Source organism: Agromyces sp. NPDC058126 (assembly GCF_042884595.1).
In the GTDB taxonomy this organism is placed as follows: domain Bacteria; phylum Actinomycetota; class Actinomycetes; order Actinomycetales; family Microbacteriaceae; genus Agromyces.
Window position 1 is genome coordinate 446039 of sequence record NZ_JBHVTS010000001.1, and the last position, 112758, is coordinate 558796.

Consider the following 112758-nt stretch of genomic DNA (forward strand, 5'->3'; position numbering starts at 1 on the left):
CTGGGCGGGCTCGACCGGAGCTGAGCGGCACGGGTCAGCCCGACCCGGTGAGCCGTGCCTCGAGCGCGTCGAGCATCTGCCGTTGGCCCTTCGTCACGAGCGTGCGCGCCTCGTCGATCGCCACCCAGCGCGCGTCGTCGACCTCGGGGAAGGACTGGATGCGCCCCGAGCGCGGCGGCCATTCGAGTTCGAAGGAGTTGCTCTCGACCCGGCCGATCTCGAAGTCGGGTGCCTCGGCCGCGTAGACCCGGGTGAGCTTGCCGGTCGACGATCGGAACTCGCCGAGGTCGGCGTAGTCGAGCTCGGGCGCGGCGACGCCGATCTCCTCGCCGAACTCCCGCCGTGCCGCGAGCAGCGGATGCTCGGTCGCGACGAGGTACTCGCCCTTCGGCACGGTCCAGGCGCCCTCGTGCCGGCGCTCCCAGTACGGGCCGCCCATGTGCGCGATGAACACCTCGAGTGCGGCACCCGTCGGCGGGGCATCCACCGGCGTCGTCCGGTAGAGCAGGATGCCCGCGCTGGTCACCGGCACGGCGCCGAGCCGTCCTCCGGTGACGAGGCCGGGTAGCGTGGAGCAGGAGCAGCGAAGGAGTTCCGCATGGCACGCATCGTACTCATCGGAGGGCACGGGAAGGTCGCATTGCGGCTCGAACGTCTCCTCGCGGCGCGCGGCGACGAGGTCGACGCGGTGATCCGCAACCCCGAGCATGCGGCCGAGGTCGCCGCGAGCGGCGCGAACCCGGTCGTCGCCGACATCGAGACCCTCGACGCCGACGGCTTCGCCGAACTCGTCCGCGGGCACGACGCCGTCGTGTGGTCGGCGGGTGCGGGCGGTGGAGATCCGCGGCGCACGTACGCGGTCGACCGCGATGCGGCGCTGCGCTCGATGGCCGCCGCCGAGGCGGCCGGTGTGCGGCGCTACGTGATGGTCTCGTACTTCCGTTCACCCGACCACACGGTGCCCGAGGGCGACCCGTTCCACGCCTACGCGGAGGCGAAGGCGGCCGCCGACGAGCACCTCGTGACGACCCCGCTCGACTGGACGATCCTCGGCCCGAGCCGCCTCACCGACGGCGAGGGCACGGGGCGCATCGACGCCGAGGCATCCGAGAGCCTGACCGTCGACCGCGCCGACGTGGCGGCCGTCGCGGCCGCCGTGCTCGCGGCGCCCTCGACCATCGGGCGCACGATCCGGATCAACGCGGGCGCGACGCCGATCGCCGACGCGATCCGCTGAACCGGTCGGGGAACTGACGCAGGATCACTGCCGTGGGCGCCGTATCAACGACCAGAGCGCGGCGAGCAGCAGCACCCCGCCCACTGCGCCGATCAGCCCCAGGATCGACCACAACATCGTCTCCGTCGACATCGCCCACCTCCGTGTCCGTGGCTTCATCATGCCCGTGCGGCGACGCGAACTCCAGCATCCGGGCGCGGACGGTCGCCGCCCGGCCCGGGCGTGGCAGGATCTGAGGATGGCCGATCCAGGACTCCCGCTGTCGCGCCGAGTGGGCCCGGCTCCCGCGCCCGTCGTGCCCGAGCACCCCGACGTCGCCCGGTGGCGGCCGGCCGTGCGGAGTGATCTCGACGAACTCCTCGCCTTCCACGCCGACGTGGCGCGTGCCGACCACCCCAACTGGGTGGAGTCCCGCGACGAGATCCTCGACTTCTTCGAGGTCTCGCACGTCGACCCCGGCCGGGACACCCTGCTGGGCTTCGCGGAGGACGGGCGGATCCTCGCGAGCGGCTCGGCCGTCGTGCCGCCCGGCCAGGAGACGCTGGTGCGCGCGATCGTGCTCGGCGCGGTGCGGCCCGAGGCGCGCGGCCGCGGTATCGGGCGCCGTCTGCTGGAGTGGGAGCTCGCACGGGCCCGCGAACAGCTCGCGGCGAGCGAGCAGACGCTGCCGGGCTGGATCATGGCGTACGCGGAGGAGCGATCGCCTGACGCGCAGTCGCTGCTCGCACGGGCCGGCCTCGAGCTGCGCCGTCACTTCTTCACCCTGGAGCGCGAGATCGCCCAGCCCGCCGACCTCGACCCCGATGACGGGGCGTACGCGATCGTCCCGTGGTCGGCGGAATGGACCGAATCGGCACGGCTGGCGCGCAACTCGGCCTTCGTCGACCACTGGGGCAGCCAGTCCGCGGGCGAGGAGCGGTGGGCGCGCTTCGTCGGCGGCGAGCAGTTCGCCCCGTCGCTCTCGTTCCTCGCCGTCGCGCCGAACGACGGTCGCGACGAGGTCGTCGGCTTCGTGCTCGCACTCCGCAACGAGCAGGACTGGGCGGGCCAGGGGTTCAGCTCCTCGTACGTGCAGCTCGTCGGCGTCGTGCGACCGTGGCGCGGGCGCGGCATGGCCCGACGGCTGCTCGCCTGCCACCTCGAGGCGTGTCGTGCGGCGGGCCTGGAGAAGGCGACGCTCGACGTCGACGCCGAGAATCCGACCGGAGCACTGGGCCTGTACACGGGCCTCGGATTCGAGATCGCGCACTCGCACCGGAGCTACGTGCTCGAGTTCTGAGGCCGGCCTCGCCGCCGTATCGGCGCTGTCAAGCGGTTGACGGGATGCCTCGCACCAGCGCACGCTCGGACGACCGCGACGATCGAGACCTGGGAGGGCATCATGAGCGACGCGACGCGCGATCGAGGGGCACCCCGAGCATCCGAACACCCTGACGAGGCAGGCCGTCTCGACCGCGAGGGGGAGCCGGCCGACGGCGGCCCGGATCGAGGCGACGACGCGAACGACGTCGAGGCCGACAACGCGGTCGAGGAGGACACGATCGAGACGGTCGACCCCGACAACGCTCCGGCCTGATCTGCCTGCGACCACTCGCTGACGGCGCCGGCAAGGTAAGGCAATCCTCAGAAGAAAGTCGCACTGATCTGCGGAAAACCGTCCCGAGGCTACTGCGGGATCACCCGGCGCGGGGTTAGCATCCAGATACCGAGCGGCCGTCTCGACGGGTCGCAACCGCCAGAGGAGGTCACCCATGAGCATGACGCTCGACGAGTTGCCCGCAGTCGCCGAATGCTCGGTGGCCGGATGCTCGTACAACGATCATTCGCACTGCCACGCCGCCGCCGTGACGATCGCCGGTTCGGTCGGCGACGCCGAGTGCGCGACCTTCATCCCGCTGGGCAGCAAGGGCGGGCTCGACAAGGTGCTCACCCACGTCGGCGCATGCCAGCGCGCCGAGTGCGTGCACAACTCGAAACTCGAGTGCACTGCGGCCTCGGTGCGCATCGGCGCCGGCGCCGACGATGCCGACTGCCTGACGTACGAAGTCGCCTGACCAGAACCGAAACGGGCCTCGCCGAGTGATCGGTGAGGCCCGTTTTTCTGTGTGCCCAGCGGCAGAATTCGTCGAGTTCTGCATCTTCATGATCGATTGAGTCAGTTTTCGATCAACTCTTGACATTCATCGCTCACCTGCGCCAGTGTGCTCAGCAACCACACACGAGAGCTCTGGAGAGTGCAATGTCGCGTTTCTTCACCAGTCCGCGCGAGAAGGTCGGCGCCGCCGCCGACCTCGACACCGCGGCATCCGGTTTCAGTCGCAGGAACCTGCTCGGCGGAGCACTGGCGGGCGTCGCGCTCGCGACGGCCGCGAGCTCGGGCGCGGCGACCGCCGCCGTTCCGGCGCGCAAGCAGGGCTCGCGATCGATGGCGAACGAGCCCTTCAACCAGGTCGACACCGTCAAGATCGGCCTCATCGGCCTCGGCAACCGCGGCATGGGCATGCTCGGCAGCTGGGTCAGCGTGCCGGGCGCGCAGGTCGTCGCCGTCTGCGACATCCGAGGGGATCGCGCCACCCGGGCCGCCGATCGGGTCGCGAACGCGGGCAAGCCCCGCCCGCGCGAGTACGGCGGCTCCGACGCCTCGTTCCAGAAGATGCTCGACACCGAAGAGCTCGACCTCGTCTACATCGCCACGCCGTGGGAGTTCCACCACGCCCAGGGCAAGGCCGCGCTGAAGGCCGGTGCGCACGTCGGCGTCGAGCTGCCGATCGCGACCGAGCTCGACGAGCTCTGGGACCTCGTCGACACGAGCGAGCAGACCCGCAAGCACCTGTTCCTCATGGAGAACTGTTCGTACGGCCGCAACGAGCTCGCGATGCTCAAGATGGCGCACGACGGCGTCTTCGGCGAGATCACGAGCGGACACGGCGGCTACCTGCACGACCTGCGGTCGCTGCTCTTCAACGACGGCTACTACACCGACGACTGGCGCCGGATCTGGCACACGAAGAGCGTCGCGAGCTTCTACCCCATGCACGGGCTCGCGCCGATCGCGGCCGCGATGGACATCAACCGCGGCGATCGGCTGACGACCCTGACCGCGACCGCGAGCGCCCCCCGGGGCCTCGCCGACTACCGCGAGCGGTTTGTTCCGCGCGACCACCGCTCGTGGAAGGAGGAGTACATCAACGGCGACCTCGTCACCTGCATGATCTCCACCGCGAACGGTCGCATGATCAGGGCCGAGCACAACGTGAGCCAGCCGCGACCGTACAGCCGCATCAACACGATCGAGGGCAGCCGCGGCATCTTCGAGGACTACGTCGGCGCCGATGCGACGGGGGCACGCGTCTACGCCGAGCCGATCCACAGCGGCGACACCTGGCGGGGCGCGAGCGCGCTGCGCGCCGAGTACGACCACTGGCTGTGGAAGGACCTCGAGGGGCCCGCGGCCGGCGGCGGCCACGGCGGCATGGACTACATCCTCCAGTGGCGGATCGTGCAGCAGATGCGCACCGGCCAGGTGCCCGACATCGACGTCTACGACTCGGCCGCGTGGTGCGCACCCGTGCCGCTCAGCGTGGCGTCGATCGAGAAGGGCGGGCGCCCGGTCGAGGTGCCCGACTTCACCCGCGGCGAGTGGAAGAAGCTCCGCCTCGGCCTCGACTCCGTCCGCACCGCCATGCCGGCCGTCGTCTGACACCCGAACGAGAGGAAGCGAACAATGTCATCGAACTCCGTCCGTCGCGGCGCCCTCGCGGCGCTCGCACTCGCCTCGACGCTCGCGCTGGCCGCACCGCCGGCATTCGGCAGCACGCTGGAGGACCCGCCCGCACCCGGGGCGACGAGCACGCCGGCGCCGGCGCCGGAGGCGTCGCAGGAGCCCGAGGCGTCCGAAGCACCGGCATCGGATGCCCCCGAGACCGAGGCGACCGAAACGGGGGCCGGGGCACCGGAGGCCCCGGAGGCCGAGGCTCCGGCCGAGGTCTCGGCCGCGCCGGAGCGGAAGGCCGAGGCCGCCGCCGAGGCGCCGGCCGAGGAGGCCGAGATCTCCGTCTCGATCTCCGAGATCAGCCTCGAAGGGCCGGCGATCGTCGACGTCGAGGTGACGGTGGCGAACGACTCGGACAAGGCGATGAGCAAGGTCGCCGTGTCGTTCACCGGTCCCGTCGGCTGGCAGGTCGCCGTGGTCGACGACGAGATCGGCCGCATCGCCGTGGGCGACGAGGAGGTCGCCGTCTTCCAGATCCGCGTCCCCGAGAAGCGAGCGGGCTATGCGCTCCGCGTCTTCACCGCGACCGCGGACTACCGGGGTGGCGACGGCGCCGGGAGCGCGACTGAGACGCTCTCCGTTCCCACCATTCCGCCGCTGCCGAACCTCATCGACCAGACGCAGCTCACGATCGCCGGGGTCTCGAGCGAGGAGACGGTCTCCGAGAACACGCCGGCCGCCAAGGCGATCGACGGCGATCCGTACACCTTCTGGCACACGTCGTACCGCAACGGCGCAGTTCCGTACCCGCACTTCATCACCCTCGACCTCGGGGCGAGCTACGACGTGACGGGCCTCGAGTACCTGACGCGCCAGAACGCGGTCAACGGTCGGATGAAGGACTACCAGGTCTTCGTCTCGGCCGACGGGACGAGCTGGGGCGACCCCGTCGCCACGGGGTCGTTCACCGGCGACCTCGGGCCTCAGCGCGTCGAGTTCGCGGCCGCGGCCGGTCGGTACGTGAAGCTCGTCGGACTGAACTCGATGGCGGGCAATGCGTTCGGCGGCGCCGCCGAGATCAACGTCGGCGGGGTGCCTCGATGACGATGCTCGGGGCATCCTGACGCGATGAGGCGCAGGCGGCGCGGGAGCGATCCCGCGCCGCCTTCGTCGTCCGGCGACGCCGTTCTGCTGTGAGCGGATCGAGCTGTCGCACGCTCGGCTCGGCGATTAGCCTCGGGGCATGGGCAAGGTCGTCGAGTTCCCGCGAGCGCCGCGCACCGCCAAGCCGCTCTGGCGCAACGAGCTGGGTGAGGTGCTCCGCGGCGAGCGGCTCGCCCAGGAGCGCATCCTGACCGAGGTCGCCGGGGCGGCCGGCGTCTCGCCCCAGTACCTCTCCGAGATCGAGCGTGGTCGCAAGGAGGCGTCGAGCGAGGTGCTCGGCTCGGTCGCCGAAGCGCTCGGCCTCGAGCTCGTCGAGCTCGTGCACCGGGTGGCCGAGTCGCTCGAGGCCCGACGCGAGCTCGAACGGCGCGAGGCCGAGCGGCGCGAACGCCTCCAACGCGAGGTGTCGTTCGCGTTCCGCGCCGACGTGCCGGCGAGGCATCCGATGCTCGACGTCGACGTCGACGTCGACGTCGACGCCGTGCTCGTGCTCGACCTCGACGCCGCGACGGCCGCGGGCGGCGCGACCCTCGTCACGCCGCCCGGCGGCGTCTACCTGCTCGCCGCGTAGGAGGCGCCCGAACCGACGGCGACCTGCGCCGTCAGCACGTGATCGGCGAGCCCGTACTCGACGGCGGCGGCCGCCGACAGGATGCGGTCGCGATCGGTGTCGCGTCGCAGCGTCGCCGCGTCGTGCCCGGTGTCGGCGGCGAGCGCCGCCTCGAGCTCGGCCCGCACGCGCACGACCTCGTCGGCGTGGATGATCAGGTCGGGGATCGAGCCCCGGCCCTGCGTCGAAGGCTGGTGCAGCACGACCCGCCCGTGCGGCAGGATCGCCCGCTGCCCATTCGCCCCGCCGGCGAGGAGCACCGCGGCCGGCCCGGCCGCCTGGCCGACGCACGTGGTGGCGACATCCGGCCTGATGTGCTGCATCGTGTCGTAGACCGCGAGCGCCGCACCGGGCGAGCCGCCGGGGGAGTTGAGGTAGAGGCTGATCGGGGTCTCGCTCGACTCGGACGCGAGATGGAGGAACTGGGCGATGAGCACGTTCGCGACGCCGTCGTCGATCTCGGTGCCGAGATAGACGATGCGCTCCGAGAGCAGCCGGCTGTAGACGTCGAGCGAACGCTCGCTGTTGCCGCGCTTCTCGACGACGTAGGGGATGGTGTAGCTGCTCATGCGGTCGCTCGCAATCCGGTCTGGGGGCGCTCGGCCCGGGGGAACATCTCGTCGAAGCCGTCGGCGATGCGGTCGATGAAGCCGTAGTCGACCGCCTCCGCGGCGGTGTGCCAGCGGTCGCGCAGCGAATCCTCGGCGATGCGCTCGAGCGGCTGGCCGGTGTTCGCCGCGGTGATGCCGAGCACGGTGTCGCGCATGTGGCGCAGGTCGTCGGCCTGCAGCTCGACGTCGACGGCGGTGCCGCCGATGCCCGCCGACCCCTGGTGCATGAGGATGCGCGCGTGCGGCAGCGCGAAGCGCTTGCCCGGCGTGCCCGCGCTCAGCAGGAACTGGCCCGCGCTCGCCGCCATGCCGTACGCGATCGTCGACACGTCGTTCGGGATCGACCGCATCAGGTCGGCGATGGCGAGCATCGCCGACACCGAGCCGCCGGGCGAGTTGATCCAGAAGCGGATGTCTCGGCGCGGGTCGTCGGCCGCGAGGGTGACGAGCTGCGCGCAGAGGCGGTTGCCGCCCTGCTGGTCGAGCTCGTCGCCGAGCACGATGATGCGTTCGTGGAAGAGCCGGGCGGTGAGCTCGGCGTCGATCGGCTGGATTGCCGGGGTCTGTTCGCTCATGCCCTCAGCCTGCGCCGCGGGGCCGAGGCGCGGGCCCGATGCTGCCGACGGCAGTGCTGCTGTGAGCAGTGCTGCCCTGGGCGGCGAAGCCTTAGCTCGCGAGCGTGCGGACGACCGGCCCCTCGCTGAACTGGCACGAGGTGGCCGAGAGTCGCTCGTCGGGGTCGAGCTTCGCGAGCACGGCGCCCGCGATGACGTAGAGCTGTTCGAGCTGTTCGGCGCTCAGCGCGTCGAACACGTTCGCGCGCACCGTGCCGACGTGTCCGGGGGCGGCGTCGGCCATGAGCTCGAGCCCGGCCTCGGTGATCGTCGCGTTCGTCGCGCGCCGGTCTTCGGGGCAGGGGAATCGTCGGATCAGCCCGCGCTCCTCGAGCCGGCGGGCGACGTGCGAGAGCCGCGGCAGGGTCGCGTTGGTGCGCGAGGCGAGCTCGGTCATGCGCATGGTGCGAGCCGGGGCGTCTGCGAGGGCCATGAGTGCGACGTACTCGAAATGGGTGAGGCCCGCGTCGCGGAGGAGCTGCGCGTCGAGTGCGCCCGGCAGCAGTTCGGCGACGGCGATGAGGCGCACCCAGGCCGCCGATTCCTCGGGGGAGAGCCACTGCGTTTCGTCTGCCATACCTCGATTCTAGCGCATTGGTTGACGCAACAACTGAATTGGGCTATCGTAATGGTTGTCGTAACAAGTAATCGCGTCGAACGGCGCGGGGAGGAATCGCAATGACGACCGTCAGCATCATCGGAAACGGCAACATGGGCAGCGCGATCGGCGGCATCGTCGCCGCGGGCGGCAACAGCGTCGAGGTCATCGGCCGCGACGTCTCGCAGCCGATCACGGGCGATATCGTCGTGCTCGCCGTGCCCCACTTCGCACTCGCCGAGATCGTCGAGGCCCGTGGTACCGAGCTCGCCGGCAAGATCGTCGTCGACATCACCAACCCGCTGGACTTCGAGACCTTCGACTCGCTCGTCCCCGCGTCCGACAGCTCGAAGGCGGCCGAGCTCGCCGCGCTCCTGCCCGAGTCGCGCGTGCTCAAGGCCTTCAACACCAACTTCGCCGCGACCCTCGCCTCGAAGTCGGTCGGCGACGAGGAGACCACCGTGCTCGTCGCGGGCGACGACGCCGTGGCCAAGCAGGCCCTCATCGACGTCGTGCGCGCCGGCGGCGTGAAGGCGATCGACGCGGGAGCGCTCAAGCGTGCCCGCGAGCTCGAGTCGATCGGCTTCCTCCAGCTCACTCTCGCCGTGCAGGAGAAGATCGGCTGGACCGGCGGCTTCGCCGTCGCGGCCTGACGCACCGGCGCCTCACCTCGAATCGCCCGGCTTCGCATGAAGCCGGGCGATTCGTGCGTTCGCGAGCGGTCAGGCGGTGCCGCGCAGGTAGCGCAGCTGCGCACGCATGGATGCCTCGGCCGCACCCCGCACCGAGGCATCCGTGTCGGCGTAGACGAGGTCGGTGACCTCGCCGACCGTCGCGTCGTCGCCGAGCCGGGCGAGTGCGGCCCGCACCTGGTCGAGCCGCTCGGCCCGGTGCGCGAGGTAGGCGTCGCAGATCGCCGCGAGGCCGGGCAGTGCGGGGCCGTGACCCGGCAGCACGGCGACCGGGCCGGGCGTGCCGAGCGCGCGCAACCGCTCGAGCGAGTCGAGGTACGGGCCGAGCGCGCCGTCGGGGTCGGCGATGATCGTCGTTCCCCGGCCGAGGACCGTGTCGCCGGTGAGCACCGCGAGCGGCGAGCGGTCGCCGTCCTCGGCGGGGTCGCCCGTCTCGCCGAGCAGCGCGAAGCACGCCGAGTCGGCCGTGTGCCCGGGGGTCGCGAGCACCTCGAGCTCGATGCCCGCCCCGACGATGCGCTCGCCGTCGGCGAGCGGCGCCGCGCCGCGGCAGAACACGGGGTCGATCGCCCGCACGGGGGCTCCGGTCAGCCGCGCGAAGGCGTCGATCCCCTCGGTGTGGTCGGCGTGGTGGTGCGTGATGAGCACGAGCTCGACGTCGCCGGCGCCCGCGAGCAGTTCGAGGTGGCCGGCATCGGCGGGCCCCGGATCGACGACGATCGTCGAACGGGCGCCGGGCGCTTGCAGCACGTACGAGTTCGTGCCGTCGAGGGTCATCGGGCCGGCGTTCGGTGCGAGCACCGTGCGGGCCAGTCGCGACGGCCCGGCGGGGTCGACGCGCTCGTGCGCTGCGGCGTCATCCATCCCGGCAGTGTATCGGCCCGCCCCGGTGCGACGCGGGGCCGACCGGCCTAGTCTGAGGGGATGGACAGCGCGCCCGAGTCCCCGAGCTCATCCGTCGCCACCCGATCCGCCGCCACCGTCGTGCTGCTGCGCGACGGCGAGCTCGGCCTCGAGGTGTTGCTCGCCGAGCGGCCGAGCGATCGCGGCTCGTTCGCCGGCGCCTGGGTGTTCCCAGGCGGTGCCGTCGACGAGGCCGACGCACTCGGCGGCCCAGCCGACGGACTCGAGGCCGCCCGTCGCGCCGCCGTGCGCGAGGTCGAGGAGGAGGTGGGCCTCGTCATCGACGGGCGGGAGCTCGTGCCCTTCTCGCTGTGGACCCCGCCGCGCGGCGCGCCCAAGCAGCTGACCACGGCCTTCTTCGCCGTGCGCGTCCCCGACGGCGAACTGCGACTCGCCCCCGAGGAGGTCGTCGCCGCGGAGTGGATCCGGCCGGTCGACGCCCTCGACCGGCACGCCGCGGGTGCCATGACGCTGTGGCCGCCGACGTGGGTCACCCTGCACGGGCTGCGCGGGGCCACGTCGGTCGACGCGGCGCTCGCCGCGTTCGCCGCCGGTGAGGTGCGCTCCTACCGGGCCCGCCGCGACGACGCCCGCCGCATGGTGCTCTGGCAGGAGGACGAGGAGTACGACGCCGCCCCGGGCGGGGAGGGGCGCAGTCCCGCCGTGCCCGACGACGACCCCGACGCGCAGGGCAACCGCCACCGACTCATGATGGACCGCCTGCCCTGGGTCTATCTCCACAGCTTCTGAGCATGGTCGACGTCACCGTCGTCGGATCGGGGCCCAACGGGCTCACCGCCGCCGTCGTCGCCGCGCGCGCCGGGCTCACCGTGCGCGTCGTCGAGGCGGCGCCGACCATCGGCGGGGGCATCCGCACGGCCGAGTTGACGCTGCCCGGTTTCCGGCACGACGTCTGCTCGGCGGTGCATCCGGCGGGGCTCGCGTCACCGGTGTTCGGCGAGCTCGGCCTCATCGACGGGCCGCGCGCGCCCGAGTGGATCGTGCCCGAGGCCTCCTACGCGCACCCGCTGCCCGGCGGCCGGGCCGGCATCGCCTGGCGCGACCTCGACCGCACCGTCGACGGGCTCGGCGCCGACGGCCCGGCGTGGCGCCGTCTCGTCGGCCCGCTCCTCGCCCGCCAGGACGGCGTCGTCGACTTCACGGGGTCGCAGCTGCTCCGGGTGCCACGCGATCCGATCGCGGCGTTCCGATTCGGCCTGCGCGCGCTCGACCAGGGCACCCGCGCGTGGGACCGGCGCTTCACGGGGGACGTCGCGCCGGCGCTCTTCACCGGCGTCGTGGCGCACGCAGCCGGCGGGCTGCCCTCGCTCGCCTCGGCGGGCGCCGGACTGCTGATCGCGATGCACGCCCACGGCGTCGGCTGGGGGCTGCCGAAGGGCGGATCCCAGGCGATCGCCGACGCGCTCGTCGCCGAGCTCGCCGAGCACGGCGCCGAGATCGTGACGGATGCCCCGGTGCTATCGCTCGACGAGGTGGGCGGCTCGCGCGCGGTGCTGCTCGACACCTCGCCCGAGCTGCTGTTCAGCGCCGAGCTGCCGCTTCGCTACGAGCGCGCGCTGCGCCGCTATCGCTACGGATCCGGCATCGCGAAGGTCGACTTCGCGCTCGACGGCCCGGTGCCGTGGGCGAACCCCGCCGTCGGACTCGCTCCGACCGTGCACCTCGGTGGCAGCCGGCGCGAGATCGCCGCGGCCGAGAACGCGGTGGCGCGCGGCCTGCAGCCCGGGTTGAACGCGCAGATCGCCGGCGACGGCGGCGCCCCGAGGCATCCGTACGTGCTCGTCTGCCAGCCGAGCGTCGTCGACCCGAGCCGTGCGCCCGCGGGCAAGCACGTGCTCTGGGCCTACACCCATGTGCCGGCGGGGTCGACGCTCGACGCGACCGAGCTCGTGACGGCGGAGGTCGAGCGCTTCGCGCCGGGGTTCCGCGACGTGGTGCTCGCGAGCGCCGCGAGCTCGGCGCACGAGATCGGGGTCTACAACCGCAACTACGTCGGCGGCGACATCTACTCGGGGGCGCTCGACCTCGCCCAGCTCGTGAAGCGCCCGGTGGTCTCGACGGCGCCGTGGCGCACGCCCGTCGACGGCGTGTACCTCTGCTCGAGCGCGACCCCGCCCGGCCCCGCCGTGCACGGCATGAACGGGTGGTACGCCGCGAAGCTCGCCCTCCGCGAGCGGTTCGGCCTGCGCGTCTGACGGCGGTGGGCTCGAGACGGTCGCTGCGCTCCCTGCGCGACGGGCGCGCCGCGGCGTAGCGTTGAGGGGTGGACTGGACCGCCTGGTTCGACGCGCACGACTACGAGGTCGCCCGCCAGGTGCTGCAGCGCGGCGTCGGCGCGCTCGCCGTCGTCGCGTTCTGGTCGACGCTGAACCAGTTCCGCCCGCTGCTCGGCGAGCGGGGCCTCCTGCCGGTACCCGAGCTGCTGCGCCGCGCCTCGCGGCTGCGCGGCCCGAGCCTGTTCCGCTGGGGGTACACCGACCGGCGGCTCGTCGCGGTCGCCGTCGCCGGGATCGTGCTCGGGGCATCCGCCGTGCTCGGGCTGCCGCAGCTCGGCCCGCCGTGGCTGCCGATGCTCGTCTTCCTCGGCCTGTGGCTGCTCTACCTCTCGGTCGTGAACGTCGGGCAGACCTTCTACGGGTTCGGCTGGGAGATGCTGCTCTGCGAGGCGCTGTTCACCGTCGCGTTCCTCGGCTCGAACTCGCAGCCCCCGCCGATCACGATCATCGTCGCGGTGTGGTGGCTCGTGTTCCGGCTCGAGTTCGGCGCGGGCATGATCAAGATCCGCGGCGGTCGCGAGTGGCGCGACCTCACGGCGCTCATGTACCACCACGAGACTCAGCCGATGCCGGGGCCGCTCAGCCGCCAGGCGCATCTGCTGCCGCCGTGGTTCCACCGCGGCGAGGTGCTCGGCAACCACTTCGCGCAGCTCGTCGTGCCGTTCCTGCTGTTCGTGCCAGGGTGGGTCGGCGCGGCGGCGGCCGCGATCGTCATCGCCACGCAGCTCTGGCTCATCGTCACGGGCAACTTCGCCTGGCTCAATTGGATCACGGTCGTGCTCGCCGCCTCCGCCGTACCCGACTCGGTGTGGCATGCGCTCGTCCCGGCGATCCCGGCGAATCTCGGCACGGATGCCGCGGGGTCGCCCACCTGGTGGACGCTCGTCGTGCTCGCGGCCTCCGCGCTGCTGCTCGTGCTCAGCTGGTGGCCGCTGCGGAACCTCTTCTCGCGGCGGCAGCTCATGAACGCCGCCTTCAACCGGTGGATGCTCGTGAACGCCTACGGGGCCTTCGGCACCGTCACGAAGCGGCGCATCGAGATCGTCGTCGAGGGCACCCTCGACGAGGTGCCCGACGAGGATGCCGCGTGGTGGGAGTACGGCTTCAAGGGCAAGCCCGGTGACGTGCGTGCACTGCCGCGGCAGTGGGCGCCCTACCACCTGCGGCTCGACTGGCTGATGTGGTTCCTGCCGCTCGGGCGCATGTGGGAGCCGTGGTTCGGGGTGCTCCTCGAGCGTCTGCTCGCGGCCGACGCCCCGACGCTCGCGCTGCTCGCCCGCGACCCGTTCGACGGGGCGAGGCCGAGCTGGGTGCGGGTGCGGGCTTACCACTACCGTTTCGCGACGCGGCGGGAGTTCCGGGCGACGGAGGACCGCTGGGTGCGGACCCTCGAGGCCGAGATCCTGCCGCCCGCGACCTCGGGTCTCGTCTAGCGCCCGGGTGCGGGCGGGACTCCGCGACTCAGCTCGCGGCGGCAGCCTCCACCGGGCGGTGCTCGATCTCGTCGACCCGGGCGCGCGGCATCACGAGCGCCGCGGTGATCGTGAGGACCGCCGCCACCGCGACGGCGAAGAACACCGTGGCCGAGGCCGCCTGGATCGCAACGGGGGAGTGGTCGCCGAGTCCCGAGCGGGCGATCACGCCGTTCGCGACCGCACCGAAGATCGCGACGCCGACGGCGCTGCCGACGGAGCGGAGGAACATGTTCGCGCCCGTCACCACGCCGCGCTCCTCCCACGGCACCGACGACTGGGCCGCGATGAGGGTGGGCGAGGCGACGAGGCCGAGGCCGAGTCCGACGATGAAGCAGGCGATCGCCGTCGTCCACACGTTCGGCACGAACGAGGCCGCGAAGAGCGCGGCGCTGCCGAGCACGGCGACCGCGAGCCCGATGAGGGCGGTGGCGCGGAACCCGATGCGGAGGAACAGGCGCCCCGCGTTCGACGCGGCGATCGGCCAGCCCAGGGTGAGTGCGGCGACCGCGAGGCCGGAGACCAGCGGCGAGGCATCCGCGGTGATCTCGAGGAAGGTGGGCACGTACGAGGTGAGCCCGATGAGCACGGCGCCCACGCCGAGCGAGACGAGCGAGGTCGTCACGATGAGGCGCCGCGAGAACACCCACAGCGGCAGCACCGGCTCGGCCGCGCGGCGTTCGATGAGCACGAACAGGGTGAGCAGCAGCCCGCCGACGCCGAACGCGCCGAGGCTCTGCCACGAGAGCCAGGCCCACGCCTGCCCGCCCTCGAGCACGGCGAGGATGACGAGGGTGAGCCCGAGGGTCAGCACCGTCGCGCCGGCCACGTCGATGCGGTGCTTCTCGCGGCCGAGCGACTCGTGGTAGCCCCGCCAGAGCATGACGGCGGCGAGGATGCAGAGGGGGATGTTGACGAAGAAGATCCACCGCCACGACAGGAACTCGGCGAACACCCCGCCGAGCGTCGGACCGATGACCGAGGAGGCCGCCCACACGCTCGCGATGTAGCCCTGCACCTTGGCGCGCTCGCGCACCGTGTAGATGTCGCCCGTGATCGTGATCGACACGGGCAGCACGGCCCCCGCGCCGAGGCCCTGCACGGCGCGGAAGACGATCAGCGAGGTCATGTCCCACGCGACGCCGCAGAGGATCGAGCCGAGGAGGAACAGCCCGATCCCGACGAGCATGATGGGCTTGCGCCCCACCGTGTCGGCGAGCTTCGAGTAGACCGGCACCGAGACGGCCTGAGCGAGCAGGTAGATCGAGAACAGCCACGGGAACTGCGAGAAGCCGCCGAGATCCTCGACGATCGAGGGCACCGCCGTCGCGAGGATCGTCGAGTCGATCGCGATGAGCCCGGTCGCGAGCATCACCGCGATGAGCACCGGCCCCCGCTCGGATCGGAATCCCACACCCGTCGTGTCCGCCATGCCCGCTCCTCGCCGGGGCGCACGGTGCCGCCCCGCTGTGGTGCAACGCCCCGGGTCTCGAATCATTCCATCCGTTCGCGGCGGCTGCCGGATCGAACTCGCCGGGTCAAGGGGATGCCTTCGGCCGGGGCGCGCATTACCGTCGAGGCATGCGAATCCGAACGAAGCGAGCGGTCGCACCCGAGCCGCCCGCGGCCCAGGTCACGAGCGACGGCGACGCGCGCGGTCCCGAGGTGAAGATCCGGGCGTTCCGCATCGGATTCATCGGTGCGCTCGGCGTGCTGCTGGCGCTCATGCTCGGCGGGATCATCGCCGAGCTCGGCACCGTCATCCTCTACGTCGCGCTCGCCCTGTTCCTCGCGCTCGGCCTCGATCCGGTCGTCAGCTGGCTGCAGCGCAGGGGGATGCCCCGGTGGGCCGCCATCCTCGGCGTCGTCATCGTCGTGGTCGGGCTCTTCGTCGGCCTCATCGCGACCATCGTGCCGCTCGTCGTCGAGCAGACGACGTACGTCATCGAGAACTGGCCGACGATCGTCGAGAACTTCAAGCACAGCGACCTCGTCGGCTGGCTCAACAGCGTCTCCGGCTCGGGCGACGCGCTCAACGACGCGATCGAGTCGGTCGGCAAGTGGCTCGCCGACCCCGAGAACCTGGGCTCGCTCGGCGGCGGCATCCTCGCCGTCGGAGCGGGCATCGCCGGCGGGTTCACGGGGGCGACGATCGTGCTCATCCTCACCCTCTACTTCCTCGCCTCGCTCGACTCGATGAAGCGCTACGCCGCTCGATTCGTGCCGGCCTCCTCGCGCCCCGGATACCGTGACGTCTCGGAGGAGATCACGGGCTCGGTCGGCCGCTACGTCATGGGCCAGGTCAGCCTCGCCGCCGTCAACGGCGTGCTGAGCCTCATCTTCCTGACGATCATCGGGGCGCCCGCCCCGATCCTGCTCGCGTTCATCGCCTTCCTGTTCTCGCTCGTCCCGCTCGTCGGCACGCTCACGGGCGCGGTCATCATCACGCTCGTGTGCCTCGCCGCCGGCCCGCCCACCGCACTCGCCGCCGCGATCTACTACCTCATCTACATGCAGGTCGAGGCGTACGTGCTGAGCCCCCGCATCATGAACCGCGCGGTCTCGGTGCCCGGCGCGCTCGTCGTGATCGCCGCCGTCGCCGGCGGCACGCTCGGAGGGGTGCTCGGCGCGCTCGTCGCGATCCCGGTGGCCGCCTCGCTCATCATCATCGTGCAGAAGGTCGTGTTCCCGAGGCAGGACACCATCTAGCCCGCGCGCCGGCTCGCGCCGAGCGGTCCGACCCCGAGGAGGTGTCCGATGCGTCGTGTCGTGATCGCCCCCGACTCGTTCAAGGGCACCGCGACCGCGGCCGAGGCCGCCGCCGCGATCGCCAGGGGCTGGCGTGCAGTGCGAGCGGCCGACGAACTCGTGCTGCGGCCGATGGCCGACGGCGGCGAGGGCACGCTCGACGCCTTCGCGGCGGCGGTGCCCGGGGCGACGCGGATGCCCGTCACCGTGACGGGGCCGCTCGACGCGCCCGTCGCCGCGCACTGGCTGCTCCTGCCCGGCGAACCCGCGACGGGCGTCGTCGAGCTCGCCGCGACGAGCGGCATCACGCTCCTCGACCCGCTCGCGCCGCTCGACGCGCACACCCGCGGATTCGGCGAGGCGATCGCCGCGGCGCTCGACCACGGGGCCCGGCGGCTCCTGCTCGCGCTCGGCGGCAGCGCCTCGACCGACGGGGGTGCCGGGGCGCTCACCGCGCTCGGCGCGGAGTTGCTCGATGGCGCTGGGCGGCCGGTCCTGAGCGGCGGCCGCGCGCTCGCCCGGCTCGCCGAGGTGAGGCTCGACGGTCTCCGCCGCCCGCCCGTCGCCGGGGCCCGACTCCTCGTCGACGTCACGAACCCGCTGCTCGGACCGACCGGCGCCGCCGAGGTGTTCGGCCCGCAGAAGGGCGCGACGGCCGCCGACGTCGCCCTGCTCGACGCCGGCCTTGCACGGTTCGCCGAACTGCTGCCCGGCGCCGACCCGACGACCCCCGGTGCCGGCGCCGCGGGCGGCACCGGCTTCGGTCTCCTCGCCTGGGGTGCGGACATCGCCCCTGGCGCCCGCACCGTCGCCGAGACGATCGGGCTGCCCGACGCCCTCCGTGGCGCCTCGCTCGTGATCACCGGCGAGGGGCGCTACGACGGGCAGTCGGCCGCAGGCAAGGCGCCCTCGGCGGTCGTGCGCCTCGCCGCAGCCGCCGGCGTCCCGTCGGCGCTCGTCGCGGGTCTGATCGCCGCAGAGCCCGAGGGTGCCGGCTTCGCGGCGAGCGTTTCGCTCACCACACTGGCGGGCACCGGCGCCGCAGCCGTCGCCGAACCGCTGCGATGGCTCGAACGGGCCGGCGCAGAGCTCGCGGCGGGATGGACCGACCCGGCCCGCTCGTGACGATCCGGCGGGGCGGCGGCGCCGCTCAGAACCAGACGCTGAGGTGCGGTGCCCGCGGCGACGAGAAGAGGCGGTCGGCGAGGGCGAGCGATCCCGGCGTCGTCTCGACGACGCGGCCGGCGCGGGCGAGCAGCGACGGTGCGACGTCGCCGAGGTAGATCGCTGCGAGCTCGGCGACACCGAGTCGCAGGCCCTGTGCGGGGCGCGAGCGCCGCGCGGCGTAGGCCGTGGCATCCGGGGCGCCCTGCTCGAGCCGGCGCACCTCGGCGTGACCCTTCGCCGAGAACTCGAGCTCGAAGCGGCCCGCGGCGTAGCCCTGCGGGTCGTCGACCTCGAGCACGAGCGAACCGCTGCCCGTGTACCGACGTGCCTCGAGCGCTGCGACCGGGTCGAGGATGCGCAGCCAGAGGTGGTCGTGCGACTCGGTCACGCTGATCGCCCGGCGGTCGGTCAGGAGCCAGGGGAGCGGCTCGTCGATCGAGCGCAGGCGTCCGCGGATGCGGGTCACGAAGTCCTGCTCGACGAGGAACCGCCAGAGCGCCCGCTCGGCCTCGTCGCTCGCCGCGGCCATGAAGTCGAACTCGATCACGCCCGCCATGTCGCCCTCGTGGCGCACCCGGAAGGCGACGAATCCCTGCGGCTGGTCGTGCCGGTCGTCGTAACGGGCGACCCGGACCGCTCGGGAGCGCTCGCTGTCGGGGTGATGGGTGCCGAGCACCCGGTCGAGCAGACCCGGCCAGCGGTCGATCTCGCCGGGGGTCCGGGCCACGGCGCGGCGGGCGATCGCCGCGGCCTGCTCGCGGATCACGGCGGGGGCGACGAACTGCACCCGGCCGGGCTCGGCGGCGCCCGCCCACGAGACGCGCCGACGGTCGATCTCGATGGTCGTCGCGCGTGCGGCGGGCGCGTAGCCGTAGCGTCCGTAGATCGTCGCCTCGGTCGCGGTGAGCATCGCGACGGCGGCGCCCGCGGCGACGGCGTTGTGGAGCTCGCCCTCCATGAGCGCGCGGGCGACCCCGCGTCGCCGGTGCGTCGCGGCGACCGTCACCGAGCTGACGGCCCAGCCGTCGACGCTCCGCCCGCCGGGCACGCTGAGACCGGTCGGCCAGCTGGCGACGGTGGCGACGGGGATCTCGGGCTCGTCGAGGGTCGGGTCGTAGACGCCGTGCACCCGTCGATCGGAGATCACCCCGATCTCGCGTTCGAGCTCCTGCTCGGTCGGGACGGCGTTGTGGAAGCCGCGGCTGTCGGCCTGGGCCCAGGCCGCGAGCGCCGCACGATCATGCGGGTCGATCACTCGGTATGCGAGACCGCGTGCGGCGAGCGCAGCCTCGGCCTTCTGATCGAGCGGGATGTCTCGGAGATCGAACGGCATCGATCCAGACTAGCGACGCAGCCCGCGTGCATGCCGGGAGTCGGGGAATCGATGCTCGCGCCTCGGTCGACCGTGCGATAACCTAGTGCCTTCGAATCGATTCGAGTGCGATAGCAGGGCTCGGATCCGCACGACGGCACCCGCGCGGTGCCGTCGTCGTCGTTCCCGGCGTCCGACGGCGCGCGCCGAGGCAGCCGGTCGCGCCCGGCACCAGACCTCATCCGCCTTCGAGCACGCCAGGATCGCATGTCCGCCACGAGCCCCATCCCCATCATCCGCCCCGACGACACCCGCTCGACCCCGGTCGTCTCGGTGCACGCCGGCGACCGGCTGACCAGCCGCCAGCGTCTCGTCTACGTGCTCGTGCTCGGTGCGCTCACCGCGCTCGGCCCGTTCACGGTCGACCTCTACCTGCCCGCCTTCCCGGTGCTGCAGGACGAGCTCGGCGTCTCGGCCGCCGCGGTGCAGATCACCCTCACGGGCACGATGATCGGTTTCGGCTTCGGGCAGCTCATCGTGGGCCCGTGGAGCGACAAGGTCGGCCGCCGGCTGCCGCTGATGCTCGCGACGGCGCTGCACATCGCCGCGTCGATCGGTGCGGCGTTCGCCCCCGACATCGTCTGGCTCGCGGTGTTCCGCCTGCTCCAGGGCTTCGGCGCCGCCGCGGGCGGCGTCGTCGCGATGGCGATGGTGCGCGACCTCTTCGGCGGAAAGCCCCTCGTGAAGATGCTCTCGCGCCTCGCGCTCGTGAACGGCCTTGCTCCCGTGCTCGCGCCCGTCATCGGCTCGCAGCTGCTGCAGGTCATGGACTGGCGCGGCATCTTCTGGGTGCTCGCCGCGTACGGGGTGGTCGTCGTGCTCTGCGTCGCCTTCCTCATCGTCGAGACGCTGCCGCCGTCGCGCCGGCACATCTCGGGCCACTCGACGATGCGCGACCGCTACCGCTCCCTCTTCAGCGACCGGGTGTACCTCGGCGCCGCACTCGTCGGCGGCATGGTGTTCACCGGCTTGTTCGGGTACCTCTCGACCTCGTCGTTCCTCTTCCAGGAGGTGTACGAGTTCACCGCCCAGCAGTACGGACTGCTGTTCGGCGTGAACTCGGTCGGCATCATCATCGGCGTCCAGACGAGCTCGCGCCTCATGCGCGGGCGGGTGGCGCCGCAGTGGATCCTCGCGGTGACCACCGTCGTGCTGCTGGGCTCGGCCATCGCGATCGCGGTGCTCGACGTGACCGGCGCGGGCCTCTGGGGCACGATCGTGCCGCTGTTCCTGTTCATCACGGCGTGCGGCTTCTCGTTCCCCGCGGTGCAGATCCTCGCGCTCGCCTCGCACGGCAGCGAGGCCGGCACGGCCGCGTCGCTCCTCGGCGCGCTGAACTTCGGGCTCGCGGGACTCATCTCGCCGCTCATCGGCCTCATGGGCGTCGGCAGCGCGCTGCCGATGGCGATCGTCATGTCGGCCGCCGCGGCGATCGCGATCATCGGCCTCTGGACGCTCGTGCGCCCGAAGACCGTGCCGCCCCTCACCGACTGAACCCCGGCGCCCCGGCGAGCCGGGTGGATGCCGCCGCAGCGGCCGTTAGCGTTGGAGGATGCAGGCGATGCGGACCGTTGAGGCGAAGCAGGCGGCCGCCTCGGTGCGGGCAGTGCGGCGACGCGCACCGCTCATCGGGGGCATCGCCGCGGTCGTGACCGCGGCCCTGCTCGGTTTCGTGATCATGGGGCGGCAGGGCGGGCTGCCCTTCGCGGTCGACGAGGAGTGGGCCGAGGACGTGCTCGCCCTGCGGGGGCCCATCGGCGACGTGTTCTCGTACTTCATGAACGCGCTCGGCGGCGGCATCATCGCGGTCTTCGTGATCCCCGTCGGCGCGGCGATCGTGCTCCTGCTGCTGCGCAGGCCCTGGGCCGCGCTCTACTTCGTGCTCGCCTCGGCGCTCAGCGCCGGAGTCGTGCAGATCCTGAAGTCGTTCTTCGGCCGCGCCCGCCCCGAGGACATGATCGTGGTCTCCGACTACGGTTCATTCCCCTCGGGGCATGTCGCGAACGCCGCGACGATCGCGGTGGCGGTGGGCGTGATCGTGCCGCGCCTCTGGGTCTGGGTGCTCGGCGCCGTCTACACGGTGCTCATGGCCATCAGCCGCACCTACCTCGGCGCGCACTGGTTCTCCGACACCGTCGGCGGCGCGCTCGTCGGCGCGGGCGTCGCGCTCGTGCTCTGGGCCGTGTTCGCGGTGCCGCTCGAACGCGAGCGCCTCGCCCGGCTCGAGGTCGTCTCAGCCCGCAACGCCGCGTTGGCGCAGGAGCACGTCACCCCGCCGCGCGTGCCGCGGGCCTGACGGCCGTCGGCCGGACCCGACCCTCAGGCGGGACGTGCGTGATCGCCGCCCGCGAGCTGGTCGAGCACGTGGTCGAGCACGTCGCCGAGCACGCCGAGGCCGTCGCGCACGCCCCCCGTCGAGCCGGGCAGGTTGACCACGAACGTCGATCCGGCGACCCCGGCGACGCCGCGGGTCAGCAGCGCGGTCGGCGTCGTCGCTGCGCCGCGTCGGCGCAGCTCCTCGGCGAAGCCGGGGAGCTCGCGGTCGAGCAGCGCCGCGGTGGCCTCGGGCGTGAGGTCGCCCGGGGCGAGGCCGGTGCCGCCGGTCGTCACGATGACCGCGGGCGCCGCCGCCACGGCCGCCTGCAGCGCCGTCTCGAACGCCACGCCGTCGGCGGCGACGAGGGGCCCCTGCACCGCGAAGCCGCGCTCGGCGAGCCAGGCGGCGATCATCGGCCCCGTGCGGTCCTCGTAGACGCCGGCCGCGGCGCGCGTCGACGCGACGAGCACCGTGGCCGCGCGAGGCATCCGGTCGCTCATGCCCGCGCCCAGTCGCCGCTCTTGCCGCCCGCCTTCGCGAGCACCATGATCTCGCCGATCACGGCGTGGTGGTCGACCGCCTTGATCATGTCGTAGAGGGTGAGCGCGGCGACGCTCGCCGCGGTGAGCGCCTCCATCTCGACGCCCGTGACGCCCTTGGTGGTCACCGTCGCGACGACGCGCACGCGCTCGCCCTCGGCGGTGATGTCGACGTCGAGTTTCGTGAGCGGCAGCGGGTGGCAGAGCGGGATGAGCGTGGAGGTCTGCTTCGCCGCCATGATCCCGGCGATGCGCGCGGTGCCGATCGCCTCGCCCTTCGGCAGGGTGCCGTCGAGGATCGCCGAGACGACCTCGGGGCGGGTCGTGAGCACCGCCTGCGCGCTCGCGGTGCGCTTCGTGACCTGCTTGTCGGTGACGTCGACCATGTGCGCCGAACCGTCGTCGCGCAGGTGGGTGAGACGGGGCGGGGTGTCAGTCATCGATCCTCCAGACGTCGACGGCGGCGCCGGCGGGCAGCGCGTCGACCCCCACCGGCAGGTGCACGAGCACCGTCGCCTGAGCATACGCGTGCAGCAGGTGCGAGCTCGGAGCCCCGACCTCGACGGCGCCGTCGCCGTCGAGCACGCCCCGTCGCACCTGGTGCTTCGCCCGCGGCGAGACGACCTCGTGCGCGAGCGGCAGCCGCGCGCGGTGGCGATCGGGCGCGAGGCCCTCGAGTCGCCGCAGCACCGGCCGCAGGAAGAGCTCGAACGAGACGAGCGCCGACACCGGGTTGCCGGGGAACGCGACCACGGGCACCCCGACGGGGCCGTCGCCGTCATCGGGCTCGATGCGGGCCGTGCCGAGGCCCTGCGGCCCGCCGGGCTGGATCGCGACCTTCACGAACTCGACGCCGAGCGGGGCGAGCGCCTCGCGCACCACCTCGAAGGCGCCGGCGCTGACGCCGCCGGTGGTCACCACGAGGTCGACGCGGCGAGCGGATGCCTCGAGCGCGGCTCGCACGGAGTCCGCGTCGTCGGGCGCCAGAGCCTCCACCACCTCGACGCCGCACCCGCGGAGCGCGGCGCCGAGCATCGTGGTGTTGGCGTCGTGGATCTGCCCGGGGCGGAGCGGCAGCCCGGGCGCCTGCAGCTCGTGGCCGGTCGAGACGAGCAGCACCCGCAACGGGCGACGCACGAGCACCTCGGTGACGCCGGCCGCGGCGAGCGAGCCGAGCTGCGCGGGGCCGAGCCGGGTGCCGGCGGCGAGCAGCAGGGCGCCCTCGGCGATGTCGCTGCCGGCGCGGCGGATGTACGTGCCCGGCGCGACCGGGGCGGTGAACCCGACGACCGAGCCGTCGGGGGAGTCGTGGCGCCCGGCCCCGAGGCCGATGAAGGCGGACGGGTCGGCGACCTCGATCGGCACGACGGCGTCGGCGCCGTCGGGGATCGCGGCACCGGTCATCACGGGGGAGGCGGTGCCGGGGGCGAGCGCGAAGGGCGCGTCGCCCGCGGCGCTCGTCGGCCCGACCACCAGCCGCACCGGCGAACCGGGGCGCGCCCCGGCGAGGTCGGCCGAGCGCACGGCGTAGCCGTCCATCTGCGAGTTGTCGAAGCCGGGCAGCGCGACGGGCGCGTGGACGTCGCGGGCGAGGACCCGCCCATGCGCGTCGACTCGCCCGACCGAGGCCGAGACCGGCACCGGACGGCCGCCCGCGGCGTCGAGCCGCGCGGCGAGCGGGTCGAGCAGTTCGTGCACGGCCCGTTGGTGTTCGGCGTAGCTGCGCATTCCGGCCTCGTCTCTGCGGTGGGTGCTGCGGGGTCCCGAGTCCGGGGGAGTGCTCGGGGAGTGCTCGGTCCTATCCGCCGGCGAACGGCGGAAGGATGTCGACGGCCGCGCCGAGTGCGGTCGCGGGGTCGCGCTCGACGGTGCCGTCGACGAGGAACGACCCGTTCTGCAGCACGCGCTGCATCGCGACGCCGTACCGCTCGGCGAGCTCGTCGCGGAGGTGGCCGACGGTGGCGCCGTCGGGGAGCTCGAGCCGCTCCTCCTCGGCACCGGCCGCGTCGGCGGCCGCCGCGAAGTACCGCACGGTCACGATCGTCATGCCGTCGATGGTACCGGGAGGGCTCGGATCCGGTGCGGCGCGGCCCGTTCCCGATCCGCTTCGGGTGCGCTCGGGACTCAGTGGAAGCATGCAGGGATCGTGGAGCCGCTTCACAGGATGGATCCGTATCTTCATAAGTGGGACGTTTGACCCACACCCGAGTGGGTGTCCCGCGATCGGCGTTCCGGGGTGGAGCGAACTCGGCCCCCCACGAACGGCTCCCATGCGCCCCGGCGCCGATCACTCCCGATCAGTGCGGCGCGACGGATCCGGGACCCTATCCGGATCCGCCGCCCCGTCGACGGCCCTCGCGCCGGAACCCGACGGATACACTGGCCGCATGACCGAGCCGCTCGTCGAGCCCGGGCCGCCGCTGGCTCCCGCCGGGCTCGCACGCTTCAGCCGACAGCTCATGCTGCCGGGCTTCGGCGAACTCGCCCAGCGTCGCCTGCAGGCCGCGCGGGTGCTCGTCATCGGCGCCGGCGGGCTCGGCAGCGCGGTCGTGCCCGCGCTCGCCGGAACAGGCGTCGGCACCATCGGCATCGCCGACGCCGACACGGTCGAGCTCAGCAACCTGCCGCGTCAGCTCAGTCACGGCGTCGACGACCTCGGCCGGCCGAAGGTCGACTCGCTCGCCGACACGGTCGCCGCGACCGACCCCGGGTGCCGGGTGGTCCGCCATCGCGAGCGCGTGACCGCGGCGAACCTCCGCGGCATCCTCGACGACTACGACCTCGTCGTCGACGGCAGCGACAACTTCCCGACGCGCTACCTGACGAACGACGCGGCCCATCTCGCCGGCAAGCCGCTCGTCTGGGGCGCGATCCTGCGCTACCACGGGCAGCTCGGCGTCGCGTGGCGCGGTCGCGGCCCCGGGTACCGCGACCTCTTCCCCGTGCCGCCGGCGCCCGGCGAGGTGCCGAGCTGCGAGCTCGGCGGTGTGCTGCCGAGCCTCTGCCTCGTCGTCGGTGCACTCATGGCGACCGAGGTCGTGAAGCTCGTCACCGGACTCGGCGACCCCCTCCTCGGCCGGGTGCTCAGCTACGACGCGCTCACCGCGCGCACCCGCGAGATCGCCTACACGGCGATCGCCGACGCCGACGAGATCACGGACCTCATCGACTACGAACGGTTCTGCGGCCTCGACGATCCGAGCGAAGCGGATGCCTCGGCGACCGCGCCGCCGCCGATCTCGGCGGCCGAACTGCTCATGCGCCTGCGTGCGGCCGAGCCGCTGCGCCTCATCGACGTGCGCGAGCCGAGCGAGGCCGAACTCGCCCGCATCGACGGCAGCACCCTGCTCCCGCTCCGCGAGCTCCTCTCGGGCGCCGAGCTCCCGCCCGGCGACGGCCCGATCGTCGTCTACTGCGAGGTCGGCATCCGTTCGCAGCGCGCGGCCCGTGAGCTCGCACGCCGCGGGCACGCCGAGGTCGCCTCGCTCGACGGCGGCATCCAGCGCTTCGCCGGGGTCGCCGCCGACCTCGTCACCCGCTGAGCGACCTGGTGGCGCGCGCGGGGCCCGGCGCGCTCAGAGCTTCGTGAGCTTCTTCGGGTCGGGCGTCTGGATGCCCTCCCAGCCCGGGCGCGCGGGCCGTGAGCCCGGGCGGCGCGCATCGTCGCGCGAGCGGTACACGATGTACGGGCGGAACAGGTACCCGATCGGCGCCGACCACACGTGCACGAGCCGGGTGAACGGCCAGAGCGCGAAGAGCACGTTCGCCGCGATCACGTGGATCTGGAACATGAGCGGCACGTCGACCATGAGCTCGGGCTTCGGCTGGAAGATGATGAGGCTCCGCAGCCACGGGCCCACCGTGCCGCGGTACTCGTAGCCCGGCCCGAGCAACTGGTACATGACGGTCGCGATGGTGCCGAACAGCAGCACCGCGCCGAGCACGACGTACATGAGCTTGTCCATGCGGGTGGTCGCGAGGAACACCGGGCCGACCGTGCGCCGACGGTAGATGAGGATCGCGAGGCCCGCGAGGGTGAGCACCGCCGCCGCGGTGCCGAGCGCGGTCGCACCGAGGTGGTACAGGTGCTCGTCGATGCCGATGGCGTAGAGCCACTCGCGCGGGACGAGCAGCCCGACGACGTGCCCCGCGAGCACCATGAGGATGCCGAGGTGGAACATGGGCGAGCCCCAGCGCAGCAGGCGGTTCTCGTAGGTCTGGCTCGATCTCGTCGTCCACCCGAACTTGTCGTAGCGGTAGCGCCAGATGTGCCCGACGACGAACACCGCGAACGCGGCGTACGGCATCGCGACCCACAGCAGGACGTCCCAGGCGGTCATGCGCGTGCCTCCTCGTGTGCGGCTCCGACGGGCTGGTACGGCGGGATGTTGCCGAGGAACGACAACCCGACCGTCTCGGCGGGCGGCCCCTGGCTGACGAGCTCGAGGTAGCGCTCGCGCGTCGCCTCGTCGAGTTCGGGCAGCGAGCGGCAGACGGCGCGAACGGGGCCGGCCCACGGGCTCTGCTGCTTCTCGAGGGCCTCGCGCAGCACCTCGAGGCCGTCGCGGTGCGCCGAGAGCAGCTGGGATGCCACGGGCGAGTCGCTGCGCGCCGAGAACTCGAGCACGGCCGGCAGGTAGTCGGGCAGCTCGTCGGCGTCGAACTCCCAGCCCGCGGCGCGGTAGGCCTCGATGAAGGTCACGAGCGCGGAGCCGCGCCGGCGGGTGTCGCCCGCGGCGTAGTAGCTCAGGTACATGCAGCACTTGCGCTTGAGGTCGAAGGTCGCGACGTACTCGATCGCGAGGGCCTCGCGATCGGTCGCGGCGGCGTGATCGATGAACGCGCGGAGCTCGCTCGCGATCGCGGGCGGCAGCTCGCCGAGGGAGGCCTCGACCGCCGCGACGCGGGCGTCGAAGCCCTCGCCCGGGTAGTCGAGCAGCAGCGAGGTCGCGATGTGCGCGAGCCGCCGCGTGGCGTCGTCGAGCGCGAGCGGCGCCGTCGCCGGTCTGCGCGACGAGCGCGAGGCATCCGACCCGGAGCGCTTGAAGATGAGCGGGAAGTTCGCCATCATTCCTCCCCGGACTTCGGGGGGAACAGGCCGTCGGGCGCGCCGTTGCCGTCCCAGTTGAGCAGGTTCACCCGGCCCGACGTCGACGGGCGGTCGGCGGTCTGCCGGTTCTTCAGCGCGTGGAAGTTCTCGACCGCGACGGGCACCTGCTGGCCGCTCGACGAGCCGAAGGGCCCGGCGCCGCCCATGCCCGGGCCGCCGTCGTAGTCGAGCGAGCAGGCGAGCTCGTCGAGCTCGCGGGCCTGCTCGGTGTGCGCGGCCGGGATGACGTAGCGCTCCTCGTACTTCGCGATCGCGAGCAGCCGGTACATCTCCTCGAGGGTGTCGCCGGTCATGCCGACGGCGTCGGCGATCCGCTCGTCCTTGCCCTCGCCGAGGTTGATGCCGCGCATGTACGAGCGCATCGCGGCGAGTTTGCGCAGCGACGCCTCGACCGGGCGGGTGTCGCCCGCGGTGAAGAGCCCGGCGAGGTACTCGAGCGGGATGCGGAGCTTCGCGATCGCCGCGAACAGCGTCTTCGCGTCCTCGCCGTCGTTGCCCGAGGAGGCGATGACGTCGACGACGGGCGAGAGCGGCGGGATGTACCAGACCATCGGCATCGTGCGGTACTCGGGGTGGAGCGGCAGCGCCACCCTGTACTCGTTGATGAGCTTGTGGATCGGCGAGCGCTGGGCGGCGTCGATCCAGTCCTCGGGGATGCCGGCCTCCCTGGCCGCCTGCACGACCGCCGGGTCGTGCGGGTCGAGGAAGACGTCGCGCTGCGCGTCGAGGAGCGCGTGCTCGTCCTCGATGGACGCGGCCTCGGCGACCTTGTCGGCGTCGTAGAGCACGAGGCCGAGGTAGCGCAGCCGGCCGACGCACGTCTCGGAGCAGACCGTCGGCAGCCCGACCTCGAGGCGCGGGTAGCAGAGCGTGCACTTCTCGGCCTTGCCGGTCTTGTGGTTGAAGTAGACCTTCTTGTACGGGCAGCCCGACACGCACATTCGCCAGCCCCGGCACTGGTCCTGGTCGACGAGCACGATGCCGTCCTCGACGCGCTTGTACATCGCGCCCGAGGGGCACGAGGCCACGCACGAGGGATTCAGGCAGTGCTCGCAGATGCGTGGCAGGTAGAACATGTAGGTCTGCTCGTACTCGGATGCCACGTGGTCGGACATGTGCTGGAGGATCGGGTCCTCCGCCATCATCTCGGCGGAGCCGCCGAGGTTGTCGTCCCAGTTCGCCGACCACGAGATCTTCATGTCCTCGCCGGTGAGCAGGCTCTTCGGCTTCGCGACCGGGGTGTGCTCGCCGGCCGGGGCGTTCAGGAGCATGTCGTACTCGTACGTCCACGGCTCGTAGTAGTCGTGGATCTCGGGCAGCTTCGGGTTCGAGAAGATCGTGGCGAGCTTCTTCAGGCGCCCACCAGAGCGAAGCTTCAGGCGCCCCGACTTCGTGCGCACCCAGCCGCCGCCCCACTTCTCCTGGTCCTCGTAGCGGCGCGGGTAGCCGATGCCCGGTCGGGTCTCGACGTTGTTGAACCACACGTACTCGACGCCCGAGCGGTTCGTCCACGCCTGCTTGCAGGTGACGCTGCACGTGTGACAGCCGATGCACTTGTCGAGGTTCATGACCATCGACATCTGCGCCATGACCTTCATCAGTACTCGACCTCCTGGCTGCGCCGGCGGATCACCGTGACTTCGTCTCGCTGGTTGCCGGTCGGCCCCAGGTAGTTGAACGCGAACGAGAGCTGCGCGTAGCCGCCGATCAGGTGGCTCGGCTTCAGCAGCACTCTGGTGAGCGAGTTGTGGATGCCGCCGCGCTGCCCGCTCGTCTCGGTGCGGGGCACATCGACCGTGCGGTCCTTCGCGTGGTACATGTACACGGTGCCCTCGGGCATGCGGTGCGAGACGATCGCGCGGGCGACGACGACGCCGTTGCGGTTGTACGACTCGATCCACTCGTTGTCGCGCACGCCGATCTTCTCGGCGTCCTGCGTCGACATCCAGATGGTCGGGCCGCCGCGCGAGAGCGACAGCATGAAGAGGTTGTCCTGGTACTCGGAGTGGATCGACCACTTCGAGTGCGGCGTCAGGTAGCGCACGGCGACCTCGGCATGCCCGGATGCCGCGGGGTCGCCGCTCGGTGCGGTCGACCCGACGGGAGGCGAGTCGCCGAAGAGCCTCGCGAGGTCGAGCGGTGGCCGGTAGATCGGCAGGTTCTCGCCGAGTTCGCGCATCCAGTCGTGGTCGAGGAAGAAGTGCTGGCGCCCGGTGAGGGTGTGCCACGGCTTCAGGTGCTCGACGTTGATCGCGAACGCCGTGTAGCGCCGGCCGCCGTGCTCGGAGCCCGACCACTCGGGGCTCGTGATGACCGAGACCGGCCTCGCCTGCACGTCGGCGAAGCGGATGCGGCCGCCCTCATGGTCTTCGGCGAGCTGCGCGATGCGCTGGCCGGTGCGTTTCTCGAGCTGGCGGAAGCCCTGCACCGAGAGCCGCCCGTTCGTCGTGCCCGAGAGGGCGAGGATCGCCTCGCACACCTTCACATCGGTGTCGAGCAGCGGCTGCCCGGCGCCGGCGCCGGCCGACGCGACCCCGTTCACCCGCCCGAGCTCGGCGACCTCGGGCGTGGGGTCGAACACGATGCCCTTCGTCACCATGCCCGCCTTCACGGCGAGCGGCCCGAGCGTCGCCAGCTTGTCGGCGATCGCCGTGTAGTCGCGTTCGACGACGACGAGCTTCGGCATCGTCACGCCGGGCACGAGGGGCAGATCGTTATCGACGGTGCCGTGCGGGGTCGCCATCGCATCGGGGGTGTCGTGCATGAGGGGAGCGGCGACGAGGTCGCTGCGGGTGCCGAGGTGCGTGCGCGCGTACTCGGAGAACCGCTTCGCGATGAGGTGGAAGATCTCGAAGTCGGTCTTCGTCTGCCACGGCGGCGCGATCGCCGGGTTGAACGAGTGCACGAACGGGTGCATGTCGGTCGACGAGAGGTCGTGCTTCTCGTACCAGGTGGCGGCCGGCAGCACGACGTCGGAGAAGAGCGTCGTCGACGTCATGCGGAAGTCGGCGGTGACGAGCAGGTCGAGCTTGCCCTCGGGCGCATCGTCGTGCCACTCGATCGACTCGGGGCGCCGCTCGGGCGGCGCCTCGGCAGCGCGGACCGCCGAGTCGGTGCCGAGCAGGTGCTTCAGGAAGTACTCGTTGCCCTTGCCCGAGGAGCCGAGGATGTTCGCCCGCCAGATGTTCAGCACCCGCGGGAAGTTCTCGGGCGCATCCGGGTCCTCGCAGGCGTAGCGCAGCGAGCCGTCGTTCAGGGAGTCGACCACGTACTCGGCGGGCTCCTTGCCCGCGGCACGGGCGTCGTCGACGAGGTCGAGCGGGTTGCGGTCGAAGGTCGGGTAGCTCGGCATCCAGCCGCGCTTCGCCGACTCGACGAGGCAGTCGGCCGTGGTGCGGCCGGCGAACAGCCCCTCGGCGAGCGGGGAGGCCAGCTGGTCGGCGGAGAGCCCGTCGTAGCGCCACTGGTCGGTCGCGAGGTACCAGAACGCGGTGCCGATCATCGCCCGGCCGGGGCGCGACCAGTCGCTCGCGGTCCCGTACTGGGTGTAGCCCGTCACGGGGCGCACCTTCTCCTGCCCGACGTAGTGCGCCCACCCGCCGCCGTTGACGCCCTGGCAGCCCGTCATCGTCGTGAGCGCGAGGAAGGTGCGGTAGATCGTGTCGGAGTGGAACCAGTGGTTCGTGCCCGCGCCCATGAGGATCATCGAGCGGCCGCCCGAGCGCTCGGCGTTGTCGGCGAACTCGCGGCCGATGCGTTCGGCCTGCTCGGCGGGCACCCCGGTGATCTCCTCCTGCCAGGCGGGCGTGCCCGGGGTGGAGGCGTCCTCGTAGCCGGTCGGCCAGTCGCCGGGGAGTCCGTCGCGACCGACGCCGTACTGGGCGAGCAGCAGGTCGAAGACGGTCGTGACGGTGCGGCCCTCGACGGTCGCGACGGGCACGCCGCGGCGCACCACGCCCGCCCCGCCCTCGTGCTCCGCTCCGGGCTCGGGCGCGGTGTCGAAGCGCGGCAGGTCGACGGCGACGGCCGCCCCCCGCCACCCCGGCGCGTCGGCGATCGTGAGCAGCGGATCGACGTCGCCGAGATCGAGGTTCCACCGGCCCTCGTCGTCTGGGCCGAAACGGTGGCCGAGCGAGCCGTTCGGCACGACCGGTTCGGCGTTCTGGTTGAGCACGACCGTCTTGAACGCGGCGTTCGCGACGCGCGCGCCGAACCCGCCGAGATCGGCCGCCGTGACGAACTTCCCGGGCACCCACGCCTCGCCCCGCCGTTCGAGCGAGATCAGGTACGGGGCATCCGAGTAGGTCTTCAGGTAGTGCTCGAAGCGCGGCACACGCCGCTCGACGAGGAACTCGCTGAGGATCACGTGCCCCATCGCCATCGCGAGCGCGGCGTCGGTGCCGGGGTGCGGCGAGAGCCACTCGTCGGCGAACTTCGTGTTGTCGGCGTAGTCGGGCGAGACGGTGACGACCTTCTGGCCACGGTAGCGGGCCTCGGTCATGAAATGCGCGTCGGGCGTGCGGGTCACCGGCACGTTCGAGCCCCACATCATCAGGTACGTCGAGTTCCACCAGTCGGCCGACTCGGGCACGTCGGTCTGGTCGCCGAACACCTGCGGGCTCGCGACCGGGAGGTCGGCGTACCAGTCGTAGAACGACTGCATGGTGCCGCCGATGAGGTTGATGAACCGGGCCCCGACGCCGTGCGACACCATCGACATCGCGGGGATCGGCGAGAACCCGGCCACCCGGTCGGGTCCGTGCGCCTTGATCGTGTGCACGTGGGCCGCCGCGATGATCTCGAGCGTCTCGTCCCAGCTCGCGCGCACCAGCCCGCCCTTGCCGCGGGCCCGCTTGTACGCGCGGGATGCCACGGGGTCGGTGACGAGCGCCTCCCAGGCGAGCACAGGGTCGCCGCCGACGCGGGCCTTCGCGGCCCGGTAGTGCTCGAGCAGCACGCCCCGCAGATACGGGTAGCGCACCCGCGTCGGCGAGTAGGTGTACCAGCTGAACGCAGCGCCGCGCGGGCAGCCGCGGGGCTCGTACTCGGGGGAGTCGGGGCCGACCGACGGGTAGTCGGTCTCCTGCGTCTCCCACGTGATGATGCCGTCCTTGACGTACACCTTCCACGAGCACGAGCCCGTGCAGTTGACGCCGTGCGTCGAGCGCACGACCTTGTCGTGCGACCAGCGGTCGCGGTAGAAGACGTCGCCCTGGCGACCGCCCTCGAGGGTGACGGTGCGGAGGTCGGGCGAGAACTCGCCGGGTCTCAGGAACCGGCCGAACCTCAGGAGGGAATCGGCGAGCGGGCCGTCGGTGGCCGGCTCGCTCGCAGGTCGGGGCGTTCGGCTCATCGAAGCCTCCTCGTCTCGGCTGGTGCGTCGAAGCGGCCGAGGCCGCGATCCGACACGTCCTACCCGACATCATGGTCGGTGAGCGACTGGATGGGAAGGAACCCCCGCCGGGCCAGCGCGTCGCCGCGTGCGATTCCCGTGGCGGGGTTGCGTGCGCCCCGGGCGCCCGCCCGGTACTGTCTGCCTCAGGAAGGGTCACGATTTCCAATCGGCTGGAGGGGCAGCATGACCGCATCGTCGACGCAATCCGAGGGAACGAAGCTGCGGGGGCAGCTCGGGCAGGTGCTGCTGGCGACCTTCGCCTCGACGATGGGCTTCTGGGCGTGGATGGTGATCGCCCCGCTGCAGAAGACCTACGCCACCGAGATGGGCCTCGACGAGGGGCAGATCTCGCTCATGCTCGCCACGCCCGTGCTCGTCGGCGCGCTCGGCCGCATCCTCGTCGGTGCGCTCACCGACCGCTTCGGCGGGCGCACCATGTTCGTCGCCGTGCTGCTGCTCTCGGTGCCCGCCGTGCTGCTCGTCGCGCTCGCCGGCGAGATCAAGAGCTTCCCGCTGCTGATCGGCGCGGGCTTCTACCTCGGCGTCGCCGGCACGATCTTCGCGGTCGGCGTGCCCTTCTCGAGCGCCTGGTACGAACCCTCGCGTCGCGGCTTCGCGACCGGCGTCTTCGGCATGGGCATGATCGGCACGGCCGTCTCCGCGTTCTTCACCCCCCGCCTCGCCGAGTGGATCGGCTACCTCCCGACCCACTTCCTGATCGCGGGGATCATGACCGCCACCGCCGTGCTCGTGTGGCTGTTCCTCCGCGACTCGCCGGTGTGGGAGCCGAGCAGGCAGCCGCTCGTGCCGAAGGTCGTCGGCGCCCTGAAGCTCCGCATCACGTGGGAGATGGCGTTCCTCTACGGCATCGTCTTCGGCGGCTTCGTGGCGTTCTCGACGTTCCTGCCGAAGTACCTCACGACGATCTACCCCGACGACGTCGACCCGGTCGGCGCCGGCACGCGCACGGCGCTGTTCGCCGCGGCCGCCGTGGTCGCGCGCCCGATCGGCGGCGCGCTCTCCGACCGCGTCGGGCCGAAGATCATCTCGCTCATCTCGCTCGCGGGCATCGTCTCGCTCGCCTATGTCGTCGGGCAGCAGCCGCCCGAGGGCATCCTCACCGGCGTCACCTTCATCGCGATGGCCGCGGCGATGGGCCTCGGCATGGGCGCCGTGTTCGCCTGGGTCGGACCATCGACCCCGAAGGACAAGGTCGGCGCGGTGACGGGAGTCGTGGCGGCGGCGGGCGGTCTCGGCGGGTACTTCCCGCCGCTCGTGATGGGCGCCACCTACAACGCCGAGACGAACTCGTACGCGCTCGGGCTCTGGCTCCTCGTCCTCGTCGGGGCGTTCGCGCTCGTCGTGGCCGGCATGCTCCGTGACGCCCGGCCCGGCGCGGCGGCGCCCGGGAAGTAGCGCGGCGCCCTGCGGCCGGTCGGTCGGGTGGCCGGCGAGAGAGGGGCGCGGCGGTCGCATCGAGACCCCGACGCGCACGGCATAGGATCGCCGCATGCCCGAACCGTACGCCCTCGTCTCCGACCTCCCGCTCGACGAGGCCGCCGTGCGGCGCGCGGTCGAGTCCGACGCGAGCGGCGCCGTCGTCGTCTTCCACGGGATCGTGCGCGACCACGACGGCGGCCGGAGCGTGCGGTCGCTCGACTACCGGGCCCACCCCGATGCCGAGCGGTTCCTCGCCGACTGCGTACGCCGCATCACCGAGGAGACGGGCCTCGCGGTCGCGGCCGCGCACCGGGTCGGCGACCTCCGCATCGGCGACGTCGCGCTCGTCGCGGCGGCGGGGGCGGGCCACCGCGCCGAGGCCTTCGACGCGTGCGAGCGCCTCGTCGAGCTCATCAAGCGCGAGGTGCCGATCTGGAAGCGGCAGCACTTCGACGACGGCGTCTCGGAGTGGGTCGGCCTCTGAGCCCCGGGTCGGGGACGGCGGTCGCGGCCGTCAGCCGCCGATGTAGCTCATCTCGACCTTGGGTCGTGCGGCCCGCAGCTCGGGCGTGAGGGTCGCCCGCACCTCGGAGTAGCGGTCGTCGCGGCCCCGCCAGATCGCGGCCATCGCGTCGGCGAGCCGCTCGTCGTCGACGCCGCCGCGGAGCAGCGCCCGCAGGTCGTGCCCCGTCGCCGAGAACAGGCAGGTGAAGAGCCGCCCCTCGGTCGAGATGCGGGCGCGGTTGCAGTCGCCGCAGAACGCGTTCGTGACGCTCGAGATGAATCCGATCTCGCCGCCGCCGTCGTGGTACCGCCAGCGCGTCGCCGTCTCGCCCGGGGCGGTCTGCCCGAGCGGCTCGAGCGGGAACTCGGTGCCGATGCGCTCGGCGATCTCGGCCGACGGCACGACGTCGTCGAGCCGCCACCCGTTGGTCGTGCCGACGTCCATGTACTCGATGAAGCGCAGTGTGAACGGCGTGCCGCGGAAGTGCCGCGCCATCGGCAGGATCTCGTGGTCGTTGAGACCGCGCTTCACGACCATGTTGACCTTGACCGGACCGAGCCCGGCGGCCTGCGCCGCGTCGATGCCCTCGAGCACGCGAGCCACGGGGAATCGCACGTCGTTCATGGCCTGGAACAGCTCGTCGTCGAGCGAGTCGAGGGAGACGGTGACGCGCGTGAGGCCCGCCGCCTTCAGCGAGGCGGCCTTCATCGCGAGCGCCGAGCCGTTGGTCGTGAGCGCGATCTCGAGCGGGCGGCCGTCGGGGGTGCGCAGTTCGGCGAGCTGGGCGATGAGCCCCTCGAGCCCGCGGCGCAGCAGCGGCTCGCCGCCGGTGAGTCGCAGCTTCTCGACGCCGTGCGCGGCGGCGATGCGGGCGATCCGGGTGATCTCCTCGAAGCTCAGCAGCTCGTCGCGGTCGAGGAACGCGTAGTCGCGACCGAACACCGACTTCGGCATGCAGTAGACGCAGCGGAAGTTGCAGCGGTCGGTGATCGAGATGCGGAGGTCGCGCATGGGGCGATCCCGGCGATCGACGAGCGACGGCTCGACGGCGTCGAGGCCAGTGGAGGGCAGCCGGCGCACGCCGAGCGCCGCACCCGCCGATTCGGCGTGAGGCGGTCTGATCGGAATCGCCGTGTCGCTCGTCGGTCACCCCCTGCTCGTGGAGCCACCGTAACACCGGCTCAGTCGCGCCCCCGCACTGCGACGTCCTCGGGCGCGATCGAGAACGAGAACCGCGCCCCCGGCTGCAGGTCGAGCGCGACGGCCGCGGCGCCCGGCAGGTCGACGGCGAGTTCGGGGTGCTCGCGCGTCGTGAGTCGCACGCCGCCGGGCGCGGGCTGCAGCAGGGCGATGGTGCCGAGCCAGCGATTCGCGGTCGAGGCACCGGATGACCCGGCGCCGACCCCGATCGCCGGTGCGACGTGCACCGCGCCGGGGCTGAAGACGGCGGAGGCGGGCAGCCCCTCGGGGACGACTGCGGCGGGTGCGGCGCCGTCGGTTGCTCCGGGCGCGGGTGCGCCCACGAGCACGAGCCGCGAGCCGTCCACGCCGGCGACCACGACGCCGCCGTCGCCGGTGGCGACGCCAATCGCGAGGTTCACGCCGGCGAGGGCCGCGACGAACGGAGTGGCGGGGTGGCCGAGCACCTCGGCGACGGTGCCGGTCTGCGCGATGCGCCCGTCGTGCAGCACGGCCGCGCGCGGTGCGAGCACGATGGCGTCGAGCGGGTCGTGGGTCACGAGCACGGTCGGCGTCGCCGTCTCGTCGCAGAGCTCGCCGAGCAGGCGGCGCATGGCGGCCGCGGTCGGCACGTCGAGCGCCGCGAACGGCTCGTCGAGGAGCAGCAGCTCAGGTCGGGCCGCGAGCGTGCGGGCGATGGCCACCCGCTGCTGCTGGCCGCCAGAGAGCTCGGCCGGGCGATGGTCGGCGAACCCGGCCGCGTCGACGCGGTCGAGCCACTGCCGGGCCTCGGTGCGCGCCTCGGCGGCGCGCATGCCCTGGGAGCGCGGACCGAAGGCGACGTTCTCGAGCACGCTGAGGTGCCGGAACAGCAGCGGCTCCTGGCCGAGCAGTCCGATGCGTCGACGATCGATCGGCACCTCGACCGGCCGTCGCGCGCCCGGCGGGACGCCGAAGAGCTCGCGCTCGCCGAGCCGGATCACCCCGCGGGTCGGGGCGATGAGGCCCGCGAGGGTCGCGAGGAGCGTCGACTTGCCCGAGCCGTTCGGCCCGAGCACCGCGAGCACCTCCCCGCGGTCGACGTGGAGCGCCGCCTCGAGGCGGAACCCGCCGCGTTCGCTCACGACGTCCGCGACGAGCGCGCCGGATGCCTCGCCGCCGGTCATCTCGGGGCATCCTCTCGCCACCCGCGCATGACGAGGAGCACCGCGACCGCGACGCCGATGAGCATGAGCGAGAGCGCGATCGCGGTGTCCTCGCTGACGCCCGCCCCGTTGAACGCGGTGTAGATCGCGAGCGGCATGGTGCGGGTGACGCCCGCGGTGTTGCCGGCGAACAGCGCCGTGGCGCCGAACTCGCCGAGCGCCCGGGCGAAGCAGAGCACCGTGCCGGCGGCGACGCCCGGGAGCACGAGCGGCAGCGTCACCCGGCGGAACACCGTGAACGGCCGGGCGCCGAGTCCGGCTGCGACCGCCTCGAAGCGCGTGCCGACCGCCCGCAGCGAGCCCTCGACCGAGATCACGAGGAACGGCAGGGCGACGAACACCTGCGCGATCACGACGGCGGTCGTCGTGAACGGGATGCGGATGCCGAGGAGTGCGAGGCTCTCGCCGAAGAGTCCCGTGCGGCCGAGCAGCGCGAGCAGGGCGATGCCGCCGACGAGGGGCGGCAGCACGAGCGGCAGCGTGACAAGGGTGCGCAGCACCGCCGCCGTTCGGCGGGAGGCCCGGGCGATGACGAGGGCGAGCGGCACCCCGAGCACGAGGCAGCACACGGTGGCGACCGCCGCCGTGACGAGCGAGAGCGTGAGCGCTTCGACCGCGGCGGGCGAGGTGACCGCTGCGGGCACCGCGCTCCAGTCGAGGCGCAGCAGCAGCGCGGCGAGGGGCAGCACGAGGACGGCCGTGCCGAGGGCCGCGGGCACGAGGAGGGCGCCGGGGATCCCGATCGCCCGACGGGCGCCGACGCGATCTCGAGCGGGCGAGGGGGCGGGCCCGAGCGTGAACGGGGTGCCGGTCATCGGGGTGCCCCCTCCTCGTCGCGCCGGCGGTACGGGGTCACGGCGACCCGAATCCGAACTCCTCGAGCACCTCGGCGCCCGCGGGCGAACGCACGAACTCGACGAACGCCGCGGCGGCCTCGGGGTTCGCGGCCTCGGCGAGGGCGGCGATCGGGTAGCGGTTCGTCGCGGCATCCGCGCCCTCGATCGCGATGCCGTCGACGTCGTCGTCGGCCGCGCGCACGTCGGTCACGTAGACGAGGCCGGCGTCGGCCTCGCCCGAGCGCACCTTCGTGAGGACCGCGGTCACGTTCTGCTCCTCGCTCGCGGGTGCGAGATCGACGCCGGCGTCGGCGAGCAGGGTCGCGGCGGCGCGCCCGCACGGCACCTCGGCGGCGCAGACCACCACGATGGGAGCGGCGCCCGAGGCGGGCGCGAGGTCGTCGAGGCCGTCGATACCGAGCGGGTTGCCCGGCTGCACCGCGATCTCGAGCACGTTCGTGGCGAACACCTCGGGCTCGCCCTCGACGAGGCCCTCCTCGGCGACGCGGTCGAGGTTCGGCTCGTCCGCGGAGGCGAACACGTCGGCGGCGGCGCCCTCGATGAGCTGGGTCGCGAGCACCGAGGAGCCGTCGTAGGTGACGGGGAGCACGTCGAGCGCGGGATGGAGCGCCTCGAATCGGGTGGCGAGTTCGTCGAAGGCGCCCCCGAGCGAGGCTGCGGCGAAGATCGTGAGCTCGCCGGTGAGCTCGTCGGCGGCGGCCCCGGTCGCGGCTGACGACGGGGTGGCGGCGGCATCGGTGCCGGCGGGGGCGCACCCGGCTAGCAGCGCGAGCGAGACCGAGCCGAGCGCGAACGCGGTGAGGGCGCGACGGGCGCTCACGAGGCGGCCTGCTCGGTCTCGACGACGACCATCGTCGCCTTGACGACGGCGACGCCGCGCGAGCCGACCTCGAGTCGCAGTTCGCGCGCGGCCTCCGACGACATGAGCGAGACCACCCGGTGCGGGCCGCACTGCAGCTCGACCTGGGCCATGAGGCCTTCGATCTCGACGCGGGTCACGAGCCCGACGAAGCGGTTGCGCGCGCTGCGGCGCACGCCGGTGCGGTCGTCGACCGTCGAGGCGATCGCCTGCGCGCGCGCCGCGAGCTCGGCACCCGGAACGACCTGACGGCCGGCGGCGTCCTTCTCGACGGGCAGCAGGCCGTCGGCGATCCAGCGGCGTACCGTGTCGTCGCTCACCCCGACGAGCTCCGAGGCCTCACTGATCCGATATTGCGTCATGAAACCGAGAATAGTGCCGCAGATGCGGAAGTGACGAGCGTCGGAGGATGAATCCACCGGCCTCGGCGGTGCGTGCGGCTGTTACTGTCGGGACGAAGAGCAAGGATGCATCGCATGAACCTCGGCCCCATCCCGGCAGCACCCGGCGGCGACGACACCGCCGCCCGGCTCGCCCAGGCCGTCGAGCTCGCGACCGAGAACGTGCGCAACGCCGGCGGGCCGTTCGGCGCGATCGTCGTCACCGCCGACGGCCGCAGCTTCGACGGCGTGAACCGGGTCACCGCGAACCTCGACCCGACCGCCCATGCCGAGGTCACGGCGATCCGGGCCGCGTGCCTCGGCATCGGCGACTTCGACCTCAGCGGCGCCACGCTCTACTCGAGCTGCGAGCCGTGCCCGATGTGCCTCGCCGCGGCGCTCTGGGCCCGCCTCGACCGGGTCGTCTACGCCGCGACGCGCGACGACGCGGCCGACGCCGGCTTCGACGACGCCCGCTTCTACCGCTACTTCGACGACGACGGCGAGGAGTCGCGCGCCGTCATGCCGGTCGCCCGGCTCGGACTCGCCGGCGAACAGCGGCTCGCACCTTTCGCCGAGTGGCGGCGCAAGGCCGACCGCATCGAGTACTGAGCACCCGTCTCACTCCGCGTCGTCGCCCGCTCGCGCCCGTTCGACGAGCTCGAGGATGCGCGCGGCCACGCTCACCGCGATCGTCGCCGGCGCCTTGCCCGCCACCGCGGGGATGCCGATCGGCGTCGAGACCCGGGCGAGCGCCGCGTCGTCGTGGCCCAGCTCGGCCAGCTTCACCTTGAACCGCGCCCATTTCGACCGCGAGCCGATCAGGCCGATCGACGCGAGCCCCTCGCGGCGGAGCGCCTGGTCGACGATCGCGAGGTCCTCGACATGGTCGTGGGTCATGACGAGCACGTGGGCGCCCGCCGGCAGCGCGGCGAGCCCCGCCTCGGGCACGGGCTCGTGCTGCACGTGCACGAGCGCGACCGCATCGGCGAGGACCCCCGACTCGCCGGGGACCCCGAGTCGCTCGGGCGCGAGCATCTCGGCCCGCGAGTCGATGAGGTGCACCTCGAACTCCTGCCGGGCGAGGATGCGGGCGAGTTCGAGTCCCACGTGTCCGAGGCCGAAGATCGCGACGGCCGGCACGACCGGAACGGGTTCGAGCATGAGGGTGACCTCTCCTCCGCAGCACTGCACGCCGTACTCGGTCGTGGTCTTGTCGCTGAGTTTCAGCGTGATGAGCTCGGGGTCGGTCGACCCCGAGGCGAGCAGCGTGCGGGCACGGTCGATCGCCGTGGCCTCGAGGTTGCCGCCCCCGACCGTGCCGACGATCGCGCCGCGCGAGACCACCATCTTGGCCCCGCCGTTGCGCGGGGCGTGCCCGCGCACGATGGCCAGGGTGACGATCACCGCGGGCTCGCGCGCCTCCCGCAGCCGCCGCAGCGCCTCGAGCCAGTCCATCCGCGGCGCCGTCAGGTCTCGCGCCGCGCGGTGACCGATTCGCGCCGGGGCGTCGGGGCATCCGATGCGAGGGATGCCTCGGGCGCGTCCCGCGCGCTCGTCGCGTGCTCGGCCGCGCCGGCCCGGGCGGCCTCGATCGCCCAGAACACGGCCTCGGGGGTCGCCGGCGAGGCGAGCTCGACGGTGCGGCCGCCCGGCCCGAACGCGGCGACGGCGTCGCGCAGCGCCTCTCGGGCGCTGAACGCGAGCATGAGGGGCGGCTCGCCGACCGCCTTCGAGCCGTACACCGCGCCGTCCTCGCGGGCGTTCTCGAAGAGGTGCACGTTGAACACCTCGGGCATCTCCGAGAAGCTCGGCAGCTTGTACGTCGACGCCGACTGCGTGAGCAGGCGCCCCCGGTTCGGGCCGTCGCCGGTGTCCCATCGGAGCTCCTCGAGCGTGAGCCATCCGACGCCCTGGACGTAGCCGCCCTCGATCTGCCCGAGGTCGATGAGCGGCGACAGCGAGTCCCCGACGTCGTGCACGATGTCGACGCGGCGCAGCCGGTACTCGCCGGTGAAGCCGTCGACCTCGACCTCAGCGGCCGCGGCGCCGTACGCGAAGTACTTGAACGGCGAGCCCTGCATGCGATCGAGGTCCCACGCGAGGCCCTCGGTGCGGTAGTAGCCGGCGGCGAAGAGCTGCACGCGTTCGAGGTAGGCGACGGCGACGAGCTCGTCGAAACGCAGTCGCGGGCCGTCGGCGTCCGGTCCGTGCACGAGGCCGGCGCTGAAGCGCACCTCGCCGGGCTCGACGCCGAGGCGGGGCGCGGCGACCGCCGCCAGCCGATCGCGGATCTGCTCGCACGCGTGCTTCACCGCGCCGCCGTTGAGGTCGGCGCCCGAGGAGGCCGCCGTCGCCGAGGTGTTCGGCACCTTGTCGGTGCGGGTCGGCGCGAGCCGCACCCGGTGCGCCTCGACGCCCAGCGCGGTCGCGGCGACCTGCAGCATCTTCGTGTGCAGGCCCTGCCCCATCTCGGTGCCGCCGTGGTTCACGAGCACCGAGCCGTCCTTGTAGACCTGCACGAGCGCGCCCGCCTGGTTGAAGGCGGTGAAGTTGAACGAGATGCCGAACTTGATCGGCGTGAGCGCGAGCCCGCGCTTGACCTCGGCGTGCGCCGCGTTGAAGGCGGCGAGCTCGGCCCGGCGGGCGTCGAAATCGGACTCCGCCTTCAGCCGGTTCCAGATCGCGGGCATGCGATCCGCGTCCTTCACGAGCTGCCCGTACGGCGTCGTCTGGCCGGGGCGGTAGAAGTTCTGCTCGCGGAGCCGCGTGGGCTCGACGCCGAGGATCGGCGCGGCGCGGCCGAGGACGTCCTCGATGAGGAACACCCCCTGCGGGCCGCCGAAGCCGCGGAACGCGGTGTTCGACGGCAGGTTCGTCTTCGCGACGCGCCCGTGCGCGTGCACGTTCGGGATCCAGTAGGCGTTGTCGATGTGGCAGAGCGCGCGCGTCATCACCGGTTCGGAGAGGTCGAGGCTCCACCCGCCGTCGCTCGTGAGCGTCGCGTCGAGCGCGAGCAGATGGCCGTCGTCGGTGAACCCCGCTCGCCACGCGATGTGGAACGGATGCCGCTTGCCCGTCATCGTGAGGTCGTGCGTGCGGTCGAGCCGCAGGCGCACCGGGCGCCCCGTGAGCTTCGCGCCGAGCGCGGCGATCGCGGCGAAGCCGTGCGGCTGCATCTCCTTGCCGCCGAATCCGCCGCCCATGCGCAACTGCTGCACCGTGACCTCGTGCGAGGGAATGCCGAGCACGTGCGCGACGATCTCCTGGGTCTCGCTCGGATGCTGCGTCGAGCACTGCACGAAGTACTGCCCCTCGCCGTCGCGCACGGCGAACGAGGCGTGCGTCTCGAGGTAGAAGTGCTCCTGCCCGCCGAACTCGGAGACGCCGTCGAGGACGACGGGGGCGGTGCGCAGGGCCTCGGCGGCGTCGCCCCGCACGACCGTGCGCGGTATGCCCTGGAACGACCCCTCGGCGATCGCCTCGCGCACGGTGACGATCGACGGCAGCGGCTCGGCGTCGACGCGTACTGCGGCGGCCCCGAGGCGTGCGGCCTCTGGCGTCTCGGCGAGCACCCAGGCGAGGGCGTGCCCGACGAACATGGCCTCGTCGGGGAAGAGCGGCTCGTCGTGCTTCACCCCGGCGTCGTTGAGGCCGGGCACGTCGTCGGCCGTGAGCACCCTGACCACGCCCGGCACCTCGTACGCGGGCGCGACGTCGAGCGCGATGCGGGCGTGCGCGTGCGTCGACTGCACCGGCCAGGCGGTGAGCGCCCCTGCGGCGCGGACGGCGAGGTCGTCGGTGTACTGCGCGCGCCCGGTGACGTGCAGGGCCGCGCTCTCGTGCACGGCCGGGCGACCCACGACGGGGGCGGGCGGGCGATCGGCGAGCGATGGGCCTACGCCGTCCGAGGCTCCGGGCATCGCGCCGGCGATGTCTGGAGGCGTGGTGGGGATCATGCCGGCACCTCCCTCCGGTCGGTCGCCCGGTGGGCGTCGCCGTGGAAGAGCTTCACGAGCGCGTTGCCGAGCATGAGCGAGCGGTACTCGCTCGAGGCGCGGTGGTCGGACATCGGGGTGCCCTCGCCCGCGAGCACCGCCGCGGCGGAGCGCACGGTCGCGAGGTTCCACGGCCGACCGACGAGCGCGGCCTCGGTCGCGTGCGCGCGCACCGGGGTGGCGGCCACGCCGCCGAGGCCGATCCGGGCTGCGGTCACGACGCCGTCGTCGACGTCGAGCGCGAAGCCGAGCGCGACGCTCGAGATGTCGTCGAACCGGCGCTTCGCGATCTTGTGGAACGCCGTCAGGCTCGCGAGCGGCAGCGGGATGCGGACCGCGCGGATGAGCTCGCCCGGTCGGAGCACCGTCTCGCGGTAGCCGGTGAAGTAGTCGGCGACGCCGACCTCGCGTTCGCCCTCGTGCGAGACGAGCACGAGGCGGGCGTCGAGGGCGAGCAGTGCGGGCGGCGCGTCGCCGATCGGCGAGCCCGTGCCGAGGTTGCCCCCGAGCGTCGCGCGGTTGCGGATCAGTCGCGAGGCGAACTGCGGGATGAGCTGCGCGAGAAGCGGCACCCGGCCGTCGAGGCGCCGCTCGATCTCGGACAGTGGCAGAGCCGCCCCGAGCTCGACGGCGTCGCCGTCGACGGCGAAGGTGCGGAGCTCGTCGAGGCGGTCGATCGCGACGAGGAGCGGATCGCGGCGACCGCGGAGGTTCACCTCGACGCCGAGGTCGGTCGAGCCCGCGACGGCGACGGCCGACGGCTCGCCGTGGAGCAGCCGCAGCGCCTCGTCGAGCGCGGACGGGCGGACGAAGCGGGTTCCGTCTACGGTGAGGTCGGTCGCGGCGGGGGCTGGGGCGGGGCGCTCGCGGCGGGCGGCGAGCTCGTCGGCCGGGTCGGGCACGCCGAGCGCGTAGGCGGCGTCGCGGATGGGGCGGTACCCCGTGCACCGGCAGAGGTTGCCGCCGAGGGAATGCAGGTCGAATCCGTTCGGGCCGTGCTCGGCGTCGGACGCCCCGTCGGCCCCATCGGTGTCGGGCGCGCGCCCGGCGCGGTAGAACTCGGCCGCCATGCTGCAGACGAACCCCGGCGTGCAGTAGCCGCACTGCGAGCCGCCCGCCTCGGCGAGCTCGCGCTGCACGGGGTGCAGCGACTCGGGGGAGCCGAGGCCCTCGGCGGTGACGAGCTCCTGGCCGTCGAGCGCCGCGACCGGCACGAGGCACGAGTTGACCGCCGTCCACGAGGTGCCGTCGCCGTCGGGCGTCGCGATGAGCACCGCGCAGGCCCCGCACTCGCCTTCGGCGCACCCCTCCTTCGCGCCGGTGAGCCCCGTCGACCGCAGCCAGTCGAGGGCGGTCGTGTGCGCGGTGACGCCCGTCAACGGGCGCCGCCTTCCGTTGACGGTGAGAACGGGTTCTTCCATGGGCCGGGCTCCTCCGGTGCGACGTTGCACCCCTCCTTCGGAGTCTACGCACCTCCGCGGCACGGGGCGCCGAGCGCAGGACGGCAGGTTCCGGCCGTCTCGCGCGGCTGCGGGTGTAGCCTCCGAGAGACGCCTCCCTCGGTGCCGACGGACGGCGTGGACGGAGGTGTTCGCATGGCCATCGGAGCTCGCAACGCCCGGCCGCGGGGCTGAGCATGGCCGGTCCCGCGCGCACCGCACTCACCCCCGCCGACCTCGCGCGCGTCGACGAGCGGCTCGCCGACACCGACCGCCTGCTCGAGCGCGCCTATCCCGGTGACGACGGCTCGCGCCAGCCGGTGCACACCGTCTACGTGCCGGGCGACCGCTACACGCCCGAGCTCCCCGTCGAGTGGGGACGGACCGCGCGCGAGGCCGTCGCCTCGGCCGGCGGCGCCGAGGCGCTCGGGCTCCGCATCGGGCTCGATACGCCGATCGCGAAGGCAGTGGCCCCGCTCGTCGAACGCAAGCTCGCGAGCGAGCCGATCGAGGACCTGCGGATCGACTTCGAGGACGGCTACGGCGAGCGGGAGGACGATGCCGAGGACGCCGACGCGGTGCGCGCCGCCAAGCGCGTCGCCGCCGCGACCGGCGCGCACTTCGCCCCGCCCTTCATCGGGATCCGCTGCAAGTCGTTCGAGGCGGCCACGCGCGGTCGAGGCGTGCGCACGCTCGACCTCTTCGTCACCGCGCTCGTCGAGCAGGGCGGGCTGCCCGACGGCCTGATGCTCACCCTTCCGAAGGTGTCGACGGTCGCCCAGGTCGAGGCGATGGCCGGGGCGCTCGCCGCACTCGAACGCGCGCACGGCCTGCCCGACGGACGCCTTCGCTTCGAGGTGCAGGTCGAGACGCCGCAGCTCGTGCTGGGCGCCGACGGGCTCGCACCGGTGGCGCGGCTGGCGCTCGCCGCCCCCGGCCGCATCGCGGGCCTCCACTTCGGCACGTACGACTACACCGCCGCGCTCGGCATCGCGGCGCCCTACCAGTCGCTCGAGCACCCGGCCGCCGATCACGCGAAGCAGGTCATGCAGCTCGCGGTCGCGGGCACCGGCATCCGGCTCTCCGACGGCTCGTCGAACCTGCTGCCGCTCGGCGACCGCGCGCTGGAGGCCTGGCGGGTGCACGCCCGGCTCGTGCGCCGCGCGTTCGAACGCGGATTCCCGCAGGGGTGGGACCTCCACCCGGCGCAGCTGCCGACCCGCTTCGTCGCGGCGTACGCCTACTACCGCGAGGGGTACCCCGAGGCATCCGCCCGGCTGCGTCATGTGCACGACGGCACGGCGGGCGCCGTGCTCGACGAGCCGGCCACCGTGCGCGCGCTCGCCTCGTTCGTGCGTCGCGGGGTGCAGTGCGGTGCGCTCACGGGCGACGAGGTCGCCGCCGACACCGGCTACGACGAGACGGCGCTCGCGGACCTCGCGAGGGCGAGGCGAACGACGAGATGAGCGGATGCCGCGGCGGACGCACCGACGACCATCACGAGGAGGCTCGATGAGCGACTACTTCACCCCCGAGGGCGGACTGCCCGGACAGCGCGAACTCCTGAGCGACCGGGCGATCGTGACCACGGCGTACACGGTCATCCCGAAGGGGGTGCTGCGCGACATCGTCACGAGCAGCCTTCCCGGGTTCACCGACGCGCGCGCCTGGATCCTCGCCCGCCCGATCGCGGGGTTCGCGACGACCTTCTCGCAGCTCATCGTCGAGCTGGCACCCGGCGGCGGCGCCGAGCGGCCCGAGGCCGAGCGCGGGGTCGAGGGCGTCGTCTTCGTCACCGCGGGAGTGCTCGCGCTGACGCTCGAGGGCCGACGGCACCGGCTCGAACCGGGCGGGTACGCGTACCTCCCCGCAGGGGCGGACTGGTCGATCGCGAACGAGGACGACGAGCTCACGAGCTTCCAGTGGATCAGGAAGGCCTACGAGCCCGTCGAAGGGATCGCGGCGCCCGCCTCCTTCGTCACCCGCGATCAGGATGTCGCGCCGCAGCCGATGCCCGGCACCGACGGTGCCTGGGCGACGACCCGGTTCGTCGACCCCGACGACCTCGCGCACGACATGCACGTGAACATCGTGACCTTCCGTCCGGGAGGTTCCATCCCGTTCGCCGAGACGCACGTGATGGAGCACGGACTGTTCGTGCTCGAAGGCAAGGGCGTGTACCGGCTCAACGACGACTGGGTCGAAGTGGAGGCGGGCGACTTCATGTGGCTGCGCGCGTTCTGCCCGCAGGCCTGCTACGCGGGCGGGCCCGGCCCGTTCCGCTACCTGCTCTACAAGGACGTCAACCGGCAGGTGAGGCTCACCGCGTGAACGCCCGACCGTTCGACCGAGTGCTGCGCGCCCGGCGCGCCCTCGTCGACGGCGCGTTTGCGGCCGTCGAGCTCGGCGTGCGCGACGGCGTCGTCGCGGCGATCGCGCCGCTCGGCACGGGACTCGCGGGGGCCGAGGTCGAGACCCTCGCCGACGACGAGGTGCTTCTGCCCGGGCTCGTCGACACCCACGTGCACGTCGACGAGCCGGGCCGCACCGAGTGGGAGGGCTTCGCCTCCGCGACGCGGGCGGCCGCGGCCGGCGGCGTCACGACGATCATCGACATGCCGCTGAACAGCATCCCGCCGACGGTGTCGGTCGCGGCGCTCGCGGTCAAGCGCGCGGCGGCCGCGGGCCAGCTCGCCGTCGACGTCGGGTTCTGGGGCGGGATCGTGCCGGGGAGCCTCGACGAGATCGAGCCCCTCGTCGCCGAGGGGGTGTTCGGCTTCAAGTGCTTCCTGCTGCCCTCGGGGGTGCCCGAGTTCCCGCCGGTGAGCGTCGACGAGATGGAGGCGGCGATGGGCCGGATCGCAGCCCTCGACTCGCTCCTGATCGTGCATGCCGAGGACGCCGGGCTGATCGAGGGCGCCCCGCACCCCGGCGGACCGGCCTACGCGGACTTCCTCGCGTCGCGGCCGCGGGAGGCCGAGGACACGGCGATCGCCCGGGTCATCGTGGGGGCCGAGCGCACCGGTGCCCGCGCGCACGTGCTGCACCTGAGCTCCGCCGACTCGCTCGGCCGCATCGCCGACGCCCGCGCCGCCGGCGTCCGCCTGAGCGTCGAGACCTGCCCGCACTACCTCACGCTCAGCGCCGAGGACGTGCCGGCCGGGGCGACCGCGTTCAAGTGCTGTCCGCCCATCCGCGAGCAGTCGAATCGCGACGCGCTCTGGCAGGGACTCGTCGACGGCGTCATCGACCTCGTCGTCTCCGACCACTCGCCGGCCACGCCCGAGCTGAAGTTCGCAGGCGACGGCGACTTCGAGCTCGCCTGGGGCGGCATCGCCTCGCTGCAGCTCGGCCTGCCGCTCGTCTGGACGGAGGCGCGCCGTCGCGGCATCGGGCTCGAGCGGGTCGTCCTGTGGATGTCGGAGCGCCCCGCCGAACTGGTCGGGCTCGTGACGAAGGGGCGCATCGCCGTCGGCGCCGACGCCGATCTCGTCGTCTTCGCGCCCGAGGCGAGGTTCACCGTCGACGCCGCCTTGCTCCAGCACCGGCATCCCGTCTCGCCCTACGACGGCCGCGAGCTCACCGGCGTCGTACGGCGGACGCTGCTCGCCGGCGTGCCCGTCGATCGCGAACGACCCCGCGGTCGGATGCTCCGGCGCGAGCCGGTTCCCCTCGCGGGCCGACGCCAGCACAATGGGACGATGACGCAGGCGGACCCCCTCGAGCGGTTCAACGGCGCCGATCGCGAGGAGGCGATCGCGTCGCTCCGGCCGTGCCTCGACATCTCCCGGTGGTGCGACGAGCTCGTCGACGCCCGGCCGTTCGCGTCGCTCGACGACCTCGTTCGAGCGGCGGGCCTCGCGGCGACGCCGTTCACCGACGCCGAGGTCGCGCAGGCGCTCGGCCACCACCCGCGCATCGGCGAACGGGCGGCGGGGCCCGGCGAGTCGGCGGTCCTCTCGCGCGCCGAGCAGGCGGGCGTCGATCCCGCCGACGCCGAGCTCGCCCGCGCGCTCGCCGAGGGCAACGCGGCGTACGAGCGTCGCTTCGGGCGGGTGTTCCTCATCCGGGCCGCAGGGCGCTCCGCGCGAGACATCCTCGAGGCGCTCGAAGCCCGCCTCGGCAACGACGACGCCGACGAGGCGGCGATCGTCGCCGAGCAGCTGCGCGAGATCGCCGTGCTGCGAGTGAAGGGACGCTTCTCACCATGACCGGTTCGCAGATCACGACGCACGTGCTCGACGCAGCCCAGGGCCGGCCCGCTGCGGGCATCGCCGTCGAGCTCCTCCGGCACGACGGCGGCGACGGGTGGACGAGCCTCGCGCACGCGACCACCGACGACGACGGGCGGGTGAACGCGCTCGGCCCCGAGCGGGTCGCACCGGGGGAGTACCGCCTGCGCTTCGACACGGGCGCCTATTTCGCCGCCCGCGGCACCGCGGGCTTCTACCCCGAGGTGCTCATCACCTTCGTGGTCGACGAGGAGGGGCGGCACCACCACGTGCCGATCCTGCTCAGCCCATTCGCGTACTCCACCTATCGAGGGAGCTAGGACGAGCATGACCGACGAATCGAACGGCGGCGGCGGCGCGGGCATCGTGCTCGGCCCGAACCGGTACGGCAAGGCCGAGGTGCGCGTCGTGCGGGTGACCCGCGACACGGCCCGGCACGAGATCGACGACCTGAACGTCACCTCGCAGCTGCAGGGCGACTTCGCGGCGGCGCACCTCGAGGGCGACAACGCGCACGTCGTCGCCACCGACACCCAGAAGAACACGATCTTCGCGTTCGCCCGCGACGGCGTCGGCGCGCCCGAGGAGTTCCTGCTGCGCCTCGCCGAGCACTTCACGGGGGAGTTCGACTGGGTGACGGGCGGGCGCTGGCTCGCCGAACGGTACGCCTGGCAGCGCATCGTCGCCGACGGCGAGCCGCACGACCACGCGTTCGTCCGCGCCGGCCAGGAGGTGCGGACCGCGGCGGTCGTCGTCGACGGGGCTTCCCGCCACGTGCTCGGCGGGCTCAAGGACCTCACCGTGATGAAGACGACGGGCTCGGGCTTCGAGGGATTCCCGAGGGACCGCTACACCACGCTCCAGGAGACGAGCGACCGGATCCTCGCGACGAGCGTCGCCGTGCGCTGGCGGTTCGCCGCCGGAGCGCGACCCGACTACGACGCGATGTACGCCCGCGTGCGTGCGCGCCTGCTCGCGAGCTTCGCGGCCGGGTACTCGCCGGCCCTGCAAGCGACCCTGTACGAGATGGGCCGGGCGGTGCTCGAGGCCGAGCCCGAGCTCGACGAGATCCGGTTCTCGATGCCGAACCGGCACCACTTCGTCGTCGATCTCGCGCCGTTCGGCCTCGACAACCCGAACGAGGTGTTCTTCGCCGCCGACCGCCCGTACGGCCTCATCGAGGCGTCGGTCACGCGCGAGGGCGTCGAGCCCGCACCGGCGGCGTGGGAGGGCGTCGGCGGCTTCTGCTGACCGGTGCCGGGAGCGGTGTCGCGGCTCGCGGTCGGCTAGCCTCGGGAGGCATGGACCGTGTCGTCGTGGATGCCGCCGAAGCACTCGCCGAGGCGGCGGAGCTGCGCTCGGGCGTCGTCACCCGCGAGGCGGCCGAGCACGAGGTCGACGCGGTGCTCGAGCGCTTCGAGGCCACGTGGGGCGAGGGGCGCGGGCCCGACCACGCGATGATCCGCGCGCTCCTGCACGCCGGCGGCACGGTGCTCGTCGCGGTCGTCGACGACGAGGGCGGGGTGGATGCCTCGGCGACGCCGCCGTTCGCGACGCCCGGAGCCCTGCTCGGTGCGACGCTGGGGTTCCTCGGCTGGAACGAGGGTCTCCACCTGCACTCGCACATGAACGCCGTCGCGCCGGCGGCCCGCGGGCACGGCATCGGCCTGGCGTTGAAGCTCCGCCAGCGGGCGATCGCGCTCGCGCACGGCGTCGACGAGATCCGGTGGACGTTCGACCCGCTCATCCGCCGCAACGCGCGAATGAACCTCGTGCGGCTCGGCGCCGAGGTCGCCGCGTACCTGCCCGAGTTCTACGGGGTGATCGGCGACGAGATCACGGGCGCCGACCGCAGCGACCGCTTCGAGGTGCGCTGGCGGCTCGCCGCGCCGCGCGTCGACCGGGCGCTCGGGGGCGAACCCGCACCCCACTGGTCGGGCGAGGAGGGCTTCGCCCTCGTCGCCGACTTCGAGTCCCTCCGTCGTGACGACCCCGACGAGGCCGCACGGCTGCGCGCCGCGTCGGCCGCCGCCTTCACCGCGATGGCCAGGCAGGGGCTCCGCCCCGAGCTCGACGAGCACGGCGACTACGTCTTCACCGACGACGACCCCGACCTTGACGCCCGCCCCGGACAGGAGACGAGATGAGCACGACCCCGAATCGCATCGACGCGATCGAACTGCACCGCATCGAGGTGCCCCTGGTTCGCCCCTTCGAGACGAGCTTCGGGCGCGAGACGGTGCGCGAGGCCCTGCTCGTGCACGTGCGCACCGACGCGGGCGAGGGCTGGGGCGAGTGCGTCGCCGGACGCGACCCGTTCTACTCGGCGGAGTACGTCGACGGCGCGGCATCCGTGATCGAACGCTACCTGGGCCCGGCGCTGCTCGAGGCGAAGCCGACCGGCGGCGCGACTGGCGAGGAGGGGCCGGGCCGTCGCGGGGCCTCGCTCCCGCTCGCCCACTCGGTCGCCGGGACCCTCGGCTTCGTGGCGGGGCACCGGATGGCGAAGGGCGCGCTGGAGGCGGCGGTGCTCGACGCCGAGCTGCGGGCGCAGGGCCGCTCGATGGGCGAGGCGTTCGGTGCCGTGCGCGACTGGGTCGACTGCGGCGTCTCGGTCGGCATCGCGCCCACTCTCGAGGAACTGCTCGACGAGGTCACGGGCTACCTCGAGGCGGGGTACCGGCGCATCAAGCTGAAGATCAAGCCCGGTTGGGACGTGGTGCCGGTCGGGGCCGTGCGCGAGCTCATGGGCCGCGCGGGGCTGCTGCAGGTCGACGCGAACACCGCGTACACCGTCGACGACATTCCGCTGCTGGCGAGTCTCGACGCCTTCGAACTGCTGCTCATCGAGCAGCCGTTCGCCGAGGAGGACCTCGTGAGCCATGTGCGCCTCGCCGCCGCGAGCGAGACGCCCGTGTGCCTCGACGAGTCGATCCTCGACGCCGCCACCGCGGTCGACGCGATCGACCGCGGCGCCACGAGCGTCGTGAACATCAAGCCGGGGCGCATGGGCGGCTACCTCGAGGCACTGCGGGTGCACGACGCCTGCCGCGAGCTCGACGTGCCGGTCTGGTGCGGGGGCATGCTCGAGACCGGCCTCGGCCGCGCGGCGAACGTCGCGCTCGCCGCGCTGCCCGGGTTCCTGCTGCCCGGCGACACCTCCGCGTCGGACCGCTACTACGCCGACGACCTCACCGAGCCCTTCGTGCTCGGCACGGGCGAGCACCGCGGGCAGCTGAAGGTGCCGGATGCCCCGGGCACGGGCGTCGACGTGCGCGTCGACCTCGTGCGCGACTGGGCGTCGCGGGCGGCGGTGGCGATCACCCGCTGAGCCGGGCGGCGTTCAGTCGAGGAGGCCCAGCGCCAGCTCGCCGATCCGGGCGACCCCGTCGGCGTGCGCGGGGTCGTCGTCGAGCACGAACCACGTCGACGACAGGGCGCACCAGGCGACGAGCCACTGCGCGAAGCGGTCGGAGTCGAGGGGGGCGCCGGCCCGCGCCGTCGCATCGAGCACGACGCCGAACTGCCGTTCGAGTCGGCCCGGGGCGAGCGCGCGCTCGTGCGAGGGGTTGCACAGCAGGTTGCAGAAGTCGAACGCGCTCTCGCCGACGAGCCCCTTCGGATCGATGGCGAGCCAGCCGCGCTCGCCGAAGTCGAGCACGTTGCCGTGGTGCACGTCGCCGTGCAGCACCCGCTCGTCGCGGGGCGCCGCGAGCAGTCCGTCCGCGAGCTCGGCTCCGCGGCGGTGCAGCGGCTCGAGGTCGTCGGCGTGCGCGAACAGCTCACGGAACCAGGTCGTGAGGGGCACGAGCGGCGCGCCGCCGGCATCGGACGGCACGACCAGCTCGCCCGAGGTGGACGGGTCGGTGCCGTCGAGGTCGGCGGGGTCGACGTGCAACTGCGCCGCCGTGGCGCAGAGCACGCGCGTGGCCTCGTCGTCGTGTCCGGCGAGGACCATCCGCACGAGGTCGTTCGGCCCGGTCGCACGTTCGATGAGCACCGCGGCGCCCTCGCGTCGGAGGACCCGTGCCACGCCGCGCCCAGCGAGTCGCTCGAGCAGTTCGCCGCCGCGTTCCTCCTCGTCGAGGTGGGCGAGCTTCAGCATCGCCGGCACGCCCTCGGCGGTGCGCACCGGGATCAGCGTGCTCGACGCGGTCGTGCGGGCGTCGCCCTCGGGGCGGAGGCGCCAGCGGTGCAGCCACTCGACGTCGGCATGGTGTCCGGGGTCGACAGGGCCGAGGTCGCTCACGAGGTGGAACCCGGGAACGAGAGCGTGCCGTTCTCGTCGCGGTACCTCGCCCACGGGTCGTAGTCGACCTCGAGCGGCTCCTGCGGGGGACGGTCGGCCTCGGGCACGTGCTGCAGGTTCACGCGGATGCGGTACCAGAGCGAGGAGCTGCCGCGCATGCCGTCGACGAGCACGTCGGCCGGCTCGAGGCGCGCGACGACGTCGGCATGTCTCGCATTCCACCGTTCGAGCCCCTCGAGCGCCTCCTCCTTGGTCTTCGCGCGCGCGATCTCGATGAGCGGCATCGTCGACCGACGACGTCCCGACCCGTCGGAGCCGCGCAGCGGCTTCTCGGCCGGACCGAGCTCCTCGGCGAGCTGCAGCAGGCCGTCGAGCCGCCCGACGGCGTCATCGATGCCGGCCGCCGGATCCCCGCGCTCGGCGAAGCGTTCGAGCACGGTCGCGACCGTGAAGCGCTCGGGGTGGCTGTCCGCGACCTCCGACCAGTCGAGCGGCGTCGAGACCCGGGCGTCGGGCAGCGCCCTGACCGAGTACGCCGAGGCGACCGTGCGGTCCTTCGCGTTCTGGTTGAAGTCGACGAACACGCTCTCGCCGCGCTCCTCCTTCCACCAGCGCGCCGAGGCGAGCCCCGGCGCCCGCGACTCCACCTCCCGGGCGAGCGTCTCGGCGGCGAGGCGGACCTCGGCGAAGCTCCATTCGGGTGCGATGCGCACCGAGATGTGGATGCCACGCGAGCCCGAGGTCTTCGGCCAGCCGACGAGCCCGTGGTCGCTCAGCACCTCGCGGGCGACGAAGGCGACGTCGACGATCTGCGACCAGTCGACGCCCGGCATCGGGTCGAGGTCGACCCGCAGCTCATCGGGATGGTCGAGGTCGTCGGCCCTGACGGGGTGCGGGTTGAGGTCGATGCAGCCGAGGTTCACGACCCACGCCAGCGCCGCGGCGTCGGTCACCACGACCTCTTCGGCCGAGTTCCCGGAGGCGTAGTGGAGCGTCGCGGTCTCGATCCAGTCGGGACGCTTCTCGGGGGCCCGCTTCTGGAAGAAGGCCTCCTGGTCGATGCCCTTCACGAAGCGCTTCAGCACCATCGGCCGCCCGGCGACCCCGCGCAGCGCCCCGTCGGCGACCGCGAGGTAGTACCGCACGAGGTCGAGCTTCGTGAGGCCGGGTTCGGGGAAGACGAGCTTGTCGGGGTGCGAGATCCGCACCTCGCGACCCCCCACGTCGATGACCTCTGCCGCACGCGCTGCCGGGCTCATCCCCTCACCCTAGGGCGGCCCGCACGCGCGGGGAACCCCGTCGAGCGCCGCATCGCCACCATGGACTCCTCCTCCCCGGACGCGTCCCTGCTCGGACGGCCGACCTGACAGACGCCCTTCGGAGCCATCGGCGCCGCAGCTGGGGAGAGTTCCGTTGTCGAACATTCGGTACTTCGGTACTTCGGTACCGACTTCGCGAAGGGAACCTGGGCACGAGGGCGCAGGAGTGCGAGGGCGCGGGAGCGCGAGGGCGCGAGGGGGCGAGGGCGCGAAGGTGCGAGGGCGCGGGAGCACGGGGAGTGGAGCTGCGGAGGCATGGAGGCGCCGAGCCGCCCACACGGCCGAAGCCGGCGCGATGGGGACCGAGGAAGACCAATCGGATTGGAGTTCATGGGTGACGGAGAAGCCGGTGAAGGTGGACGGCCCGACGAACGCACTGATCGACGAGTTCGCGTATTTCCTCGGCACGACGAAGAAGGTCGTCGTCCGCGAGGCGATGCTCGAGTTCGCCGCGGCGAGGCGGTCGGGCGGGCACAGCGAGGAGCGCAGGCGCTTCGCGGACCTTCCGCTCGACGAGCGCCTCGGCCTCCGGCGGAGCGAACTGCTGCGCGTGTTCGAGGCGAACGGGGCGACGAACGTGCGCGTGCTCGACGACGAGTACCGTGAGCACCCTGACGCGCTCGCCCTGCTCGTCGAGACCGATATCGCGATGGGCTCTGCGGCCGCGCCGCTGCTCGCCGATCTCGCTCGACGGCTGCTCGACGCGCCCGTCGAGGTCGTCTCGGCGACGGCGTTGAGCCTGTTCAACCCGACCGGGCTGCGGCGCGCGATCTCCGATTCCCGTCCGCTGTGATCGGGGCGCTCCCGGGTGCGTCAGTAGGATCGGCACATGGCCGAGGACGACGCGGTGAAGCAGGCACAGGAGGCGGCCGCTGCGGCAGCCGCGGCGGCGAAGGCGCTGCAGGCGCAGGCGGAGGCCGCGATCAAGGCCGCCGAGGAGGCCGCGGCGCTCGCGCAGGCGGCGGCCGCGGCGGCGTCGGCGCATGCCGCGGCGGCAGAGCCCGCGGCTGCACCTGCAGAACCCGCGGCCGAGCCCGCTGCCGCTGCCGCGGCCGAACCCGAGCCCGAGGTGGCCGCGGTCCCGGTGACGGCGGCGTCCGACGCACCCGCCGGCGCCGAGGCATCCGGACCGCTCGATCAGGCCGCGATCGACGCCGTGCGCGCGGGCTATGCGTTCGAGGGCCCAGCGCTCGAGATGGGCGCGCTCGTCAACGGCGAGGCGATGCCGGATGTCCCGGTGCGGATCCCGCTCGCGATGACGAACCGGCACGGGCTCGTCGCCGGCGCCACCGGCACTGGAAAGACGCGCACGCTGCAGGTGCTCGCCGAGCAGCTCGCCGCGAACGGGGTCGCCGTGTTCGCCGCCGACATCAAGGGCGACCTCTCGGGGGTCGCGACGCCGGGCGAGGGCAACGAGAAGCTGCTGAAGCGCACCGAGGGGATCGGACAGGCGTGGAGCGCCGCGAGCTTCCCGACCGAGTTCTTCTCGCTCGGCGGCGTCGGGAGAGGAGTGCCCATCCGCGCGACGATCTCGGGCTTCGGGCCGCTGCTGCTCTCGAAGGTGCTCGGACTCAACGACACGCAGGAGTCGAGCCTCGGGCTCGTCTTCCACTACGCCAACGCGAACGGGCTCGCGCTCCTCGACCTCGACGACCTGCGCGCCGTGCTCGCCTACCTCGTGAGCGACGACGGCAAGGCCGAGCTCGACGGCCTCGGCGGCCTGTCGAAGGCGACCGTCGGCGTGATCCTCCGTGAACTCATCACCTTCGCCGACCAGGGCGCCGACGTGTTCTTCGGCGAACCCGAGATCGACACCGCGGAGTTCCTGCGCACGGCCGCCGACGGGCGCGGCGTCATCAGCCTGCTCGAGGTGCCCGGCGTCGCCGACAAGCCCGCGCTGTACTCGACGTTCCTGATGTGGCTGCTCGCCGACCTCTACGCGGGCCTCCCCGAGGTCGGCGACCTCGACAAGCCCAAGCTGGTCTTCTTCTTCGACGAGGCGCACCTGCTGTTCGCCGGCGCCTCCAAGGACTTCCTCGCGCAGGTCGTGCAGACCGTGCGGCTCATCCGTTCGAAGGGCGTCGGCGTCTTCTTCGTCACCCAGACCCCGAAGGACGTGCCGGGCGATGTGCTCGCCCAACTCGGCTCGCGCGTGCAGCACCAGCTGCGCGCCTTCACGCCCGATGACGCGAAGGCCCTCAGGGCGACCGTCTCGACCTACCCGAAGTCGGGGTACGACCTCGAGGAGACGCTCACCGTGCTCGGCACGGGCGAGGCCGTCGTCACCGTGATGAACGAGAAGGGCGCCCCGTCGCCCGTCGCCTGGACGAGGCTGCGCGCGCCCCAGGCCTCGATGTCGCCGAGCGCCGACGCCGCGATCGACGCCGCCGTCGCGGCATCCCCGCTCATGGCCAAGTACGGCACCGCCATCGACCGCGAATCGGCCCACGAGCTGCTCACGAAGCGCATGGCCGACGCGGCGGCCGCCGCCGACGCCGCCGAGGCGGCGGAGGCGAAGGCGAAGGCCGACGCCGAGTACGCGAAGATGCAGGCGAAGATCCAGGCCGACGCGGCGAAGGCCGACAAGAAGGCGCAGGCCGAGTACGACCGACTGCTGAAGAAGACCTCCGGCTCCTCTCGCTCGGGCGGATCGCGGTCGCGCTCGCCGCAGCGCTCGACGCTCGACCAGGTGCTCGGCTCCAAGACCACGCAGAAGGTCATCACCCAGGTGCTCACCGGGCTCTTCGGCATGGCCAAGCGCCGCTGAGACCGCGACACGGCCGGTCGAGCATCCGAGCGTCTCGGGACTCCCGAGAGATCGGGGAGGATTGACAGGTGTTCGAGATCCGCCCCTACCGCCCCGACGACCGCGAGGACGTCGCGCTGGTCTGCCTGCGCACCGCGGCGGCCGGCGGCGACGCGACGGGGGTCTACTCCGACGACACGCTCATGCCCGAGGTGTTCGCCCTGCCGTACGTCGAGTACGCGCCCGAGCTCGCGTTCGTCGTGGCCGACACCGACACCGGGCGGGCGCTCGGTTACGTGATGGCGATCGCCGACACCGCCGACTTCGTCGAGTGGTGGCGGCGCGAGTGGGCACCCGGCTTCGCGGCGAGGCATCCGGCCGCCGGTGAACCCACCTCGCACGCACCCGACTTCACCGAGGCCGAGCTCATCGACGCCGGCCTCCACCCCGAGCGCATGCTCGTGCCCGAGCTCGCCGAGTACCCCGCGCACCTGCACATCGACCTGCTGCCGGCGCTGCAGGGCCAGGGCTTCGGGCGCCGCCTCATCGAGCGGGTGCGGGCCGAGCTCGCCGCGCGGGGAGTGCCCGCGCTGCATCTCGGCCTCGCCGCCGCGAACACGGGGGCGCGGGCGTTCTACGACCGGCTCGGATTCCACGAACTGCCCTCGAGCACCCCGCAGGCGCCGCGCCTCGGCATCGCGACGAACTGAGCGGTCACGCGGGCCGCCGCGTCGGCGACCGCGGCGCTCGAGGTCAGCCGAGGACGGGAAGCACCGCCTCGCAGAAGTCGTCGTTCCGTCCGGTGCTGCCCTTCACCTGGCCGAGGTCCCCGAGGAAGACGTCGTCGCTCGGGTCGGCCACCGTGCCGGCGTGGTCGATCAGGATCTCGTACCGGACCTGCCCCGGGTTGCGGGCGATCGCCTTGCCGTCGGGGCCGAAGACGGTGGCGTTGCCCGTCGCGAGAACGAGGATCGTCAGCGTGCCGTCGCCGTTGTCGGTGACATGGAGGTCCTTCTCGACGAGGTTCACGTTCTCGGTCACGAAGTCACCGTCGGCGTTGGTGTATTTCGCTTCGGATGAGACGACCACGCTGAAGTACGGAGAGGTGCCCGGCTTGCGGGAGTTGATCATGAACTTGCCTTCCGCGGTCGCCTCGCGGTCGATCGTGAGGCCGGGCACGTCGCAGAAGTCGTCGATCGTCTCGAAGAACTCCTCGGAGAACGTGGTGTGTTCGAGCGGTCGGGCGTCGGCCGGGGCCGCCACCAGCGCGGTCGCGGCGAGTCCGACCACGAATCCGGTGGCGAGGAGCCGGCGCGCGTCGGAGCGCCGGGAGGATGCAGACATGATTCCCTCGATTCCGTCAGGCGACGCTGCCCGCACGGTGCATCGCCGCGCTCGCATCCTCCCGTGGTTCGAGGGCGGCGGCGACCCCAGTTGAGGGGGTCGGCACGGGTCGGGGACGGGTGTCGAGTGCGCAGCTCCCGCGGGGTCAGCCGAGGAGCGAGCGCCGCTCGAACCAGTAGAGCAGCGTCGGATCGCTCGCGCGCAGCTCGGCGAGCGTCACCGGTTCGACCCGCGTCGTCTCGTCGACCTCGAGCATCTTGGCGACGAGATTCATGGTGCGCTCGTCCCAGAAGCGGCCGCGCATGCGGAACCGTCCGCGCCCGCCGCGGCAGACGACGAACAGCTCCTCGGTCGTGTCGAGACTGTTCGGGCGATAGAGCTCCAGGCGGAGGACGCGGGCGACGTCCCGCGCCGCGACGACCGTCGTGACGCCGAAGAATCCGCGCTCGACGATCCCGTACTTGCTCACCGACACCCGGGCGCGCCGATACGCGACCCACGCGAGCCCGATGAGCACGCCGAGCACCGAGGCCGTCGCGGCGACGATCGGCCACGCGGTCGGCTGGTCGAGCAACCACAGCTCGGCCGCGAGCAGCGGCACGACGAGCGCGGTGAGCGCGAGACCGTAGTTCCACCCGAGAGTGCGACGAGGCCTCAGGGTGATCACCCTGAGGCCGTCGCCCCCTGCTGCCGCTGCGCTGGTGGAGGAGCCCCCTGCGTCCCCACTCCTCGCTTCCACCTGTGCTGCTGACATCACACACATGATGCGCCTGTTCGGCGGGATGGCGCTATTCCGCATTAATGAGGACACGGGTCGGAACGACCGCGAAACAGGGGGGATTCCGCGCGGCGAAAAGGGCCGGCGAGCGGGGAGAGTTGGAAGGGCGCGCCGGTGTCGTGGGGTCAACAAGGTCGCCGTCGTCTTCGTCGACACCTCGGGCCCTCACGACCCGGCTCAGGACAGCATAGGCGCTTCCGACGACGACGCAATACGCCCTGGGGCGGAGATGGGATGCCGCCTGGGACGTCGGCTCGGCCCCCCGACGCCGACGGGGTCGCGTTGCCCGAGACCGCCGAGGCGGGCATCGTCTGCGTCCTCGACGACCTCGCGATCATCCTCGACGGATCGGATCGCGTCGTCTGGGTGCGGAACGTCCGGTTCGAGTCCGAGCGGATTTCAGGAAGGCCGGGTCGAGCAGGCGATCGACGCGCTCCATCGGTACTTCACCGAAGAGCCGCGACTGCTCCCGGTGCAGATCTCCGAGCCCGAGGTGTCGTCCTAGCCGATCGGGTCACGCAGCAGATCGGCGAACGCCGCCTCCGCTGCGCCGATCAGCAGGCGGTCCTCGCCGAGCGCGGCGACGCGGATCTCGAGCGTCTCGCCGGCCGCCGGCATCGTCTGCGCGACGACCGCGTCGTGCAGTGCACCGGGGTCGCTCGCCGCGACCGTGGCGAGGAAGCCGCCGAGGATGACGAGCGACGGGTTCAGGACGTTGACCGCGTTGGCGAGTGCGGTCGCGAGGATGCGTCGTTGACGCGCCAGTTCGGCCGCGACTTCGGCGTCGTCGCTCGCGGCGAGTGCGGCGGCCAGCGTCGGCTCGTCGGCGTGAACGATGCCGGCGACCGCGAGGAGCCGCGCCCGACTCACCTCCGCCTCGAGGACCCCGGCCGGGGCGGTGCGATCCTCGGGGTCGGCGATCCCGGGGCGGTTCCAGCCGAACTCCCCGGCGTATCCGCCCGCGCCGCCGACCGGCAGGCCGTTCACGATCAGTCCGCCGCCGATGCCGCTCGCTCCGCCGTTCAGGTAGACGATGTCATCGACGCCGCGCCCGACGCCGAAGAGATGCTCGGCGGTGACGCCGAAGGTGGCATCGTTGCCGACGACGGCCGGCAGGCCCGTCGCCTGCGCGACGAGGGCCGGAAGCGGGACGTCGCGCCAGTCCAGGTGCGGGGCGAGTCGCACCATCCCGTCGGCCGCCCGCACGAGGCCCGGCACGGCGAGTCCGATCGCAGCGATCCGCGCGCCGGAGAGTACGGTCGCACGCCACCGGCCGATGGTGTCGGCGACGATCGAGGCCGTCTCATCCGGCGTGACGATGCGATCGCGCTCGATCCGCTCGCGGGCCGCGATGCGTCCGTCGAGCCCGACGGCGGCGATCGTGACCGCGTCGAGCTCGGGGTTGACCGCGATCGCGACGACATCGGGGGAGGGGGCGACGACCGGCGACGGTCGACCGACGCGGTTGGTCGGATCGGGTGCCCGCTCGACCGCCAGGCCGAGGTCGACGAGCTCGGCGGCCAGCGCGGCGACGGTCGAGCGGTTGAGGCCCGTCATCGCAGTGAGCCGGGCGCGCGAGAGCGGACCCTCGAGGTGCACGAGAGTGAGGAGTTTCGAGAGGTTTCGACGATGGACGCCGTCGAAGGTTCCGCTCCGTTCGATCACCCGTTCACTCTAGGCGGGGCGGCGAGGGCGGAGCGTCGCACACTCCGAATTTGTTGCGCTTGACTCGATATCCAGCCCGACGTATATTCAAGGCGTCCCAAATCACTTTCGGCACGAAGCCCGAAAATTTCGAGAGGTTCAAAGATGAACAGACGCAGCACCAAGCTCGTCGCACTCGGGGCGACCGTCGGACTCGCGGCGCTCGCGCTCGCGGGCTGCGCGCCCGCGGGAGCAGGAGACGGCGATTCCGGTGACGACACCACCATCACGTGGTGGCACAACGGCACCGGTGAGCCGCTGAAGTCCTTCTGGGAAGACGTCGCAGGCGAGTTCGAAGACGAGCACCCGGGCGTCACGGTCAAGGTCGAGGCCTTCCAGAACGAAGACCTCCAGCGGACCCTCATTCCCAACGCGCTCCAGGCCGGCGGCGACGCCGCGCCCGACCTCTTCATGGTCTGGGCGGAGGGCGAGATCGCGGCGCAGGTCGAGGCCGGCTACCTCAAGGACCTCAGCGGACTGACCGAGGTCGTCGAGAGCGTGGGTGCCTCGGGCACCGGTTGGAACGTCGACGGCAAGCAGTACGGCATCCCGTTCCGCTTCGGCATCGAGGGCATCTGGTACAACTCCGACGCGTTCGAGAAGGCGGGCATCACGGAGGTGCCGACCACCTTCACCGAGTACGGCGAGGCCATCGACAAGCTCGCCGCCTCTGGGGTCTCCCCGGTCGGCGTCGGAGCCGCCGACGGTTGGCCGGCGGCGCACTGGTGGTATCAGTTCGCGATCAAGACCTGCTCGCCCGAATCGCTCGAGAAGGCGGCGGACACCCTCGATTTCAGCGATCCCTGCTTCGTCGAGGCGGGTGAGAACCTGAAGGCCTGGATGGACGAGTTCGACGGCGATCTGCCGTTCCAGTCGAACCCGACCAGCACCCCGGCGCAGAGCGTGCCGAACAGCTCGGCCGGCCTGCTCGCCTCGCAGGCGACCGCCATGGAGCTCATGGGCACCTGGCACCGCGGCGAGGTCGCGAAGCTCGTTCCCGGTGCACCTGCCGAGAACCCGCCCGCGCCCGAGTGGCTCGCCTGGATGCCCGTGCCCGACATCGAGGGCGCGTCCGGCGCACCCGGTGCCGCGCTCGGTTCCGGGGACGCGTGGGGTGTCTACGCCGACGCGCCCGATGAGACGCTCGAGCTGCTCGAGTACGTCATGAGCGAAGACGTGCAGACCCGCTTCGCGGCGACGGGCGAGATCCCGACGGTGGCGGGCGCGGAGGCCGGCATCACCGACCCCGTGCTCAAGCAGATCGCCGAGGGCACCGTGAACGCCGCGCTCGTCGTGACGTGGCTCGACACCCAGTACGGCCCGGTCATCGGCCAGGCGATGAACGACGCCATCGTGGCGCTGATGTTCGGCGACGGAACGCCCGAGTCGGTTCCCGAGGCGATGAACGCAGCGGCGGCCACGCTCTAGCATGACCGCACTCGACACGGCCGGGCCCGCGGTGACCGCGGGCCCGGCCCCCATACGCAGCACGAAGCGATCCGCGCGGCGCAACACGCGCAAGTGGGGCGAGATCTCCCTGTTCGCCGGCCCCGCCGTCGTCGTCTACGTGCTCTTCGTCCTCCTGCCCGTCGCGCTCGCGGCGTACTACAGCTTCTTCAACTGGAACGGCCTCGGCCCGCTCGATCGCTTCATCGGCCTCGACAACTACGCCCGACTGCTGGCGGATCCCGTGTTCCACCGCTCGGTCGCCAACAACTTCTTCATCATCGTGATGTCGCTGGTCGTCCAGGGCCCGCTCGCCATCCTCGTCGCGCTGCTCATGAACCGACCCCTCCGGTTCCGCGGACTGCTGCGCGCCCTCATCTTCGTGCCGTACGTGCTCAGCGAGGTCACGGCAGGCCTCGCCTGGCAGATCCTGTTGCAGTCGGTGCCGCCGATGCGGTGGGGTCCGGTCGACACGCTCCTCCGATCGATCGGAATCGAGAACCCTCCCGCCTGGCTGGCCGACCCCGACGTCGTCATGTGGACCATGTTCGCCATCCTCACGTGGAAGTACCTGGGCCTCGCCATCATCCTGATGCTCGCCGGGCTCTCGGGCGTACCGGAAGAGCTCTACGAAGCCGCCGCACTCGACGGCGCCGGCTGGTGGAAGACGCAGTGGTACATCACCGTCCCGCTGCTCGGGCCGACCATCCGCATCTGGGCGTTCCTCTCGATCATCGGAGCATTGCAGCTCTTCGACATGGTGTGGATCGTGACCGGAGGCGGGCCGCTCAACGCCTCGTCGACGATGGCGGTCTACATGGTCAAGAACGGCCTGAACGTCACCCAGATCGGCTACGGCAGCGCCGTCGCCGTCGTCCTGTTCCTCATCTCCCTCGTCATCGCCCTCGTGTACCAGCGCTTCGCGCTGCGCCGCGATCTCGCTGGAGCCATCACCGTAGGGGTGCGCTGATGACCGCCACGACCGCCATCACCGTCGGAGACGCGACCTACGTCCCGAAGCGACGAGCCGGCCAGCGCTTCGACTGGGGTCAGCCGGTCGTCTACCTCGTCGCGCTGGCCGTCGCCGCGCTCGCGGTGGGCCCCGTGCTGTACGTCTTCATCTCGGGCTTCCGCACGAACCCCGACTTCTTCGCGAACCCGGCGGGCATGCCCGACCCGTGGACGACGGACAACTACGTGCGAGTGCTGACCGACCCCACCTTCTGGAACCAGGTGACCGCGAGCACGGTGACCGCGCTCGGCACGACCCTCGGGGTCATGCTGCTCGGCGTCATGGCCGCGTTCGGGATCGCCCGCTACGACTTCAGGGGGCGCGAGTTCCTCTACGCCATGTTCACCACGGGCCTGCTGTTCCCGCTCACGATCTCGATCCTCCCCCTGACCGTGCTGCTGCGGCAGATGAACCTCTTCGGCACCTGGTGGGGGCTCATCGTCCCCCAGGTGGCGTTCGCCCTGCCGACGACGATCATCATCCTCGTCCCGTTCCTGCGAGCGATCCCCGGCGAGCTCGAGGACGCCGCGATGGTCGACGGCACGAGCCGAGTCGGCTTCTTCTGGCGCATCATGCTACCCCTCTCGATGCCGGCGCTCATGACCGTGGGCGTGCTCGCGTTCGTCGGCAGCTGGAACGCCTATCTGCTGCCCCTGTTCGTGCTGCAGGCAGGAGGCGCAGGGGTCGACAGCTACACGCTCCCGCTCGGCGTGCAGTTCTTCTCGACCGCCTACGGTCAGGACACCACGGGCGTGCTCTCCTACACGGCGCTCGCGATGCTCCCCGCGATCCTGTTCTTCACACTCGCCGAGAAGCGCATCGTCGGCGGACTCCAGGGAGCGGTGAAGGGATGACCATGGACCACGCCCGCCCTTGGCAGGACTCCACGCTGCCGTCCGCCGAGCGGATCGCATCGCTGATCGCGGCGCTCAGCCTCGAGGAGAAGATCGCACAGCTGTACGGCGTCTGGGTCGGGGCCTCCGCCGACGGCACCGACGTCGCCCCGAACCAGCACGAGATGATCGGTGACGTCGACCTCGACGCGCTGATCCCGAAGGGCCTCGGCCAGCTCACCCGGCCGTTCGGAACCGCACCGGTCGACCCCGGCGTCGGGGCGCTCTCGCTGGCCCGCACCCAGCGTCGCATCGTCGCCGAGAGCCGGCTCGGCATTCCCGCGCTGGCCCACGAGGAGTGCCTCGCCGGCTTCGCCGCATGGGGAGCGACCGCGTACCCGGTTCCGCTCAGCTGGGCGGCCACGTTCGATCCGGAGCTGATCGCGCGGATGTCACGGCGCATCGGCGAGGACCTGCGACGAGTCGGCATCCACCAGGGGCTCGCGCCGGTGCTCGACGTGGTGCGGGACGCCCGCTGGGGTCGGGTCGAGGAGACGATGGGCGAGGACCCGTATCTCGTCGGCACCGTGGGTGCCGCGTACGTGCGCGGGCTCGAGTCGGCCGGCGTCGTCGCGACGCTCAAGCACTTCGTGGGCTACTCGGCGTCGAAGGCCGGTCGCAACCTCGCGCCGGTCTCGGTCGGTCGGCGCGAGCTCGCCGACGTCCTCCTGCCTCCGTTCGAGATGGTGTTGCGCGAGGCGGCTCCGCGCAGCGTGATGAACGCGTACACCGACCTCGACGGCGTGCCGACGGCCGCCGACGCCGCCCTGCTCACCGAGCTCCTGCGCGGAGTGTGGGGCTTCGAAGGCACGGTCGTCGCCGACTACTTCTCCATCGCCTTCCTGCAGACGCTGCACGGCACCGCGGGGTCGCTCGCCGATGCCGCCGCCGCGGCGCTCGAGGCCGGCATCGACGTCGAACTGCCGACGGTGCACGCGTTCGGAGCCCCCCTCCGCGAGGCCATCGCCGACGGACGTCTCGACATCGCCGTGGTCGATCGAGCACTGCGTCGCGTGCTCGCGCAGAAGCTCGAGCTGGGCCTGCTCGATGCCGACTGGGACGCGACGCCCGAGTCGCTGCGCGACCTCGCCGACGACCTCGACGCGGTGCGGGGCGCGATCGATCTCGACCCGCCGGCCAACCGTGCACTCGCCGCAGAGATCGCCGAACGCGCGATCGTGCTGCTGCACAACGACGGCACGCTGCCCCTGGGGTCTGGGGCTGCCGCACCGCCGCGCATCGCCGTGATCGGGCCGAACGCCGACGACCGGTTCGCTGTGCTCGGCTGCTACTCGTTCCCCGCGCACGTCGGTGTGCATCACCCGGCTTCGGGCGATGGGATCGCGCTGCCGACGCTCGTCGAGTCGCTGCAGGCCGAGTTCCCCGATGCCGCGATCAGCCACGTGCTCGGCACGTCCGTCGACGGCGGCGAGACCGAGGGCATCGCCGAAGCCGTGGCTGCCGCATCCGCGGCCGATGTCGTGGTGCTCGCCCTCGGCGACCGCGCCGGTCTCTTCGGCCGGGGGACCAGCGGCGAAGGCTGCGACGCCGAGTCGCTCGCGCTCCCCGGCGCGCAGGGCGCACTGCTCGAGGCGGTGCTCGACGCCGGCACGCCGACCGTTGTGACCCTGCTGGCGGGTCGGCCGTACACGCTCGGCACCGCACCCGAGCGCGCCGCGGGCATCCTCGAGGCGTTCTTCGCCGGCGAGGAGGGCACCCGCGCGCTCGCAGGGATCCTCAGCGGGCGCGTGGCACCCTCTGGACGCCTGCCGGTCTCGGTGCCGGCGTCGGCGGGCGTGCACCCCTCGACCTACCTCGCCGCGCCGCTCGCGCACCGCAACGGGGTCTCGAGCATCGACCCGACCGCGAGGTACCCGTTCGGCCACGGGCTCAGCTACACGCGCTTCGAGTGGAGCGACGTTTCGGGGGAGACGTCCGCCGTGCCGACCGACGGCGAGGTCGCCGTGCGCGTGCGGATCGCGAACACGGGCGACCGCGCCGGTGCGGAGGTCGTGCAGCTGTACCTGCACGACCCGATCGCGAGCGTCGTCAGGCCCGTGCAACGGCTCATCGGCTACGCCCGCGTCGACCTCGTTCCAGGTGAGGCGGCCGACGTGCGCTTCGTGGTGCCGGCCGAGCTCTCGTCGTTCACCTCGCGCGACGGCGAGCGCATCGTCGAGCCGGGCGAGCTCGTGCTCGGCCTCGGCCGTTCGAGCGCCGAGCTGGTCGGGACGCACCGCGCAGTGCTCACCGGGGCGGTGCGTCGCGTCGACCACACCCGACGCCTCCACCCCGATGTGACCGTCGAACGGCAGCCGCAGGAGGCTTCCGTCGCCTCCTGACCCCCGGACCGCCGGTCGACGGGGTTCCCCCGCCGTCGGCCGGCGACCGCACCGTCGCACGGCGGGCCGGCGGGCCGTCCGGCGGGCCGGCCGGCCGGATCGCGTCCGTCGGGTCAGGCGTCGGGCGGCGCCGCAGTGCTCTCGCGGATGACGAGACTCGTCGCGAGGTCCATCCGGGGCGTCGGGGCGGCGGCGTCGACGGGCTCGTCGGCCAGCCGGATCGCCAGGCGCGCGGCCTCTTCGCCCATCCGCCGGAGCGGCTGGTGCACGGTCGTGAGGCGCGGGGTCAACCAGCGGGCGAGCGGGATGTCGTCGTAGCCGACGACCGACAGCTCTTCGGGCACGCCCAAGCCGAGTTCGCGGGCCACCTCGAGCACGCCGAGCGCCTGCATGTCGCTGCCCGCGAACACGGCGGTCGGGCGGTCGGGGACGGAGAGCAGCTCGCGGGCGTGGTCGCGTCCGCCGGTCACGTGGAAGTCGCCGAAGCGGATCCAATCGGGGTCGATCGCGAGGCCGGCGGAGTTCATTGCCGACCGGTACCCGTCGACGCGGGCGAGCGAGCACATCATGTCCTCGGGCCCGGTGATCGCCGCGATCCGCCGGTGTCCGAGTTCGATCAGATGGCGCGTTGCGGCGAGGCCGCCCGACCAGTTCGCCGAGCCGACGCTCGGCGCGTCCGGCGACGGGTCGCCGGCGGGGTCGACGATGACGAACGGGATGGCCCGTGCCCGCAGCTGTTCGCGGTACTCGGGCGCGAGGTCGCTGAAGACGAGCACGACCCCGACGGGGCGCCGTCGCATCACGCCCTCGACCCAGTCGGCGTCGGGCGAGTGTCGGCTGCCGCTCACCGTGAGCACGACGCTCAGGCCGTGCTCCTTCGCGACCGACTCGACGCCGTCGATGAGTTCCATCGACCAGATGCGGTCGAGTTCGTGGAAGACGATCTCGATGAGCTCGGCACGGGTCTCGCTGCGACCGCCGCCCCGGCGTCGATAGCCGCGCTCGGCCAGGACGTGCTCGACGCGCTCGCGGGTAGCGTCGGCGACGTCGGCGCGGCCGTTCAACACCTTGGAGATGGTCGACAGCGAGATTCCCGCCTCGTCGGCGATCTCGGCGAGCGTCACCCGTTGGCCGGTGGCATCCGATTTCATGTTTCGAAGCCTAGCGGCGAAATTTGCGGTCGTCACTCTCGGGAATCGGTTTGCGTACAGTTCGATGCAGGGTTATGTTGAACACGCCAACAAATCATCGACGACGCTGAAAGGCGGATCACCCATGGCCAGCGCGCCCACCCGCGACGACAAGTTCTCCTTCGGCCTCTGGACCGTCGGCTACAACGGCACCGACCCGTTCGGCGGCCCGACCCGGAACGCGCTCGACGTCGTGCACGTGGTCGAGCGCCTCGCGGAGCTCGGCGCCTACGGCCTCACCTTCCACGACGACGACCTGTTCGCCTTCGGGTCGACCGACGCCGAACGCCGGACGCAGATCGACCGCCTGAAGCAGGCACTCGCCGACACCGGCCTCATCGTGCCGATGGTCACCACGAACCTGTTCTCGGCCCCGGTCTTCAAGGACGGCGGCTTCACCTCGAACGACCGCGACGTCCGACGCTTCGCACTGCGCAAGGTGATGCGTCAGCTCGAGCTCGGCGTCGAGCTCGGTGCGAAGACCTTCGTCATGTGGGGTGGCCGCGAGGGGGCCGAGTACGACTCCGCGAAGGACGTCCGCGCCGCGCTCGAGCGCTACCGCGAGGCCGTGAACTTCCTCGGGCAGCACGTCATCGACCAGGGCTGGGACATCCGCTTCGCGATCGAGCCGAAGCCGAACGAGCCGCGCGGCGACATCCTGCTGCCGACCCTCGGCCACGCGATCGCGTTCATCGACTCGCTCGAGCACCCCGAGCTGGTCGGGCTCAACCCCGAGGTCGGCCACGAGCAGATGGCAGGCCTCAACTTCGCCGCCGGCATCGCCCAGGCGCTGTACCACGGCAAGCTGTTCCACATCGACCTGAACGGCCAGCGCGGCATCAAGTACGACCAGGATCTGGTGTTCGGGCACGGCGACCTGCACAATGCGTTCGCGCTCGTCGACCTGCTCGAGAACGGCGGACCCGGCGGCGTGCCGGCCTACGAGGGCCCCCGCCACTTCGACTACAAGCCGAGCCGCACGGAGGACGAGCGCGGCGTCTGGGAGTCGGCTGCGGCGAACATGCGCACCTACCTGCTGCTCAAGGAACGCGCTGCGGCCTTCCGCGCCGACCCCGAGGTGCAGGAGGCGCTCGCTGCCGCGAAGGTCGACGAGCTTGCCACGCCCACCCTGAACGAGGGCGAGACCTGGGAGTCGTTCACGGCCGACCGCTCGGCGTTCGAGGACTTCGACGCGAACGCCTATCTCGGAGGCAAGGGCTTCGGCTTCGTGCGCCTGCAGCAACTCGCCACCGAGCACCTGCTCGGCGCGCGCGGCTGACGCGCGCCGACTGCCACCCATTCATCCCGCAGTATCGCCCAGGAGGCAACGTGACGCTCGTCGCCGGAGTCGACTCGTCGACCCAGTCGTGCAAGGTCGTGATCCGGGATGCCGCGACCGGCGCGCTCGTCCGCTCCGGTCGTGCGCCGCATCCCGACGGCACCGAGGTCGACCCCCAGGCCTGGTGGCGGGCGCTGCAGGAGGCGATCGCCGCCGCAGGCGGCCTCGACGACGTCGCCGCGGTGTCGATCGCGGGGCAGCAGCACGGCATGGTCGCGCTCGACTCCGACGGCCGGGTGATCCGACCGGCCCTGCTCTGGAATGACACCCGCTCGGCGAGAGCGGCCCGCGACCTCGCCGAGGAGGTCGGTGCCTCCGCGTACGCAGCCCGCACCGGCGTGGTGCCCGTCGCCTCGTTCACCGCGACGAAGCTGCGCTGGCTGCGCGACGCCGAGCCGGCGAACGCGGCACGCGTCGCCGCCGTCGCGCTCCCGCACGACTGGCTGAGCTGGCGGCTGCGCGGGTACGGTCCTGCCGGTGCAGCGGACGCTCCTCGCGGCCCGGCGCTCGACGAACTCGTCACCGATCGCTCGGATGCGAGCGGCACCGCATATTGGGGTGCCGACGGGTACGACCGTGATCTCCTGGTGCAGGCGCTCGGGCACGATGCCGTGCTGCCTCGAGTGGCCGGCCCCGGCGAACCGATCGGCGAGACCCTGACCGGCGTCGTGGTCGGTCCCGGGGCCGGCGACAACGCGGGGGCGGCGCTGGGCCTCGACGCGCAGCCGGGCGATGTCGTCGTGTCGATCGGCACCTCCGGCACGGTCTTCGCCGTCACCGAGGATCCGGTCGCCGATGCGTCCGGCACGGTGGCGGGCTTCGCCGATGCGAGCGGCAACTGGCTGCCGCTCTGCGCGACGCTCAACGCGGCGCGGGTGCTCGACTGGGCGGCGGGCCTGCTCGGCGTCGACCACGACGAGCTCGGCAGGCTTGCCCTCGAGGCCGAGCCCGGGGCATCCGGTCTCGTGCTCGTGCCCTACTTCGAGGGTGAGCGCACGCCGAACCTCCCCGACGCGACCGCGTCGCTGACGGGAATGACGCTCCTCTCGGCCACCCGCCCGAACCTCGCCCGCGCGGCCGTCGAGGGCCTGCTCTGCGGGCTCGCCGACGGACTCGACGCCGTGCGGAGCCAGGGCGTTGAAGCCCGTCGTGTGCTGTTGATCGGGGGCGCAGCCCAGAATCCCGCCGTGCGCGAGATCGCCGCCGAGGTGTTCGACGTGCCGATCGCGGTGCCCGCCCCGGGCGAGTACGTCGCCGACGGCGCGGCGCGGCAGGCCGCATGGTCGCTGACCGGCGATCGCCCGGCCTGGGCGGTGGAACTGGCCGCCGAGCTGGAGCCCGGCACCCGTCCGGAGATCCGCGCCGCGTACGCCGCCGCGACGGCACGGATCGCTGCCCTGGTCTGAGCGGCGTCCGCCGCGCGGAGGGCTTTGCAACCGGGTGCGCTGACGTGTGCGCGGTCGTGCGAAACGTGTTCGGCGGAGGAGAGCGGATTCGAACCCACCTGCGGGTGCTGTGCGCGCACCCGGTGAGTTAACGTGCACAGGTGAGTTACTTGGCGGAGGATAGGGGATTCGAACCCCTGAGGGCTTTCACCCAACACGCTTTCCAAGCGTGCGCCATAGGCCACTAGGCGAATCCTCCAGTGACCCCCCACGCACCCGCCAGAGCCCGGTTACCCTTGCTGCGTTTCCGCCCTGGGGGAGTTGGCCTGGATGGCGCCACGTGGGGAGCCGCAGGCAAGTCTACCCGAGCGGAGGGGTGCCGAAGAACCAGCGCCCGTTCGCGCCCGCCAACGCTACGTTGAGGGGATGCCAGGGATCGACGCCGAGGCCGTGTTCGAGCGGGTGCTCGCGGCGCGGGCGGCCGCCGCGCGTCCGATCGTGGTCGGCATCTCCGGGTACTGCGGGGCGGGAAAATCGACGCTCGCACGGGCGCTCGTCGCGCGCGGTGGTGGCATCGTGCGCATCCGCGGCGACGACTTCCTCGACCCGGTGCGCTCGCACCTGCGGTCGAGCGACTGGAGCGGCGTCGAGCGCGGGCGGCTCGCCGATGAGGTGCTGCGGCCCTTCCGCGAGGGGCGCTCCGGCGAGTTCCGCCCGTACGACTGGGTCGCGGGCCGCCTCGGCGAGCCGCTACCGCTGCCGAGCGCCGAGGTGCTCGTCGTCGACCTGATCGGGCTCTTCCACCCCGAGACGGTCGAGCTCCTCGACCTGCGCATCTGGGTCGACCTCGACCTCGAGACCGCCGCGCGGCGCGGCAAGGCACGCGACGAGGCGCTGGGCCGCCGGCACGACCGACTCTGGGACGAGGTGTGGGTGCCCAACGAGCGAGACTTCGCCGAGCGATTCCGCCCGCGCGAACGGGCGCACCTCGTCGTCGACGCGCGCTGAGCCGAGCCGCCGCTGCCTCCCGAAATCAGCGCGCGATGCCGACGAGGTGGATGCATCGAGCTGCGCGGTGCGCGAAGCATCCGCGCCTTCGGGGTGACGCGGCCGCACTTTTCAGGACGAGCGCCTCCTCGGCGTCGCATGCCAAGGCAATGAGGCGCTCATCCTGAACAGGGCGGTGCACGTCGTCTCCTGACGAGCGAGGGTGCACCCTAGCCGCGCGCCGCCCGCGCCGCGAGGTACGCGTCGAAGGCATCACGACTCGTCTTCGCCGGGGTGTAGCCCAGCACCGACTTCAGGCGGTCGTTCGCGAGCACCGGCCGGTACTGCAGGAACCCGACGCGCTCGGGCCCGTGCACGGTGAGCCGCAGGGCCCGCCCCGCGCGCAGCGCGAACGCGAGGACCCCGGGCGACAGCGTCAGCGTGCCCTTGTCGAGCGCCGCGGCGATCTCGTGCACGCTCACCTTGCCGTCGCCGGCGACGTTGAAGGCGCCGGTCGCCTCGCCGGTCGCGGCGGTCGCGATCGCCCCGACGACGTCGTCGACCCAGACGAACACGAACGGGCTGTCGGAGCCGCGGATCGCGAGGATCCGCGGGCCGTCCCAGAGGGCGGTGATCTGGTTCGCGACGGTCGGGCCCAGGATGGTGCCGATGCGCAGCACCACCTGCTCGAGCGCCGGGTGGGCCTCCCGGTATCGGGCGAGCATCTCCTCGACGAGGCGCTTGTGCCGCGAGTAGCTGAACTCCTCGTTGCCGCGGATCGCGTCGTCCTCGCGGAGCCATTCGGGGTTGTCGGCGTGGTAGCCGTAGGCGGCGCCCGACGACGACACGACGATGCGCGAGACGCCGTAGGCGACGGCCGCGTCGAGCACGTTGCGCGTGCCCTCGACGTCGACCCGGTACTCGATCTCCTCGTCGAGGGCGCCCGGGTTCACGATCGCGGCGAGGTGCACGATCGTGTCGATGCGGTGCTCGCGGACGACGGCGGCGACGGCCTGGGCATCGGTCACGTCGCATGCCTCGACGACGACCCCGTCGGGCGTCGAGGCGGGCTCGCGCACGTCGCCCGAGACGACGAGCTCGACGCGCGGGTCGCCCGCGAGGGCTCGCACCGCCGAGGAGCCGAGGAACCCCGAGCCGCCGGTGACGAGCACGCGCCTCATGCGACGGGCTCGCTTCCGGAGGCCCCGGCCGCGACCGCGGGGGCCGGCGCGGTGGCATCCGACCGCTTCGCCGAATGCCGAGCCCACAGCGTCGCGACCGCGAGGCCCGCGATGATGTCCCAGATGCCCCACCAGCCGGCGACGATCGCCATGCCGCCGAGGCCGTCGAAGAAGGCGAACACGAGCCCGAGCCCGAGGCCGGCGTTGCGGATGCCCACCTCGAAGGTGATCGCCTTCCGGTCGCGCACGCCGAGCCCGCCGATGCGGGCGCTCGCGTAGCCGAGGCCGAGCGCGACCGCGTCGTGCAGGAACACCGCGACGAGCACGACGCCGATGTAGGCCATGAAGATCGACCAGTTGCCGACGAGGGCGATCACGATGAAGCCGACGAGGGCGGCGAGGCTGATCCAGCGGGCGTACGGCTGCACGCGAGCGGCGAAGCGCGGCCACTTCGCCCGGATCAGGAGCCCGGCGAAGAACGGCAGGCCGATGATGAGGAAGATCTCGAGCAGCATCTGCCAGCCGTTCAGGCTGACCGCGCGCACGAGCTCCGACGCCGTCGGGTGCAGGCTGCCCCAGAAGACGACGCTGACGGGCAGCACGAAGATGTAGAGCGCGTTCGCGACCGCCGTCATCGAGACCGAGAGGGCCACGTTGCCGCGGGCGCGGTAGGTCAGCACCTGCGAGATGTTGCCCGGCGGGCAGCACGCCACGAGGATCATGCCGAGCGCGATCGAGGCCTGCACGTTCAGCAGCAGGGTGAGCCCGAACGTGACCGCCGGCAGCAGGACGATCTGCGCGAGCATCGCGATGATCATCGCCTTCGGGGCCGTGAGCACGGCCTTGAAGTCGCTCGGCGCGGTGTCGAGCGCGATGCCGAACATGATGAAGCCGAGCACGACGTTCAGGGCGAGCATCGAGCCGGGCGTGAAGTTCAGGACGACGTCGTCGATGTTCATGCGCGCACTCCGTTCCGGTCGGCCGAACGGCCCGCATCGGCAGCGGCGCCGGTTCGGGTCGGTGAAGCGGATGCCTCGGGCAGCGTCTTGCGCAGCCGCGTGACCGTGCGCCGGTAGGCGTCCTTGTTGACGTAGTACGACATGCGGTCGAGCCCGAGGTAGTCGTACCCGCCGGTGAGGTCGGGCCACGGGGCATCCGCCCGTGCCCGGAACCGCGCCGCCTGCTCGGGCGCGCTCGACGCGGCGGCGAGGTACGCGGCGATGAGCTCGGCCTGCTCGGCGCGGCCCTGCCAGCCGATGCCCGAGGCCTCGATCATGCCGAGCACGAAGAGGCCGTTGAAGCTCGGCGGGAAGATGTTGAGGAAGAGCGAGGGTGAGGCCCCCGCCCAATCGAGGTGCTCGCGCGCGACGAAGGGGTAGTCGAGCGTGTACCCGGTCGCCAGCACGACGCGGTCGTACTCGGCCGAGCGGCCGTCGGCGAAATGGACGGTGCGGCCGTCGAAGCGGTCGATGTCGGGCACGATGCGCAGGTCGCCCTGGCCGAGGTGGTTCAGGATGAGCGTGTTCACGATCGGGTGCGACTCGTAGATCTTGTAGTCGGGCTTCGGGAAGCCGAAGCGCACCGGGTCGCCCGTGAACGCCTTCAGCACCCGGGTGTCGATGAACTGCTTGATCGGCGCGGGAAGCGGTCGGCCCTGGTTGAGCGTGTCGGAGGGCTTCCCGAACAGGTACCGCGGCACGAAGTAGTAGCCGCGACGCACCGAGAGGTCGACGGATGTCGCGTGGTGCACCGCGTCGACGGCGATGTCGCACCCCGAGTTGCCCGCGCCGATGATGAGCACGCGCTCGCCGTCGAACACCTTCGCCGACTTGTAGGCGCTCGTGTGCATGAGCTCGCCCGTGAACTCGCCGCGGAACGACGGCACGTTCGGCTCGGCGAGGGTGCCGTTCGCGAGGATCACGCTCGAGTACTCGCCCGTGATCGTCTCGCCGTCGTCGGTGATCGCGGTGAGGCGCCATCCGTTCGCGCCGGGCCTCTCGCCGCCCTCGACGGGCAACGGTTCGACCGCGGTGACCCGGGTGCCGAAGCGGAAGTGCTCGCGCAGGCCGAACTCGTCGGCGTAGTCGCGGAAGTAGCCGAGGAGTTCGCGGTGACTCGGGTAGTCGGCCGTCGAACGCATGGGGAACTCGGCGAACTCGGTCGTCGTGCGGCTCGAGATGAGGTGCGCCGACTCGTACATGGTGCTTCGCGGGTTGTCGATGTTCCAGAGGCCGCCGACGTCGGCGCCGGCCTCGAAACCGTGGAAGGGGAGTCCGGCGCGGCTGAGTGCGCGTGCGCCGGCGAGGCCCGAGGGGCCCGCTCCGATGAGGGCGATGGGGTTCACAGGTGGGTGTCTCTGTTCGGGTCGCGCCGCAGGGGGACGGCACGGCACGTCGATGTGCCCGATCAGCATAGGCGAACGACGCTCGGGTTCCGACCGCGCCCGCGGTCCCACGTGGTCGCGCTCTCTCGCGTCGTGCACGTCATCCTCGCGACGGATGGCGCGGTCACGAGGATGGGCCTCGGGTGCCACGACGACGGCACCCCGCGTCGACGACATCCGGCAGCCGCGTTCCTAGCGTGGAACGATGCCCCACTCGAACCACTCCCCGTCCACCGCGCGCTGGCTCTGCGGCCCGACGGCGATGGCCCTGCGCCTCGTCGGCCCCGGCCTCGTGCTGCTCGCGCTCGGCATGATGTGGGCGGCGCGGATCGTCTTCCCCGGCAACACCTACGTGAGCGGGCTCGGCGCCGCCGGCGAGATCACCGCGACGGCGTTCAACCTCTCGCTCGGGCTGGTGGCGCTCGGCGGCGCCGCCTCGGCGATCGGGCTCTGGGGTCTGCGCAGCGGGCGCGGGCTGTTCGGCGCGTGGGCGGTGAGCACGAGCCTCATCGGTGCCAGCGCGATGTTCGCCGTCGGCGCGGCGGTGCCGTGCACGACGGGCTGTCCGATCCCGTTCAGCGCCGCCGCCGCCCCGCAGGACGCCGTGCACACCATCGCCGCGGTCACCGGCTTCGCGCTGGCGGGCGTGGCCATCATCCAGACCCTCCGGCTCGGGCGGGCCTACGCGACCCTCGCCGCCCCGAGCATCCTGCTCGTCATCGCGACCTCGGCGACCGGCGGCATCCTCTCGCTCGCCGGCGTCGCGACCGACCTCGGCGGGTGGCTCGAACTCGTGGCGACGACGGCGGCGCTGCTCTGGCTCGCCGCCCTGTCCTGGCTGACGCAGCACCGCATCGCGACCGGGCGGCCGACTGACCGGAGACTCTCAGAACCGACGGCGCACACGCCGAATAGGCTGAGTGCGTGGCGCACAGCATCTACATCTGCTCGGCCGAGGGCAACACCGGCAAGTCCACCGTCGCGCTCGGCACGCTCGACACACTGACCCACCGGGCGACCCGCGTCGGCGTCTTCCGGCCGATCGCGCGATCGACGGCCGAGCGCGACTACGTCCTCGAACTCCTGATCGCGCACGACGGCGTCGTGCCGATCGACTACGACGAAGCGATCGGCGTCTCCTACGAGGAGGTGCATGCGAACCCCGACGCGGCGCTCGCGACGATCGTCCGCCGGTTCAAGGCGATCGAGAGCCGATGCGATGCGGTCGTGATCATCGGCTCCGACTACACCGACGTCGGCAGCCCGACCGAGCTCGCCTACAACGCGCGCATCGCCGCGAACCTGGGCGCCCCGGTGCTCCTCGTGCTCGGCGGGCGGGTCGGCGAAGGCCAGGGTCGCGGACGCAGCGAGCACCTCGGCGACACCGAGGCGCGCACCGCCGACGAGCTCGCCCAGCTCACCGAGCTCGCCGTCGAGGAGCTCGAGCGCGAGCACGCCTCGCTCCTCGGCATCGTCGTCAACCGCGCCGACCCCGAGCGGCTGATCGAGATCGTCGGCGCCGTGCGGCGCGCGTCGCTCGCGGAGCACGGGGCACCCGTGGCCGCGACGTCGGGCGAGGCATCCGCCGCGGTGTGGGCGATCCCCGAGGACCAGTTCCTCGTCGCGCCGTCGATGCGCTCGATCATGCACGCCGTCGACGGCGAGCTCTACGCGGGCGACGCCGACCTGCTCGACCGCGAGGCGCTCGGTGTCGTGATCGCGGCGATGTCGATGGAGAACGTGCTCTCGCACCTCATCGAGGGCTCCGTCGTGATCGTGCCGGGCGACCGCAGCGAGGTGCTGCTCGGGGTGCTCACGGCGCACTCCTCGGCGACGTTCCCGTCGATCTCGGGCATCGTGCTGAACGGCGGGTTCCCGCTCTCCGACCACATCGAGCGCCTGGTCGAGGGCCTGAAGGCCGGGCTGCCGATCATCCGCACCCAGCTGACGAGCTACGAGACGGCGCTCGCGATCACGCACACTCGCGGCCGCCTCGCCGCCGAGTCGCAGCGCAAGCGCGATACCGCGCTGTCGCTCTTCGAGCAGCACGTCGACGGCCCGGCGCTGCTCGACCGGCTCGAGATCGCGCGACCCGAGGTCGTCACCCCGCTCATGTTCGAGTACGGCCTGCTCGAGCGGGCGCGTCGCGAGCGCAAGCACATCGTGCTGCCCGAGGGGTACGACGACCGCATCCTCCGGGCCGCGGCGACCCTCCTCGCCCGCGACGTCGCCGAGCTCACGATCCTCGGCGAGGAGATCGAGGTGCGCTCGCGCGCGATCGGGCTCGGCCTCGACATCTCGCGCGCGACGGTGCTCTCGAACCACGACTTCGTCTACGTGACGCGCTTCGCCGAGGAGTACCAGCGGCGCCGGGCGCACAAGGGCGTCACCCTCGAGCAGGCGCGCGAACGCGTGCAGGACGTCTCGTACTTCGGCACCATGATGGTCGAGCTCGGCATGGCCGACGGCATGGTCTCGGGGGCGGCGCACACGACGGCGCACACGATCCGGCCCTCCTTCGAGATCATCAAGACCCGGCCCGGCGTCGAGGTGGTGTCGAGCGTGTTCCTGATGGCCCTCGCCGACCGCGTGCTCGTCTACGGCGACTGCGCGATCGTGCCCGATCCGACAGCCGAGCAGCTCGCCGACATCGCGATCTCCTCGGCGGCCACCGCCGCGCAGTTCGGCATCGAGCCGCGCATCGCGATGCTCTCGTACTCGACGGGGGAGTCGGGCGCGGGCGCAGACGTCGACAAGGTGCGGCGTGCGACCGAGCTCGTGCGCGAGCGAGCGCCCGAGCTCGCCGTCGAAGGGCCGATCCAGTACGACGCCGCGGCCGACGCGGCCGTCGCGCGCACCAAGCTCCCCGACTCGGATGTCGCGGGGCGGGCGACGGTGTTCGTCTTCCCCGACCTCAACACCGGCAACAACACCTACAAGGCAGTGCAGCGCTCGGCCGGCGCCGTCGCGATCGGGCCGGTGCTGCAGGGCATGCGCAAGCCCGTCAACGACCTCTCGAGGGGGGCGCTCGTGCAGGACATCGTGAACACCGTGGCGATCACGGCGATCCAGGCGGCGGATGCCTCGTGAGCCTCGTCCTCGTCGTCAACTCGGGTTCGTCGTCGCTGAAGTACCAGCTCGTCGACGCAGCGAGCGGCGAGGCGCTCGCGAGCGGGCTGGTCGAACGCATCGGCCGTGAGGGCGGGCACGCCAGGCACCGCCACGAGGGCCCCGAGAACGACAGTCTCGGTTCCACCTGGGACGCCTCGGTCGACGTGCCCGATCACTTCGCGGCGTTCGACGTCATGCTCGAGGGGTTCGCCGCGCACGGGCCGTCGCTCGAGCAGCACCCGCCGGTCGCGGTCGGGCACCGGGTGGTGCAGGGCGGCGCCCGCTTCTTCGAGCCGACCGTGATCACCCCGCTCGTGAAGATCAACATCGACGAGCTGTCGAGCCTCGCGCCGCTGCACAACCCCGCGAACCTCGAGGGCATCGAGGCGGCGCAGCGCGCGTTCCCCGACGCGCCCCACGTGGCGGTGTTCGACACGGCGTTCCACCAGACCATGCCGCCGGCGGCGTACACGTACGCGATCGACCGCGACGTGGCGGCGAAGCACCGCATCCGTCGGTACGGCTTCCACGGCACCTCCCACCGCTACGTCTCGCGGGCCGCGGCCGAGTTCCTCGGCCGGCCGCTCGAGGAGCTCGACCAGATCGTGCTGCACCTCGGCAACGGCGCCTCGGCGTGCGCGGTCGCCGGCGGCCGCTCGGTCGACACGAGCATGGGCATGACGCCGCTCGAGGGACTCGTCATGGGCACCCGCTCGGGCGACCTCGACCCGGCGATCCTGCTGCACCTGCAGCGTCGGGCGAGCCTCGACGTCGACGGGGTCGACGAACTGCTGAACCGGCGCAGCGGCATCCTCGGCCTCGGCGGGCATGCCGACATGCGCGACCTCGTCGACGCGGCCGAGGCGGGGGAGGAGCGTGCCGCCCTTGCCCTCGAGGTGTACGCGCACCGGCTGAAGGCGTACATCGGGGCGTATCTGGCCCAGCTCGGCGGGGTCGACGTGATCTCGTTCACGGCCGGTGTCGGTGAGAACTCGGCGCCGGTGCGTGCCGCCGCGCTCGCCGGGCTCGAGCGTCTCGGCATCGAGCTCGACGCGGAGCGCAACGCGGCCCGCTCGGGGGAGACCCGCGTGATCTCGACCGACGCATCGCCCGTCACGGTGCTCGTCGTCCCCACCGACGAGGAGCTCGAGATCGCCCGGCAGACCCTCGAGGCCGTCTCGGGCTGATCGCCCGCGCGTGCGACGCGCCCAGGCGGGGACGGCTCACATCCACTTCTGCAAGAACTGTTGCGCAATAGTTCTTGCAGAGTTAGCATGATGGCGTGAGCGAGAACCGGAACTCCATCGACCTGCGCGACGCGGGCGCCATGCGCGCCATGGCGCACCCGCTCCGGCTGCGCATCCTCGGCCTGCTCCGCATGCACGGGCCCCACTCGGTGGGCATGCTCGCCGAGGCGACGGGAGCGGCCTCGGGGTCGATCAGCTACCACCTGTCGACGCTCGCCAAGCACGGCTTCGTCGAGCCCGCCCCTGAGCACGAGCGCGACGGTCGCGAGCGCTGGTGGCGTTCGGCCCACGACATGACGAGCCTGAGCGCCGAGAGCTATCTCGACGACCCCGAGCGCCGCGAGGCCGCCGAGGCGATGCGCCGCACGGTCATCGACTCGTACCACCGCGAACTCCTCGACGCGCTCGACGCCGAGCGCGGGCTCGAACCCGAGTGGATCGCCGCCTCCGACTCGAGCGACGGCGGCGCGCAGCTCACCCTCGATGAGTTCCGCGAGCTCACCGCCGAGCTCGCCGCGGTGCGCGAGAAGTGGTGGGCGGTGGGGCGCGAGCCCCGCGAGGGCACCCGCGCCGTGCGCTGGATCACGCACACCTTCCCGAGGAGCGAGCGATGAGCGAACTGGTCGAGACCGAGACCGAGACCGAGACCGAGACTGCGACCGGGACCGAAGGCGCCCGAGCCGCCGCCGCGGCGGGCCCCCGCCGACGGCTCCCGCTCGTCGCGAACCTCGCGGCCGCCCTGTTCTCGCTCGGCGGCAACGCGATCGCGCTCGTCGCCCTGCCGATCATCGCGCTCACGCAGACGGGCTCGCCGCTCGCCGCAGGCGTCGTCGGCGTCTTCGCGACCGTGCCGCTCGTCATCGGCGGGGCGCTCGGCGGCGTGCTCGTCGACCGGTTCGGGTACCGGCTGTCGTCGATCGTGGCCGACCTGGCGAGCGCCGTGACGGTGCTCGCCATCCCGATCCTCCATGCGACCGTGGGGCTCCCGTTCGGGGCGATGCTCGCCCTCGTCTTCCTCGGCGGGCTCCTCGACCCGCCGGGCGACACGGCGAAGACCTCGATGACGCCCGACCTGGCGAAGCTCGCGCACTGGCCGATCGAGCGGGCCGCGGGTGCCCAGGCGGCGGTGCAGCGCACCGCGATGATGCTCGGTGCGGGCACCGCGGGCGCCCTCGTGGCGTTCCTCGGGCCGATGCCGGCGCTCGTCGTCGACGCGGGCGGGTTCGTCGTCTCGGCGCTGCTCGTGCTCTGCTTCGTGCCGCGACGCCTCGGCCCCGAGGAGGCCCACGAGCCCGACGCCGCCGACCCGGCCCCGCGCGGCGGATTCATGGAGGGGCTCCGCTTCGTGGCATCCTCGCCGCTGCTGCGCGCGATCGTGCTGCTCGTGACGCTCACGAACGCGATCGACGCGGCCGGCATGACCGTGCTGAAGCCTTTGTACGCGACCGAGGTGCTCGGCGATCCCGCGCAGTTGGGCTTCATGGTCGGATGCTTCGCGGCCGGCGCGCTGACCGGCTCGGTGCTGTTCGGCGCGGTCGGGCACCGCTTCTCGGGGCGGGCGATGTTCGCGGTCTGCTTCCTCATCGCGGGCACCGTGCCGTACCTGACGATGGCGCTCGGCGCTCCCGCGGCCGTGCTGCTGCCCGTGCTGGCGCTGTCGGGGCTCGCGGCGGGAGCTATCAACCCGATGATCTCGACCGCGATGTACGGGCTCATCCCCGACGGCATGCGCGCCCGGGTGTTCGGCGTGACGACCGCGGGCGTTGCCGCGACCATGCCGCTCGGCGCGTTCCTCGGCGGCCTCGCGGCCGAGCAGGCGGGGCTCGTGCCGACCCTCGTGGTGTGCGCCGGGCTCTACCTGGTGCTCGCGTCGAGCCCGCTGTACCTGGGCGCGTTCAAGGGCCTGCGTGCCGCCTCGGCGACGGCCGAGTCATCCGAACCCGTACCGGGGTAGGGGGTGCGAATGGCTCAGCCGTGTGATGCGACGCGCTGAACCGCCTGCTTACGCTCGCGTCGTGGTCGAACTCGACCGCGGACACGCCCCCGAATCGTTCGTCTGAGACTCATTCGCGCCTTCGGACGACGAGAAGAGCGCAGATGAGCCTGCAGGTCGTTGAACGCCCCGACGGTGCGCTGGGCACCATGTCGCCGGTCATCCTCACGGCGGGCCGCCGCCGCGAGGACGCCGTCGATCCGGCGCAGAGCGGCTTCGCCCGACTGTCGCGCCAGATCAAGGCCGAGGGGCTGCTCGACCGCTTCGTCGGCTTCTACGTGCGGAAGGCCGTGTTCTGGACCGTGGTGCTCGGTGCCGCGATCGCGGCGTCGGTCATGATCGGCGACTCGTGGTGGCAGCTCGTCATCGCCGCGGTGCTCGGCGTCGTCTTCACCCAGTTCGCCTTCATGGCGCACGAGGCCTCGCACCGGCAGATCTTCCGCTCGGGGCCGATGAACGACTGGGCCGGGCTCGTGCTCGCCGACCTCGTCGTCGGCATCAGCTACAGCTGGTGGATGAACAAGCACACGCGCCACCACGGCAACCCGAACGTGATCGGCCGCGACCCCGACATCGCGAAGGACACGATCTCGTTCCTCGAGGAGGATGCCGCGGAGAGCCGCGGTCTCGTCCGGATGATCACCCGCAAGCAGGGCTACCTGTTCTTCCCGCTGCTGCTGCTCGAGGGCCTCAACCTGCACGTCCACGGCATCCGTCACGTGCTCGACCGCCGCAACACGGTGAAGCGCCGCGGGCTCGAGCTCGCCTTCATCGCCGTGCGCCTCGTCGGGGTCGCCGCGCTCGTGTTCTGGGCGTTCCCGCCGCTGCTCGCGGCCGTGTTCCTCTTCGTGCAGCTCGGCGTCTTCGGCGTCTACATGGGCGCGTCGTTCGCGCCGAACCACAAGGGCATGCCGCTCATCCCGCGCGGGGTCCGCGTCGACTTCCTCGAGCGCCAGGTGCTCACGAGCCGCAACATCCGCGGCGGGCGGTTCATGGACTCGCTCATGGGCGGCCTCAACTACCAGATCGAGCACCACCTCTTCCCGAGCATGGCGCGTCCGGCGCTCAAGCGCACGCAGGAGATCGTGCGCGAGTACTGCCGCGAGAACGACCTCCGCTACACCGAGACCGGGCTGATCGAGTCGTACGGCATCGTCATCGCCTACCTCAACCGGGTCGGGCTCGCCGCGCGCGACCCGTTCGACTGCCCGATGATCCAGGCGTACCGCCGGCGCGACTGAGCGCGTCGAGCGGGCGACGCCGCCCGCGGTCGGCCGTGCTGCCGGCAGGCCCGGTCAGCGCTCGAGGCGTGCGCAGTCGATGCAGAGCGTGGCCGTGGGGCGCGCGTCGAGCCGGGCGACCGTGATGCGCTTGCCGCAGCGGGCGCAGAAGCCGTAGCTGCCGTCGGCGATGCGCGCGAGGGCGCGGTCGATCTCGGCGAGCTCGTGCTCGACGTCGGCGAGCACCGCGGTCCGCTGCGACCACTCCTGGGTCATCGTCGGGCCCTCGGGGTCGTGCTCGTCGTCGGCGCTGGCGCCGGATCTGGCAGCTCGGACCTCGCCCATCACATCGCCGAACTCGGCCGCGCGTTCGGCGGCCTCCCCGCGTTCGGCGAGCAGGCGGGCCTCGAATCGCTCGAGCTGAGCCGGAGTCATCGTCGTCACCGTCATCACGCTCCTTCCGTCCGTGCATCGTACGCCCGAGGCATCCGGATGGTGTGTCGGACGCGGCAACTACGATTGAATCGTGGTCACCGCCCTATATCGCCGCTACCGGCCAGAGACGTTCGCCGAGATGATCGGCCAGTCCCAGGTGACGGAGCCGCTGATGACGGCGCTCCGCACCGATCGGGTCAATCACGCCTACCTGTTCAGCGGCCCCCGCGGCTGCGGCAAGACGACGTCGGCGCGCATCCTCGCGCGCTGCCTGAACTGCGCAGAGGGCCCGACGGATGCTCCGTGCGGGGTGTGCCCCAGCTGCGTCGAGCTGTCACGCGGCGGCGGCGGCTCGCTCGACGTCGTCGAGATCGACGCGGCGAGCCACGGCGGCGTCGACGACGCGCGCGACCTGCGCGAGCGGGCGATCTTCGCCCCCGCACGCGATCGCTACAAGATCTTCATCATCGACGAGGCGCACATGGTGACCTCGGGCGGGTTCAACGCGCTGCTGAAGATCGTCGAAGAGCCGCCCGAGCACATCAAGTTCATCTTCGCGACGACCGAGCCCGACAAGGTGCTCGGCACGATCCGCTCGCGCACGCACCACTACCCGTTCCGGCTGGTGCCGCCCGCGCCGATGCTCGAGTACGTGCAGCAGCTCTGCACCGAAGAGGGCATCTCGGTCGAACCCGGCGTGCTCGCCCTCGTCGTGCGCGCCGGCGGCGGTTCGCCCCGTGACACGCTCTCGCTCCTCGACCAGCTGATCGCGGGCTCCGAGGGCTCGACGATCGACTACGAGCGGGCCGTGGCGCTGCTCGGCTACACGCACGGCGCCCTGCTCGACGAGGTCATCGACGCGATCGGCACACACGACGCGGCCGGGGCGTTCGCCGCTGCCGACCGCGTCGTGCAGACCGGCCAAGACCCGCGACGCTTCGTCGAAGACCTGCTCGAGCGGCTCCGCGACCTCATCGTCGTCGCCGCGTCGACGCCTGAAGCGGCCGCGGCCGTGCTGCGGGGCGTGCCCGAAGACGAGCTCGCCCGCATGGCGACCCAGGCCAGGGCGTTCGGCTCGGCCGAGCTGTCGCGCGTGGCCGACCTCGTCAGCCAGACCCTCACCGAGATGACCGGGGCGACCTCGCCGCGCCTGCACCTCGAGCTCATGCTCGCGCGGGTGCTCGTGCCGGCGAGCGACGACTCCGAGCGCGGCGCGCTCGCGCGCGTCGAGCGGCTCGAGCGTGCCGTCGAGGGCGGGGCCCTCGCGGTCGCCTCCGCAGGTGCGTCGCCGGGCGGCGCAGTGCCGGCCGCGGCTCGCACGGCCGAGTCGGCGCCTCGAGCCGCCGCCACACGCGATGCCACGCCGGCGCCGAGCCGTCAGGCCGAGCCGACCGCAGCGCCGACGCCCGCCGCCGATCCGGTGGCCGGGCCGCGGCCGTCCGAGCCGGTGACGCCGACCGCGTCCGCGCCGGTCGAGCCTGCTCCCGTCGTGCCCGCACCGGTCGCCGAGGCGCCGGCGGCTCCCGCCGAACGCGTCCGGCCGAGCGGACCGATCACCGTGCAGCAGGTGCGCGACGCCTGGCCCGAGGTGCTCAACGTCCTCCAGCGCACCAAGCGCACCGCATGGATGGCGGCGCTCGCCGCGCAGGTGCTCGAGTACCGCACCGAGGAGGCCGTGCTCGTGCTCGGCTTCGCCAGCCCCGGCGACCTCGACGGCCTGCGGGCGGGCAGCGGCACCCAGACGGCGGCCGACCTGCTTCGCACGGCGATCGCCGAGGTGCTCGGCGTGACCGTCAAGTTCGTCCCGCGCGTGATCGGCGGGGGCGGCGGCGGTCAGACGGCGCCCGCGCCGACGTCGTCGCCCGCTCCGGGCGGTGGCGGCGCTGCGGCCTCGCCTCCGACGTCGACCGGCCCCGACGGGGCGCGTCCGAGCGACGGGGCGGCGCCGGTTCCGCCCCGCGCCGACGCCGCGGTGAACGACCGTGGGGCCGCACCCGATCGCTCCGCCGAGCCTTCCGCGACGAGCGCCCCGGCGCCGACGGCCGCCGCGCAGGGCCCGGCGGCCGAGACGCCGACCGGGCCGGTCGACTCGTGGGCGACGGTCGCGATCCCGCGCGATCCCGAACCCGAGACCGACCCCGCCGGCACGGCCGCGGCCGAGGCGTCCGCGCGCACCGCGACGGCACTCGCCGAACGGCCGGCTCCCGACGCGGAGCCGCGGGCCGCCCGGCCCGCTGCGACGGGCGACTCCGGGCCGAACCACGGCATTCCCGACTTCGTGCCCGACGACGCCGAGGCGCCGCCGGCAGACGAGGAGCCGCCGTTCGACCCGGGCCCAGCGCCCGAGCCGTTCGACGCGCCCCCGCCCCCGGCCGACTCCGGACGGGGCCCGGCGCAGCGCCGCTCGGCACCGGCGCGACGCGCGCCGTCGCGCCCCGTGGCCTCGACCACCGACGGCGGCATCCAGCGGTACGGCGAGGCCGTCGTGCGGGAAGTGCTCGGTGCGACCTTCCTCGAAGAGGTCGAAGCCCCGGCGCGCGGCTTCGGGGAGCGTGGGTAACCCGTGTACGAAGGCATCGTCCAAGAACTGATCGACGAGCTCGGCCGGCTGCCCGGCATCGGGCCGAAGTCGGCGCAGCGCATCGCGTTCCACATCGTGCAGACCGAGCACTTCGACGTCTCCCGGCTCGCCGAGATCCTGACGACCGTGCGCGACAAGGTGCGGTTCTGCGAGATCTGCGGCAACGTCTCCGAGCAGTCGACCTGTTCGATCTGCCGCGACCCGCGTCGCGACCCCTCGCTCATCTGCGTCGTCGAAGAGGCCAAGGACGTCGTCGCGATCGAGCGCACCCGTGAGTTCCGGGGGCTGTACCACGTGCTCGGCGGCGCCATCAGCCCCATCGACGGCATCGGCCCCGACGAACTGCGCATCCGCCAGCTCATGCAACGGCTCGCCGACGGCACCGTCGTCGAGGTCATCATCGCGACCGATCCCAACCTCGAGGGGGAGGCGACGGCGACCTACCTCAGCAGGTTGCTCACCACGCTCGAGATCAAGGTCACCCGGCTCGCCTCCGGCCTGCCCGTCGGCGGCGACCTCGAGTACGCCGACGAGGTCACGCTCGGTCGCGCATTCGAGGGCCGTCGCGTCGTCGGCTGACTCGCCCCGCCGCAGTCGAGGTCGCCGCTGCGGCCGACGGCGCGATCGGGCCGTCGGGTTGACGCGCGCGTCGGGCGCGCGTAGACCGGGGTGATGAGCGAATCCGCGAGCGAGCGCACCGCGAACTGGGTCGCCGATTACCTCGGCGCCTGGCGGAGCAACGACCCCGACGCGATCGGCCGTCTCTTCACCGACGACGCCAGCTACCTCACCGCACCCGACGCCGAACCCCGCCGCGGGCGTGCCGAGATCGTCGCGGGCTGGATCGAGGACGCCGACGATCCGGGGGCATGGAGTTTCGACTGGCACGTCGTGCACGAGACATCCGAGATCGCCCTCGTGCAGGGCCGCACCGAGTACCCGGCCGAGCGCGACTACCTCAACCTCTGGGTGATCCGCTTCGCCCCGGACGGGCGGGCGAGCGAGTTCACCGAGTGGTACATGCCGCGCGATCACGAGGGCTGAGGCCCGACTCACCCGTCGGCCCCCTCGAGGGCGGCGTCCCGCGCGCCGCAGATCCGCCTGTCGCCGTCGCGGTCGCGGATGTGGTTCGATGAACAGGAAGGCCGCTCATACGCCGAGGGGGAGCATGGACCGGCGCATTCCGAAACGACGTCTCACACGCAGCATCGCCGTATTCACGGCGGTGCTGCTTGCGAGCGGGGCCGCATTGACGATGGCCGCACCGGCCGCGGCCGACATCATCCGGGTGGGCGAGCCGCTGCCGTTGTCGGTGACCTACGTCGCGCGGGTGTGCGACGAGTACTCCGACGTGATGGCGAACAAGGCCCGGAACAACATCATGGAGTCGCTTCGCGACCTCGGGCCCGACTCGAACTACGCCGTGGCAGACAGCGTCGACCCCGACGCCGAGGCCGCGGGCTCCCCGAACTGTCGACCGCTGCAGGGCTGGACCTTCTCGCTCGGCCAGGGCCTCACCGGCAAGACCGAGGCGTCGCACTACCTCAGCAAGGTCACCTCGCCCTTCACCGGCGGACCGCCGATCACGACGGCCGCCTCGGCGCCGCGCCTCGACGACGAGGGCCGACCCACCGGCGGCATGATCGAGGGGGCGGTCACCGTGGCGCTGACCCCGGCCGAGACCGCCTTCGTGCAGTCGGGGCGTCGTATCGTCGCGCAGGGCGGTGTGGGCGACGACACCCTCAACGGACTCCAGACGAGTCTCGGGTTCGCGGCGCTCCGCTGCTCGAACGATGCGCTCAACGGCGACAACGTCGACTACATCGGCTTCCCCTCCGGGGCACGACACGTCTTCTGCTATTACTACGCCGTGGCGCCCCCGCCCGACGCCGGCACGATCACGATCAGGAAGCAGCTCGCCGACGGCACCGTCGCCGGACCGACGGCGTTCTCGTTCGAAGGTTCGCTCTCGTACGACCACGTCGAAGGCGAGCCGGGCCAGATGCGCCTCATCGCCGCACCGGGGGCCGCCGGGTCGGTCACGCTGGTTCGCGGGGCCGTCGGGCCGGACGACGAGCCGTGGACCCTCGAGGAGCTGCCGCTCGCGGGTTGGGTGCTCGACGATCTCGCGTGCACCGGCGGGGCGAGCACGTTCGACATCTCCGGGCCGAGCGTGGCCATCACGCTCGCGCCCGACGACGACGTCGTCTGCACGTACACGAACAGCCGGGTGCCGACCGGTCCGGCCGCGCTGTACAAGGAGACGCTCGACGGCGTCGGCTCCTTCCCGTTCACCGTGACCGGTCCGGGCGGCTCCACCGAGGCGACCGCGGTCACGACGGTGCCGGGCGCGCCCGTCGAGGTCGTCTCGACGGCGGGCGTCGCGCCCGGCGTCTACACGGCGCAGGAGACCCTGCCGCAGCCGAACGGCGCCGGAACATGGAACCTCGAGGCGGTGAACTGCGACGACGGCGAACTGGAGCCGGTCGAGGGGCCGGGCGGCACCTGGTCCGCGTCCTACGAGATCGTCTCCGGCCAGTCGACCACGTGCCTGTTCACGAACCGATTCATCCCGACCGCGTCGCTCTCCATCGAGAAGATCACCAACGGCGGGACGGGCATGTTCGAGTACGACGTGGTCCCCGTGAACGCCGAAGGGACGGCGATCCCGCGCGGCGAGGTGTTCACGACCTCGGCGACGACGACCGAGGAGGGCGTCGCGACCCCGGCCGAGGCGTCGCTCGTGGGCATCAACGTCTTCGAGCACCAGGCCTACACGATCCGGGAGTCGCTGCCGGCCCCGTCCACCGAGGGCTTCTGGCGGATGACCGGCGCCGTCTGCGGAGGCGCCGAGCTCGGCGTCGACGTGGCGCTCGCCTCCGTCACGGTCGCGGTCAACGCCGAGACGCCGAACCCGGTCTGCACGTTCACGAACGAGTTCGTGCCGGCGGGCACGCTCACGATCACGAAGAACACGAGCGACGACGAGGCCCAGCGGCCCGATCCCGTCGTGCTGCGGCTCGACTGCGGTGTGGGCATCATCGACATCTCGATCGGTCCGGGGACGAGCACGGCGACGAGCTCGCCGTATCTCGTGATGGACGACGACGAATGCGAGCTCACCGAGATCGCCACGGGCGCCGCTGACGGCTGGTCGGTCGTGACGACGGGGACGATCAGCGTCAACGGCGGCGCGCCCGAGCCGTTCGACGACCTCGGCACGTTCGCGGTCGGCCCCGCGATGGACGTCGTGGTGATCATCGACAACACCTTCAGCGAGGTGCCGCCGACCACGCCGCCGACGACCCCGCCGGGAACCGAACCTCCGTCACCGCCGGGCGGCCTCGCCGAGAGCGGCACCGATCTGCCGACCGCGGCGCTCGCCGCAGGAATCCTGCTGCTCGTCGTGGGCGTCGCCTTGCTGGGTGCGGTGCGGCGTCGCCGCGCAGGCTGATCGGCGCTGGTCGGCGGGTCGCTCAGCGCAGCACCTCGACGAGCACGACCCACGAGTAGAGGATCGCCGTGGCGATCGCGAGGAGCGTGCCGACGCCGAGCGCCCAGAGGCCGACCGCCGGTGCGCCGGCGATGAGGGCGATCGCGCCGGCGAGGTAGGCGAGGAGCGGCAGGACCCCGGCGATCGACTTCGCGAGCTGCTCGAGGGCACTGCCGCGGTGCTCGGTCGCGTCGCGGTGGATCACCCGGATCGCGTGCACCTCGAACGACCCGGCGACGAGCGCGACCCCGAGCACCTCGAGCCCGTACACCCAGGCGGGCTGGCCCGGGGCGAGCGCGAGACCCGTGACGACGATCGCGAGCACCAGGGTGGCGATGGACGCGGCGGCCCGTGCCGGGAGGGTCGGCGACTGCAGGATCGTCCGGATGTTCACCGACATCGCCACGATGAGCAGGCCGGCGAGCGCCGCCGTGGCGCCCACCATCGCGACGTTGAACTCCGACCAGCCCTCGAGCACCTCGGACATGGCCGCATGCTACTCCTGCGGGCGCCGTCACGACGGCGTCACATGGCCGGCCGCGCATGCGGGCCGCCGTATGATGAAGACTCCGACGACGGGCCCGTCGGCCCGCGCGCGCCCAGAATCCCCGGGAGGCCACGTGAGCTTGATCGTGCAGAAGTTCGGCGGCTCGTCCGTCGCCGATGCCGAGAGCATCAAACGGGTCGCGAAGCGCATCGTCGAGACCCGCAAGGCGGGCAACGACGTCGTCGTGGCCGTCTCGGCGATGGGCGACACGACCGACGAGCTGCTCGACCTCGCGAGCGAGGTGTCGCCGATCCCGGCGCCCCGCGAGCTCGACATGCTGCTGTCGGCGGGCGAGCGCATCTCGATGGCACTGCTCGCGATGGCGATCAAGAGCATGGGGCACGAGGCCCGCAGCTTCACGGGCAGCCAGGCCGGCATGATCACCGACGCCCAGCACGGTGCCGCCCGCATCGTCGACGTCACCCCGGTGCGGCTGCGTGAGGCGCTCGACGACGGTGCGATCGTGATCGTCGCGGGCTTCCAGGGCTTCAACCGCGACACCCGCGACATCACGACCCTCGGGCGCGGCGGCAGCGACACGACCGCCGTCGCGCTGGCGGCGGCCCTCGAGGCCGACGTCTGCGAGATCTACACCGACGTCGACGGCGTCTTCACCTCCGACCCCCGCGTCGTGAAGAAGGCGCGCAAGCTCGACAGGGTGACGAGCGAGGAGATGCTCGAGCTCGCCGCGTCGGGCGCGAAGGTTCTGCACATCCGCGCGGTCGAGTACGCGCGTCGCCACGGCGTCACCCTGCACGTCCGTTCGTCGTTCAACAACAGCGAGGGGACGATCGTCTACGACCCCTCGCGTCTTCCCGAAGGAGCAGCTGTGGAAGAGTCCGTCATCGCCGGAGTCGCGATCGACCTGTCCGAGGCGAAGATCACGGTCGTCGGCGTGCCCGACAAGCCGGGCGTCGCCGCGAAGATCTTCAAGATCGTCGCCGGCACGAACGCGAACGTCGACGTCATCGTCCAGAACGTGTCGGCGGCCGCGACCGGTCGCACCGACATCTCGTTCACCCTGCCGAAGGCCGACGGCGAGCGGGCGCTGACCGCCCTCGCGAGCGCGCAGGAGGCCATCGGCTTCGAGTCGCTGCAGTACGACGACCAGATCGGCAAGCTCTCGCTCGTCGGCAACGCCATGCGCTCGGCGACCGGTGTCTCGGCGCGACTGTTCGAAGCGCTCTACGAGGCCGGCATCAACATCGAGATGATCTCGACGAGCGAGATCCGCATCTCGGTCGTGACGCGCGCCGACAGCGTGCAGGCGGCCGCGCAGGCCGTGCACACGGCGTTCGAGCTCGACGGCGACGAGGACGCGATCGTCCACGCGGGCACCGGTCGCTAGGCTCCGCGCCCGCCGCGAGGCATCCCCGCCTGAATTCAGGAGAAAGCTGCCAATTCAGGGCGGAATCACCGACTTCGTCCTGAGCGGCCTCCGAAGTCCTGCAAACTGAAATGAACTCGACGATCAAGAGGGTGAAATGAGCAACGGTGTGAACATCGGCGTCGTCGGCGCCACCGGTCAGGTCGGCGCGGTCGTGCGCCGCCTTCTCGAGGAGCGCGACTTCCCGGTCGCGCAGATCCGCTTCTTCGCCTCGGCGCGTTCGGCCGGCACCACGCTGCCGTTCAAGGGCGAGGACATCGTCGTCGAGGATGCCTCGACGGCCGATCCCACCGGCCTCGACCTCGCGATCTTCTCCGCGGGTGCGACGCTCTCGAAGGCGCAGGCCCCCCGTTTCGCCGCGGCGGGCGTGACCGTCATCGACAACTCCAGCGGCTGGCGCATGGACCCCGAGGTCCCGCTGGTCGTGAGCGAGGTCAACCCGCACGCGATCGACCAGGCCGTGAAGGGCATCATCGCGAACCCGAACTGCACCACCATGGCCGCGATGCCCGTGCTGAAGGTGCTGCACGACGAGGCCGGCCTCGAGCGGCTCATCGTGTCGACCTACCAGGCGGTCTCCGGCGCCGGCCTCGCGGGCGGCGAGGAGCTGCTCGAGCAGGCGCGCGCCGCCGTCGAGCAGAACACGATCGACCTCGTGCACGACGGCTCCGCCGTCGAGTTCCCGGCGCCCGAGAAGTTCCCGCGCCCGATCGCCTTCGACGTGATCCCGCTCGCCGGCTCGATCGTCGACGACGGCGACAACGAGACCGACGAGGAGAAGAAGCTCCGCAACGAGAGCCGCAAGATCCTCGAGCTGCCCGGCCTGCTCGTGGCAGGCACCTGCGTGCGCGTGCCCGTGTTCACCGGTCACTCGCTGTCGATCCACGCCGAGTTCGCGAACCCGATCACGCCCGAGCGCGCGACCGAGCTGCTCGCCGTGGCGCCGGGTGTCGAGCTCAGCGACGTCCCGACGCCGCTGCAGGCCGCGGGCAACGACCCGAGCTACGTGGGCCGCATCCGCCAGGACCAGTCGGCGCCCGAGGGCAAGGGCCTCGTGCTCTTCGTCTCGAACGACAACCTGCGCAAGGGCGCGGCACTGAACGCCGTGCAGATCGCGGAGCTCGTCGCCGCGAAGGTGCCGGCGCGCGTGTAGCGCAGCGTCTCCTTCGAATCACACGGATGCCCCGTGGCCGACCGGCCACGGGGCATCCGTCGTTCTCGGGGTCCTCGTCGGTCACCGACCGGCCGAACGTCCTCCGTTGCGCGTTCGTGACCTGGCGCGCCTTGACGGAATTGAGTTTTGTATACAGAATAATGGCGAGCATCCCCTCAACGCCGACACTCCCGTCGGCACCTCCTGCAAAGACGAAAGAGGTAGCGGAATGGCCCGCTCGAACTCGAAGATGAGGCGTCTCCTGGCGATCGGCGCGGCAAGCGCCCTCGCACTCGGACTGGCGGCATGCAGCGGCGGGGGAGGTGCGAAGGACGAGAACACCGTCGTGTGGTCGACGTGGGGCACCGCCGAAGAGCTCACGCGGTACAAGGAGTTCAACGAGGCGTTCATGGATCGCCACCCCGACATCACGGTCAAGCTCCAGCCCGTCGCCGACTACGGCGACTACCACTCGAAGCTGCTCGCCCAGCTCGCGAGCAACACCGCGCCCGACGTGTTCTACGTCGGCGACGACAAGATGGGCCAGTTCGCCGACTCGGGCCGGCTGATGCCGCTGAAGAAGCTCATGGAGTCGAAGGACAGCCAGACCAAGCCCGACGACTTCTTCCCCGGCCTGTTCGGCGCCGCCGAGAAGGACGACGAGTACTACGGCGCCCCGAACGACTCGAACCCCGACGTGCTCTGGTACGACAAGACCGCACTCGAAGCGGCGGGCATCACCGAGGACCCGGCCACGCTCGCTGAGAACGGCGAGTGGACGACCGACAAGTACCTCGAGATGAACGCGAAGCTCAAGGACGCGGGGCTCACCGGTTCGATGTTCTGGAACTACTGGGCCACGCACTGGAGCTGGCTCTCGTCGCAGGGCCTGCCCGCACCGTACGACGAGTCGGGCGCATTCACGGCCGACGCCGACCCGGCGAGCGTCGAGGCGATCGACGAATTCGGCGGCCTGTTCCAGGACGGCACCTTCGTCGTCGCCGACACCCTGCCCGACGGCGCCGGAGCCGACAGCGTGTTCGTCACGCACAAGTCGGGCTTCTTCGTGCAGGGCCGCTACACGATCGGCACCGTGCAGACCGCGGGCGACCCCGACGCCTACGACATCGTGCGCTGGCCGACGCCCGACGGCGAGGCCGCGCTGACCGGTGTCGCCGTCTCCTTCCTCGCGATCAACGGCAACACGAAGGCGAAGGACGCCGCGTTCACCTTCTGGACCGAGTTCCTCTCGGCCGAGGGCCAGACGTTCCGCCTCGAGGGCGGCGGCAACGCCGTGCCGTCGATCAAGGGCGCCGACGACGTGGTGCTCGAGGACGGCTACCCGGCGCACGCCCAGACGTTCCTCGACATGCGCGACATCGGCTTCACCAACTACGCCGCCGAAGCACGCGTTCCCGGGCTCTCGACCGACATCAGCGACCTGTTCCTGAAGCTGTACGAGGGCAAGGCCGACGCACAGCAGACGCTCGACGCCACCGCCGACCTCGTCGCGGAGAAGTCGGGCGAATAGCGTGAGCCAGATCGCCACCGGCGAGCGGATGCTGCAGGAGCTCCCTGCGGCATCCGCTCCGCCCCCGCGCAGGTACCGCAAGGAGGCGGCGTGGCGTCGCCGCGACCGCCGCTGGGGCTACGTGTTCATCGGCCCGCAGCTGTTCGGCATGCTGCTCTTCGTCGTCCTGCCGTTCGTCGCGAGCCTCGTGCTCGCGTTCGCCAGTTGGGACGGCCTGTCCGAGCTGACGTGGGTCGGGTTCGAGAACTTCACGGCGCAGTTCCAGGACGAGCTGCTGTGGCGATCGATCGTCAACACGCTGATCATCGCGGTCGTCACCGTGCCGATCGGCCTCGGGCTCGCCGTGATGATCGCGGTCGCGCTCGAGAAGCTGAAGACCCGCACGCTCTACCTCGTGCTGTTCTTCGCCCCGGTGGTGACGTCGACCGTCGCGGTGGCCATGATCTGGCAGCAGATGTTCCGCGCCGACGGGGTGCTGTCGACCGCGATCGCGAAGATCTTCGGCATCGCCCCGCCCGACTGGCTGCAGGACCCGAAGCTCGCGCTGCTCGCGGTCTGCATCGTCACGATCTGGTCGTCGCTCGGCCTCAACGTCGTGATCTTCCTCGCCGGCCTGCAGAACATCTCGCCCTCGGTCATCGAGGCCGCACGCATCGACGGCGCCGGCCCCTGGCGCCTGTTCACGAGCATCCGCCTGCCGCTGCTCTCGCCGATCGTGTTCTTCTCGTCGGTCGTCGCCTTCATCTCGTCGCTGCAGACCTTCGACACGGTCTACGTGCTCGTCTCGAATGCCGGGCCCGACAACGCGACCCGCACGATCGTCTACCACATCTACGACCTCGGCTTCGGAAAGTTCGAGATCGGCCCGTCGAGCGCGGCGAGCGTGATCCTGCTCGTCCTGACGCTCGTCATCACGGCGATCCAGTTCGGCGCCCAGAAGAAGTTCGTGCACTACGAGGACGACGCAGCATGAGTCTCACGAATCCGCGCCTCGCCGACGGCACGCAGACGCCCCCGACCGACTCGACCGTCGCGCTGAGCGCGCCCGGCTACCGCCCGACCGCGCCCCGCACGGGCAAGGGCAAGCGCCGTCTGAGCTCGACGGTGCTGCACGTCGTGCTCGTCGTCGCGGGCGTCGCGATGGTGTTCCCCTTCGTCTGGATGCTGCTGACGTCGTTCAAGACCCTGCCGCAGCTGCTGCAGGACCCGCTCGCGTTCCTGCCGCAGCCGTGGACGGCCGACAACTACGTCGAGGCGTGGAACGCGGTGCCGTTCGGCCAGGCGTACCTCAACAGCCTCTACATCGCGGCACTCGTCGTGGCCGGCACGCTGCTCACGGCCTCGATGGCGGGCTACGCGTTCGCGCGCATCCGCTTCCGCGGGGCGAAGGTGCTGTTCATCGTGTTCCTCGCGACGCAGATGATCCCGAAGCAGGTGACGCTGATCCCGTTCTACCTGCTGATGACGCAGCTCGGCTGGGTCGACTCGCACCTCGCGCTCATCGTGCCGGGCCTGCTCGCGAACCCGTTCGCGGTGTTCCTCATGCGCCAGTTCGTGCTGAGCCTGCCGAAGGAGCTCGAGGAGGCGGCGCTCGTCGACGGCGCCGGACGCTGGCGCATCTTCTGGAGCGTCATCCTGCCGAACCTGAAGCCCGGGCTCGCGGCGCTCAGCATCATCGTCGCCCTCGACGTGTGGAACGCGTTCCTGTTCCCGCTCGTGCTGCTGAACACGCCCGACCTGTTCACCGTGCCGCTCCTGCTCTCGTCGTTCCAGGGCCAGTTCGGCTCGGTGAACTACGGGCTCGTGATGGCGGCGAGCGCGATCTCGACGATCCCGATGCTCATCGTGTTCATCATCGGGCAGCGTCGCATTCTCAACAGCATGGCCGCTTCGGGACTGGGAGGACGATGAGCACCGTGCCGACGACGACGGATGCCACTGAGCTGGCCGCCCTCGCGGGGCGACACCTCGACCTCGTGCAGGCCCCGTTCACGCTGCCGGGTTCGCGAGTGCTCGTGTTCCGCGAGGACCGCGCCGAGTGGGCCGAGCAGGGCGGCGCCGAGGGCGCGCCCCCGGCCACCGTGCTGCGGGTGCACACCTCCGAGTACGAGCGCTGGCTCGACGAGTGCCGGGTCATCGACGAGCTCAGCGTCGTGGATGCCTCGGGGCGGGCGCTGCCCGTCACCTCGGTGCTGCCGCACGTCATCGAGTTCGGCGGGGGAGCGGCGACGCTCAGCTTCGCCGGCCCGGGCGCGCTGACGATCGGCGGCGACGCCGGGCTCGCCCTCGAGTGGACGACGGCCGACGGCCGCGCCCATCGCGTCACGCTGACCGAGGAGGCACCGGGCCTCCGACTGCACATCGATGCGGCGCGCGGCGTCGCGCACGAGGCATCCGGTTCGCACGGCGACGACCTCGCGGCGACCGAGGGTCTCTGGCTCGACTGGTTCGCGAAGTGCCCGATCGTGCGCGACGAGCTGCAGCAGATGGCCGCCTTCTGCTGGTGGGTGCTCGGGGCGAACATCGTCGAGCTGCCCGCGCTCGGGCAGGCGCGCGGCGTCGTGCCGTCGAAGATCGGCTACGTCGGCGTGTGGCAGTGGGACGCGTACTTCATCGCGGTGGGCCTCCGCCACGGCGACCCCGCACTCGCCCGGGAGCAGCTCGAGATCGCCTTCCGATTCCCGAGCGCCGACGGGCAGCTGCCCGACGTCGTGCACGAGGAGGGCGTGCTCGCCACGAGCGACGACCTGCCGCAGGCCGACCGCGACCGCCTGCGCCGCGCCGGCTCGCAGATCGCCGACCCCGGTGCGCCCGTGCCGCTCACGAAGCCGCCGCTCGCGGCCTGGGCGCTCCGCAAGGTGCTCGAGGTCGAGGACGCGCCCGAGTGGGCGCGCGAGCAGCTCGCCGTGATCCGCCGTTCGCAGGACTGGTGGTTCGCGGGCAGCGACCTCGACGGCGACGGGATGCCCGAGTACGGCCACCCCTACTCCTCGGGCCTCGACGACAGCCCGATCTTCGACGGCCCGCTGCCGACCACCGCGCCCGACCTCGGCGCCTACCTCGTGCTGCAGGACCTCGAGCTCGCCGCGCTCGCCGAGCGGTACGGTGCGGATGCCGCGGGCGACCCTCGCGGGCACCGCGAACGTGCGGAGCGCACGCTCGAGCTGCTGCTCGGCATGTGGGACGAGGCAGCCGGCCGCTTCCTCGCCCGCGCAGCGGGGGAGGTCGTCGCGAGCGATGCCGTCGTCGGGTTCATGCCGCTGCTCACCGGGCGCCTGCCGCAGAGCGTGGCCGAGGCGCTCCTCGCCGCGCTCGGAGACCCCGAGCGCTACGCGCTGCCGTGGTCTGTGCCGACGGTCTCCGCCGCCGATCCCGACTTCTCCGCCGAGCGGATGTGGCGCGGACCGGTGTGGGTGAACACCAACGCCCTCATCGTCGAGGGGCTGCGGGCCTCGGGGCACCCCGAACTCGCCCGCGAGCTCGCCGAACGCACCGTCGCGCTCGTCGTGCACGGCGGCGGCCCGCACGAGTACTTCAACCCGCTCACCGGGAGGAAGGCGCGCACGGCGACCACCGCGTTCGGCTGGTCGGCGGCGCTCTTCATCGACCTCGCGGTCGCGTTGTCTGCCGACGACTGATCCGTCGCGTCGGCAGGACACGGCTTCTGCAGGGGATCGGGCCCTCTCCCTGCCTGTCGCGGGATGTCAGCGCAGTTCTCCTGCAGAAGCTTGGGCTACGCGGTGAAGTAGGGGCTCGACGCGTTGTCGAGGATCCGGCGCATGCCGTGCAGCCAGTTGACCTTGAGCGCGGCGATCGCGCCGGGCACGTCGCCGTCGGCGAGGCATGCGGCGATCGCGGCGTGCTCGGCCGCGACGCGCTCGACCATGACGTCATTCGGCACGAGGAGCGACTCGTAGCGGTGGAACGCCCCGCGCACGCTCGCGATCACGTCGAGCAGGCGTCGGTTCGGGCAGGCCGAGAGCATGATGCCGTGCCACTCGTCGTCCTTCGTGACGACGAGGGAGTGCTCTACGACCTCCTGCTGGAAGTCGGCGGCGAGTGCGGCCAGGCGCGCGCCGATCTCACGGAGCTCATCGATGGGGCTGAGCTCGAGCGCGAGGCTCTCGAGGCTCGCCATCACGGGGGCGAGGTCTTCGAACTCGCTCGCGCTCAGGGGGACGAAGCGGAAGCCCTTGCCGTTCTCGCTCTCGATCTGGCCCTCGCTCTCGAGGGCGATGAGGGCTTCGCGCAGCGGGGTGCGGCTGACGCCGAGCTCGCCGGCGAGCTGCACCTCGTTGATGCCCTCGCCGGGCTGCACTGCGCCGGCGCGCATGCGTGCGAGCAGCTCTTCGCGGACCTGTGAGCGCAGGTTCTTGCGTTCGATCGCCATGTGTTCGCCCCTTCGGGCCGTTCGGCCGTCGCGGCAAGCCTAGGACGTGAGGTGGGCTTGACCGGTTCCGGCATCCGGTTTACGGTGTCTGTATACAGAATACATTCTGCAGGGCAGGCTGTACATCCCCACGCACTCAGAGAGGAGCAGATGTGGCCGACGAGTCCCCTCGGGCGATCCGCCTCGACGCGCTCGCCTACGGCGGCGACTACAACCCCGACCAGTGGTCGGAGGAGGTCTGGCACGAGGACATCCACCTCATGCGGGAGGCCGGCGTCAATATCGTGAGCCTCCCGGTGTTCTCGTGGCCGCAGCTCGAGACCGCGCCGGGCGTCTACGAGTGGGGCTGGCTCGACCGCATCATCGACCTCCTGTGGGCGGGCGGCATCGCGGTCGACCTCGCCACCGCGACCGCGACGCCGCCGTCGTGGCTGATCCGCAGCCACCCCGAGATGCTGCCGTGGAACGAGGACGGCCAGCGGCTCGAGTTCGGCTCGCGCCAGGCCTACTGCCCGAGCTCGCCGGTCTGGCGCGACAACGTCGCGAGGATGACGCGGGCCATGGCCGACCGCTACGGCGACCACCCCGCGCTCGCGCTCTGGCACGTCTCCAACGAGTACGGCGATCACGTCTCGCGCTGCTGGTGCCCTGAGTCGTCCGCCCACTTCCGTCGGTGGCTCGAGGCCCGCTACGGCGACCTCGACGGCCTCAACGAGGCGTGGGGCGTCAACGTCTGGGGGCAGCGCTACACCGACTGGGCGCACATCGAGGCGCCCCGCCGTTCGACCGGCCCGGTCAACCCGACGCAGCTGCTCGACTTCGAACGGTTCTCGTCCGACGCGCTGCTCGAGCTCTTCCAGCTCGAGGTCGACATCCTCCGCGAGGTCACGCCCGAGATCGGCGTCACGACGAACTTCATGTCGATCCTGCGCGACCTGGACTACTGGGACTTCGCCGCGGTCGAGGACCTCGTGACCGACGACGCCTACCCCGACCCGGCCGACCCGCTCGCCCACGTGCCCGCCGCGCTCAACTACGGCTCCATGCGCTCGCTCAAGGGCGGACAGCCGTGGCTGCTGCTCGAGCAGGCGCCGAGCGGCGTCAGCTGGCGCGACGTGAACGTGCCGAAGGCGCCGGGCCAGTACCGCATCGGCAGCCTGCAGGCCATCGCCCACGGCTCCGACGGGGCCATGGTGTTCCAATGGCGCCAGGCCAAGTACGGCCAGGAGAAGTTCCACTCGGCGATGGTCGGGCATCGCGGCGAGGCATCCCGCTCGTTCCAGGAGGCGAAGGCGTTCGGCGCCGAGCTGAAGCACCTCGAACCGGTGCGCGGCACCCGCGTGCGCTCGCGCGTCGCGCTCGTCGTCGACCACGACTCGTGGTGGGGCTCGTCGGCGACCGAGTCGCTGCCCTCGCAGCGGCTGAACTGGCTCGCCCAGGCCCGCGCCTGGCATGCGGCGCTGCACGCGCTCGGCCACCCGGTCGACACGGTGCGTGCGACCGGCCCGTTCGAGGGCTACGACGTCGTCGCGGTGCCGAACCTCTACGTGACGGATGCCTCGCAGGCCGAGGCCCTCGCCGACGTCGTCGCCCGCGGCGGCCAGCTCGTGGTCGGCCCCTTCTCGGGCGTCGTCGACGCGACCGAGAAGGTGCACGACGGCGGCGCCCCGGGCCCGCTGCGCGGACTCCTCGGGGTCGAGATCGACGAGCAGTGGCCCGTCGCCGACGGGCTCGCCGAGCGCGTGCGCTTCGCCGCAGGCGGCGCCGAGTTCGACGCCCCGACCTGGGGCGAGTGGCTCGAGGTGCCGGACGGCACCGAGGTGCTCGCCCACTACGCCTCGGGCGAGCTCGACGGCCGTGCGGCGATCACTCGGCGCCCGCAGGCGGGCGACGGGACATCCGGTGCCGCCTGGTACGCGAGCTGCGTGCTCGAGCCCGCCGGGCTCGTCGCGCTCTTCCGCGAGGTGCTCGCCGCGGCCGGCCTGCCGGCCCGCGAACGCATCGACCTCGACCTCGAGGCCGTCACGCGCAGCGACGCGACCACCGACTACACCTTCGTGCTGAACCACGGCCGACGCGAGATCACGGTCGACGTGCCCGCAGGGGCGCGCGAGCTGCTCGGCGAGGCCGCGCCCAGGGGGACCACCCTCACCCTGGCGCGCTTCGGCGCCGCAGTGCTCGCGACCCCGCGGGCCGACGCGCCGCCCTTCATCACCCTGTCCGACTCCACCGACACCACCGTCACGAACGACTGAGGCACCATGACCGACTCCTTCGTCCATCCGTACATCCCGAACACCGCGCCCGCGACGAAGCAGGCCATGCTCGACGCCGTCGGCGCGGCCTCGATCGACGAGTTCTACGCCGACGTGCCCGCCGAGCTGCGGCTCGGCCGCGCGCTCGAGCTGCCGGCCCCGCTCGTCGCCGAGCAGGACCTGGCCCGCCACGTGCGCGGCCTCCTCGCGAAGAACCGCTCGACCGACGAGCGCCTGAGCTTCCTCGGCCACGGCACCTACCACCACTACGTGCCCGCCGTCGTCGACGAGGTGATCAATCGCAGCGAGTTCCTCACCGCCTATGCGGGCGAGCCCTACGAGGACCACGGCCGCTTCCAGGCGCTGTTCCAGTACCAGTCGCTCATGGCCGAGCTGCTCGCGATGGACGTCGTGAACGTGCCCACCTACGACGGGTACCAGGCGACCGCCACGAGCCTCGCCATGGCCGGACGCATCACCGGCCGCCGCCGCGTGCTCGTCGTGAGCGACGTGCTGCCGGCGAAGTCCTCCAAGGTGCTCGACTTCGTCCGCGTGCACCTCGATCTCGAGGTCGTCCCGACCGTGAACGGCACGGCGGATGTCGCGGGGCTCGCCGCGCGCCTCGGCGACGACGTCGCCGCGGTGTGGGTCGAGACCCCGAGCGTCACGGGCGCGGTCGAAGCCTCGCTCCGGGCCATCGCCGACGCGGCGCACGCCGTCGGCGCGATCCTCGTCGTCGGCACCGACCCGATCGGCTACGGCGTGCTGACGCCGCCGGCCGAGCAGGGGGCCGACATCGTGTGCGGCGACATCCAGTCGCTCGGCCTGCACCAGTGGTACGGCGGCGCCCACGGCGGCTTCATCGCCGTCGCCGACGACCCCGCCTTCATCATGGAGATGCCCTCGCGCCTCTTCGGCCTCGCGACGACCGACGTCCCCGGCGAGGTCGGCTTCGGCGACGTCGCCTACGAGCGCACCTCCTTCGCGCTGCGCGAAGAGGGCAAGGAATGGGTCGGCACGGCCGCCGCGCTCTGGGGCATCGCCGCCGGCGTCTACCTCGCGCTCATGGGCCCGCAGGGCATGCGCGAGCTCGGCGAGGTGCTCCTCGCCCGCACCCGGTACGCGCAGCAGCGGCTCGCCGCGGTCCCGGGCGTCGTGCTCGGCGACGACGCGCTGCACCTGCGCGAGTTCACGATCGACGTGTCGGGCGCGGGGCTCACCGCGCAGGGCGTCGTCGAGGCGCTCCGGCGCGACGGCATCGAGCCCGGCGTGCCCCTCGGAGCGAACACCCTCGCGGTGTGCGTCACCGAGCTCACCGGGCAGGCCGACATCGACCGGCTGGCGGCCGCGATCGGCGCGCTCGCCGAGGCATCCACCGACACCACCACGACTCAGGAGACCCGCGCATGAGCCTGCCCCTCGCACCCAAGCCCGCCGTCCGGCGCTTCCACCAGGCCAGCTGGGACGAACCCGTCATCTTCGAGCTCTCGACCCCGGGCGAGCGCGGCGTGCTGGTCACGCCGATCGAGCCGGGCGTGCGCGATGCCGTCGGCGACGTCGTCGCGTCGCTGCCCGCGGCCCTCCGCCGCGCCGCGCCGCCGGCACTGCCCGAGATGGGCCAGCAGCGCGTGCTGAAGCACTACCTGCGGCTCTCGCAGGAGAACCTCGGCGCCGACTTCAACGTCGACATCGGCCAGGGCACCTGCACGATGAAGTACTCGCCGAAGATCAACGACCAGCTCATCGGGGTGCCGCAGCTCACGGCGATGCACCCCCTGCAGGACCCGGCCGACGCGCAGGGCGTGCTCGAGATCACCTGGAACCTCGAGCGCATGCTCGCAGAGATCTCGGGCATGGCCGAGGTGTCGCTGCACACGCAGGGCGGTTCGGCCGCGATCTGGGCGAACATCGCCATGATCCGCGCGTACCACGAGGCCAACGGCGAGGGCGAGCAGCGTCGAGAGGTCATCACGACGATCTTCAGCCACCCGTCGAACGCGGCGGCGGCGAAGGCGGCCGGGTACGAGATCATCACGATCCACCCCGACGCCGATGGCTACCCCGACCTCGCGGCGCTGAAGGCGGCGCTCTCGCCGCGCACCGCGGCGATCATGGTCACGAACCCCGAGGACACGGGCATCTACAACCCCGCGATCAAGCAGTGGGTGGATGCCGCACACGAGGTCGGCGCCCTCGCCTCGTACGACCAGGCGAACGCGAACGGCATCCTCGGCATCACCCGCGCCCGCGACGCCGGATTCGACGTCTGCCACTTCAACCTGCACAAGACCTTCTCGACGCCCCACGCCTGCGGTGGGCCGGGCGCCGGGGCGAACGCCGTGAGCGAGGCGCTCGCGCCCTTCCTGCCGGGGCCGCGGGTCGTGCGCTCGACCGATGCGTCGGGCGAGGTGCGCTTCGACGTGCGCGAGGCCGGCCCGCGGTCGATCGGCACGGTCGCACCGTTCCACGGCGTCGTGCCGAACATCGTGCGGGCGTACTCGTGGATCATGGCGCTCGGCGCCGAGGGCCTGCTCGCCGCCGCCGAGATCGCCGTGCTCAACAACAACTACCTGCTCGCGAAGGTGCTCGAGATCCCCGGGGCCTCGGCGCCGTACGCCGAGGGCCGCCGCCGCATCGAGCAGGTGCGGTACTCGTGGCAGGAGCTCTTCGAGGACACCGGCATCTCGTCGGAGGAGATCGGCATCCGCCTCTCCGACTTCGGCATGCACTACTGGACGAGCCACCACCCCTACGTCGTGCCGCAGCCGTTCACGCTCGAGCCGACGGAGTCGTACTCGATGGCCGAGATCGACGAGTACGTCGGCGCGCTCGCCGAGGTCGCCCGCGAGGCGCGCGAGACCCCCGAGGTCGTGCGCACCGCGCCGCACAACCAGACCGTGCACCACACCCACCACGACGACCTCGACGACCCCGAGCGCTGGGCGATCACGTGGCGCGCCTACCGCCGGAAGTACTTCGGCGAGGGCGCTCCTGCTGCGGTCGCCGTCGCGGAGCCGGCCGCCTGAGCATGCTCGCCCTCGTCGTGAACCCCGTCGCCGGGGTCGGCGGGCCCGCCGGGCTCGCCGGCTCCGACGGCGCCGACGTGCAGGTCGAGGCCGCGGTGCGCGGCTCGCACCCGCGCGCGGCCGAGCGCGCCCGGCTCGCGCTCGAGGTCGTCGCGACGACGGCGGATGACACGAGGCAGCCCGTGCTCACGGCGGCGGGCCCGATGGGGGAGGACGCGGTGCGGGCCGCGGGCCTCGAGCCGCACGTGGTCTACCGCCCGGGCGGCGACGGCCCCCGGGCATCCGCCTCGGAGACGACCGCGGCCGACACGACCGCTGCGGTGCGTGCACTCGTCGCCGCCGGGGCGACGCTCGTGCTCTTCGCCGGCGGCGACGGCACCGCCCGCGACGTCGCCGCCGGGCTCGGGGCGACCCCACCCGTGCCGTCCGTCGGCACTCCGGTGCGGCGCGCCGCCGAACCCGCGACACCGCCCGGCGTGTCGGCCGCGGGTGCCGACGAACGGCACGGCGTCGTCGCCGCGCTCGGCATCCCCGCCGGCGTCAAGATGTACTCGCCCGCGTTCGCGGTGAGTCCGCGCGCGGCGGGCGCCCTCGCCGCCGCGTGGGTCGAGGCATCCGGACCGGGCGGAGCCCTGCCAGTGCAGGAGCGCGAGGTGCTCGACATCGACGAGGCCGCGATGCGTCGCGCCCGCGTCGAACCGCGGCTCTACGGCACCATGCCGGTGCCGTACCGCGCGGGCCGCACGCAGTCGCGCAAGGCGGCCACGCCCGCGAGCGAGCACGCCGCCGTCGTGGCCGCCGCGCGCGGCGCCGCCCGCGCCATGCGGCCTGGTGTGCGCTACCTGCTCGGGCCGGGCGGCACGATGGCCGAGCTCGCCAGGGAGCTCGGCGTCGCGAAGACCCCGCTCGGCGTCGACGTCGTGCTCGACGGCCGCCTCGTGCTGGCCGGCGCGAGCGAGCGCGACCTCGTCGACGAGATCTCGCGCGGCCCGGCGAAGGCCGTGGTGAGCGTCATCGGCGGGCAGGGGTTCCTGCTCGGCCGCGGCAACCAGCAGCTCTCGCCGAGGGTGCTGCGCCTGCTCGACGACGACCCGCTCGTGGTCGTCGCCCCCGAGCAGAAGCTCATCGACCTCGGCGGGCGACCCCTGCTCGTCGACACCGGCGACCCGCGCGTCGATGCCCGCCTCGCGGGATTCGCGCGCGTGATCACCGGCTCCGGAGCATCCAGTTTCTATCCTGTCCACGCACCCGATATCGAAGGAGAAGGCCATGCGCCTTGAGAACAAGCAGGCCATCGTCACCGGCGGAGCGGGCGGCATCGGCCGCGCGACCTCGCTCGCACTCGCGGCCGAGGGTGCCGCTGTCGCGGTCGTCGACCTGAACGCCGAGGCGGCCGAGCAGGTCGCCGCCGAGATCCGCGAGGCGGGCGGCACCGCCATCGCGATCGGGGCGGACGTCTCGAGCGAGGCCGACATCGAACGCGTCGTTCAGACCGCGGTCGCCGAGTTCGGGGGCGTGAGCGTCGTCTTCAACAACGCGGGCATCATCCGCCGCACGACTGCGGTCGAGACGACCGTCGAGGAGTGGGACCGCGTGTTCGGCGTGAACGTGCGCTCGATCTTCCTCATGTGCAAGCACGTCGTGCCGATCATGGAAGCCGCCGGCGGCGGCTCGATCGTCAACACCGGCTCGGGCTGGGGCCTCAAGGGCGGCGGTCAGGCGATCTCGTACTGCGCCTCGAAGGGCGCCGTCGTCAACATGACCCGCGCGCTCGCGATCGACCACGGCCCGCAGGGCATCCGGGTGAACTCGGTGAACCCGGGCGACGTGAACACGGGCATGCTCCGCGAGGAGGCCCGCCAGCTCGGCCAGGCCGAGGACGGGTTCCTCGCCGAGGCCGCCGACCGCCCGCTGCGTCGCATGGGCGAGCCGCGCGAGATCGCGGCGGCGGTCGTGTGGCTCGCGAGCGACGAGTCGAGCTACGTCACCGGCTCGGCGCTCGTCGTCGACGGCGGCGGCATCGCCTAACCGAAGCGCCGAAGCGCGCTGCTTCTGTAGGAGAACTGCACTGAGACGCCCGGTCAGGCGACCATGGGGCCCAATCTCCTGCAGAAGCAGCGGCGCGGCGGGTCAGGCCTGCGGGATCGCCGCGACGACGTCGATCTCGACGAGGATGTTCGCGAGGCGCGAGCCGACCGTGGTGCGCACCGGGTAGGGCTCGGTGAAGAACTCGGCGTAGGCCTCGTTGTACTCGGCGAAGTCGGCGAGGTCCTCGAGGTGGGCGGTCACCTTCACGACGTCGTCGTGGGTGAGCCCGTACTCGGCGAGCACGGCGCCGATGTTGCGCAGCACCTGGCGGGTCTGCTCCTTCACGCCGCCCTCGACGACGAGGCCCGTCGCCGGGTCCTGCGGGCCGAAGCCCGCGGTGTACAGGAATCCGTTGGCGACGACGCCGTGGCTGTAGGGCCCGGCGGGCTTCGGCGCGTTCGAGAGCGTGACGGCGGTCTTGGACATGGGTTCCTCCTGGGTGTTCGTTCCGGTGGTCGGGGTGGTCTGGGGTGGTCTGGGGTGTGGTGCGGTTCGCGGTCTGCGGATGCCTCGGGCGCGACCCGAGGCATCCGTTCACCCGAGCTCGCGGGAGATGAGCTCGGCGGTCTCGCGCATCGCGGGCAGCTCGGCCTTCAGCCGGTCGAGGTCGGCGACCATGCGGATCGCCGTGACGGAGAGCGCGCCGACGACGCCCAGCGAACTGCGGATCGGCACGGCGATGCAGTTCACGAAGGCCTCGAACTCGCGGTCGTCGACGGCGTAGCCCCGGGCAGCGGTGAGCGCGAGCTCGCGGTCGAGCCGCTCGCGCGAGTCGATCGTGAGCTCCGTGTAGCGCTGCCAGACGACGCCGTCGAGCACGGCGTCGCGCCGGGCGGGGTCGATCCCCGCGAGGATCGCCTTGCCGACCGCTGAGCAGTAGGGGATCACGGCGCGGCCGATCCGGGAGTACATGCGCACCCCGGCCTCGTCCTCGGCCTTGTCGACGTAGACGATCGAGCGGTCCATGAGGGCGGCGAGGTGCACGGTGTTGCCCGTGCGGCGCTGCAGCCGGCGCACGTGCTCGGCGCCGGCCTCGCGCAGGTCGAGCGAGTCGAGCGCCTGCTTGGAGAGCGCGGCGAGCCGGGTACCGAGGGTGTACCTGCCCGAGCCCCGCTTGCGCACCCAGCCGACGGCCTCGAGCGCCTGCAGCTCGCGGAACATCGTCGACCGGTGCAGGCCGAACTCCTCGGCGAGTTCGGCGACGGTGCGCGGATCGGCCGCGATCGCGTCGATGATGTGCGCGGCGCGCGTCACGCTCTGCGACATGTCAGGCCCGCCCTTCGTTCGTCGGTGCGGCATCGACCGCTCGCCGGGCACGACGCAGGCCCCGCCCCGGCGTGGCACCGGTGAGCGCGCCGTCCGCGAGCACGGGCACTCCGGCGACGAACACGTCGTCGATGCCCGCGGCGAGTTCGAGGGGCGCGGCGTAGGAGGCCCCGGCGCGGACGCGCTCGGGGTCGACCAGCACGAGGTCGGCGACGGCGCCCTCGCGCACGAGACCCCGTTCGCCGAGCCCGAATCGGCGTGCCGCGCGCCCGGAGACGAGCGCCGAGGCATCCGGCCACCCGAGCATGCGCTGCTCGCCGACGAGGAGCGAGAGGTATCTCGCGAACGATCCTCGCGCCCTGGGGTGCGGATGGCGGCCGAGGAAGATGCCGTCGGATCCGCCGATCGCCGCGGGGTGCGAGAGGATCTCGGCGAGCTCGGCGTCGCTGCGCTCGTGCTGCACGGCCATCACGACGTTGACCTCGAGCCGCGAGGCCACGAGCACGTCGAGGGCGAAGTCGATCGCGTCGATCGCGTCGATCGGCTCGGCGGAGGCGGTCGAGGCGCCCCTCCGAGCGCTCGCCTCCGCCGCCTCGGCGAGGGTGAGCCCGTGCGCCCAGTCGTACTCGGGTGCGGCGATGTGCGCGAGCGTCAGCATCGCGGGCCAGTCGGGTCCGAGGCTCGCGTAGCCCGTGATCGTCGGGAACCAGTCGGCGCGCAGCCTCGCCCGCTCGGCGGGGTCGGCGAGCACCGCGAGCACCTCGGCGGCGGGTCGCACAGTCAGCTCGGCCGGCAGGATCGGCATGGCCAGGATCGAGCAGCCCCGCGTGTACGGGTAGGCGTCGAAGCTCGCGTCGACACCGGCCTCGGCGAGCCGCGCGAGCTCCCCGCGCACGATCGCGGGCGTCGCATGGAAGTGCGACACGTGCACGCGCACCCCGCTCGCCGTCGCGATCGCGCCGATCTCGTCGATGCCGGCCGCCGAGTTGGCCTCGTAGCCGCCGCGCATGTGCGTCACGTAGACGCCGCCCGCCGCGGCGACCGGACGCACGAGGGCGGCGAGCTCGGCGGCGTCGGCGAAGACGCCGGGCACGTAGTCGAGTCCGGTCGAGAGGCCGACGGCGCCGTCGGCGAGTCCGGATGCCACGAGCTCGCGCATCTCCTCGAGCTCGGCTGGGCTCGGCGTGGCGGTGGAGCGCCCCATGACGGCGAACCGCACGGTGCCGGCGGGCACGAGGGTCGCGACGTTGAGGGGGGTGGTGCCGTCGTAGCCGGCGAGGAGCGCGCCGATGCCGCCGCCCGCGTAGTTCGGGTGCCGCCCGTTGATCGCGGCGAAGTACTCCGTGCCGTAGGCGCCGTCGCCGGGGGCGTAGCCGACGCCGTCCTGTCCGCCGATGACGGTCGTGACACCCTGGCGCAGGAGTGCGAGCTGCACCTCGGGGTCGAACACGGCGCCGTCGGCGTGCGAGTGCGCGTCGACGAAGCCGGGCATGAGCAGGCGCCCTGCGGCGTCGACGACGGACGCCGGATGCGCGAGCGTCGCACCCGCACCGCGACCGCCTGCGGCGTCGATCGCTGCGATACGCCCACCGTCGAGCAGCACGTCGTGCAGCCCGGAGCGCTCGCCCGTCTCATCGACGATGCGCGCGTTCGTGACGAGCACCGGGCCGCGGGTGGTGTTCTCGGTCATCGCCGTCAGAACCTCGTGTGCACGAGGTCGACGACGAGGTCGCTCCCGGCGTGCTCGACGACGGGGATCCAGCGCCACTTGTCGAACGCGGTGCAGGGGTGCGAGAGCCCGAGCGCGACCACGTCGCCGATCGCGACGGGCAGGGCGGCGCCGGCATCGGCGCGAAGGTAGGCGTGCTGGTCGTTCACGGCGGTGACGGATGCCTCGTCGAGCGGCCGCCCCTCGACGCCGAGTGCGCTCGCGACGGCGAGCGGCACCGGCAGCCCTTCGTCGTAGGGGAGGTCGCGCTTGCCGCCGTCGAGGAGGGCGAGCCCGGGCTCGGGGTGCGAGACGACGCGGGCGTAGCCGCGCATCGCCGGCGTCAGCTCGCGATGGATGGGTGAGATGCCGCGGTAGAAGCCGTCGTCGTGCACGAGGGACGCGCCCGAGCGCAGCACCCAGCGGGTGTCGCCGCGCCCGGCGCCGGCCTCGATCTCGGGCGCGAAGACGTCGGCGACGAGGTCGAGGTAGGCGCTGCCGCCGGCGGTCACGATGAGCGGGCCGTCGGCGGGGTCGGCGAGCGTGCGTACCGCGCCATGCAGCTCGACGAGGTCGGCGAGGTAGTCGCGCACCGCCGCGACCGCGACCGAGGAGCGGTCGTGCCCGAGGCTGCCCTCGTACCCGGCGACGCCCGCGAGCCGCAGGACGGGCGAGTCGGCGATGCGGCGGGCGATCACGAGGGCCTCGTCGAGCCCGCGTGCGCCGGTGCGGCCGCCGCCGGCGCCGAGCTCGACGAGCACGGCGAGCGGACGGGCGAGCGCCGGGGCGCCGGGGCCGTTCGCGTTCGCGCCGGCGGCGAGGCCGCGCTCCATCGCCTCGACGGTTTCGACGGAGTCGGCCCACGACCAGAACTCGAAGGCGGGGTCGGCGAGTTCTGCGGCGACCCAGGCGAGCGCGTCGGGAGCGACGAGCGCGTTCGCGAGCATGATGGTGCCCACGCCGAAGGCGCGCGCGGTGCGCACCTGGCCCGGCGTCGCGAGGGTGAGGCCGGTGGCCCCGCCGTCGAGCTGGAGGCGCCAGAGCGCGGGGGCCATCGTCGTCTTGCCGTGCGGCATGAGCTCGAGGCCGCGCTCGTCGCACCAGCGCTGGATCGTCTCGGCGTTGTGCTCGAGGGCCGCACGATCGAGCGCCAGGAGCGGGGTCCAGAACTCGCCGAGCCGGGGCGCGGTGTCGAGGAACTCGTGAACGGTGAGCCCGGCCGCGCGCGGGGGCAGTCCCTTGTCGCCCTCGGTGAGGCGGGTGTCGGCGGTCTCGGCGAGCGGGGCGAGGCGGGGCATCCGATGATCACTTTCTGCGTGTTGCGTATTCTGCAACGCGTTTGCGCAGCAGTTGCACAACCGCCAGCATAGGCCGTGTGACCGCTGCTCCGCTGCCCGAGATCATCGCCATCGGCGAGACGATGGTGCTCGTGGCGCCCGCGCTCGCCGAACCGCTCGCCGAGGCCCGCGACTTCCACCTCGACGCGGGCGGCGCCGAGTCGAACGTCGCGTCGCACCTCGCCGCCCTCGGCCATGCCGCCGCCTGGGCGGGCCGGGTCGGCGACGACGCGCTCGGCCGTCGCCTCGTCGCGCAGCTCTCGGCCCGCGGCGTCGACACGCGCTACGTCGAACGCGACGCCGAGGCGCCGACCGGGCTCTACGTGAAGGACCCCGGCAACGGCGTGCAGTACTTCCGGGCCGGCTCCGCCGCCTCGAGGATGTCGCCCGGGTTCTTCGCCGCACTGCCGCTCGACGGCGTGCGGGTCGTGCACCTCAGCGGCATCACCGCGGCGCTCTCCGCCTCCTGCGACGCGATGCTCGACGCCGCCGTCGAGCGCATCGGCGCGAGTGGCGCGCTGCTCAGCTTCGACGTGAACCACCGGGCGGTGCTCTGGCCGGGCGATCCGTCCGACGCGCTCGCCGCTGCCGCGACGCGCCTCCGCGAACTCGCCGCCCGCGCCGACCTCGCCTTCGTCGGGCTCGACGAGGCCGAGCGGCTGTGGGGCACGGCGACGCCCGCCGAGGTGCGGGCGCTGCTGCCCGAGCCCGAGCGGCTCGTGGTGAAGGACGGCGACGTCGGGGCCACCGAGTTCGCGCGCGACGCGGACGGCGACGATGCCGTCGAGCACGTCGCCGCGCACCGAGTCGAGGTCGTCGAGGCCGTCGGTGCGGGCGATGCGTTCGCTGCGGGCTACCTGGGCGCGCTCCTCGACGGTCGTGACTCCGTCGAGCGGCTGCAGGCCGGCCACGACCGGGCGGTGCTCGTGCTCGCCGAGACGAGCGACTTCCCGCGCGAGCTCAGCGCCCCCTGATCCGACCGCGCACCACACGACCGCGCACTGCCCCACCGCGCACCGACCGACCCCGCTCCCAGTGAAAGGCCCCGTGATGACCACGATCGACAACGCCGCATTCGACACCCTTCTCGCGGGCCGCCCGCTGATGGCGATCTTCCGCGGCTTCGGCGTCGACCGCAGCCTCGCGCTGGCGCGTCAGGCATGGGATCTCGGCATCGACGTGGTCGAGCTGCCGATCCAGTCCGACGCCGACGTCGAGGCGCTCGCGGCCGTCGCCGAGGCCGGGCGCGCCGAGGGCCGGATCGTCGGCGCGGGCACCGTGGTGTCGCTGCGGCACGTCGAGCAAGCCGCCGCCGCGGGTGCGGGGTTCACGGTCAGCCCCGGGTTCGACGAGGCCGTCTCGCGCGCCTCGTTCGAGGCGGGCATGCCACCGCTCCCGGGTGTCGCGACGGCGACCGAGGTGCAGCGGGTGAGGGCGCTCGGCCTCACCTGGCTGAAGGCGTTCCCGGCCTCGCTCCTCGGACCCGGGTGGTTCGGCGCGATGGCCGGGCCGTTCCCCGAGGCGCGCTTCGTCGCCACGGGCGGCATGGATGCCTCGAACGCGGGCGAGTTCCTCGCCCGCGGGGTGCGCACGGTCGCCGTCGGTGCTGCGCTCGAGGATCCGGCCCAGCTGCCGGCGCTCTCCGCGCTGCTCGCGCGCTGAGGCCCAGGCCGTCACGACGGCGCCCGGTGCGGGGGATTCCCCGCACCGGGCGTCGTCGTTTCGCGTGCACGCCGCGTCGGCCGCCGCGCCGCTCGCCGTGGCATCCGGACTAATTGAATGAATTGTTTCCGGTTACTTCATTTTCTGTTAGGGTCGCTTCCAGTAACGACCGCACCCACGATCCTGCACGCGGCGTACTGCTCTTCCCACGCAATGAAGCACGAGAGGAATGACGGAACGATGATTCGATCCAAGCGCCGCATCGCGGTGGCGCTCGCAGCCGGGGCCGCCGCGCTCGCAGTCGGCCTGACCGGGTGCACGCCCTCGACCGGGTCGGGCGGCGACGCCGCGGTCCTCCGGGTCTGGGCCGGCAGCGCCACCCCCATCAACAACAACTTCAACCCGTTCGCGGTCGACACCGCCGTGCACGCCACCTTCGGTGCGATCTACGAGCCGCTGTTCTTCTTCAACCAGCTCTCGGCCGACGCACCCGTCGGGCTCATCGGCGACGGCTACGAGTACAGCGAAGACGGTCGAACGCTCACCGTGACGATCAAGCCCGACCTGAAGTGGAGCGACGGCGAAGACCTCACCGCCGCCGACGTCGCCTTCACCTTCGGCTACGGCTCGAACAAGTCGGAGCAGTTCGTGTCGGCTGAGGCGACCGACGACACCACGGTCGTGCTCACCTACACCGAGCCCCAGTTCACGAGCGCCTCGCTCACGCTCGGATCGACGTACATCATCCCCGAGCACATCTGGGCCTCGATCGACGACTTCATGGCCGAGACGAACCCCGAACCGGTCGGCTCCGGGCCGTACGTGCTGAAGAGCTTCTCCGACGCGGCGTACACCGTCGAGGCCAATGACCTCTTCCGCGACGGCGCTCCCGCCGTCGAACAGGTGCAGTACGTCGGGCTCGACTCGAACCAGTCGTCGCAGGACCTGCTCACCACCGGCAAGATCGATTGGGTCGGCCAGTTCATCGCGAACCCCGACGCCGTCACCGGGTCGGGCGAGATCACGACGCTCAACCAGCAGCAGGACCCGACCACGATCACGACGTGCGCCAACGCCGAGCTCGGGTGCGTCGGTCCGCAGACCGACCCGGCCGTGCGTCAGGCGATCAACCTCGCGATCGACCGCGCCACGATCGCCGAGAAGGCGTTCGCCGGCCTCGCGGGCGAGTCCTCGCCGTCGTTCACCCTGCAGCCGCGCGACGAGCAGTGGCTGAGCGACCCCGAGCTCGCCACGAGCCCGCAGCAGGCGGATGCCGCGGAGGCGGGCGCCGTCCTCGAGGCCGCCGGCTACACGAAGGGATCCGACGGGTTCTACGGCAAGGACGGGACGGCGATCGAGATCGACCTGTTCTCGCCCG

The 112758-nt window shown here is 72.3% G+C and carries 100 protein-coding genes, 1 tRNA gene and 1 other RNA gene (2 of these 102 only partly in view); 61 read left to right on the plus strand and 41 right to left on the minus strand.

The genetic code is table 11. From position 1 onward, the window contains the following. Positions 1 to 24, plus strand: partial view of an NAD-dependent deacylase gene (locus tag ACFVTR_RS02065; RefSeq protein WP_387034368.1) — the 3' end only. The gene continues 678 nt to the left of window position 1, outside the view; 24 of the gene's 702 nt are visible here — the last part of the coding sequence; the start codon falls outside the window, past its left edge; it ends in the stop codon at positions 22 to 24. Positions 25 to 34: 10 nt separating this feature from the next. Here the strand turns inward: ACFVTR_RS02065 and ACFVTR_RS02070 are convergent, their stop codons facing one another. Continuing rightward, a complete protein-coding gene (locus ACFVTR_RS02070) occupies positions 35 to 532 on the minus strand; it encodes an NUDIX domain-containing protein (protein ID WP_387034369.1) in 498 nt (165 codons plus the stop codon). A gap of 66 nt (positions 533 to 598) precedes the next feature. Between ACFVTR_RS02070 and ACFVTR_RS02075 the strand changes: the two genes are divergently transcribed. From ACFVTR_RS02075 to ACFVTR_RS02105, 7 genes are all read left to right on the plus strand, one after another. Then, positions 599 to 1237: an NAD(P)H-binding protein gene (locus ACFVTR_RS02075; protein ID WP_387034370.1), complete on the plus strand. Its 639-nt coding sequence runs from the start codon at positions 599 to 601 to the stop codon at positions 1235 to 1237. A gap of 238 nt (positions 1238 to 1475) precedes the next feature. Then, positions 1476 to 2516 carry a GNAT family N-acetyltransferase gene (locus tag ACFVTR_RS02080; protein ID WP_387034371.1) on the plus strand — a complete coding sequence of 347 codons (1041 nt, stop codon included), beginning with the start codon at positions 1476 to 1478 and terminating at the stop codon, positions 2514 to 2516. A 102-nt stretch (positions 2517 to 2618) separates the two neighbouring features. Then, on the plus strand, positions 2619 to 2813 hold the full coding sequence (locus tag ACFVTR_RS02085) for a hypothetical protein (RefSeq protein WP_387034372.1): 195 nt from the start codon (positions 2619 to 2621) through the stop codon (positions 2811 to 2813). Positions 2814 to 2988: 175 nt separating this feature from the next. Then, entirely contained in the window at positions 2989 to 3291 is a 303-nt protein-coding gene (locus ACFVTR_RS02090; RefSeq protein WP_376941310.1) for a DUF1540 domain-containing protein, read from the plus strand. A gap of 185 nt (positions 3292 to 3476) precedes the next feature. After that, positions 3477 to 4937 (plus strand): Gfo/Idh/MocA family protein, encoded by a 1461-nt coding sequence (locus tag ACFVTR_RS02095; protein ID WP_387034373.1) that lies wholly within the window; start codon positions 3477 to 3479, stop codon positions 4935 to 4937. 24 nt (positions 4938 to 4961) lie between these two features. Next, positions 4962 to 6053: a discoidin domain-containing protein gene (locus ACFVTR_RS02100; RefSeq protein ID WP_387034374.1), complete on the plus strand. Its 1092-nt coding sequence runs from the start codon at positions 4962 to 4964 to the stop codon at positions 6051 to 6053. A gap of 139 nt (positions 6054 to 6192) precedes the next feature. Further along, positions 6193 to 6684, plus strand: a complete 492-nt coding sequence (locus ACFVTR_RS02105; RefSeq protein WP_387034375.1) for a helix-turn-helix domain-containing protein — start codon at positions 6193 to 6195, stop codon at positions 6682 to 6684. Here ACFVTR_RS02105 and ACFVTR_RS02110 read toward each other — a convergent pair. The 3 genes from ACFVTR_RS02110 to ACFVTR_RS02120 form a co-directional block, all read right to left on the minus strand. Beyond that, positions 6666 to 7292: a ClpP family protease gene (locus ACFVTR_RS02110; protein WP_387034376.1), complete on the minus strand. Its 627-nt coding sequence runs from the start codon at positions 7290 to 7292 to the stop codon at positions 6666 to 6668. The genes ACFVTR_RS02105 and ACFVTR_RS02110 overlap by 19 nt on opposite strands. Then, positions 7289 to 7909, minus strand: coding sequence for a ClpP family protease (locus ACFVTR_RS02115; protein ID WP_387034377.1), 621 nt, complete (start codon positions 7907 to 7909; stop codon positions 7289 to 7291). Before ACFVTR_RS02115 ends, ACFVTR_RS02110 begins: the two co-directional genes overlap by 4 nt. Before the next feature lie 91 nt (positions 7910 to 8000). Further along, the gene (locus ACFVTR_RS02120; protein WP_387034378.1) at positions 8001 to 8525 is read right to left on the minus strand and encodes a MarR family winged helix-turn-helix transcriptional regulator; all 525 of its coding nucleotides are present in this window, start codon (positions 8523 to 8525) and stop codon (positions 8001 to 8003) included. A gap of 101 nt (positions 8526 to 8626) precedes the next feature. Between ACFVTR_RS02120 and ACFVTR_RS02125 the strand changes: the two genes are divergently transcribed. Beyond that, positions 8627 to 9199, plus strand: coding sequence for an NADPH-dependent F420 reductase (locus ACFVTR_RS02125; protein ID WP_387034379.1), 573 nt, complete (start codon positions 8627 to 8629; stop codon positions 9197 to 9199). Positions 9200 to 9268: 69 nt separating this feature from the next. On the opposite strand, the gene ACFVTR_RS02130 is transcribed toward ACFVTR_RS02125, so the two are convergent. Then, positions 9269 to 10102, minus strand: a complete 834-nt coding sequence (locus tag ACFVTR_RS02130; RefSeq protein ID WP_387034380.1) for an MBL fold metallo-hydrolase — start codon at positions 10100 to 10102, stop codon at positions 9269 to 9271. 60 nt (positions 10103 to 10162) lie between these two features. Between ACFVTR_RS02130 and ACFVTR_RS02135 the strand changes: the two genes are divergently transcribed. The 3 genes from ACFVTR_RS02135 to ACFVTR_RS02145 all read left to right on the plus strand — a co-directional run bounded on the left by ACFVTR_RS02135 (position 10163) and on the right by ACFVTR_RS02145 (position 13871). Then, a complete protein-coding gene (locus ACFVTR_RS02135; protein ID WP_387034381.1) occupies positions 10163 to 10891 on the plus strand; it encodes an NUDIX domain-containing protein in 729 nt (242 codons plus the stop codon). Between the two features lie 2 nt (positions 10892 to 10893). Further along, positions 10894 to 12357: a phytoene desaturase family protein gene (locus tag ACFVTR_RS02140; protein WP_387034382.1), complete on the plus strand. Its 1464-nt coding sequence runs from the start codon at positions 10894 to 10896 to the stop codon at positions 12355 to 12357. A gap of 68 nt (positions 12358 to 12425) precedes the next feature. After that, a complete protein-coding gene (locus ACFVTR_RS02145) occupies positions 12426 to 13871 on the plus strand; it encodes a lipase maturation factor family protein (RefSeq protein ID WP_387034383.1) in 1446 nt (481 codons plus the stop codon). Between the two features lie 28 nt (positions 13872 to 13899). Here the strand turns inward: ACFVTR_RS02145 and ACFVTR_RS02150 are convergent, their stop codons facing one another. Then, a complete protein-coding gene (locus tag ACFVTR_RS02150) occupies positions 13900 to 15342 on the minus strand; it encodes an MDR family MFS transporter (protein ID WP_387034384.1) in 1443 nt (480 codons plus the stop codon). 149 nt (positions 15343 to 15491) lie between these two features. Between ACFVTR_RS02150 and ACFVTR_RS02155 the strand changes: the two genes are divergently transcribed. Further along, positions 15492 to 16619, plus strand: a complete 1128-nt coding sequence (locus ACFVTR_RS02155; RefSeq protein WP_387034385.1) for an AI-2E family transporter — start codon at positions 15492 to 15494, stop codon at positions 16617 to 16619. A 48-nt stretch (positions 16620 to 16667) separates the two neighbouring features. After that, complete coding sequence (locus tag ACFVTR_RS02160) at positions 16668 to 17783, plus strand: glycerate kinase (RefSeq protein WP_387034386.1); 1116 nt, start codon at positions 16668 to 16670, stop codon at positions 17781 to 17783. A 25-nt stretch (positions 17784 to 17808) separates the two neighbouring features. Here the strand turns inward: ACFVTR_RS02160 and ACFVTR_RS02165 are convergent, their stop codons facing one another. Continuing rightward, positions 17809 to 19158, minus strand: a complete 1350-nt coding sequence (locus ACFVTR_RS02165) for a GNAT family N-acetyltransferase (RefSeq protein WP_387034387.1) — start codon at positions 19156 to 19158, stop codon at positions 17809 to 17811. A gap of 246 nt (positions 19159 to 19404) precedes the next feature. On the opposite strand from ACFVTR_RS02165, the gene ACFVTR_RS02170 reads away from it, so the two are divergent. Further along, entirely contained in the window at positions 19405 to 20691 is a 1287-nt protein-coding gene (locus tag ACFVTR_RS02170; RefSeq protein ID WP_387034388.1) for a multidrug effflux MFS transporter, read from the plus strand. Between the two features lie 67 nt (positions 20692 to 20758). Further along, on the plus strand, positions 20759 to 21493 hold the full coding sequence (locus ACFVTR_RS02175; protein WP_387034389.1) for a phosphatase PAP2 family protein: 735 nt from the start codon (positions 20759 to 20761) through the stop codon (positions 21491 to 21493). A gap of 23 nt (positions 21494 to 21516) precedes the next feature. On the opposite strand, the gene ACFVTR_RS02180 is transcribed toward ACFVTR_RS02175, so the two are convergent. The 4 genes from ACFVTR_RS02180 to ACFVTR_RS02195 form a co-directional block, all read right to left on the minus strand. Further along, positions 21517 to 22014: a molybdenum cofactor biosynthesis protein B gene (locus ACFVTR_RS02180; protein ID WP_387034390.1), complete on the minus strand. Its 498-nt coding sequence runs from the start codon at positions 22012 to 22014 to the stop codon at positions 21517 to 21519. Continuing rightward, complete coding sequence (gene moaC / locus ACFVTR_RS02185; protein WP_387034391.1) at positions 22011 to 22493, minus strand: cyclic pyranopterin monophosphate synthase MoaC; 483 nt, start codon at positions 22491 to 22493, stop codon at positions 22011 to 22013. The genes ACFVTR_RS02180 and moaC overlap by 4 nt, the downstream gene beginning before the upstream one ends. After that, positions 22486 to 23781 (minus strand): gephyrin-like molybdotransferase Glp, encoded by a 1296-nt coding sequence (gene glp, locus ACFVTR_RS02190; protein ID WP_387034392.1) that lies wholly within the window; start codon positions 23779 to 23781, stop codon positions 22486 to 22488. Before glp ends, moaC begins: the two co-directional genes overlap by 8 nt. A gap of 70 nt (positions 23782 to 23851) precedes the next feature. Next, the gene (locus ACFVTR_RS02195; RefSeq protein WP_157422260.1) at positions 23852 to 24100 is read right to left on the minus strand and encodes a MoaD/ThiS family protein; all 249 of its coding nucleotides are present in this window, start codon (positions 24098 to 24100) and stop codon (positions 23852 to 23854) included. Between the two features lie 340 nt (positions 24101 to 24440). Here ACFVTR_RS02195 and ACFVTR_RS02200 point away from each other — a divergent pair, with 340 nt between their 5' ends. Next, positions 24441 to 25595, plus strand: coding sequence for a ThiF family adenylyltransferase (locus ACFVTR_RS02200; protein WP_387034393.1), 1155 nt, complete (start codon positions 24441 to 24443; stop codon positions 25593 to 25595). Positions 25596 to 25628: 33 nt separating this feature from the next. Here ACFVTR_RS02200 and narI read toward each other — a convergent pair whose 3' ends face one another. The 4 genes from narI to ACFVTR_RS02220 are packed head-to-tail and all read right to left on the minus strand — an operon-like array spanning position 25629 to position 32516. After that, on the minus strand, positions 25629 to 26393 hold the full coding sequence (gene narI, locus ACFVTR_RS02205) for a respiratory nitrate reductase subunit gamma (RefSeq protein WP_387034394.1): 765 nt from the start codon (positions 26391 to 26393) through the stop codon (positions 25629 to 25631). Then, positions 26390 to 27121 (minus strand): nitrate reductase molybdenum cofactor assembly chaperone, encoded by a 732-nt coding sequence (gene narJ, locus ACFVTR_RS02210; RefSeq protein WP_387034395.1) that lies wholly within the window; start codon positions 27119 to 27121, stop codon positions 26390 to 26392. Before narJ ends, narI begins: the two co-directional genes overlap by 4 nt. Further along, a complete protein-coding gene (gene narH, locus ACFVTR_RS02215) occupies positions 27121 to 28761 on the minus strand; it encodes a nitrate reductase subunit beta (protein ID WP_387034396.1) in 1641 nt (546 codons plus the stop codon). Before narH ends, narJ begins: the two co-directional genes overlap by 1 nt. Next, entirely contained in the window at positions 28761 to 32516 is a 3756-nt protein-coding gene (locus tag ACFVTR_RS02220; RefSeq protein WP_387034397.1) for a nitrate reductase subunit alpha, read from the minus strand. The genes narH and ACFVTR_RS02220 overlap by 1 nt, the downstream gene beginning before the upstream one ends. 225 nt (positions 32517 to 32741) lie before the next feature. Between ACFVTR_RS02220 and ACFVTR_RS02225 the strand changes: the two genes are divergently transcribed. Then, positions 32742 to 33974: a nitrate/nitrite transporter gene (locus tag ACFVTR_RS02225; RefSeq protein WP_387034398.1), complete on the plus strand. Its 1233-nt coding sequence runs from the start codon at positions 32742 to 32744 to the stop codon at positions 33972 to 33974. 94 nt (positions 33975 to 34068) lie between these two features. Continuing rightward, complete coding sequence (locus tag ACFVTR_RS02230; protein WP_387034399.1) at positions 34069 to 34482, plus strand: molybdenum cofactor biosynthesis protein MoaE; 414 nt, start codon at positions 34069 to 34071, stop codon at positions 34480 to 34482. 30 nt (positions 34483 to 34512) lie between these two features. Here the strand turns inward: ACFVTR_RS02230 and moaA are convergent, their stop codons facing one another. The 5 genes from moaA to ACFVTR_RS02255 all read right to left on the minus strand — a co-directional run bounded on the left by moaA (position 34513) and on the right by ACFVTR_RS02255 (position 38965). Continuing rightward, positions 34513 to 35574 (minus strand): GTP 3',8-cyclase MoaA, encoded by a 1062-nt coding sequence (gene moaA / locus ACFVTR_RS02235; protein WP_387035365.1) that lies wholly within the window; start codon positions 35572 to 35574, stop codon positions 34513 to 34515. A 110-nt stretch (positions 35575 to 35684) separates the two neighbouring features. After that, positions 35685 to 36848, minus strand: coding sequence for a sulfate/molybdate ABC transporter ATP-binding protein (locus tag ACFVTR_RS02240; protein ID WP_387034400.1), 1164 nt, complete (start codon positions 36846 to 36848; stop codon positions 35685 to 35687). Next, positions 36845 to 37702: an ABC transporter permease gene (locus ACFVTR_RS02245; RefSeq protein WP_387034401.1), complete on the minus strand. Its 858-nt coding sequence runs from the start codon at positions 37700 to 37702 to the stop codon at positions 36845 to 36847. Before ACFVTR_RS02245 ends, ACFVTR_RS02240 begins: the two co-directional genes overlap by 4 nt. 37 nt (positions 37703 to 37739) lie before the next feature. Beyond that, positions 37740 to 38564 (minus strand): molybdate ABC transporter substrate-binding protein, encoded by an 825-nt coding sequence (gene modA / locus ACFVTR_RS02250; protein ID WP_387034402.1) that lies wholly within the window; start codon positions 38562 to 38564, stop codon positions 37740 to 37742. Continuing rightward, on the minus strand, positions 38561 to 38965 hold the full coding sequence (locus tag ACFVTR_RS02255) for a molybdopterin-binding protein (RefSeq protein ID WP_387034403.1): 405 nt from the start codon (positions 38963 to 38965) through the stop codon (positions 38561 to 38563). The genes modA and ACFVTR_RS02255 overlap by 4 nt, the downstream gene beginning before the upstream one ends. A 114-nt stretch (positions 38966 to 39079) precedes the next feature. Between ACFVTR_RS02255 and ACFVTR_RS02260 the strand changes: the two genes are divergently transcribed. Further along, the gene (locus ACFVTR_RS02260; protein WP_387034404.1) at positions 39080 to 39595 is read left to right on the plus strand and encodes a nucleoside deaminase; all 516 of its coding nucleotides are present in this window, start codon (positions 39080 to 39082) and stop codon (positions 39593 to 39595) included. Positions 39596 to 39604: 9 nt separating this feature from the next. Here ACFVTR_RS02260 and xdhC read toward each other — a convergent pair whose 3' ends face one another. The 3 genes from xdhC to ACFVTR_RS02275 are packed head-to-tail and all read right to left on the minus strand — an operon-like array spanning position 39605 to position 44402. Beyond that, positions 39605 to 40441 (minus strand): xanthine dehydrogenase accessory protein XdhC, encoded by an 837-nt coding sequence (gene xdhC, locus ACFVTR_RS02265; RefSeq protein ID WP_387034405.1) that lies wholly within the window; start codon positions 40439 to 40441, stop codon positions 39605 to 39607. Between the two features lie 11 nt (positions 40442 to 40452). Beyond that, on the minus strand, positions 40453 to 42906 hold the full coding sequence (xdhB, locus tag ACFVTR_RS02270; protein WP_387035367.1) for a xanthine dehydrogenase molybdopterin binding subunit: 2454 nt from the start codon (positions 42904 to 42906) through the stop codon (positions 40453 to 40455). 32 nt (positions 42907 to 42938) lie between these two features. Then, positions 42939 to 44402, minus strand: coding sequence for a xanthine dehydrogenase small subunit (locus tag ACFVTR_RS02275; RefSeq protein WP_387034406.1), 1464 nt, complete (start codon positions 44400 to 44402; stop codon positions 42939 to 42941). 215 nt (positions 44403 to 44617) lie between these two features. On the opposite strand from ACFVTR_RS02275, the gene ACFVTR_RS02280 reads away from it, so the two are divergent. From ACFVTR_RS02280 to menC, 7 genes are read left to right on the plus strand one after another with little or no spacing between them, the layout of a single operon-like run. Then, on the plus strand, positions 44618 to 45886 hold the full coding sequence (locus ACFVTR_RS02280; protein ID WP_387034407.1) for a DUF6986 family protein: 1269 nt from the start codon (positions 44618 to 44620) through the stop codon (positions 45884 to 45886). A gap of 46 nt (positions 45887 to 45932) precedes the next feature. Next, positions 45933 to 46751, plus strand: a complete 819-nt coding sequence (locus tag ACFVTR_RS02285) for a bifunctional allantoicase/(S)-ureidoglycine aminohydrolase (protein ID WP_387034408.1) — start codon at positions 45933 to 45935, stop codon at positions 46749 to 46751. Then, entirely contained in the window at positions 46748 to 48631 is a 1884-nt protein-coding gene (allB, locus tag ACFVTR_RS02290) for an allantoinase AllB (protein ID WP_387034409.1), read from the plus strand. The genes ACFVTR_RS02285 and allB overlap by 4 nt, the downstream gene beginning before the upstream one ends. Continuing rightward, positions 48628 to 48972: a hydroxyisourate hydrolase gene (gene uraH, locus ACFVTR_RS02295; protein ID WP_387034410.1), complete on the plus strand. Its 345-nt coding sequence runs from the start codon at positions 48628 to 48630 to the stop codon at positions 48970 to 48972. The genes allB and uraH overlap by 4 nt, the downstream gene beginning before the upstream one ends. 7 nt (positions 48973 to 48979) lie before the next feature. Continuing rightward, positions 48980 to 49903, plus strand: a complete 924-nt coding sequence (pucL, locus tag ACFVTR_RS02300; protein WP_387034411.1) for a factor-independent urate hydroxylase — start codon at positions 48980 to 48982, stop codon at positions 49901 to 49903. A gap of 50 nt (positions 49904 to 49953) precedes the next feature. Further along, the gene (locus tag ACFVTR_RS02305; RefSeq protein ID WP_387034412.1) at positions 49954 to 50799 is read left to right on the plus strand and encodes a GNAT family N-acetyltransferase; all 846 of its coding nucleotides are present in this window, start codon (positions 49954 to 49956) and stop codon (positions 50797 to 50799) included. Further along, on the plus strand, positions 50796 to 51983 hold the full coding sequence (gene menC / locus ACFVTR_RS02310) for an o-succinylbenzoate synthase (RefSeq protein ID WP_387034413.1): 1188 nt from the start codon (positions 50796 to 50798) through the stop codon (positions 51981 to 51983). The genes ACFVTR_RS02305 and menC overlap by 4 nt, the downstream gene beginning before the upstream one ends. A gap of 12 nt (positions 51984 to 51995) precedes the next feature. Here the strand turns inward: menC and ACFVTR_RS02315 are convergent, their stop codons facing one another. Beyond that, on the minus strand, positions 51996 to 52901 hold the full coding sequence (locus ACFVTR_RS02315) for an aminoglycoside phosphotransferase family protein (RefSeq protein ID WP_387034414.1): 906 nt from the start codon (positions 52899 to 52901) through the stop codon (positions 51996 to 51998). Beyond that, positions 52898 to 54160, minus strand: coding sequence for a non-homologous end-joining DNA ligase (gene ligD / locus ACFVTR_RS02320; protein WP_387034415.1), 1263 nt, complete (start codon positions 54158 to 54160; stop codon positions 52898 to 52900). Before ligD ends, ACFVTR_RS02315 begins: the two co-directional genes overlap by 4 nt. Before the next feature lie 394 nt (positions 54161 to 54554). Between ligD and ACFVTR_RS02325 the strand changes: the two genes are divergently transcribed. From ACFVTR_RS02325 to ACFVTR_RS02335, 3 genes are all read left to right on the plus strand, one after another. After that, positions 54555 to 55013 (plus strand): hypothetical protein, encoded by a 459-nt coding sequence (locus ACFVTR_RS02325; protein WP_387034416.1) that lies wholly within the window; start codon positions 54555 to 54557, stop codon positions 55011 to 55013. A gap of 36 nt (positions 55014 to 55049) precedes the next feature. Continuing rightward, positions 55050 to 56987 (plus strand): helicase HerA-like domain-containing protein, encoded by a 1938-nt coding sequence (locus ACFVTR_RS02330; protein ID WP_387034417.1) that lies wholly within the window; start codon positions 55050 to 55052, stop codon positions 56985 to 56987. 68 nt (positions 56988 to 57055) lie between these two features. Further along, positions 57056 to 57676, plus strand: a complete 621-nt coding sequence (locus tag ACFVTR_RS02335; protein WP_387034418.1) for a GNAT family N-acetyltransferase — start codon at positions 57056 to 57058, stop codon at positions 57674 to 57676. 43 nt (positions 57677 to 57719) lie between these two features. Here ACFVTR_RS02335 and ACFVTR_RS02340 read toward each other — a convergent pair whose 3' ends face one another. From ACFVTR_RS02340 to ACFVTR_RS02350, 3 genes are all read right to left on the minus strand, one after another. Beyond that, positions 57720 to 58310, minus strand: a complete 591-nt coding sequence (locus ACFVTR_RS02340) for a hypothetical protein (protein ID WP_387034419.1) — start codon at positions 58308 to 58310, stop codon at positions 57720 to 57722. 145 nt (positions 58311 to 58455) lie between these two features. After that, complete coding sequence (locus tag ACFVTR_RS02345; protein ID WP_387034420.1) at positions 58456 to 58977, minus strand: hypothetical protein; 522 nt, start codon at positions 58975 to 58977, stop codon at positions 58456 to 58458. 612 nt (positions 58978 to 59589) lie between these two features. After that, positions 59590 to 60753: an ROK family protein gene (locus ACFVTR_RS02350; protein ID WP_387034421.1), complete on the minus strand. Its 1164-nt coding sequence runs from the start codon at positions 60751 to 60753 to the stop codon at positions 59590 to 59592. A gap of 144 nt (positions 60754 to 60897) precedes the next feature. Here ACFVTR_RS02350 and ACFVTR_RS02355 point away from each other — a divergent pair, with 144 nt between their 5' ends. Genes ACFVTR_RS02355 through ACFVTR_RS02370 form a run of 4 tightly spaced genes read left to right on the plus strand, consistent with a single transcriptional unit; the run spans position 60898 to position 66485 of the window. Next, positions 60898 to 62220, plus strand: coding sequence for an extracellular solute-binding protein (locus ACFVTR_RS02355; RefSeq protein ID WP_387034422.1), 1323 nt, complete (start codon positions 60898 to 60900; stop codon positions 62218 to 62220). Position 62221: 1 nt separating this feature from the next. Then, positions 62222 to 63208, plus strand: coding sequence for a carbohydrate ABC transporter permease (locus ACFVTR_RS02360; protein WP_387034423.1), 987 nt, complete (start codon positions 62222 to 62224; stop codon positions 63206 to 63208). Beyond that, positions 63208 to 64104: a carbohydrate ABC transporter permease gene (locus ACFVTR_RS02365; RefSeq protein WP_387034424.1), complete on the plus strand. Its 897-nt coding sequence runs from the start codon at positions 63208 to 63210 to the stop codon at positions 64102 to 64104. The genes ACFVTR_RS02360 and ACFVTR_RS02365 overlap by 1 nt, the downstream gene beginning before the upstream one ends. Positions 64105 to 64106: 2 nt before the next feature. Next, the gene (locus ACFVTR_RS02370; protein ID WP_387034425.1) at positions 64107 to 66485 is read left to right on the plus strand and encodes a beta-glucosidase; all 2379 of its coding nucleotides are present in this window, start codon (positions 64107 to 64109) and stop codon (positions 66483 to 66485) included. A gap of 113 nt (positions 66486 to 66598) precedes the next feature. Here the strand turns inward: ACFVTR_RS02370 and ACFVTR_RS02375 are convergent, their stop codons facing one another. Beyond that, the gene (locus ACFVTR_RS02375) at positions 66599 to 67636 is read right to left on the minus strand and encodes a LacI family DNA-binding transcriptional regulator (RefSeq protein ID WP_387034426.1); all 1038 of its coding nucleotides are present in this window, start codon (positions 67634 to 67636) and stop codon (positions 66599 to 66601) included. 124 nt (positions 67637 to 67760) lie between these two features. Between ACFVTR_RS02375 and xylA the strand changes: the two genes are divergently transcribed. Next, positions 67761 to 68954, plus strand: a complete 1194-nt coding sequence (xylA, locus tag ACFVTR_RS02380; RefSeq protein WP_387034427.1) for a xylose isomerase — start codon at positions 67761 to 67763, stop codon at positions 68952 to 68954. Between the two features lie 50 nt (positions 68955 to 69004). Then, positions 69005 to 70420 carry a xylulokinase gene (gene xylB / locus ACFVTR_RS02385; RefSeq protein ID WP_387034428.1) on the plus strand — a complete coding sequence of 472 codons (1416 nt, stop codon included), beginning with the start codon at positions 69005 to 69007 and terminating at the stop codon, positions 70418 to 70420. 150 nt (positions 70421 to 70570) lie between these two features. On the opposite strand, the gene ACFVTR_RS02390 is transcribed toward xylB, so the two are convergent. Both ACFVTR_RS02390 and ffs read right to left on the minus strand, forming a co-directional pair. Further along, positions 70571 to 70658, minus strand: a tRNA-Ser gene (locus tag ACFVTR_RS02390). Then, positions 70656 to 70752: signal recognition particle sRNA small type (gene ffs / locus ACFVTR_RS02395), an RNA gene on the minus strand. The genes ACFVTR_RS02390 and ffs overlap by 3 nt, the downstream gene beginning before the upstream one ends. Before the next feature lie 73 nt (positions 70753 to 70825). Here ffs and ACFVTR_RS02400 point away from each other — a divergent pair. After that, positions 70826 to 71407: a uridine kinase gene (locus ACFVTR_RS02400; protein WP_387034429.1), complete on the plus strand. Its 582-nt coding sequence runs from the start codon at positions 70826 to 70828 to the stop codon at positions 71405 to 71407. Positions 71408 to 71616: 209 nt separating this feature from the next. Here ACFVTR_RS02400 and ACFVTR_RS02405 read toward each other — a convergent pair whose 3' ends face one another. The 3 genes from ACFVTR_RS02405 to ACFVTR_RS02415 are packed head-to-tail and all read right to left on the minus strand — an operon-like array spanning position 71617 to position 74911. After that, positions 71617 to 72567 carry an NAD-dependent epimerase/dehydratase family protein gene (locus ACFVTR_RS02405; protein ID WP_387034430.1) on the minus strand — a complete coding sequence of 317 codons (951 nt, stop codon included), beginning with the start codon at positions 72565 to 72567 and terminating at the stop codon, positions 71617 to 71619. Further along, positions 72564 to 73526 (minus strand): bile acid:sodium symporter family protein, encoded by a 963-nt coding sequence (locus ACFVTR_RS02410; protein ID WP_387034431.1) that lies wholly within the window; start codon positions 73524 to 73526, stop codon positions 72564 to 72566. The genes ACFVTR_RS02405 and ACFVTR_RS02410 overlap by 4 nt, the downstream gene beginning before the upstream one ends. Beyond that, positions 73523 to 74911: a flavin-containing monooxygenase gene (locus tag ACFVTR_RS02415; RefSeq protein ID WP_387034432.1), complete on the minus strand. Its 1389-nt coding sequence runs from the start codon at positions 74909 to 74911 to the stop codon at positions 73523 to 73525. The genes ACFVTR_RS02410 and ACFVTR_RS02415 overlap by 4 nt, the downstream gene beginning before the upstream one ends. 244 nt (positions 74912 to 75155) lie before the next feature. Here ACFVTR_RS02415 and ACFVTR_RS02420 point away from each other — a divergent pair, with 244 nt between their 5' ends. From ACFVTR_RS02420 to ACFVTR_RS02445, 6 genes are all read left to right on the plus strand, one after another. Next, entirely contained in the window at positions 75156 to 75956 is an 801-nt protein-coding gene (locus tag ACFVTR_RS02420) for a hypothetical protein (RefSeq protein WP_387034433.1), read from the plus strand. Beyond that, complete coding sequence (pta, locus tag ACFVTR_RS02425; RefSeq protein WP_387034434.1) at positions 75875 to 78040, plus strand: phosphate acetyltransferase; 2166 nt, start codon at positions 75875 to 75877, stop codon at positions 78038 to 78040. The genes ACFVTR_RS02420 and pta overlap by 82 nt, the downstream gene beginning before the upstream one ends. Next, positions 78037 to 79248, plus strand: coding sequence for an acetate/propionate family kinase (locus ACFVTR_RS02430; protein ID WP_387034435.1), 1212 nt, complete (start codon positions 78037 to 78039; stop codon positions 79246 to 79248). The genes pta and ACFVTR_RS02430 overlap by 4 nt, the downstream gene beginning before the upstream one ends. A 95-nt stretch (positions 79249 to 79343) precedes the next feature. Then, a complete protein-coding gene (locus ACFVTR_RS02435) occupies positions 79344 to 79922 on the plus strand; it encodes a helix-turn-helix domain-containing protein (protein ID WP_387034436.1) in 579 nt (192 codons plus the stop codon). Continuing rightward, positions 79919 to 81262, plus strand: a complete 1344-nt coding sequence (locus tag ACFVTR_RS02440) for an MFS transporter (RefSeq protein ID WP_387034437.1) — start codon at positions 79919 to 79921, stop codon at positions 81260 to 81262. The genes ACFVTR_RS02435 and ACFVTR_RS02440 overlap by 4 nt, the downstream gene beginning before the upstream one ends. Positions 81263 to 81405: 143 nt before the next feature. Next, complete coding sequence (locus tag ACFVTR_RS02445; protein WP_387034438.1) at positions 81406 to 82542, plus strand: fatty acid desaturase family protein; 1137 nt, start codon at positions 81406 to 81408, stop codon at positions 82540 to 82542. 54 nt (positions 82543 to 82596) lie between these two features. Here ACFVTR_RS02445 and ACFVTR_RS02450 read toward each other — a convergent pair whose 3' ends face one another. After that, positions 82597 to 82971, minus strand: coding sequence for a TraR/DksA family transcriptional regulator (locus ACFVTR_RS02450; protein WP_376941250.1), 375 nt, complete (start codon positions 82969 to 82971; stop codon positions 82597 to 82599). Positions 82972 to 83047: 76 nt separating this feature from the next. Between ACFVTR_RS02450 and ACFVTR_RS02455 the strand changes: the two genes are divergently transcribed. From ACFVTR_RS02455 to ACFVTR_RS02470, 4 genes are all read left to right on the plus strand, one after another. Continuing rightward, positions 83048 to 85516, plus strand: coding sequence for a DNA polymerase III subunit gamma and tau (locus ACFVTR_RS02455; protein ID WP_387034439.1), 2469 nt, complete (start codon positions 83048 to 83050; stop codon positions 85514 to 85516). A 3-nt stretch (positions 85517 to 85519) separates the two neighbouring features. Then, positions 85520 to 86116 carry a recombination mediator RecR gene (gene recR / locus ACFVTR_RS02460; RefSeq protein WP_022890710.1) on the plus strand — a complete coding sequence of 199 codons (597 nt, stop codon included), beginning with the start codon at positions 85520 to 85522 and terminating at the stop codon, positions 86114 to 86116. Between the two features lie 93 nt (positions 86117 to 86209). Then, the gene (locus tag ACFVTR_RS02465) at positions 86210 to 86581 is read left to right on the plus strand and encodes a YybH family protein (RefSeq protein WP_387034440.1); all 372 of its coding nucleotides are present in this window, start codon (positions 86210 to 86212) and stop codon (positions 86579 to 86581) included. A 124-nt stretch (positions 86582 to 86705) separates the two neighbouring features. Next, positions 86706 to 88991 (plus strand): hypothetical protein, encoded by a 2286-nt coding sequence (locus tag ACFVTR_RS02470; RefSeq protein WP_387034441.1) that lies wholly within the window; start codon positions 86706 to 86708, stop codon positions 88989 to 88991. A 22-nt stretch (positions 88992 to 89013) separates the two neighbouring features. On the opposite strand, the gene ACFVTR_RS02475 is transcribed toward ACFVTR_RS02470, so the two are convergent. Continuing rightward, the gene (locus ACFVTR_RS02475) at positions 89014 to 89517 is read right to left on the minus strand and encodes a hypothetical protein (protein WP_387034442.1); all 504 of its coding nucleotides are present in this window, start codon (positions 89515 to 89517) and stop codon (positions 89014 to 89016) included. A gap of 133 nt (positions 89518 to 89650) precedes the next feature. Here ACFVTR_RS02475 and ACFVTR_RS02480 point away from each other — a divergent pair, with 133 nt between their 5' ends. The 6 genes from ACFVTR_RS02480 (at position 89651) to ACFVTR_RS02505 (ending at position 97286) form a co-directional block, all read left to right on the plus strand. Continuing rightward, complete coding sequence (locus ACFVTR_RS02480; protein ID WP_376941246.1) at positions 89651 to 90925, plus strand: aspartate kinase; 1275 nt, start codon at positions 89651 to 89653, stop codon at positions 90923 to 90925. 136 nt (positions 90926 to 91061) lie between these two features. Next, positions 91062 to 92117 (plus strand): aspartate-semialdehyde dehydrogenase, encoded by a 1056-nt coding sequence (locus ACFVTR_RS02485; protein WP_387034443.1) that lies wholly within the window; start codon positions 91062 to 91064, stop codon positions 92115 to 92117. A 250-nt stretch (positions 92118 to 92367) separates the two neighbouring features. After that, a complete protein-coding gene (locus tag ACFVTR_RS02490; protein ID WP_387034444.1) occupies positions 92368 to 93648 on the plus strand; it encodes an ABC transporter substrate-binding protein in 1281 nt (426 codons plus the stop codon). Between the two features lies 1 nt (position 93649). Beyond that, complete coding sequence (locus ACFVTR_RS02495; RefSeq protein WP_387034445.1) at positions 93650 to 94621, plus strand: carbohydrate ABC transporter permease; 972 nt, start codon at positions 93650 to 93652, stop codon at positions 94619 to 94621. Beyond that, positions 94618 to 95559, plus strand: a complete 942-nt coding sequence (locus ACFVTR_RS02500; RefSeq protein ID WP_387034446.1) for a carbohydrate ABC transporter permease — start codon at positions 94618 to 94620, stop codon at positions 95557 to 95559. The genes ACFVTR_RS02495 and ACFVTR_RS02500 overlap by 4 nt, the downstream gene beginning before the upstream one ends. Next, positions 95556 to 97286: an amylo-alpha-1,6-glucosidase gene (locus ACFVTR_RS02505; RefSeq protein ID WP_387034447.1), complete on the plus strand. Its 1731-nt coding sequence runs from the start codon at positions 95556 to 95558 to the stop codon at positions 97284 to 97286. The genes ACFVTR_RS02500 and ACFVTR_RS02505 overlap by 4 nt, the downstream gene beginning before the upstream one ends. 95 nt (positions 97287 to 97381) lie before the next feature. Here ACFVTR_RS02505 and ACFVTR_RS02510 read toward each other — a convergent pair whose 3' ends face one another. Further along, positions 97382 to 98038 carry a GntR family transcriptional regulator gene (locus ACFVTR_RS02510; protein WP_387034448.1) on the minus strand — a complete coding sequence of 219 codons (657 nt, stop codon included), beginning with the start codon at positions 98036 to 98038 and terminating at the stop codon, positions 97382 to 97384. Between the two features lie 152 nt (positions 98039 to 98190). Between ACFVTR_RS02510 and ACFVTR_RS02515 the strand changes: the two genes are divergently transcribed. From ACFVTR_RS02515 to ACFVTR_RS02535, 5 genes are read left to right on the plus strand one after another with little or no spacing between them, the layout of a single operon-like run. Continuing rightward, positions 98191 to 100293, plus strand: a complete 2103-nt coding sequence (locus ACFVTR_RS02515) for a beta-galactosidase (RefSeq protein ID WP_387034449.1) — start codon at positions 98191 to 98193, stop codon at positions 100291 to 100293. A gap of 6 nt (positions 100294 to 100299) precedes the next feature. Then, positions 100300 to 101703, plus strand: a complete 1404-nt coding sequence (gene gcvPA, locus ACFVTR_RS02520) for an aminomethyl-transferring glycine dehydrogenase subunit GcvPA (RefSeq protein WP_387034450.1) — start codon at positions 100300 to 100302, stop codon at positions 101701 to 101703. Next, positions 101700 to 103319: an aminomethyl-transferring glycine dehydrogenase subunit GcvPB gene (gene gcvPB / locus ACFVTR_RS02525; RefSeq protein WP_387034451.1), complete on the plus strand. Its 1620-nt coding sequence runs from the start codon at positions 101700 to 101702 to the stop codon at positions 103317 to 103319. The genes gcvPA and gcvPB overlap by 4 nt, the downstream gene beginning before the upstream one ends. Positions 103320 to 103321: 2 nt before the next feature. Further along, positions 103322 to 104599, plus strand: coding sequence for an ATP-NAD kinase family protein (locus ACFVTR_RS02530; protein ID WP_387034452.1), 1278 nt, complete (start codon positions 103322 to 103324; stop codon positions 104597 to 104599). Then, the gene (locus ACFVTR_RS02535; RefSeq protein WP_387034453.1) at positions 104589 to 105347 is read left to right on the plus strand and encodes an SDR family NAD(P)-dependent oxidoreductase; all 759 of its coding nucleotides are present in this window, start codon (positions 104589 to 104591) and stop codon (positions 105345 to 105347) included. Before ACFVTR_RS02530 ends, ACFVTR_RS02535 begins: the two co-directional genes overlap by 11 nt. Before the next feature lie 102 nt (positions 105348 to 105449). Here ACFVTR_RS02535 and ACFVTR_RS02540 read toward each other — a convergent pair whose 3' ends face one another. From ACFVTR_RS02540 to ACFVTR_RS02555, 4 genes are all read right to left on the minus strand, one after another. Then, a complete protein-coding gene (locus tag ACFVTR_RS02540; RefSeq protein ID WP_157422311.1) occupies positions 105450 to 105833 on the minus strand; it encodes a RidA family protein in 384 nt (127 codons plus the stop codon). A 108-nt stretch (positions 105834 to 105941) separates the two neighbouring features. Further along, entirely contained in the window at positions 105942 to 106673 is a 732-nt protein-coding gene (locus ACFVTR_RS02545) for an IclR family transcriptional regulator (protein WP_387034454.1), read from the minus strand. A gap of 1 nt (position 106674) precedes the next feature. Then, positions 106675 to 108363, minus strand: coding sequence for an amidohydrolase family protein (locus ACFVTR_RS02550; RefSeq protein WP_387034455.1), 1689 nt, complete (start codon positions 108361 to 108363; stop codon positions 106675 to 106677). A 5-nt stretch (positions 108364 to 108368) separates the two neighbouring features. Continuing rightward, a complete protein-coding gene (locus tag ACFVTR_RS02555; RefSeq protein WP_387034456.1) occupies positions 108369 to 109679 on the minus strand; it encodes an alanine racemase in 1311 nt (436 codons plus the stop codon). 77 nt (positions 109680 to 109756) lie between these two features. Here ACFVTR_RS02555 and ACFVTR_RS02560 point away from each other — a divergent pair, with 77 nt between their 5' ends. The 3 genes from ACFVTR_RS02560 to ACFVTR_RS02570 all read left to right on the plus strand — a co-directional run. Next, positions 109757 to 110692, plus strand: coding sequence for a sugar kinase (locus ACFVTR_RS02560; protein ID WP_387034458.1), 936 nt, complete (start codon positions 109757 to 109759; stop codon positions 110690 to 110692). 76 nt (positions 110693 to 110768) lie between these two features. Continuing rightward, positions 110769 to 111380, plus strand: coding sequence for a bifunctional 4-hydroxy-2-oxoglutarate aldolase/2-dehydro-3-deoxy-phosphogluconate aldolase (locus tag ACFVTR_RS02565; protein ID WP_387034460.1), 612 nt, complete (start codon positions 110769 to 110771; stop codon positions 111378 to 111380). Between the two features lie 240 nt (positions 111381 to 111620). Beyond that, positions 111621 to 112758, plus strand: the 5' portion of a protein-coding gene (locus tag ACFVTR_RS02570; protein WP_387034462.1) for an ABC transporter substrate-binding protein. It continues 524 nt past the right edge of the window; the window shows 1138 of its 1662 coding nt (coding positions 1–1138); the start codon lies at positions 111621 to 111623; the stop codon falls past the right edge of the window.

What these genes read in the sequence shown, in the direction of transcription:
- ACFVTR_RS02500 (WP_387034446.1), top strand. Translation starts at nt 94,618, where the DNA reads ATGAGTCTCACGAATCCGCGCCTCGCCGACGGCACGCAGACGCCCCCG.
- ACFVTR_RS02440 (WP_387034437.1), top strand. Translation starts at nt 79,919, where the DNA reads ATGAGCGAACTGGTCGAGACCGAGACCGAGACCGAGACCGAGACTGCG.
- ACFVTR_RS02375 (WP_387034426.1), bottom strand. Translation starts at nt 67,636, where the DNA reads ATGAAATCGGATGCCACCGGCCAACGGGTGACGCTCGCCGAGATCGCC.
- ligD (WP_387034415.1), bottom strand. Translation starts at nt 54,160, where the DNA reads ATGAGCCCGGCAGCGCGTGCGGCAGAGGTCATCGACGTGGGGGGTCGC.
- ACFVTR_RS02285 (WP_387034408.1), top strand. Translation starts at nt 45,933, where the DNA reads ATGAGCGACTACTTCACCCCCGAGGGCGGACTGCCCGGACAGCGCGAA.
- ACFVTR_RS02450 (WP_376941250.1), bottom strand. Translation starts at nt 82,971, where the DNA reads ATGACGGTGACGACGATGACTCCGGCTCAGCTCGAGCGATTCGAGGCC.
- ACFVTR_RS02535 (WP_387034453.1), top strand. Translation starts at nt 104,589, where the DNA reads ATGCGCCTTGAGAACAAGCAGGCCATCGTCACCGGCGGAGCGGGCGGC.
- ACFVTR_RS02200 (WP_387034393.1), top strand. Translation starts at nt 24,441, where the DNA reads ATGACCGAGCCGCTCGTCGAGCCCGGGCCGCCGCTGGCTCCCGCCGGG.
- ACFVTR_RS02095 (WP_387034373.1), top strand. Translation starts at nt 3,477, where the DNA reads ATGTCGCGTTTCTTCACCAGTCCGCGCGAGAAGGTCGGCGCCGCCGCC.
- ACFVTR_RS02410 (WP_387034431.1), bottom strand. Translation starts at nt 73,526, where the DNA reads ATGAACATCGACGACGTCGTCCTGAACTTCACGCCCGGCTCGATGCTC.
- narI (WP_387034394.1), bottom strand. Translation starts at nt 26,393, where the DNA reads ATGACCGCCTGGGACGTCCTGCTGTGGGTCGCGATGCCGTACGCCGCG.
- ACFVTR_RS02530 (WP_387034452.1), top strand. Translation starts at nt 103,322, where the DNA reads ATGCTCGCCCTCGTCGTGAACCCCGTCGCCGGGGTCGGCGGGCCCGCC.
- gcvPA (WP_387034450.1), top strand. Translation starts at nt 100,300, where the DNA reads ATGACCGACTCCTTCGTCCATCCGTACATCCCGAACACCGCGCCCGCG.
- ACFVTR_RS02275 (WP_387034406.1), bottom strand. Translation starts at nt 44,402, where the DNA reads ATGGAAGAACCCGTTCTCACCGTCAACGGAAGGCGGCGCCCGTTGACG.
- ACFVTR_RS02405 (WP_387034430.1), bottom strand. Translation starts at nt 72,567, where the DNA reads ATGAGGCGCGTGCTCGTCACCGGCGGCTCGGGGTTCCTCGGCTCCTCG.
- ACFVTR_RS02355 (WP_387034422.1), top strand. Translation starts at nt 60,898, where the DNA reads ATGAACAGACGCAGCACCAAGCTCGTCGCACTCGGGGCGACCGTCGGA.
- ACFVTR_RS02125 (WP_387034379.1), top strand. Translation starts at nt 8,627, where the DNA reads ATGACGACCGTCAGCATCATCGGAAACGGCAACATGGGCAGCGCGATC.
- ACFVTR_RS02140 (WP_387034382.1), top strand. Translation starts at nt 10,894, where the DNA reads ATGGTCGACGTCACCGTCGTCGGATCGGGGCCCAACGGGCTCACCGCC.
- ACFVTR_RS02400 (WP_387034429.1), top strand. Translation starts at nt 70,826, where the DNA reads ATGCCAGGGATCGACGCCGAGGCCGTGTTCGAGCGGGTGCTCGCGGCG.
- ACFVTR_RS02555 (WP_387034456.1), bottom strand. Translation starts at nt 109,679, where the DNA reads ATGCCCCGCCTCGCCCCGCTCGCCGAGACCGCCGACACCCGCCTCACC.
- ACFVTR_RS02475 (WP_387034442.1), bottom strand. Translation starts at nt 89,517, where the DNA reads ATGTCCGAGGTGCTCGAGGGCTGGTCGGAGTTCAACGTCGCGATGGTG.
- ACFVTR_RS02130 (WP_387034380.1), bottom strand. Translation starts at nt 10,102, where the DNA reads ATGGATGACGCCGCAGCGCACGAGCGCGTCGACCCCGCCGGGCCGTCG.
- ACFVTR_RS02340 (WP_387034419.1), bottom strand. Translation starts at nt 58,310, where the DNA reads ATGTCTGCATCCTCCCGGCGCTCCGACGCGCGCCGGCTCCTCGCCACC.
- ACFVTR_RS02280 (WP_387034407.1), top strand. Translation starts at nt 44,618, where the DNA reads ATGGCCGGTCCCGCGCGCACCGCACTCACCCCCGCCGACCTCGCGCGC.
- ACFVTR_RS02115 (WP_387034377.1), bottom strand. Translation starts at nt 7,909, where the DNA reads ATGAGCGAACAGACCCCGGCAATCCAGCCGATCGACGCCGAGCTCACC.
- gcvPB (WP_387034451.1), top strand. Translation starts at nt 101,700, where the DNA reads ATGAGCCTGCCCCTCGCACCCAAGCCCGCCGTCCGGCGCTTCCACCAG.
- ACFVTR_RS02230 (WP_387034399.1), top strand. Translation starts at nt 34,069, where the DNA reads ATGCCCGAACCGTACGCCCTCGTCTCCGACCTCCCGCTCGACGAGGCC.
- narJ (WP_387034395.1), bottom strand. Translation starts at nt 27,121, where the DNA reads ATGGCGAACTTCCCGCTCATCTTCAAGCGCTCCGGGTCGGATGCCTCG.
- ACFVTR_RS02365 (WP_387034424.1), top strand. Translation starts at nt 63,208, where the DNA reads ATGACCGCCACGACCGCCATCACCGTCGGAGACGCGACCTACGTCCCG.
- ACFVTR_RS02445 (WP_387034438.1), top strand. Translation starts at nt 81,406, where the DNA reads ATGAGCCTGCAGGTCGTTGAACGCCCCGACGGTGCGCTGGGCACCATG.
- ACFVTR_RS02240 (WP_387034400.1), bottom strand. Translation starts at nt 36,848, where the DNA reads ATGACCGGCGGCGAGGCATCCGGCGCGCTCGTCGCGGACGTCGTGAGC.
- ACFVTR_RS02105 (WP_387034375.1), top strand. Translation starts at nt 6,193, where the DNA reads ATGGGCAAGGTCGTCGAGTTCCCGCGAGCGCCGCGCACCGCCAAGCCG.
- glp (WP_387034392.1), bottom strand. Translation starts at nt 23,781, where the DNA reads ATGCGCAGCTACGCCGAACACCAACGGGCCGTGCACGAACTGCTCGAC.
- ACFVTR_RS02090 (WP_376941310.1), top strand. Translation starts at nt 2,989, where the DNA reads ATGAGCATGACGCTCGACGAGTTGCCCGCAGTCGCCGAATGCTCGGTG.
- ACFVTR_RS02150 (WP_387034384.1), bottom strand. Translation starts at nt 15,342, where the DNA reads ATGGCGGACACGACGGGTGTGGGATTCCGATCCGAGCGGGGGCCGGTG.
- uraH (WP_387034410.1), top strand. Translation starts at nt 48,628, where the DNA reads ATGACCGGTTCGCAGATCACGACGCACGTGCTCGACGCAGCCCAGGGC.
- ACFVTR_RS02470 (WP_387034441.1), top strand. Translation starts at nt 86,706, where the DNA reads ATGGACCGGCGCATTCCGAAACGACGTCTCACACGCAGCATCGCCGTA.
- ACFVTR_RS02305 (WP_387034412.1), top strand. Translation starts at nt 49,954, where the DNA reads ATGGACCGTGTCGTCGTGGATGCCGCCGAAGCACTCGCCGAGGCGGCG.
- ACFVTR_RS02245 (WP_387034401.1), bottom strand. Translation starts at nt 37,702, where the DNA reads ATGACCGGCACCCCGTTCACGCTCGGGCCCGCCCCCTCGCCCGCTCGA.
- ACFVTR_RS02545 (WP_387034454.1), bottom strand. Translation starts at nt 106,673, where the DNA reads ATGTCGCAGAGCGTGACGCGCGCCGCGCACATCATCGACGCGATCGCG.
- ACFVTR_RS02180 (WP_387034390.1), bottom strand. Translation starts at nt 22,014, where the DNA reads ATGAGCGACCGGATGCCTCGCGCGGCCACGGTGCTCGTCGCGTCGACG.
- ACFVTR_RS02165 (WP_387034387.1), bottom strand. Translation starts at nt 19,158, where the DNA reads ATGCCGTTCGATCTCCGAGACATCCCGCTCGATCAGAAGGCCGAGGCT.
- ACFVTR_RS02135 (WP_387034381.1), top strand. Translation starts at nt 10,163, where the DNA reads ATGGACAGCGCGCCCGAGTCCCCGAGCTCATCCGTCGCCACCCGATCC.
- ACFVTR_RS02490 (WP_387034444.1), top strand. Translation starts at nt 92,368, where the DNA reads ATGAGGCGTCTCCTGGCGATCGGCGCGGCAAGCGCCCTCGCACTCGGA.
- ACFVTR_RS02075 (WP_387034370.1), top strand. Translation starts at nt 599, where the DNA reads ATGGCACGCATCGTACTCATCGGAGGGCACGGGAAGGTCGCATTGCGG.
- xylA (WP_387034427.1), top strand. Translation starts at nt 67,761, where the DNA reads ATGGCCAGCGCGCCCACCCGCGACGACAAGTTCTCCTTCGGCCTCTGG.
- ACFVTR_RS02255 (WP_387034403.1), bottom strand. Translation starts at nt 38,965, where the DNA reads ATGACGCAATATCGGATCAGTGAGGCCTCGGAGCTCGTCGGGGTGAGC.
- ACFVTR_RS02085 (WP_387034372.1), top strand. Translation starts at nt 2,619, where the DNA reads ATGAGCGACGCGACGCGCGATCGAGGGGCACCCCGAGCATCCGAACAC.
- xdhB (WP_387035367.1), bottom strand. Translation starts at nt 42,906, where the DNA reads ATGCCCGGAGCCTCGGACGGCGTAGGCCCATCGCTCGCCGATCGCCCG.
- ACFVTR_RS02225 (WP_387034398.1), top strand. Translation starts at nt 32,742, where the DNA reads ATGACCGCATCGTCGACGCAATCCGAGGGAACGAAGCTGCGGGGGCAG.
- ACFVTR_RS02260 (WP_387034404.1), top strand. Translation starts at nt 39,080, where the DNA reads ATGAACCTCGGCCCCATCCCGGCAGCACCCGGCGGCGACGACACCGCC.
- ACFVTR_RS02565 (WP_387034460.1), top strand. Translation starts at nt 110,769, where the DNA reads ATGACCACGATCGACAACGCCGCATTCGACACCCTTCTCGCGGGCCGC.
- ACFVTR_RS02540 (WP_157422311.1), bottom strand. Translation starts at nt 105,833, where the DNA reads ATGTCCAAGACCGCCGTCACGCTCTCGAACGCGCCGAAGCCCGCCGGG.
- ACFVTR_RS02080 (WP_387034371.1), top strand. Translation starts at nt 1,476, where the DNA reads ATGGCCGATCCAGGACTCCCGCTGTCGCGCCGAGTGGGCCCGGCTCCC.
- ACFVTR_RS02550 (WP_387034455.1), bottom strand. Translation starts at nt 108,363, where the DNA reads ATGACCGAGAACACCACCCGCGGCCCGGTGCTCGTCACGAACGCGCGC.
- xdhC (WP_387034405.1), bottom strand. Translation starts at nt 40,441, where the DNA reads ATGGACTGGCTCGAGGCGCTGCGGCGGCTGCGGGAGGCGCGCGAGCCC.
- pucL (WP_387034411.1), top strand. Translation starts at nt 48,980, where the DNA reads ATGACCGACGAATCGAACGGCGGCGGCGGCGCGGGCATCGTGCTCGGC.
- ACFVTR_RS02465 (WP_387034440.1), top strand. Translation starts at nt 86,210, where the DNA reads ATGAGCGAATCCGCGAGCGAGCGCACCGCGAACTGGGTCGCCGATTAC.
- ACFVTR_RS02110 (WP_387034376.1), bottom strand. Translation starts at nt 7,292, where the DNA reads ATGAGCAGCTACACCATCCCCTACGTCGTCGAGAAGCGCGGCAACAGC.
- narH (WP_387034396.1), bottom strand. Translation starts at nt 28,761, where the DNA reads ATGAAGGTCATGGCGCAGATGTCGATGGTCATGAACCTCGACAAGTGC.
- moaC (WP_387034391.1), bottom strand. Translation starts at nt 22,493, where the DNA reads ATGACTGACACCCCGCCCCGTCTCACCCACCTGCGCGACGACGGTTCG.
- ACFVTR_RS02120 (WP_387034378.1), bottom strand. Translation starts at nt 8,525, where the DNA reads ATGGCAGACGAAACGCAGTGGCTCTCCCCCGAGGAATCGGCGGCCTGG.
- ACFVTR_RS02370 (WP_387034425.1), top strand. Translation starts at nt 64,107, where the DNA reads ATGGACCACGCCCGCCCTTGGCAGGACTCCACGCTGCCGTCCGCCGAG.
- ACFVTR_RS02100 (WP_387034374.1), top strand. Translation starts at nt 4,962, where the DNA reads ATGTCATCGAACTCCGTCCGTCGCGGCGCCCTCGCGGCGCTCGCACTC.
- ACFVTR_RS02220 (WP_387034397.1), bottom strand. Translation starts at nt 32,516, where the DNA reads ATGAGCCGAACGCCCCGACCTGCGAGCGAGCCGGCCACCGACGGCCCG.
- ACFVTR_RS02330 (WP_387034417.1), top strand. Translation starts at nt 55,050, where the DNA reads ATGGCCGAGGACGACGCGGTGAAGCAGGCACAGGAGGCGGCCGCTGCG.
- ACFVTR_RS02505 (WP_387034447.1), top strand. Translation starts at nt 95,556, where the DNA reads ATGAGCACCGTGCCGACGACGACGGATGCCACTGAGCTGGCCGCCCTC.
- ACFVTR_RS02175 (WP_387034389.1), top strand. Translation starts at nt 20,759, where the DNA reads ATGCGGACCGTTGAGGCGAAGCAGGCGGCCGCCTCGGTGCGGGCAGTG.
- ACFVTR_RS02420 (WP_387034433.1), top strand. Translation starts at nt 75,156, where the DNA reads ATGCCCCACTCGAACCACTCCCCGTCCACCGCGCGCTGGCTCTGCGGC.
- ACFVTR_RS02155 (WP_387034385.1), top strand. Translation starts at nt 15,492, where the DNA reads ATGCGAATCCGAACGAAGCGAGCGGTCGCACCCGAGCCGCCCGCGGCC.
- ACFVTR_RS02195 (WP_157422260.1), bottom strand. Translation starts at nt 24,100, where the DNA reads ATGACGATCGTGACCGTGCGGTACTTCGCGGCGGCCGCCGACGCGGCC.
- menC (WP_387034413.1), top strand. Translation starts at nt 50,796, where the DNA reads ATGAGCACGACCCCGAATCGCATCGACGCGATCGAACTGCACCGCATC.
- ACFVTR_RS02485 (WP_387034443.1), top strand. Translation starts at nt 91,062, where the DNA reads ATGAGCAACGGTGTGAACATCGGCGTCGTCGGCGCCACCGGTCAGGTC.
- ACFVTR_RS02160 (WP_387034386.1), top strand. Translation starts at nt 16,668, where the DNA reads ATGCGTCGTGTCGTGATCGCCCCCGACTCGTTCAAGGGCACCGCGACC.
- ACFVTR_RS02360 (WP_387034423.1), top strand. Translation starts at nt 62,222, where the DNA reads ATGACCGCACTCGACACGGCCGGGCCCGCGGTGACCGCGGGCCCGGCC.
- ACFVTR_RS02510 (WP_387034448.1), bottom strand. Translation starts at nt 98,038, where the DNA reads ATGGCGATCGAACGCAAGAACCTGCGCTCACAGGTCCGCGAAGAGCTG.
- ACFVTR_RS02170 (WP_387034388.1), top strand. Translation starts at nt 19,405, where the DNA reads ATGTCCGCCACGAGCCCCATCCCCATCATCCGCCCCGACGACACCCGC.